Below are 115,343 nucleotides of genomic sequence, written 5' to 3'. Positions count from 1 at the left end.
CGTCCCGCGCGGCGGCGCGCATCAGCCGCCGTGCGCCGCCGCGAGCCGCTCGCGAGGCGCGGGCACGGCCTGCCCGTTGCGCGCGGCCACGATGAAATCCGCCGCGCGCTCGCCGATCATCACGGTCGGCGCATTCGTGTTGCCGCCGATCAGCGTCGGCATCACCGACGCATCGACGATCCGCAGCCCGTCCACCCCTTTCACGCGCAATTGCGGATCGACGACCGCGCGCGCGTCGGCGCCCATCCGGCACGTGCCGACCGGGTGGTAGATCGTGTCCGCATGCGCGACGATCGCGGCGCGCAGCTGCGCGTCGGTGTCGCCCGGATCGGTATACAGTTCGCGCCCGCCCTGCGACGCGAGCGACGCGGCCGACAGAATCCTGCGCATCGCCTTCGCGCCCGTGACGAGCAGATCGAGATCGCGTTCGTCGCTGAAAAAGCGCGGATCGATGAGCGGCGCGACGCGCGCGTCGCTGCTCGCGAGCGCGACGTTGCCGCGGCTCTTCGGCCGCAACGCGCACACGTGAAGCGAATAGCCGAAGCCCCAGTGCATGTTGCGGTTGTGGTCGTCGACAAGCGCGGTGCAGAAGTGCAATTGCAGATCGGGACGGTCGAGTCCGGGCGCGCTCTTGATGAAGCCGCCCGCCTCGGCGACGTTGCTCGTCATCATCCCGCGGCGCCTGGACAGATAGCTGAACAGCGCGGGCGTCATCTTCGCGATCCCGCGCAAGCAGATGCCGACGAGCTCCGACGAATTCACGCGCTTGTTGACGATGAAATCGATGTGATCGATCAGGTTCTGGCCGACATCGGGCGCGTCGTGCACGAGCGCGATGCCGTGGCGGCGCAGTTGCGCGGCGGGGCCGACGCCCGAGCACATCAGCAATTGCGGCGTATTGAACGCGCCGGCGGACAAAATCACTTCCGCGCGCGCATCGAGCTTTTCGACGCGCCCGCCGCGCGCAAGCTCGACGCCCGTGGCGCGCTTGCCGTCGAACACGACGCGCAGCACCGTCGCATCGACGATCACGTGCAGGTTCGGCCGCGTGCGGCCGTACACGTACGCACGCGCGACGCTGCAGCGCGAGCCGTCGCGATGCGTGACCTGGTAGAAGCCGACGCCTTCCTGGCGCTCGCCGTTGAAGTCGTCGTTCAGCGGATAGCCGGCCTCGTGCGCGGCCGCGATGAATCGTTCGGAGAACGGATTACGGAAGCGCAGATCGGACACCGTGAGCGGGCCGTCCGCGCCGTGCCATTCGTTCGCGCCGCGCTCGTTGCCTTCGGCGCGGCGAAAGTACGGCAGCACGTCGCGCCATCCCCAGCCGGTGCAGCCGAGCTGCTCCCACTCGTCGTAGTCGAGCGGATGGCCGCGCGTGTAGATCATCGCGTTGATCGCGCTCGAGCCGCCGAGCCCGCGGCCGCGGGGCTGATAGCCGCGGCGCCCGCCGAGGCCCGGCTGCGGCACCGTTTCGTAGCCGTAGTTCGTGCCCAGCTTGAACGGCACGAGCGCGGCGATCCCCACCGGCATGTTGACGAGCAGATTGCGTTCGGTATGACCGCCCGCTTCGATCAGCGCGATCGTCGCATCCGGGCACGCGTCGGCCAGACGCCCCGCGAGGCTCGAGCCGCCCGAGCCGGCTCCAACGATAATGTAGTCGTACTGCATGTCACGTCTCCCTGTTTTGTCATCCGCGCAACGGAGCCTGGAATCGCAATCGAGACAGCCGGATCAGGCTTGTAATGTTCGCGCATTTTAGGAACGCAAAACGAGCAGGGACATCCCGACTCAAGAGCGATTCCTCTAAACGTCGACGTGAACTAAATTTAAGATGAGTGGATTCGCCTCGCGCGGAGGACGCGGCCAATAGAAGCCGGGCCCCGCGAAATGGGAGACAAAGGCATGCAGCAGGACCTGATGACGGCGACGCACCGGGTGACGAACCAGGCGCCGCCGCTTTCCGATTACAACGCGTTTGAAACAGATGCCGCGCTCGTCGAGGCCGTTCAACGGTACGACGCGAGCTGGCGTCAAACGGCGCTCGCGCGCGACGGCGCCGCGCTGACGACGCCCGATGTGCTCGCGCTCGCCGACCTCGCGAACCGGCACGCGCCCGAGCTCGCGACGCACAGCCCGCGCGGCGAGCGGATCGATGCGCTCGAATTTCATCCGAGCTGGCACCAGTTGCTCGCGCTGCTGCGCGGCGAAGGGCTGCACGCGCTGCCGTTCTCGGAGCCGCAGCCGGGCGCGATGGCCGCGCGCTGCGCCGGCTATTACCTGCATGCGCAGCTCGAATCCGGCTCGCTCTGCCCGCTCACGATGACCTTCGCGAGCATCCCGGTGCTGCGGCACGAACCGGCCCTTTTTGCGACGCTGCGCGACAAGCTGTATTCGCGCGAGCACGACGCGCGCGACGTGCCGCTTTCGCAAAAGCGCTCGATGATGGTCGGCATGGGCATGACGGAAAAGCAAGGCGGCTCCGACGTGCGCAGCAACGAGACGCACGCGTCCCCGCTCGGCGCGCCCGGGCGCGGGCAAGCGTACCGGCTCGTCGGTCACAAATGGTTCTTCTCGGCGCCGCAATGCGACGCGCATCTCGTGCTCGCGCGCACGTCCGGGCACGCGGGCATCTCATGCTTCTACGTGCCGCGCTTTTCGCCCGACGGCAGCAAGAACGCGGTCCACGTGCAACGCCTGAAGGACAAGCTCGGCAATCGCTCGAACGCGAGCGGCGAAGTCGAATTCCTGAATGCGTACGGCGTGATGATCGGCGACGAAGGGCGCGGCGTGCCGACGATCATCGAGATGGCGAACTACACGCGGCTCGACTGCGTGATCGGCAGCGCGGCGCTGATGCGCGCGGCGCTCGTGCAGGCGATCCATCACGCGCGGCATCGCAGCGCGTTCGGCCGCCTGCTCGCCGATCAGCCGCTGATGCGCAACGTGCTCGCCGATCTGGCGCTCGAATCGGAAGCGGCGACCGCGCTCTTCATGCGGCTCGCGCACGCGTTCGAGGAAGAGGCGAGCGCGCGCTCGCCGCAGGCGCGCGGCTGGCGGCGCATCGTCACGCCGGCCGCGAAGTTCTGGGTCTGCAAGCGCACGCTCGAATTCACGGGCGAAGCGATGGAAGTATGGGGCGGCAACGGCTACGTCGAAACCGCGCCGATGGCGCGCTTCTATCGCGAAGCCCCCGTCAATTCGATCTGGGAAGGCTCAGGCAACGTGATGTGCCTCGACGTGCTGCGCGCGATCGAGCGCGAGCCCGACGCGGCCGCCGCGCTTCTCGACGAATGGCGCGACGCGGCGCGGCACAGCGCGCCGCTCGCCAGCGCGCTCGCGGAACTGACGCACCTGCTGTCGCTCGAACCCGAGCCGCGCGAAGCCTGCGCGCGGCGGATCGCACAACGCATCGCACTCGTCGCGCAGGCCTCGCTGCTGCTGCGCGACGGACCACCCGCCGTCGCGCACGCGTTCGTCGCCACGCGCTTCGGTGAAACCAGCAGCGAAACCGGACGCGTCTTCGGCACGCTGCCGGCCACCATCGATCACGCCGCGCTCATCGAGCGGGCGTTCCCGGCCTGAATGCCGGCCACACCCGTATCGCCAAGGAGACGCCATGAAGAACGATCTGCCCGGTTTAGCCACGCTCGACGCGCTGTTGCGCGATCAGCGCGCCGCGTATCTGCGCGCGCCATATCCGTCGTGGGCGACCCGCGCCGACCATCTGCGCGCGCTGCGCAAAATGCTGCTCGACAACCGCGACGCGCTCGCCGCCGCGATCGACGCGGACTTCGGCCATCGCGCGAAGGAAGAAGTGCTGATGTCCGAGATCTGGCTCGCGAAGGAGGAAATCGACGAGGCGCTCAAGCACGGCAAGCGCTGGATCAAGCCGAAGAGCCGGGCGATGAACAAGTGGATGCGCCCCGCGCGCGCGAAGGTGATGCCGCAGCCGCTCGGCGTCGTCGGCATCGTCGTGCCGTGGAACTACCCGGTGCTGCTCGCCGCCGGGCCGCTCATCTGCGCGCTCGCCGCCGGCAACCGGGCGATCATCAAGATGTCCGAACTGACGCCGCGCACGTCGCAGCTGTTCGAGGAACTGATTTCGAAGACGTTTGCGCGCGATCACGTCGCGGTCGTCAACGGCGACGCGGAAATCAGCGCCGCGTTCAGCGGGCTGCCGTTCGATCACCTGCTCTTCACCGGCTCGACGAACGTCGGCCGTCACGTGATGCGCGCGGCAGCCGAGAATCTCACGCCCGTCACGCTCGAGCTCGGCGGCAAGTCGCCCGTCATCATCGGGCCGCGCGCGCGCTTCGACGCGGCGGTCGACGCGATCATCACCGGCAAGACGCTGAACGCGGGCCAGACCTGCATCGCGCCCGACTACGTGCTCGTGCCGCGCGGCAAGGAAGCCGAATTCGTCGCGCGCGCGCGCGCGCGGATGGCGAAGCTCTATCCGAATCTGTCGACGAACCCGGACTACACGTCGATCATCTCCGAGCGCCATTTCGCGCGGCTGCAGCGGCTCGCGAGCGATGCGCAGCAGGCAGGCGCGCAGCTCCACCCGCTCACCGACGCCGCGCCCGATCCCGCGCTGCGCCGCCTGCCGCCCGTGCTCGTCACGCAAGCGCCGGACGCGTCCCAACTGATGCAGGAGGAGATCTTCGGCCCGCTCTTGCCGATCGTTCCGTACGACACGCTCGACGATGCGATCGCCTACGTGAACGCGCGTGCGCGGCCGCTCGCGCTGTATCTGTTCGACGAAGACCGCTCGAGCGTCGAGCGCGTGATGCGCGACACGATCTCGGGCGGCGTGACGGTCAACGACACGCTGATGCACATCGCATGCGGCACGCTGCCGTTCGGCGGCGTCGGCGCGAGCGGGATGGGCGCGTACCACGGCTACGACGGCTTCGTCACGTTCTCGAAGATGAAGCCCGTGCTCACGCAACCGCGCCTGAACACGCGCGCGATGATCGCGCCGCCGTACGGCAAGCGTTTCGCGGCGATCCTCAAGCTGATGCTGAAGTTCTGACGCGCGTTCGCCGACGCACGGCGAACGAAGGGCCGCTCACGCGCGGCCCGTGATGTCGATCCAGTGGAGCGCCGCGTCGGCGTCGTGCCACACGGGGCTTTCGCCGACGCCGCAGCGCATGCCGCCGATCCGTCCGATCGTCGCCGACGTCGATGCCGACGCGCGCACGCGCGTCAACCCTCGAACGGTCCGGCCACGACGAACGCACCGCCCTGATAGCGGCGCACCGGATCGTCGTCGGCGAGCGGAGGCTGCGCGCGCTCGATCCGCTCGCGCCATTGCTCGCTCGATTGCGTCGGCCGGTAGCCGAGATGCGCGGCAGGCGCGTTGTCCCACCACGCGTCGCGATTCGCCGACATCCCGTAGACGATCGTGCAGCCGACGCTCGGCACGAACATCGCGCGGCGCACGAGCTGCTCGAGGTCGTCGTAGCCGAGCCACGTGACGAGCATCCGCCGATCCTTCGGCTCGGGGAACGACGAACCGATCCGGATGCACACGCTCTCGATCCCGTAGCGATCGTGATGGAACCGCGCGAGCTGCTCGCCGAACGCCTTGCTCAAGCCGTAGTAGCCGTCGGGCCGCGGCGGCGCGGCCGTGTCGATGCGCTCGCCCTGCTCGTAGAAGCCCGTCACGTGATTCGAGCTCGCGAACACGATGCGGCGCACGCCGTGCCGGCGCGCGGCTTCGTACACGTGATACGCGCCGGTGATGTTCGCCGGCAGCACCGTGTCGAACGGACGCTCGACCGATACGCCGCCGAAATGCACGATCACGTCGACGTCGCGCACGAGCGCGTCGACGGCCGCCGCGTCGGCGAGGTCGCAGCGCACGCACTCTTCGCCGTCGCGCGCGCCGTCGAGCGGCGCGATGTCGGAGACCCGCACGACGTCCGCGTAGCGGCGCAGCCGCCCGCGCAGCACGCGGCCGAGGCTGCCGGCCGCGCCCGTCAACAGAATGCGGCCGCAGTGCGTGGGAACGCCGTCGAGCGGATCGCCGCCCGCCGCGTTCGCATCCTGGTTCGAATGATGGAGGTCGGTCATGATCAGGTCACCGGCGCGGGATTGAACAGGACGAGCGCGTTGTGCAGCCCGAGCTTGTCGGCGCACACCTGGCGGCGGCCGCTCGCGACGTCGAGAATCAGATGGAACAGCTCCCAGCCGACGTCGGCGATGCTCGCCTCGCCGGTCGCGATGCGCCCCGCATCGAGGTCGATCAGGTCGTGCCAGCGCTCGCTCAACGCCTTGCGCGTCGCCACCTTGACGACGGGCGCCATCGCGAGGCCGTACGGCGTGCCGCGCCCCGTCGTGAACACCTGCAGGTTGATGCCCGACGCGAGCTGCAGCGTGCCGCAGACGAAATCGCTAGCGGGCGTCGCCGCGAAGATGAGCCCCTTGCGGCGCATCCTCTGGCCGGGGCCGAGCACGTCGACGATCGGGCTCGTGCCCGACTTCACGATCGAGCCGAGCGCCTTCTCGACGACGTTCGACAATCCGCCCGTCTTGTTGCCCGGCGACGGATTCGCGCTGCGATCGGTCTCGCCGCGCAACAGGTAATCGTCGTACCACGCCATCTCGCGCAACAGCGCGCGGCCGACTTCCGCGTCGATCGCGCGCGGCGTCAGCAGATGAATCGCATCGCGCACTTCGGTCACTTCGGAGAACATCACGGTGCCGCCCGCGCGCACGATCAGGCCGGCCGCGAAGCCGACGGCCGGGTTCGCGGTGACGCCCGAGAACGCATCGCTGCCGCCGCATTGCACGCCGACGACGAGGTCGGACGCCGGACACGATTCGCGACGGCGGCGGTTCAACTGATCGAGGCGTTTGTCCGCCATCTCCATGATCGCGTCGACCATCGCGCCGAAGCCGCCGAACGCTTCGTCCTGCAAACGAAGCACGGGCGAATCGGCCGTGCCCGCGACCCCGATCGGAATGCGTCCGCCCGGCGCGAGCGATGCCGGCACGAGCCGCTCCGGCGCGAGCTTCTCGCAGCCGAGGCCGATCACCATCACCTCGCCGCCGAAATTCGGATTGAGCGCGAGGTTCTGCAACGTGCGGATCGGCACGATCGCGGCCGGCGCGTTGATCGCGACGCCGCAGCCGTACGTGTGATTCAGCGCGACGACGTCGTCGACGTTCGGATAGCGCGGCAGCAGCTCGCGCTTGATCCGCGCGACCACGTGGTCGGTCACGCCGGCGACGCACTGCACGCTCGTCATGATGCCGAGCACGTTCTTCGTGCCGACCGTGCCGTCCGCGTTCCGATAGCCGTCGAACGTGTAGCCGTCGAGCTTCGGCCGCTTCGCGGCGGCGCGCGTCGCGAGCGGCAGTTCGTCGAGCGCGGGCGCGAGCGGCAGCTTCACCGCGTGCTCGCCCACCCAGACGCCGCGCGGCAGCGGCTTCGCCGCATGGCCGATCACCTCGCCGTAGCGGACCACCGCGTCGCCCTCGGCGAGATCGGCGAGCGCGACCTTGTGGCCCTGCGGCACGCCTTCGACGAGCGCGGTGCCGTCGGCGAGTATCGCGCCGGCGGGCAGCCCGCGCGCGTTGACGACGATCGCGACGTTGTCGCTTTCGTGCACGCGAATCGTCAGCGCGCGCTCCGTGCGCGTGCCGTCGGGCGATGTGGGCTCCCGCATCGAGCGCTCCATGAAGAGTCGGCTTCGTTCAGCGCACGAGACAGGGGCGCTTGTTGTCGAACGTCCAGTCCGGCACCAGGTACCGCATCGCGACCGCATCGTCGCGGCTGCCGAGGCCGTGCTCCAGATACAGCTCGTGTGCGCCGGCGAGCGCGTCCTCGTCGATCTCGACGCCGAGCCCGCCACGCTGCGGCACCGCGACGTGGCCGTCCTCGATGCGCAGCGGCTCGCGCGTCAGGCGCTGGCCGTCCTGCCAGATCCAGTGCGTGTCGATCGCGGTGATGTTGCCGGGCGCGGCGGCCGCGACGTGCGTGAACATCGCGAGCGAAATGTCGAAGTGATTGTTCGAATGCGAGCCCCACGTGAGCCCCCATTCGTCGCACAGTTGCGCGACGCGCACCGAGCCGCGCATCGTCCAGAAATGCGGATCGGCGAGCGGAATGTCGACCGAGCCGAGCCGGAGCGCGTGGCCGAGCTGGCGCCAGTCGGTCGCGATCATGTTGGTCGCCGTCGGCAGGCCCGTCGCGCGGCGAAACTCGGCCATGATCTCGCGGCCCGAGTAGCCGTTCTCCGCGCCGCACGGATCTTCCGCGTACGCGAGCACGTCGCCCTTGCCGCGGCAGAGGCGAATCGCCTCCTGCAGCGACCATGCGCCGTTCGGATCGAGCGTGATCCGCGCGTTCGGGAAGCGCTTCGCGAGCGCGGTCACCGCGGCGATTTCGTCATCGCCCGACAGCACGCCGCCCTTCAGCTTGAAATCCTGAAATCCGTAGCGCGCGTGCGCGGCCTCGGCAAGGCGCACGATCGCATCGGGCGTGAGCGCCACTTCGTTGCGCAGACGGAACCACGCGTCGTCGGCCTGCGGCTCGCTGCGGTAGTCGAGATCGGTGCGCTTGCGATCGCCGATGTAGAACAGATAGCCGAGCATCGGCACGCGGCTGCGCTGCTGGCCTTCGCCGAGCAGCGCGGCGACGGGCACGCCGAGGTGCTGGCCGAGCAGGTCGAGCAGCGCCGCCTCGAGCGCCGTCACCGCGTGAATCGTGATGCGCAGGTCGAAGGTCTGCAAGCCGCGGCCGCCCGCATCGCGATCGGCGAAGCGGGCGCGCACCGCGTTCAGCACATCCTGCCAGCGGCCGAGCGGCTGGCCGACGACGAGCGCGCGCGCATCCTCGAGCGTGCGCCGGATGCCTTCGCCGCCCGGCACTTCGCCGACGCCGGTATTGCCCGCGCTGTCGCGGATCAGCACGATGTTGCGCGTGAAGAAGGGCCCGTGCGCGCCGCTCAGGTTCAGCAGCATGCTGTCGCGTCCGGCCACGGGCACGACGCGCAGGTCGGACACGACGGGCGTCGTCGTACGGCTCAATTCGGTTCGCATTACAAGTGTCTCCATCAAAGCGTTCATGCGCCGCGCGCGGCTGCGCGCGCAGCGCTGCCGAAGCTCGGCCGTTTCGGGTGGTAGGCCCAGCCTGGCACCCGATATTGCATCGCCCGCGCGTCGTCGCGCGCGCCCGGACCGAGCGTCTCATACAGCGCATGGGCCTGCATCACGCGGTCCATGTCGAGCGCGATGCCGAGCCCGGGTCCCTCCGGCACCGCGACGTGCCCGCGCGCGATCGCGAGCGGCTCGCGCGTCAGGCGCTCGTCGGCTTCCTGCCAGATCCAGTGCGCGTCGATCGCGGTGATGTTGCCGGGCGCGGCGGCCGCGACGTGCGTGAACATCGCGAGCGAAATGTCGAAGTGATGGTTCGAATGCGAGCCCCATGTGCGCCCCCATTCGTCGCACCGTTGCGCGACGCTCGGGCTCGGCGTGTGCGTGTTCGCGTGCGCTTGCGCGGCGGCTTCGATCGCATTCGACGTCATGTTCGACATGCCTCGCTTCACGATGCCGGCTTCAGCTCGACGCGCTTGATCTCGCCGACCACGAACAGGTAGCAGACGCACGCGACGAGCGCATGAAGCCCCACGTAGGCCAGCGCGCCGTTGAACGAGCCGGTCCGGTTGACGATGTAGCCGATCGCGATCGGCGTGGTGATGCTCGACAGGTTGCCGAACGTGTTCATCAATGCCCCCGACAGGCCCGCGATCTGCTTCGGCGCGGTATCCGAATTGACCGCCCAGCCGAGCGCGCCCATGCCCTTGCCAAAGAACGCGAGCGCCATGACCGCGACGACGATGCCCTGCGTGTCGACGTAATTGCACACCACCATGCTGACCGACAGCAGCATGCCGAGCACGATCGGCACCTTGCGTGCAACCGACAGCGACGCGCCGCGGCGCAGCAGCGCATCGGAGACGATGCCGCCCAGAATGCCGCCGAGGAAGCCGCACACGGCGGGCACCGACGCGACGAAGCCCGCCTTCAGGATCGACATCCCGCGCGCCTGCACGAGGTACACCGGGAACCACGTGATGAAGAAGTACGTGAGCGCGTTGATGCAGTATTGCGCGACGTAGACGCCCATCATCATCCGGTTCTTCAGCAACTGCCCGATGTAGCCGAGGTCGGGGCCCTGCGCGTTCGCGACGCCCGCGCGATCCATGTTGACGAGGCCGCCGCCGTTCTCGATGTACTCGATCTCCGCGCGGTTCATGCGCGGATGATCCTTCGGATCGCGTACGACGGCGCGCCACGCGAACGCCGCCGCGATGCCGATCGCCCCCATCACGACGAACACTTCGTGCCAGCCGAAGCGATGCACGAGCCACGCCATCAGCGGCGCGAAGATCACCGTCGCCGCGTATTGCGCGGAGTTGAAGATCGCGGAAGCCGTGCCGCGCTCGTTCGCCGGAAACCACGCGGCGACGATCCGGCTGTTCGCCGGAAACGAAGGCGCTTCCGCGATGCCGACGAGAAAGCGCAGCGAGAACACCGCCACGATCGCGGCCATGCCGGTGAACAGGCCGATCGCGCCTTGCGCGAGCGTGAAGACCGACCACGTCAGGATGCTCGCCGCATAAACGCGTCGTGACCCGAAACGATCGAGAAGCCATCCGCCCGGAATCTGCGCGATCACATACGCCCAGCCGAACGCGGAGAAGATGTAGCCGAGCGATACCGCGTCGATGCCGAGGTCCTTTTGCATCGCCGAGCCGGCGATCGAGATCGTCGCGCGGTCCGCGTAGTTGATCGTCGTCACGACGAACAGCATCGCGAGAATCGTGAAGCGCACGCGGCTCATGCGCTCCACGCGCGGCGTGCTGCGCGCACCCACGGCGGGAGCCTTGATGTCCATTGTCTCCTCCTTCCGCCGGCATCCATTATGCGCCGGTCGTTTCAGCTTTCGGCGCCGGGCCCGCTGCGGCCCGGCTTCGCGAGACCATCGCGATCAGACCCAGTTTCCGTCGACAAGGCGGCGCAGCCGCTGCGGGTTGTCGTCCCGCAGCGCGGGCGGCAGCAGCCCGGCGGGCAGGTCCTGATAGCAGACGGGCCGCAGAAAGCGCTCGATCGCCGCGGTGCCGACCGACGTCGCGCGCGCATCCGTCGTCGCGGGCCACGGGCCGCCATGCACCATCGCGTCACAAACTTCGACGCCCGTCGGCCAGCCGTTCGCGACGATGCGGCCCGCCTTGCGCTCAAGCACCGGCAACAGCGCGCGCGCGAGCGGCGCGTCGCCGTCGTCGAGATGCAAGGTCGCCGTCAACTGGCCGTCGAGCATTTCGGCAACCGCGCGCAGCTCGGCCGCGTCGCGGCAGCGCACGAGGAGCGCCGTCGCGCCGAAGATCTCGTCGTGCAGCGCGGGCTGCGCGATGAAGTGCCGCGCATCCGTGTCGAACAGGCCGGCGCATCCGCGATTCGGCAGGTCGCTCGCCTCGCCGCGCGCGACGCACCGCACATGGTCCGAGTCCGCGAGACGCTCGACGCCGCGCACGTACGCTGCGTGAATGCCTGGCGTCAGCATCGGCTGCGCGACGCTCGTGACGAGCGCGTCGGCGGCGGCGTTCGAGAACGCATCGAGGCCCGGCCCGTCGATCGCGAGCAGCAGCCCGGGATTCGTGCAGAACTGCCCGGCGCCGAGCGTGAGCGACGCGACGAATTGCCGGCCGAGCGCGCCGCCGCGCCGCGCGAGCGCGTCGGGCAGCAGGAACACCGGGTTGATCGCGCTCAGTTCGCCATACATCGGAATCGGCTGCGCACGCGATTGCGCGACGCGCAGCAGCGCCTGGCCGCCCGCGCGCGAGCCCGTGAAGCCGACCGCCTGGATGCGCGCATCGGCGACGAGCGCGAGCGCGACGTCGTTGTCAGCCTGGACGAGCGAGAACACGCCCGCCGGCAGCCCGCATCGCGCGAGCGCGGCGGCGAGCGCGCGGCCGACGAGCTCGGACGTGCCCGGATGCGCGGGATGCGCCTTCACGACGACCGGGCAGCCGGCCGCGAGCGCGGACGCGGTATCGCCGCCCGCGACCGAGAACGCGAGCGGGAAATTGCTCGCGCCGAACACCGCGACGGGGCCGAGCGCGATGCGCCGCATCCGCAGATCGGCGCGCGGCAGCGGCCGGCGCTCGGGCAGCGCGGGATCGATGCGCGCGCCAAATGCATCGCCCGCGCGCACGACCGCCGCGAACAAACGCAATTGGCCGCAGGTGCGCGCGCGCTCGCCTTCGAGGCGCGCGCGCGGCAACGCGGTTTCGGCGATCGCGCGTTCGATCAGCGCGTCGCCGAGCGCTTCGATCTCGGTTGCGATCGCTTCGAGAAACGCGGCGCGCGCCTCGGGGGCGGTGTCGCGGTACGCGTCGAACGAGGCGGCCGCCAGCTCGCACGCGCGTGCGACGTCCGCATGCGTCGCGAGCGCGAACGGCGGCTCGAGCGTCGCGCCTGTCGCCGGATCGGTCGCGCGCACGGCGGCGCGCTCGCCGGGCGCGACGCGCTCGCCGCCCAGCATCAGTTCGCCGCTCACAGACATGCTTGCGCCTCGGCGACGTCGGCGATCCGGGCGACGAGCGCCGACAACTCGGCCAGTTCCGCGCCCGTCAGATCGGTCAGCGGCGCACGCACGGGGCCTGCGCTGCGTCCGACCACCCTCATCCCGGCCTTCACGATCGACACGGCATAGCCGCGCTTGCGATTGCGCAGCGCGATGTACGGCAGAACGAACTGATCGAGCATCGCGTACACCTTCGCGTGGTCCTGCGCGCGCACGGCCGCGTAGAAATCGAGCGCGAAGCGCGGCACGAAGTTGAAGATCGCCGACGAGTACGTCGTCACGCCGAGCGTGAGGTACGGCAGCGCGAACGTCTCCGCAGTCGGCAGGCCGCCGATGTAGGTGAAGCGCTCGCCGAGCCGCGTGTAGATGCGCGTCATCAGCTCGATGTCGCCGACGCCGTCCTTGAATCCGACGAGGTTCGGGCAGCGCTCGGCGAGGCGCGCGAGCGCGTTTTCGTCGAGCACCTGGTTCGCGCGGTTGTAGACGATCACGCCGAGGCGCGTCGCGCGGCAGACCTGCTCGACGTGCGCGGCGACGCCGTCCGCCGACGCCTCCGTCAGATACGGCGGCAGCAGCAGGATGCCGTCGGCGCCCGCCGCCTCGGCGGCCTTGCAATAGTCGATCGCCATCGCGGTGCCGTAGCCCGCCGGCGCGATCACGGGCAGCCGGCCGCCCGTCTCGGCGACGGCCGCGCGCACGACGCGATCGACTTCGGCGGGCGTGAGCGAGAAGAACTCGCCCGTGCCGCCTGCGGCGAAGAGGCCTGCGGCGTCGTGGCTGAAGAGCCAGCCGAGGTTCGCGCGATAGGCGGCCTCGTCGAACGACAGATCGGCCCTGAAATGCGTGACCGGGAAAGACAGCAGGCCAGAGCCGATCTGGCGGGCGAATTCGGTGGGCGTATAGCGTGACATGAGCGTTCGTGCCGGTGCGGCGTGACAAGTGGTGAGCGGATTCTTGCACCGTGAACGATTCAAGTCCAAGATAACGAATGACTTAATCAATACAGATTTTGGATCAATGTTCGAACTCAGCCAGCTTCGCTGTTTCGTCGCCGTCGCGGAGGAATTGCACTTCGGGCGCGCGGCCGAGCGCTTGCACATGACGCAGCCGCCGCTGTCCCGGCAAGTGCGCCTGCTCGAACACCAGATCGGCACCGAATTGCTCGAGCGCACGAGCCGCTCGGTGAAGCTGACGGCGGCGGGCCGCGGCTTCCTGCCCGATGCGGCCCGCATTCTGCGGCTCGCCGACGAGGCGGCGGCCACCGCGCGCCGTATCGCGACGGGCGCGGCCGGCACGCTCGCGATCGGCTTCACCGCATCGGTCGGCTACGGTCTGTTGCCGTCGCTCGTGAGCGCGGTGCGCGCCGCGTCGCCCGACGTGCGCCTCACGCTGAAGGAGATGGTGAGCGGCGCGCAGCTCGAAGCGCTCGATGCGCGGCTGATCGACGTCGGGCTGCTGCGCCCGCCCGTCGAGCACGGCGAGCTCGCGTCTCTGCCGTGCATGCGCGAAGCGCTCGTGCTCGCACTGCCGGCGGCGAGCGCCGACGCGTGGCCGAAGCGCCCGACGCTGCGCGATTGCGAAGGCAAGCCGCTCCTGATGTATTCGCCCTACGAGGCGCGCTATTTCCACCAGTTGGTGAGCGGGCTGCTCGAGCGCACGGACGTGCTGCCCGACATCGTCGAATACGTGAGCCAGATCCATTCGATGCTGGCGCTCGTGCGCGCGGGCATCGGGGCCGCGCTGATTCCGGCGGCGGCGTCGATGCTGCACTTCGAAGGGGTCGTCTACCGGCCGGTGCGCACGATGCCGGCGAAGCCCGTCGAGCTGACGCTCGCGTATCGCAAGGACAACGACAATCCGGTGTTCGCCGCGCTGAAGGACGTGCTGCGCAAATCGCTCGCGGCGAGCCGTTGAAGCGGCGCGCGCTCGCGATCAGAGCGCCGCATCACACGGGCCACAGCGGCCCTTCCTGCATCGCGCCGATCTGTTCGCGCAATTCGAGCACGCGCGCCTCCCAATAGCGATGCGTGTTGAACCACGGAAATGCCGCCGGGAACGCCGGATCTTCCCAGCGGCGCGCGAGCCACGCCGCGTAATGAATGAGCCGCAGCGTGCGCAGCGCCTCGATCAGATGCAGCTCGCGCGGATCGAACTCGCAGAAGTCCTCGTAGCCCGCGAGCAGATCGGCGAGCGCGAGCGACGCACCCGGCCGGTCGCCGGGCAGGAGCAGCCACAGGTCCTGCACGGCGGGCGCCATCCGGCTATCGTCGAAATCGACGAAATGCGGGCCCGCGTCGGTCCACAGCACGTTGCTCGGATGGCAGTCGCCGTGCGCGCGCAGCATCCGCACGTCGCCCGCGCGCTCGTACGCGCGCTCGACGCCTTCCAGCGCAAGCGTGACCGCCGCTTCGTAGGCAGGCCGAACGTCGTCGGGCACGAAGTCGTGCGACAGCAGGAAATCGCGCGGCTCGTAGCCGAACGTGTGAATGTCGAGCATCGGCCGCGCGGCGTAAGGCTTCGACGCGCCGACCGCGTGAATGCGTCCGATGAAGCGGCCGAGCCATTCAAGCGTGTCGCGCCGGTCGAGCTCCGGCGCGCGACCGCCGCGCCGCTCGAAGATCGCGAAACGAAAGCCCTCGAACTCGTGCAGCGTGCGGCCGTCGAACGCGAGCGCCGGCACGGCCGGAATCTCGCGCGCGGCCAGTTCGGCGACGAACGCATGCTCTTCGAGAATCGCCTCGTTCGACCAGCGGTGCGGACGGTAGAACTTCGCGACGATCGGCGCGCCGTCCTCGACGCCCGCCTGATAGACGCGGTTCTCGTAGCTGTTGAGCGCGAGCAGGCGCCCGTCGGTGCGCGAGCCGGCGGGAATCAGCACGCTGTCGAGCGCGTCGAGCACGCGCTCCGGCGTGAGGCCTGCAAAAGGCAAGCCGGCGCTTGCGCCGGCTGTGTTGGATTCGGAAGTGGCGTCGTTCATGCTCCGCATTGTGCCGCGCACGGAGCCGAAAGACGAGCGCTCAGTGCAGCGCCGCGCCCGCGGGGAGCACGGATTCGCCGGTGTCGATCAGATCCTCGAGAAAGAACGGCTCGGTATTGAGCTCCTTGGATTCGCCCGGCACGCCCGCGTACCAGGTCACCATCGCCATGTCCCCCAGAATGCGCTGGACGATGCCGCGCGCGCCCTTCGGCACGGCGATGTGGGTGGTGCAGACAATCGAACCGACATGCATGATGTTTCCCCGCTTTCAAAGCCGGCCGCGTACCGCCCGGCCGGAAATTCCCGAATTGCGCATCCGTGAGGCGACGAATCGCGCGTATTCCATTGTTCCTCGTTCATGGAATCGCGAAAGCGCGAACTGACGACAAACGCGCCGCCCATTCGCGGGATGCGTCGATTCCGCCGCTGCGCCGCGCCGCTTTCGAGACATTTCGAGGCAGCGCGTCGCTCCATCATACCCCGGCGCGCTCGGCCGCCATCCGACGATTCACTCGGAAGTGCGGCCAAAAGCCAACGCGTCGTCTGACGAAACGACGCCGAACGGGCAACCGGCGTATCGTTGAGGTTTGCCTCGCATGGAGAACCAGCGTGACTGTATCACCCGGCGCGCCGCCGCCCGCCGCCGGCGCCCGCCCGAGCCCGGCGCATGCCGCACGAGGCGCGTCGCCCGATTCGTGCGCGCCGTATCTCGAACGCGGCTCACGCAGCTACTGGCACGCGAGCGTCGCGCTGCTGTTCGCCGGTTACGCGACGTTCTCGCTGCTCTATTACGTGCAGCCCCTGTTGCCCGAGTTCTCGAAAGCATTCGGCGTGAGTCCCGCGCAAAGCAGTCTCGCGCTGTCGTTCTCGACCGCCGCGCTCGCCGCCGCCGTGTTCGTCGCGGGCTTCGTCTCCGAAGCGTTGAGCCGCCACCTGCTGATGACGGCGTCGCTCACCGCGTCGTCGCTGCTCACGCTCGCCGCCGCGTTCGCGCCGCACTGGCATCAACTGCTGATCCTGCGCGCGTTGACGGGGCTCGCGCTCGGCGGCGTGCCCGCGGTCGCGATGGCGTATCTCGCCGAGGAAGTGCATCCGGACGGCCTCGGGCTCGCGATGGGGCTCTATGTCGGCGGCACCGCGATCGGCGGAATGGCCGGGCGCGTGATCACCGGCATTCTCACCGACCTGTTCTCGTGGCGCATCGCGGTCGGCGCGATCGGCGTGCTCGGCCTCGCATCGATGCTCGCGTTCCGCATGCTGCTGCCGCCGTCGCGGCACTTCACGCCGCGCCGCGGCCTGAACCTCGCACATCACCGCACGTCGCTCGCCCATCATCTCGGCAAGCAGCGCGAATTGCCCGCGCTGTTCGTGATGGCGTTCGTGCTGATGGGCAGCTTCGTCACGCTCTACAACTACCTCGGCTATAGGCTGCTCGCGCCGCCGTATTCGATGGGACAGGCGACGATCAGCGCGATCTTCGTCGTCTATCTGGTGGGCGTCGTCGCGTCGCCCCTGTCGGGAAGGCTCGCCGATACCCTCGGCCGCGGCCGCGTGCTGATCGCGAGCCTCGTCGTGATGCTCGCGGGCGTCGCGCTGACGCTGCTGCATCCCGTCGCCGCGATCGCGACGGGCATCGCATGCGTGACGTTCGGCTTCTTCGCGGGCCACGCGGTCGCGAGCGGCTGGGTCGGCCGGCTCGCGCGGCACGGCAAGGGGCAGGCGGCCGCGCTCTACCTGCTTGCGTACTACATCGGCTCGAGCGTCGTCGGCTCGCTCGGCGGACGCTTCTGGAGCGCGCTCGGCTGGCCGGGCGTCGCGGCGCTCGTCGGCGCGCTGCTCGCGCTCGGCATCGTCGTGGCCGTATGGCTGCGCGCGCGCGAGCGCGCCGGCGCGGCATGATCCCGCGTCGTCCCGCGGATTCCGCGTGGTCGACCGGCCGGCCGATCGCCCGTCGCCTTCGCGGCCGAAGCGGTTGCCAGATCGCGCATCGATGCGCTACCTTTGACGTTCCCGCATTTTCGTTCGCACGTTTCGCGATGAAACCCTCGTTGCCCGCGCGCGCCGTATCGAAGCCGTCCATCGCACGGCTGCCGCGCGCGTGCGCGCATCGTCCGCCTGCCGCGCCGCCCGTCGGCGCGCCGCCTCCTCCGGCAGCGCTCGGCTAAACGCCGCGCAAGCTCTCCCGCTCTCCGTTCGCCGCTGATCGAACCGTTGCGCGCATTTCGCGCGCGGCGTGTTCGCGTGCGCGTGCGGCCGGAGCGTTCCGATTCGATCGACAGGTGGATTTCAGATGGCCTCACTCAAACCCGCGCTCGCCGCGCATGGGGCGACATCGCTTTTCGTGCTGCTATGGAGCAGCGGAGCGATCTTCGCCGAACTTGGCCTGCGGCATGCGTGCGCATTCGCTTTCCTGATCGCGCGCTTTGCGCTCGCATCGTTCGTGCTGCTCGTGCTGTCGCTCGCGCGCCGCCGCTGGCTGCCGCCGCCCGGCGCGCGCCGCGCGACGGTCGCCACGGGGCTGCTGCTCACGGGCGGCTATTCGATCCTGTATCTGCTCGCGCTCGAGCGCGGGCTCGCGCCCGGCATCCTCGCGACGATACTCGGCGTGCAACCGATCCTCACGCTCGTCGTGCTCGAACGCCGCGCATCGGGCGCGCGGCTCGCCGGCCTCGCGCTCGCGCTGACCGGCCTGAGCCTCGTCGTTCGTCGCAGCATCGCGCTCGGCGACGCGCCGGTTTCCGGCGCCTCATGCGCGCTCGGCGCATTGCTCGCGATCACGGCGGGCGCGCTGCTGCAAAAACGCGTGCGCGCCGCGCCGATCGACATGCTGCCGCTGCAGAACGCGCTCGGCCTTGGACTGTGCGCGCTGATCGCGCCGTTCGAGCCGATTGCGTTCGAAGCAAGCTGGTCGCTCTTGCTGCCGCTCGCGTGGCTCGGCATCGTGATCTCGGTGTTCGCGCAGTTGCTGTTCTACCGGCTGATGCAGCAGGGCGATCTCGTCAACGTGACGAGCCTCTTCTACCTCGTGCCGGTCGTGACCGCGCTGATGGACGCCGTGTGGCTCGGCAATCGTCTCGCGCCGGTCGAGATCGCGGGCATGATCGCGATTCTCGCGGGCCTCGCGCTCGCGTTCCGGCGCGCCGCGCGCGATTGACGGTGACGACGCGAGGACGACGCGCCCGCACGGCAACATGCGGGCGCGTTGTTCACTGCACTGCAATGCAGTGCAAGAAAGCGACCGGAAAGAAAAACCGAAAGCGTTTCGTCGGATTGTTCGCGCCAAACCGCGCGATCCGCGCGTTTTCGTCGCGCTACAAAGCTTCGGATAACCCAAAACCGCCGCCCGTTACCTATACTCGAAACAACCGGCCCTCCCGCACGCTGCCGGTCGGATAAGAAAGGAGACACGCATGTCGACCTATTTCACGATCGCCGACTTCATTCTGCTGATCCCGATGGCACTCGCCGGCGCGCTGTTCCTCGGCGCGGTCCCGTGCGCGACCGAATTCCGCCACAACGTGTTGCGCGTGCTCGGCGCGATGCTCGGCGTGGCGGTCGCCGTGCTGCTGGTCGAAGGGCTGCCCGCGCTGATCTAGCCGCCGCGCGCGCCCCGCGCATCGGCCGGCGCCGCTTTCGGCGGGCCGAAAGCGGGCGGCACGCGCGTCGCCAGGATCGCGACCGATCAGAGCGCCTGATCGGTGGACGGCTTTTCCCACAGATTGATCCCACCTTCCGTCGCATAGCGGTCGATCTCGGCGATCTCGTCGTTGCTGAACGACAGATTGGCGAGCGCCGCGACGTTCTCGCGCACCTGCTGCGCGCGGCTCGCGCCGATCAGCGCGGACGTCACGCGCGAATCGCGCAGCACCCACGCGAGCGCCATTTGCGCGAGGCTCTGGCCGCGCCGCTGCGCGATCTCGTTCAGCTTGCGCACGTGCTCGAGGTTCTCCGCGCTCAGGTGCCCCTCCTTCAGCGATCCGCCGCCGGGCTTGTTGATCCGGGCATCGGCCGGCACGCCGTTCAGATACTTCGACGTCAAGAGCCCCTGCGCGAGCGGCGTGAACGCGATGCAGCCGGAGCCCGTCTCGTCGAGCGCGTCGAGCAGCTCGCGCTCGATCCAGCGGTTGAGCAGGTTGTACGCGGGCTGGTGAATCAGCAGCGGCACCTTGTATTCGGCGAGCAGCTTCGCGATCTCGCGCGTCTTCGCCGCCGAGTACGACGAAACCCCGACGTACAGCGCCTTGCCCTGCTGCACGGCCGTCGCGAGCGCGCTCGCGGTTTCCTCGAGCGGCGTGTGCGCGTCGAAGCGATGCGAGTAGAAGATGTCGACGTAGTCGAGCCCCATGCGCTGCAGGCTCTGGTCGAGGCTCGCGAGCACGTACTTGCGCGAGCCGCCGCCGCTGCCGTACGGGCCAGGCCACATGTCCCAGCCGGCCTTCGTCGAGATCAGCAGCTCATCGCGGTACGGCCTGAAATCCTCGCGCAGCAGCCGGCCGAAATTCGTTTCGGCGCTGCCGTACGGCGGCCCGTAGTTGTTCGCGAGATCGAAGTGCGTGATGCCGAGATCGAACGCGGTGCGCAGGATCTCGCGCTGCGTCGAGATCGGCGTCGTGTCGCCGAAGTTGTGCCACAAGCCGAGCGAGAGCGCCGGCAGTTTGAGTCCGGATTTGCCGCTTACGCGATACTGCATGTCCGCATAGCGTTCCGAAGCTGCTTCGTAGGTCATCTGAATTCCCGTCGAGACGTTGAACGAGGCCGGATGCGCGCCGGCCGGACGTACCCCCAGCGGACCATGTTAGCCAACCGTCGCGAATCGTGCAGCGATGCCGTGCCTCGATGGACGCGGCGGCGGCGCTCCCCTACACTGCGGCGTCTCCATCATCCGTTTCAGCGAGGATCTTCATGACTCGAGCGATTTCCGTTGCGCTCATCGTCGGCGGCGTCGTGCTGCTGTATTTCGGCGGCCAGTCGTTCCATTCGATCAACGACGGCGTCGCACGCTTCTTCACCGGATCGCCTTCGACGAAGACGATCATGCTGATCGCGGGCGGCGTCGTCGCGACGCTCGTCGGGCTGATCGGCCTGTCGATGCCGAGCGGCAAGCGCTGACGCGCGCCCGCTCGTCGGCTCGCCCCAAAAAACCAAGCGGGCGGCACACATGCGTGTGCCGCCCGCTTCGTCCGGTCATCGGCGGTTTGCGCGATGCAAGGCCGCGCACGGCAATCCCGCGCCGGGCGACGCACGACGCACGACGCACTGCGATCGTGAATCGCGCCGCGCCCCGCCGCGAAGCGCTCGCCAGACTAGAACCGCACCTCCGGCTTCGACGCCGAGCGCGAGCCCGGCACCGGCCGATTGCTGTCACCGTGATACGTGAACACGAGCGAGAATTTCACCTGGTCGCTGCGGTTCTGCCCCGCCGAATGCAGCGTGTTGCAGTGGAAGAACACGACATCGCCCGGCGCGAGTTCCGGGCACACCGCCTGCTCGATCAACTGCCGGTTCGCCGGCACGTCGCTGCGGAAGAACTTCGCCTCGTCGAAACTCTCCGGCCCGAATTCCGCATCATGCGAGCCCGGCACGAGCCACAGCGCGCCGTTGTCGTTCGTCTCCGTCCCGAGCGCGAGCCACACGGACACGAGGTCCGCACGCTTGAACGACCAATAGCGCACGTCGCGGTGCCAGCCGGTCAGGCTGCCGTACGCCGGATGCTTCGTCATCACGCAGTTGTGATGCGCGCGCGAGAGCACCGGGGGTTCGCCGAAGTACGCGCGCATCCATGCGCCGATCTCCGGCGCGGTCGCGCGCTCGGCGAACGCCGCGTCGCGCGCGTACGCGTCGAGCAGCCGCCGCACGGTATGACCGCCCGGCGCATGGCGCGATTCGGGCGCGCCCGGATAGCGCAGGTCGGCTTCGAATTCGAGCGGCGGCACGGCCTCGTGCAGTTGCCGCTCGGCGATCGCCTTCAGTTGCGCGCACCGCTCGGGCGCGACGAGCCCCGGCGCGACGACGAAGCCGCGCTCGCGCAGCGTCTGGACCTGCGTGTGAATCAACTCCGGGTGCAAGGAGGACATGGGAGGATCGACATGATTGTTATCAACGATCGATTGTAAAGCGGACCTGCGCGACATGCTCGCGACAATGCCGCGGAGCGAAAAACGGCGCGCGATCGTCGCCGCGAATTTGATGTAACGCAAAGGAACTGTCGGGCGCGCACGCGCCACTAACTTCGGCGGCTCCAATGCGGCATGCCCGACGCACAAGGGTTAGCGCGACTTCCTGGCGTCACGAAGCCCCTGTAGTCTCGACATACCTGCTAGTTCTCGCGGGCAGCGGCGCACCGACGCTTTCGGTACGATGGGTTCGACCCTTGCCGCACAACGGCCGTTTTGACATTCGCGCCCCGAAAGGGGCCACACTACGAGCGAATTACCTTCGTCATGCCTTTCCGTCTGACTTCCCGTCTTCACCGCACCCCGAAGAGCGCGCCGTCGGCGCCGCACCGGATCGTGCGTGCGTTGCGCCACCACAGCGCGCGCGCGAGCGTGCTCGCCGAGCGCGCTCGCCAGCACCCGCCGCGGCTCGATGGCCTGCGCGCATGGCTGCACGCGTTCCTGTCGCTGATGAGCGCCCATGCCGCGGCGCGGCGCACCGCGCTGCGCTCGCTGCTGCAGAAGCCGTCGCTGCGGCTGCGCGCGCCGTCGCTGCATCGCGCAAGCGTCGCGCCGCGCCGGATCAACCGGCCGCGCCGTCTCGCGGCGAGCACCGGCTGGTTCGTGTTCGCCGCGCGCTGAACGCACGGCCCGCGCGCGGCATTTCGCCGCGCTGCGCCGCGCACCGCACTCATGCGGGCCGCCGACGCGGACCACATCGGCGTGCAGCGCGAGCGGCCTTCCCCGAAGCGCAACCGACAATAAAAAACCCCGGCCTAAACCGGGGTTTTTGTTTGCTGTCGCGAACGTGCGTCAGGCGACTTGCACGGCCGGCTCGACGCCCGCCGCTTCGGCGAGCGCGAGCGCCTTGTCGGCGGCTTCCCACGAGAATTCCGGCTCTTCGCGGCCGAAGTGGCCGTAAGCGGCGGTCTTCTCGTAGATCGGGCGCAGCAGGTCGAGCATCTGGATGATGCCCTTCGGACGCAGGTCGAAGTGCTCGCGCACGAGCTTCGTGATCGTCTCGTCGGACACGCGGCCCGTGCCGAACGTGTTGACCATCACCGAGGTCGGCTCGGCGACGCCGATCGCGTACGACACCTGGATCAGCGCGCGCGACGCAAGGCCTGCGGCGACGATGTTCTTCGCGACGTAGCGGCCCGCGTAGGCGGCCGAGCGGTCGACCTTCGACGGGTCCTTGCCCGAGAACGCGCCGCCGCCGTGCGGCGCTGCGCCGCCGTAGGTGTCGACGATGATCTTGCGGCCGGTCAGCCCGCAATCGCCTTGCGGGCCACCGATCACGAAGCGGCCGGTCGGGTTCACGAGGAACTTGATGTCGCCCTTGATCAGGTCGGCGGGCAGCGTCGGCTTGATGATCTCCTCGATCACCGCTTCGCGCAGCGCGGGCAGATCGATGTCCGGCGCATGCTGCGTCGACAGCACGACGGTGTCGATCGAGTGCGGCTTGCCGTCGACGTAGCGCACCGTCACCTGCGACTTCGCGTCCGGACGCAGCCACGGCAGGCGGCCGTCGCGGCGCAGGTTCGCCTGGCGCTCGACGAGCCGGTGCGACAGGTGGATCGGCAGCGGCATCAGCTCGGGCGTTTCGTCGCACGCGTAGCCGAACATCAGGCCCTGGTCGCCCGCGCCCTGATCGAGGTTGTTGTCGTGCGCGCGGTCGACGCCTTGCGCGATGTCGGGCGACTGCTTGTCATACGCGACGAGCACCGCGCAGCCGCGGTAATCGATGCCGTAATCGGTGTTGTCGTAGCCGATGCGCTTGATCGTGTCGCGCGCGATCTGGATGTAGTCGATGTTCGCCGTGGTCGTGATTTCGCCTGCGAGCACGACGAGGCCGGTGTTGCACAGCGTTTCGGCCGCGACTCGGGAATACTTGTCTTGCGCGAGGATTGCGTCGAGGATCGCGTCGGAGATTTGGTCCGCGACCTTGTCCGGATGGCCTTCGGAAACGGATTCGGACGTAAAGAGATAATCGTTTGCCACGTTCTCAGGCTCCTGTTGTGGTTACGGTTGAAGTTCACGTAGCCAGCTTCCAGAGGCCCGAAGTGGCGACGCTTTAGCGGATTTCCTGCGCCGTGGGCGCTCGTAGCGCCCGCCGGCTTCGCCCCGCAAGTTGTCAGTTAACTCGGCGAAGCCCGTATTATAGCGGCTTTCTCGAATTGTCACAGAGCGTCCATCGTGCTGCTCCTTCCGCAGTCCTTCAACCCTGTTCTCATCGCGCCGGCCGCCCGGATCGACGGAGGATTCGCATGCTAGGCCGTCTCGGCACACAGCTCGCCGTCGCGTTTCTCAAATTCCTCGCGGTCCTGCCCTACGGCCTGACCGCGCGCCTGGGCGACGGCCTTGGCTGGCTGCTCTATCAGATCCCCAGCCGGCGCAAGCGCATCGTACACATCAATCTGAAACTCTGCTTCCCCGATTGGAGCGACGCCCGCCGCGAGGAAATCGCCGGCAAGCACTTCCGGCATGCGATCCGCAGCTACGTCGAGCGCAGCGTCCAGTGGTTCGGCTCCGCGAAAAAGCTCGAAAAGTTGATCCAGGTCGACAGCGCGGTCGATCTCACCGATCCGAACCTGCCGCCGACGCTCTTCCTCGGGCTGCACTTCGTCGGCATCGAGGCGGGCTCGATCTGGCTGAACCGGTCGCTGCGGCGCCGCTGCGGGTCGCTGTACCAGCCGTTCTCGAACCCGACGCTCGAAGCCGTCGCGAAAGCCGCCCGCGGCCGCTTCGATGCCGAGATGGTCGGCCGCGCCGACAGCGCGCGCGTCGTGCTGCGCTGGCTGCGCGACCGCAAGCCGGTGATGCTCGGCGCCGACATGGATTACGGCCTGCGCAACTCGACATTCGTGCCGTTCTTCGGCGTCCCCGCGTGCACGCTGACCGCGGTCGGCCGGCTCGCGAAGACGGGCCATGCGCAGGTCGTGCCGTTCATCGGTGAAGTGCTGCCCAATTACCAGGGTTATCGGCTGAAAATCTTCAAACCTTGGGAAAATTATCCGACGGGCGACGACGACCTCGACGCGCGCCGGATGAACGCGTTCCTCGAAGAGCAGATTCCGCTGATGCCCGAGCAGTACTACTGGGTGCACAAGCGCTTCAAGACGCGCCCGCCCGGCGAGCCGAGCTTCTATTGACTCCGCCGCCGCGGCATGCCCGCGGCATACAATAGCGCCCATGAAACTCTCGTTTACCAAGATGCACGGCGCGGGCAACGACTTCGTCGTGCTCGACGGCTACAGCCGCGCGCTGCCCCCGCTCACCGACGCGCTGGTGCGCGCGCTCGCCGACCGCCACTTCGGGATCGGCGCCGATCAGTTGCTGCTCGTCGAAAAGCCGACCGTCGACGGCGCCGACTTCAAGTACCGGATCTTCAACTGCGACGGCGGCGAGGTCGAGCACTGCGGCAACGGCGCGCGCTGCTTCGTCAAGTTCGTCCGCGACCACGGGCTCACCGACAAGGCGAGCGTGCGCGTCGAAGTGAAGCACGGCGTGATCACGCTGACGATGCAGGACAACGGCGAGGTCGTCGTCGACATGGGCGCGCCCGTGTTCGAGCCGGCGCGCGTGCCGTTCGACACGAGCGGCCTCGACGGCCGCCGCGAGGGCGCCGACACGCTGTGGCCGCTGCCCGTGAACGGCGCGACGCGCTGGATCTCGGTCGTGTCGATGGGCAATCCGCACGCGGTGCAGATCGTCGACGACGCCGAGGCGTTCCCGGTGCTCGCCGACGGGCCGGCGATCGAGCGCGACCCGCGGTTTCCGCAGCGCGTGAACGCGGGCTTCATGCAGATCGTGTCGCGGCACGAGGTGAAGCTGCGCGTGTACGAGCGCGGCGCGGGCGAGACGCTCGCGTGCGGCACGGGCGCGTGCGCGGCCGTCGCGGCGGGCATCCGGCGCGGGCAACTCGATTCGCCCGTCACCGTCCACACGCACGGCGGCACGCTGACGATCTCGTGGGACGGCGCGCGCGACGAACGCGCGCCGCTCATGATGGCCGGCCCCGCGACGACCGTCTTCGAAGGCGTGATCGACCTGCCCGCCTGACCTTTTGCAGCCTGACCTTTCATTTGCCGAAGCCGAACGAAGCGCCATGAACGATCGCGAAGTCGCCGACTACCTGCTCGCCAACCCCGAATTCTTCGCCCAGCACGCGGAGCTGCTCGCGACGATCAAGCTCGCGAATCCGCATGGCAAGGCCGCTGTGTCGCTTCAGGAGCGGCAGATGGAGATGTTGCGCGACAAGAACAAGCATCTCGAACGCCGGCTCGCCGAGCTGCTGCGCTACGGCCACGAGAACGACGGGCTCGCCGCGAAGTTCAACCGCTGGACCGCGCGCGTGATCGCCGAGCGCGATCCGTACGCGCTGCCGCGTGCGATCGCGGGCGGCCTCGCCGACGCGTTCGACGTCCCGCAGACTGCGCTCAGGCTCTGGGACGTCGCCGAAACCTACGCGCAAGCCGATTTCGCGCGCAACGTCGGCGAGGAGGTGCGCCTCTTCACGAACAGCCTTGCGACCCCATATTGCGGCGCGAACACCGGATTCGAGGCGGCGCAGTGGCTCGCGCCCGTCACGGCCGCGACGGCCGGCGACGGCGAGGCACCGGCGGCAAGCGGCGCCGCCGAATCGGTCGCGCTGATCGCGCTGCGCGCCCCCGACGCGGGCGAAGGCGCGGGCGCGTTCGGCCTGCTGGTGCTGGGCTCGCCGGACCCGCGACGCTTCCACGACGGCATGGGCACCGACTTCCTCACGCAGATCGGCACGCTCGCGAGCGCGGCGCTCACGCGCCTGCTGCCGCACTGACGGCCGCGCGCCGATCGCCGCCCCGCGCCATGACCACCGATCCGATCGCCGACTACCTGTCGAATCTGCGGCACGTGAGGAAGCTGTCGGATCACACGCTGCGCGCGTACGCGCACGAGCTCGGCGAACTGAGGAAGCTCGCGAACGGCCGCCCGCTCGAAAGCCTCACGGCCGTCGACATGCGCGGCGCCGTCGCGCGCGCGCATGCGGGCGGCCTGTCCGCGCGCTCGATCTCGCACCGGCTGTCCGCGTGGCGCGCGTTCTATCGCTGGTTTTCGCAGCACGTCGAGATGAACGCGAATCCGGTCGCGGCCGTACGCGCGCCGAAGCGCGCGAAGACGCTGCCGAAGGCGCTGTCCGTCGACGACGCGGCCGCGCTGATGGATGCGCCGACGGCCGGCACCGCCGAGCACCTGCGCGATCACGCGATCCTCGAGCTGTTCTATTCGTCCGGGCTGCGGCTCGCCGAGCTGATCGGCCTCGACGTCGAATACACGAAGGACGGCGACTATCGCTCCGAAGGCTGGCTCGATCTCGCCGAAGCGGAAGTCACCGTGCGCGGCAAGGGCGAAAAGGAGCGCAAGGTGCCCGTCGGCCGCAAGGCGATCGATGCGCTGAACGCCTGGCTCGCTGTGCGCGGCGAGTTCGTGAAGCGCGATGCGCGGCCGCTCTTCCTGTCGGTGCGCGGCAACCGGATGTCGCCCGGCGTCGTGCGCGAGCGCGTGAAGCGCGCGGCGCTCGCGGCGGGCATTCCGGCGAACGTCCATCCGCACGTGCTGCGCCACTCGTTCGCGACGCACGTGCTGCAATCGAGCGGCGACCTGCGCGCGGTGCAGGAGCTGCTCGGCCACGCGAGCATCTCGGCGACGCAGGTCTACACGTCGCTCGACTTCCAGCATCTCGCGAAGATTTACGACAGCGCGCACCCGCGCGCGAAAAAGCGCGACTGACGCGCGCCGCCGCGCTCGCCGAATCGCTCTGAATCAACGAATCACATTCCGCCGCGCCCCGCGCGGCCATTTCGATCCCGACATGCATACCGTTACGCTCAAGCCGTCGAAAGACAAATCCCTGCTGCGCCGCCATCCGTGGGTCTACGCGAACGCGATCGACCGCGTCGACGGCAAGCCCGCGCCCGGCGCGACCGTCATCGTGCGCGCGCACGACGGGCGCTTCCTCGCGCGCGCCGCCTACAGCCCGCATTCGCAGATCCGGCTGCGCGTATGGAGCTTCGACGAGAACGAGCCGATCGACCATGCGTTCTTCAAGCGGCGCGTGCAGCGCGCGGTCGCGCATCGCCGCGCGATGATCGCGGGCACGGGCGCGGTGCGGCTCGTGTTCGGCGAGGCGGACGGGCTGCCGGGGCTCATCGTCGATCACTACGTCGCCGCGCCGATCCCCGCCGGCGACGCAGCCGCGTGCGCGGCCGAAGGCGGTGCGACGCAGCAGGCCGAGCCTGCCGAAGGCGCGGGCCGCGGCCAGCTCGTCTGCCAGTTCATGGCGGCGGGCGTCGAGCACTGGAAGGACGCGATCGTCGCGGCGCTCGTCGCGGCCACGGGCTGCCCGAACGTCTACGAACGCTCGGACGTGTCGATCCGCGAGAAGGAAGGGCTCGAGCAGACGACGGGCGTGCTCGCGGGCGACGCGCCGCCCGACACGCTGATCGCGAACGAGAACGGCGTGCTGTATCACGTCGACGTGCGCAACGGCCACAAGACGGGCTTCTACGTCGACCAGCGCGAGAACCGCGCGCTCGTCGCGCAGTACGCGCGCGATCGCGACGTGCTGAACTGCTTCTGCTACACGGGCGGCTTCTCGCTCGCGGCGCTCAAGGGCGGCGCGAAGCGGGTCGTGTCGATCGATTCGTCGGGCGACGCGCTCGCGCTCGCGCAGCGCAACGTCGCCGCGAACGGCTTCGACGCCGCGCGCGCGCAATGGCTCGACGCCGACGCGTTCAAGACGCTGCGCCGCCTCGTCGACGAAGGCGAGCGCTTCGACCTGATCGTGCTCGATCCGCCGAAGTTCGCGCCGACGCGCGACAGCGTCGATCGCGCGGCGCGCGCGTACAAGGACATCAACCTGAGCGGCTTCAAGCTGCTGCGTCCGGGCGGCCTGCTGTTCACGTACTCGTGCTCGGGCGCGATCGACATGGACCTGTTCCAGAAGATCGTCGCGGGCGCGGCGGCCGACGCGAAGGTCGACGCGCGCATCCTCAAGCGGCTCGGCGCGGGCGTCGACCACCCGCTCCTGACCGCCTTCCCCGAAGGCGAATATCTGAAGGGGCTGCTGTTGCAAATCGCGTGATCGCCCCGATCTGTGCGGGCGGCGCTGAGCGAGCCCGCGCCAGGCCGGCCGTCCGGCCGACAGCGGGGGCTTGACAGATATGTTTCAATAAATGGCTGAGCGCTCGGAGAGTTTCGCCGGGCGCGCTGTTTTTTAGCCGTTTTGACCCCGTTTCACGAACCACAGGCGACCGACGACATGGCCATTCCCGTCACCATCCTCACGGGCTTTCTCGGCAGCGGCAAGACGACGCTGCTCAAGCGCATCCTGAACGAACAGCACGGCATGAAGATCGCCGTGATCGAAAACGAGTTCGGCGAAGAGAACATCGACAACGAGATCCTCGTCCAGGATTCGACCGAGCAGATCATCCAGATGAGCAACGGCTGCATCTGCTGCACGATCCGCGGCGATCTGGCCCGCGCGCTGGCCGACCTCGCCGCGAAGAAACGCGACGGCACGTTCGACTTCGACCGCGTGGTGATCGAGACGACGGGCCTCGCGAATCCGGGCCCCGTCGCGCAGACATTCTTCATCGACAGCGAGATCGCCGACGAATTCCTGCTCGACGCGGTCATCACGCTCGTCGACGCGAAGCACGCCGACGCTCAGCTCGACGAGCACGAAGTCGTGCAGCGCCAGGTCGGCTTCGCCGATCGCCTGTTCATCACGAAGGCGGACCTCGTCGACGACGAGGCGGTGTCCGAGCTCAAGCACCGCCTGCTGCACATGAACCCGAAGGCGGCGATCAAGGTCGTGAACTTCGGCGATGCGGACATCAAGGAGATCTTCGACCTGCGCGGCTTCAACCTGAACGCGAAGCTCGAGATCGATCCGGACTTCCTCGCGGAGGACGAGCACGAGCACGCGCACCACCACGAGCACGGCCACGATCACGCGCATTGCGATCACGATCACGGCCATTGCGAGCACGATCACGAGCACGGCCACCACCATCACCACGCACACCACGACGACAAGATCAAGTCGTTCGTCTACCGCAACGATCGCCCGTTCGATCCGAACAAGCTCGAGGATTTCCTCGGCGGCATCCTGCAGATCTATGGCGAACGGATGCTGCGCTACAAGGGCGTGCTGTACATGAAGGGCGTCGACCGCAAGGTCGTGTTCCAGGGCGTGCACCAGATGATGGGCAGCGATCTCGCCGCGAAGTGGCTGCCGGCCGAGAAGAAGACCAACAAGATGGTGTTCATCGGCGTCGACCTGCCGCGCGACCTCATCACCGACGGCCTCGACGCCTGCCTCGCGTAACCCGTGCCACATCGTGCGCGAGCGGCGCGCGCCGGCGCACGGCGCGCGCCGGTACGGCGGCGAGCGGGGCGCCCCGCGTGAGCGCCGCTTCGCCTGCCCGCCCGCCGGCCCTGCCGCGCATGCCGGGAAGCCCGCCGCGCCGGCCGCGGACCCGCGCACGGCCGTCATCGCTTTTTCCTGATTTGCGGGTTATATTTTCAGGATACCGGTTGACCGGCAGGGGATCGACCCGATACGGCGAGGGCTTGCGATTCAGTTACAATACCTGCCCGCTGGAGAAGGGCGGCGGCAGGCCCGATCCTCGCGTGAAGTCCGGACGGCACGGTAGCGCGCCGGGGACGGCCGCCCGCCGGTCACGCGCGATCCGGTCCCCCCAAGGAAGTATTGAACGAAACGGGCCCGGTATCCGGAGGCTTTCGGCCCCGCCACAGCGAATGGCAAACAATTGCAAGGGCTGTTGCGGGTAATCCCAAAGTGCGGGCAATATCCATGGATTCGCCGCACATTGAAGAAGCAAGCAGATGACGAAGAAACTCTTGACCGAAGCCGAAATCCTGAAGATGAGCGACAAGGATTACATGAATGAGGATCAGCTCGCCTTCTTCAAAAATCGGCTCGAACAATTGCAGGCGGAAATTCTCCGCAATGCGGGCCAGACGACCGAGAATCTGCGCGAAACGGTGATCGTGCCGGACCCTGCCGATCGCGCGACGATCGAGGAAGAGCACGCGCTCGAACTGCGCACGCGCGATCGCGAACGCAAGCTTCTCAAGAAGGTCCAGCAGTCGCTCGCCCGCATCGAATCGGGCGACTACGGCTGGTGCGAGGAAACGGGCGAGCCGATCGGCATCCCGCGTCTGCTCGCACGTCCGACGGCCACGCTGTCGCTCGAGGCGCAGGAGCGCCGCGAGTTGCGTCAGAAGCTGTTCGGCGACTGACACTCGCCCGGCGCGGCCCGCCTTCCGCGCCTCACACGCTTTGTCCAAAGCGCGCGGCCTGCCGCGCGCTTTTGTTTTTCCGCCGCCGCTTCGCTTTCCGCCCCGGCGGCGCCCGCCGCACGCCGCCCTTGATATCGCGGCGCCCGCCCTAAAATGAAGACCATGCGCGTCGAGCCGGCCTGCGAGGCCCGCTCGCGCGCGCCGCAGCACGCGGCGGCGCCACCGCGCGCCCCGCTCCCCCGTCTTTCTCGAGGATTACAGATGGAGCAATTTCACGGCACGACGATCGTCTCCGTGCGGCGTGGCGACAAGGTCGCGCTCGGCGGCGACGGCCAGGTCACGCTCGGCAATATCGTGATGAAGGGCGGCGCGCGCAAGGTGCGTCGCATCTACAACAACCAGGTGCTCGTCGGCTTCGCGGGCGGCACGGCCGACGCGTTCTCGCTCCTCGACCGCTTCGAGGCGAAGCTCGAAAAACATCAGGGCAACCTGACGCGCGCGGCCGTCGAGCTCGCGAAGGACTGGCGCACCGACCGGATGCTGCGCCGTCTCGAGGCGATGCTGATCACGGCCGATGCGACGACGACGCTCGTCATCACCGGCAACGGCGACGTGCTGGACCCGGAAGGCGGAATCTGCGCGATCGGTTCGGGCGGCTCATACGCGCAGGCCGCCGCGCGCGCGCTCGCCGAGAACACCGATCTGTCCCCTCGCGAGATCGTCGAAAAATCGCTCGCGATCGCGGGCGACATGTGCATCTACACGAACCACAACCGGATCATCGAGACCATCGAGTAAGGAGAAGCTGTGAGCACCATGACCCCTGCCGAGATCGTCTCGGAACTCGACAAGCACATCATCGGCCAGGACAAGGCGAAGAAGGCCGTCGCGGTCGCGCTGCGCAACCGCTGGCGCCGCCAGCAGGTCGCCGAGCCGCTGCGCCAGGAGATCACGCCGAAGAACATCCTGATGATCGGGCCGACGGGCGTCGGCAAGACCGAGATCGCGCGGCGCCTCGCGAAGCTCGCCGATGCGCCGTTCATCAAGATCGAGGCGACGAAGTTCACCGAGGTCGGCTACGTCGGCCGCGACGTCGACAGCATCGTGCGCGACCTGATCGAAATCTCCGTCAAGCAGACTCGCGAGACGGAAATGCGCAAGGTGCGCAGCAAGGCGACCGATCTCGCCGAAGACCGCATCCTCGACGTGCTGCTGCCGCAGCCGCGCGCGGTCGGCTTCGGCGCGAGCGTCGAGCATGCGAACGACGACAACAACGCGACGCGCCAGACGTTTCGCAAACGCCTGCGCGAAGGCCAGCTCGACGACAAGGAAATCGAGCTCGACATCGAGCAGCCGACGGTCGGCATGGACATCATGGCGCCGCCGGGCATGGAAGAGATGACCGAGCAGATCCGCTCGATGTTCTCGAACCTGGGCAGCGGCAAGAAGCAGCGCCGCAAGGTGAAGATCAAGGAGGCGCTGAAGCTGCTGACCGACGAGGAAGCGGCGAAGATGCTCAACGACGAGGAAGTGAAGACGAAGGCCGTGCAGAACGTCGAGCAGAACGGCATCGTGTTCCTCGACGAGATCGACAAGATCACGTCGCGCAACCACGAAGGCGGCGGCGGCGAGGTGTCGAGGCAGGGCGTGCAGCGCGATCTGCTGCCGCTCGTCGAAGGCACGACGATCAACACGAAGTACGGGATGGTGAAGACCGATCACATCCTGTTCATCGCGAGCGGCGCATTCCATCTCGCGAAGCCGAGCGACCTGATTCCGGAGCTGCAGGGGCGCTTTCCGATCCGCGTCGAGCTCGATTCGCTGTCGGTGAAGGATTTCGAAGCGATCCTCGTCGCGACCGACGCGAGCCTCGTCAAACAGTATCAGGCGCTCCTCGCGACCGAGGACGTCGCGCTCGAATTCGCCGACGACGGCATTCGCCGGCTCGCCGAGATCGCCTATGCGGTCAACGAGAAGACCGAGAACATCGGCGCGCGGCGCCTGTATACGGTGATCGAGAAGCTGCTCGAGGAAGTGTCGTTCGCGGCGGGCAATCATGCCGGCCAAAGCGTGACGATCGATGCGGCTTACGTCGACCGCGCGCTCGGCGAGGTGTCGAAGGACGAGGATCTGTCGCGCTACGTGCTGTGACGCGCGGCGGCATCGCCGCCGTTGCTCGAGAAAAGACGGGCAGTCCCTCGCGGGGCTGCCCGTCTTTCGTTTTTCCGCGCATCGCTCGCGGATGACGCCGTGCGCGGCGCGGCATCGATTGCGGCCGGCCGCGCCGGATTGCGGCCGATGCGGGCCGCCCGCCGCCCCGGTGCGAATCTTCGGTGCGAATCTTCGGTGCGAATCTGCGGCGCAAATCGGTCGAGAACGGCGGCCGATCGCGAACCGGCCGCCGGCCGCCTGCCGCCTGCCGACGATCGGCCAACCATTGCCATCTACGAGCCGGCCGCAAGCCAGCTTCGTGCTGCACGCCCGACAAACGCCGCGCGCCGCGCCGGCCGTTCAGCCTCGATGCGACACGCGCAGCCCGACCTGCGCGGCGAGCCTTTACTGCCGCACCGGCTTCTTCGCGAGCTTGCGCTGCAGCGTGCGGCGATGCATGTTCAGCGCGCGCGCGGTCGCCGAGATGTTGTTGTTGTTCTCCGCGAGCACGCGCTGGATGTGCTCCCATTCGAGCCGGTCGACCGACAGCACGACCGGATTCTCGAGCGCCTCTTCGGCCTGCACCTCGGTCGCGTTCGTCTGCAGCGCGGCGAGGATCGACTCGACGTTCGCCGGCTTCGCGAGGTAGTTGTCCGCGCCGTCCTTCACCGCCTGCACCGCGGTCGCGATGCTCGCGTAGCCGGTCAGCACGAGTATCCGCGCATCGGGCTGCAGATCGCACAGCGGCGCGATGAGGCTCAGGCCCGAATCGTTGCCGAGGTGCAGATCGACGGTGATGAACTCGAACTTCTCGGCGCCCGCGAGCTTGAGCGCCTCGTCCTTGTTGTGCGCCTGCCGCACCGCGTAGCCGCGGCGCTCGAGCCCGCGCGCCAGTGTGCCGGCAAACACTTCGTTGTCGTCGATCACGAGGAAATTCTTGTCGCTCATTTGCATCACTCCATCTGGTCTATCCGTTTTCGTTCGCCATCTCGGCCGCCACCTGGCGTGCGACCGGCAGCCGCAGGATCACCCGCGTGCCGCGCGGCTGCGCATCGGCGAGCTCGATCGAGCCGCCCAGGCGCGCCGCCGCGCTGAACGCCAGGTACAGGCCCACCCCGTGGCCGCCCTGCGTGCTGTCGACGGGCGCCGCGCCGAGCGTGTCGCGCAACGCGGCCGGGATGCCCGGCCCGTTGTCGCAGACTTCGAACTCGATTTCGTCGCGTGCGCCGTCGTGCGCGATCGTTGCCGCCAGCGTAACGCGATCGCGGCTCGCGCGCGCGGCATTGTCGAGCAGGATGGTCAGGATCTGGCCGACCGCGACCGTATCGTCGAGGGCGACGCCCGCGGGCCGCGGCCCCAACTGCTCGAACAGCACGTGCGGATGGCGCAGCCTCCAATGCTCGACGAACGTGTCGAGCCACTCGCCGACGGGCTCGCGGCTCGGCCGCTCCGATGCGCGGCTTCTCAGGCGCGCGAGCGCCGACGTGCACTGCGACATCTGCTCCTCGAGCACCTTCAGGTCCGCATCGTAGCGCGCGAGCCCCGCATCCGTGCGGGCGGCCTCGCGCAATTCCTCGGTCAGCATCGCGATCGTCGACAGCGGCGTGCCCATCTCGTGCGCGACGGTGGCCGCCTGCACGCCGAGCGCGACCGCGCGCTCGTCGCGCAACAGCGCCTGCTGCGCCTCGCCGAGCGCCGCGTCGCGCTGGCGCAGCGCGCTCGACATCCGCGCGACGAACCACGCGATGAGCCCGACGCTCACCATGAAGTTCACCCACATGCCCGCACGAAAATAATCGAACAGATTCGCGGGGTTATCCAGATTGAGCGGCACCGAATCGAAGCCGAGCGCGAGGTAGCACGCGACCGCGAACGCCGCGAGCCAGATCATCAGGTGCCACGGCAGCACCGCGGCCGCGATCGCGAGCGACGGCAAATACAGCGAAACGAACGGGTTCGTCGTCCCGCCCGACAGGAACAGAAGCGCCGACAGCGCGCCCAGGTCGACCCATAGCTGGCCGAGCAGCTCGAAGTTGGTCTCGGGCCGCGCGCGCAGCACGCGCACCCACGTGAGCGCGTTGAACACGATTTCGAGCGCGATCACCATCAGCATCGCCGGCAATGGCAAATGGACGCCGAAATAGGTCTGTACGACGGCGATCGTGACGAGTTGGCCGATGATCGCAAGATTGCGCAACCAGAACAGATGGCTCAGGTTGACGCGTCCGGTAGTGGTGATTCGTTGCATCCGCGCAGTTTACCTTCTCAGTCTTCGCGCTTGGGTCGATCCGCACCCGCCCCCGCGCCTACGGCGCCGGCGGCGATGCGCCGGGCGATCTCGTCGGCAAGGCATTCCGGGCACAGGCAGCGCGCGCCCGTCGCGGGTTGCGCGCCGGGCGGCATCGCCGGCATCGCCGCGCACCAGCAGGTGAACGGACGCGTGCGGGCGCCGCAGTCGAACGCGCTGCCGCAGCGCGGGCAGCGCTTGCTGATCAGGCCGGACGTGGCGGCGGGCTCGGTCATCGCAAATGGGCCGGGTCAAGCCGGAATGTGGGCAAAACGATAAAAGAATGAACGTCGGCGCCGGCCCGAACAGCCGATCCGCCGCCGCGGCTCGCCCGCACGGCCGGCGCCTCGCGGCGCGCAGCCAAGCGTCACGTGCCAAGCATAAGCGCCGCGCGTGGAAATTGCATGCGGATCGCGCAGGAAAACCTCACTTTTTCCGGCGCCGCCGCCGGGTTTCGAGACGCTCGCCGCCCCTTGGCCGAACGGCCAAAAACCCCATGCTGCGCTGCGCCACTCCTGTACAATTCCGCCTGTTTCAACGTTTCGCACCAGAGCCGCCGCCATGTCCGAGCCGATCGACCTCTCGCAGATCTCCCCCTCCCTGAAAGCCGAAATCCTCGCGGAGGCGCTGCCGTACATTCGCCGTTACCACGGCAAGACCGTGGTGATCAAATACGGCGGCAACGCGATGACGGAAGAGCGGCTCAAGCAAGGCTTCGCGCGCGACGTGATCCTGCTGAAGCTCGTCGGCATCAACCCGGTGATCGTGCACGGCGGCGGCCCGCAGATCGACCAGGCGCTCAAGAAGATCGGCAAGCAGGGCACGTTCATCCAGGGGATGCGCGTCACCGACGAAGAGACGATGGAAGTCGTCGAGTGGGTGCTGGGCGGCGAGGTGCAGCAGGACATCGTCACGCTGATCAACCATTTCGGCGGCCACGCGGTCGGCCTGACGGGCAAGGACGGCGGCCTCATCCACGCGCGCAAGCTGATGATGCCGGACCGCGACAACCCGGGCGAGTACGTCGACATCGGCCAGGTCGGCGAGGTCGAGGCGATCAACCCGGCCGTCGTGAGGGCGCTGCAGGACGATGCGTTCATTCCGGTGATCTCGCCGATCGGCTTCGGCGAGGACGGCCTGTCGTACAACATCAACGCGGACCTCGTCGCGGGCAAGCTCGCGACCGTGCTGAACGCCGAGAAGCTCGTGATGATGACGAACATCCCCGGCGTGATGGACAAGGAAGGCAACCTGCTGACCGACCTGTCCGCACGCGAGATCGACGCGCTCTTCGAGGACGGCACGATCTCGGGCGGCATGCTGCCGAAGATCTCGTCCGCGCTCGACGCGGCGAAGAGCGGCGTGAAGTCGGTCCACATCGTCGACGGCCGCATCGAGCACTCCGTGCTGCTCGAAATCCTGACCGAGCAGCCGTTCGGCACGATGATCCGCTCGCATTGAGCGCGCGCCGCCAGCCGCGCCGCACGGCCTCGCCGCCTGCAAGCAAGCAGCCGCCCGAACGCCGGCGCGAGCGGCGCGCCCGCCCGCAGGCGGGCGGCCCCGTCTGGCTCTTCGATCTCGACAACACGCTGCACCACGCGTCGCACGCGATCTTCCCGGCGATCAACCGGGCGATGACGCAGTACATCATCGATACGCTGAAGGTCGAGCGCGCGCACGCCGATCACCTGCGCACCCACTACACGCGCCGCTACGGCGCGGCGCTCCTGGGCCTCGCGCGCCATCACCCGATCGATCCGCACGATTTCCTGAAGGTGGTCCACACGTTCGCCGACCTGCCGTCGATGGTGCGCGCCGAGCGCGGGCTCGCACGGCTCGTCGCCGCGCTGCCCGGCCGCAAGATCGTGCTGACGAACGCGCCCGAAGCATACGCGCGCGCGGTGCTGCGCGAGCTGAAGATCGAGCGCCTGTTCGAGCGCGTGATCGCGATCGAGCAGATGCGCGACCGCCGCGCTTGGCGCGCGAAGCCCGACGCGACGATGCTGCGCCGGGCGATGCGCACGGCGCACGCGCGCCTGTCGGACACGATCCTCGTCGAGGACACGCGCGGCCACCTGAAGCGCTACAAGCGGCTCGGCATCCGCACCGTCTGGATCACGGGGCATCTGCCCGGTCATCTGCCAAGCTACGGACGACCGCACTATGTCGATCGTCGCATTGGTTCGCTAAAATCGCTGCGATTGGGCACTCGATCGGGGCGACGAAAATGCAGCCGACTCACCCGCAGGACCCGGCAGTAACCGCAGCGGCGGGCGACAAACGCAACGCCGCGAGCCGCGCGCGCCCGAAACCGGGCGAGCGGCGCGTGCACATCCTGCAGACGCTCGCGTCGATGCTCGAATCGCCGAAGCGCGAGAAGATCACGACGGCGGCGCTCGCCGCGCGCCTCGACGTGTCGGAGGCCGCGCTGTACCGGCATTTCTCGAGCAAGGCGCAGATGTTCGAAGGCCTGATCGAATTCATCGAGGAAACGTTCTTCGGGCTCGTCAACCAGATTGCCGCGAACGAGCCGAACGGCGTGCTGCAGGCGCGCTCGATCGCGTTGATGCTGCTCAATTTTTCCGCAAGGAATCCCGGCATGACGCGCGTGCTGACGGGCGAGGCGCTCGTCGGCGAGCACGAGCGCCTCGCCGAGCGCGTCGATCAGATGCTCGAGCGGGTCGAGGCGTCGATCAAGCAATGTCTGCGCGTCGCGCTCCTCGACGCGAACGCGCGCGCCGACGGAGCCGGCGGCGGCGCGCCGCCGCCCGTGCCGCTGCCGGACGACTACGATCCGGCGCTGCGCGCGAGCCTCGTCGTCAGCTACGTGCTCGGGCGCTGGCACCGTTATGCAAAGAGCGGCTTCACGAAAGCGCCCGGCGAGCACGCCGACGCGCAATTGCGGCTGATCCTGCAGTAACGCGAAGCGGGGCGGCAACAAGCATCCGGCACGCATCGACGCGCGGGCGACGCCGGACGCGCGGCTCCCCCCTCCGTCGCCGCGGCGCGGAAATTTTTCCGTTATACTTGCCCGGCTATCGTCGCCGCTTCGCGGCGATGCTCGGAAAGCGCGCCGATTTGCTGACTCGATTGCGGGCGCGCGAACCGGCCGGGGCTCGTTCCCGGCGGGTTCACTACAAATGCGGCTAAAGAGGTCGTCAGCCTGCCCCCGCTTCCCGCGCACGCCCGACAACCATTTAGCCGCCCAGTCATAAGGCGGAACGAATGGAATCGATCGGCGTCGTCGCTCCACACACCATGCATTTCGCCGAACCGCTGCGCCTGCAAAGCGGCAGCGTGCTCGGCAACTATCAGCTCGTCGTCGAGACCTACGGCGAGCTCAACGCCGCGCGCTCGAACGCGGTGCTCGTCTGCCACGCGCTCAACGCGTCGCATCACGTCGCGGGCGTCTACGCGGACGATCCGCGCAGCACCGGCTGGTGGGACAACATGGTCGGGCCCGGCAAGCCGCTCGACACGAACCGCTTCTTCGTGATCGGCGTGAACAATCTCGGCTCGTGTTTCGGCTCGACGGGGCCGATGAGCATCGATCCGGCAACCGGCACGCCGTACGGCGCGCGCTTTCCCGTCGTGACGGTCGAGGATTGGGTGCACGCGCAGGCGCGCGTCGCCGATGCGTTCGGCATCGAGCGCTTCGCCGCGGTGATGGGCGGCAGCCTCGGCGGGATGCAGGCGCTCGCGTGGAGCCTGCTGTATCCGGAGCGGGTCGCGCACTGCATCGACATCGCGTCGACGCCGAAGCTGTCCGCGCAGAACATCGCGTTCAACGAGGTCGCGCGCTCGGCGATCCTGTCGGACCCCGATTTCCACGGCGGCGACTACTACGCGCACGGCGTGAAGCCGCGGCGCGGCCTGCGCGTCGCGCGGATGATCGGCCACATCACGTATCTGTCCGACGACGACATGGCCGAAAAATTCGGCCGCGCGCTGCGCCGCGCGGACGGCGCGCTCGACGCGTACAACTTCAATTTCGACGTCGAGTTCGAAGTCGAGTCGTACCTGCGCTACCAGGGCGACAAGTTCGCCGACTACTTCGACGCGAACACGTACCTGCTGATCACGCGCGCGCTCGACTACTTCGATCCGGCGAAGGCGTTCAACGGCAACCTGAGCGCGGCGCTCGCGCACACGAAGGCGAAGTATCTCGTCGCGAGCTTCACGACCGACTGGCGCTTCGCGCCCGCGCGCTCGCGCGAGATCGTGAAGGCGCTGCTCGACAACCGGCGCTCGGTGTCGTACGCGGAGATCGACGCGCCGCACGGGCACGACGCGTTCCTGCTCGACGACGCGCGCTACCACAACCTGGTGCGCGCCTATTACGAACGAATTGCCGAGGAGGTGGGCGCATGAACCAACAGGCGCTGAACACGCTGTCCGCGCGCGCGGACTTTCGCGCGATCGCGCGCTGGGTCGAGCCGCGCTCGACGGTCCTCGATCTCGGCTGCGGCGACGGGTCGCTGCTGTCGCTTTTGACCGAGGAGCTCGAAGTATCCGGCTACGGCGTCGAGATCAACGACGCGGGCGTGCTCGCGAGCGTGAAGAACGGCATCAACGTGATCCAGCAGAATCTCGAGGACGGCCTGCGCCTCTTCGAGGATCACAGCTTCGATTTCGCGATCCTGTCGCAGACGCTGCAGACGATCCACCAGACCGCCGCGATCCTGCGCGAGACCGCGCGCGTCGGGCGCGAATGCATCGTGTCGTTTCCGAACTTCGGCTACTGGTCGCACCGGCTATCGGTGCTGCGCGGCCGGATGCCGGTGTCGAAATCGCTGCCTTATCAGTGGCACAACACGCCCAACGTGCGGGTGCTGACGATCAAGGATTTCGAAGCGCTCGCGCCCGAAGTCGGCGTCGAGATTCTCGACCGCGCCGTGCTGCACGAAGGCCAACCGATTCGATGGGGAGTGAACTGGCGTGGTAGTCTTGCGGTCTACCGCGTCAAGCGGAGACAACCCTAGTATTTAGTTCGATGACCAAACCGCCGCACGACGCACCCGCCCTCAACGCCCACGAGGACCACCCGGGCTGGCGCGCGTATCTGAACACGCACATGCTGATTTGCGTCTTTCTCGGCTTCACGTCGGGACTGCCGCTCTTCACGCTCGTCTACCTGGTGCAGGCCTGGCTGCGCTCGGAAGGCGTGAACCTGAAGGAAATCGGCCTCTTCGCGCTCATTCAGTTCCCCTATACGTGGAAGTTCCTGTGGGCGCCGCTGATGGACCGCTTCATCCCGCGCCTGCCCGGCTGGCGGCCGGGGCGGCGGCGCGGCTGGATGCTCGTCACGCAGTTGCTCGTCGCTGCGGCGATCGCCGCGCTCGGCTTCGTGTCGCCGCGCGAATCGATCTGGACGGTCGCCGCGCTGACGACGCTCGTCGCGTTCTTCGGCGCGAGCGCCGACATCGTGATCGACGCATACCGCCGCGAGCTGCTGCGCGACACCGAACAGGGCCTGGGCAACGCCGTGCACGTGAACGCGTACAAGGTCGCCGCGCTGATTCCCGGCTCGCTGTCGCTGATCCTGTCCGATCATCTGCCGTGGGACGCCGTGTTCGCGCTCACCGCCGCGTTCATGCTGCCCGGCATCGTGATGACGCTCGTCGTGCGCGAGCCGGACGTGCACGGCGCGCCGCCGAAGAATCTCTCGGAAGCGGTGATCCTGCCGTTTCGCGAGTTCATCGGCCGCGACGGCTGGCGCGGCGCGCTGCTCGTGCTCGGCTTCATCTTCCTCTACAAGCTCGGCGACACGATGGCGACGACGCTGTCGACATCGTTCTTCCTCGACCTCGGCTTCAACAAGACGCAGATCGGCGTGATCGCGAAGACGACCGCGTTCTGGGCGAGCCTCGCGGGCGGCATCATCGGCGGCGTGTGGCTCGTGAAGATCGGCATCGCGCGCGGGCTGTGGATCTTCGGGGTCCTGCAGATCGTGTCGACGCTCGGTTTCGCGTGGCTCGCCAAGGCGGGCCCGGATTCCGTGCTGATGGCCGCCATCTACGGCTTCGAGACGTTCTCGACGGGCCTCACGCTCGCCGCGTTCACCGCGTACATCGCGAGCACGACGGACCCGCGCTATACCGCAACGCAATTCGCGCTCTTCACGAGCCTCGCGTCGGTGCCGCGCACGCTCGCGTCGGCGTCGAGCGGCTTCATCGTGGCGCAGATCGGCTGGTTCGACTATTTCCTCGTCTGCGCGGCGCTCGGCATCCCCGGGATGCTGCTGCTGTTCAAGATCGCGCCGTGGAACGGCAGCATGTCCGGCAACGAGGCCGCCCGTGCCGGCTAAGCTGCGCGCCGCACGCGCCGCGCTCACGCTCGTGGGCGGCGTCGCGCTCGGCGTCGCGGGCCCGGCGCTCGGGCTCGAGCTGTGCATGGCCGAACCGATGCTCGTCGCCGACAACGGCACGCCGTCCGCGCCGCCTGCGCCGAGCGCGCCTTCGGCCGCCGCCCCGGCGGCGCCCGCCGCGGCGCCCGCTGCCGGCAACCCGAAACCATATGGGCTCGGCGATCAGCAGGTGCGCTACGGCAACGCGATCGTGTTTCGCAGCCTGATTCCGTCGCCGCTCCTCGAACAACTGACCGACAACGAGTACCGGCAGACCGTGCAGGACGCCGCGCAGCGCGAGCGCCTGCTGCCGCCGAACAACGCGCGCGTGAAGCGGCTGCGCACGATCGTCACGCGGCTCGCGCCGTATGCGGTCAAGTGGAGCGAGCGCGTGAAGGGCTGGAACTGGGAAATCGAGGTGCTGCGCTCGCGCTCGATCCGCGCGTTCTGCCTGCCCGGCGGCAAGGTGCTCGTCGACAGCGGGCTGCTCGACCGGCTGCGCCTCACCGACGACGAGATCGGCGTGCTGTTCGCGCACGAGATCGCGCACGCGCTGCGCGAACATGCGCGCTCGAGCCTCGGCGAGCAACAGGCCGCGTCACTCGGCACGGGCGCGACGCCGCTGCCGCCCCTGTTCGGGCTCTCGGAGCCGCTGCCCGCGCCGCTTGGCGTCGTCGAGCGCTTCGCGTCGGTCCGCTACGATCCGACCGACGAAACCGAAGCCGACGTGATCGGCGGCGACATCGCCGCGCGCGCGGGCTTCGATCCGCGCGCGGCGATCACGCTGTGGGACAAGCTCGCGGTCGCGACGCGCGCCGACAAGGACAACGGCTTCATCTACGCGCACCCGTACGACACGCGGCGGCGCAACGATCTGCGCAAGCGCCTCGCCGACCTGATGCCGCTCTACCGGAAGGCGCTCGTCAAGAACGCCGCCGCGGGCGCGGCGGCCGGCGCGAAGCAGCGCGGCGCCGCGACGGCGAACCGCTGAGCGACGGCAGTCCGGCGAAGCCGTTAGCGTGCGGCGGGCGCGCCGCCGACGATCCGCACATCGGTTCGCTCGTCAGCCGGCGCGCGGCCGCCCGCGCCGGCAATCCGCCCGGCGTGCGAGCCGTGTCGCGCAGGCGGTTCGCATACCGGTTCGCGAGCGCCCCCAGCGTCAATCGCCCCGCCCGCGCGCCGAACACGCGATTCGCCGCCGCGCCCCGCTGCCGGCGATCACTCTCCCGTGTCGAGCCCGGCGGGCTGCCGGCCGCCCGCCTGCACCCAGCGCACTTCGTCGCTCGGGCTGCGCCCGAACAACCGCTTGAACTCGCGGCTGAACTGCGACGCGCTCGCATAGCCGACTCGCGCCGCCGCCGCGCCCGCGTTCAACCCGTCCTGCACCATCATCAGCCGCGCGTGATGGAGCCGCGTCGCCTTCACGTACTGCATCGGCGAGCTTGCCGTCACGCTCTTGAACTGCGCATGGAACACGGCGAGGCTCATCCCCGCTTCGCTCGCGAGCGTCTCGACGTCGAGCTCGCCGCTCAGATCCGCATGAATCCTGCGCAGCGCCCGCGCGACGCGCCCGAAGTGATGCTGCTGCGCGAGCGCCGCGCGGATCGCGTCGCCCTGCGCGCCCGTCAGCACGCGATAGCCGATCTCGCGCATGATCGCCGGCCCGAGCACGCGCGTATCGGCGGGCGACGCGAGCGCTTCGAGCAGGCGCAGCACCGCGTCCGCGAGCGGCGCGTCAAGCGGCGTCGAGTAGATGCCGCGCGGCTCGCTGATCGACGCGCCGTGCGTCTCGTCGAGCAGGATCGCGAGCTCGGCGATCACCGCGAGATCGATGCGAATCGAAATGGCGAGAAACGGCTCGTCCGGCGTCGCGAACGTCTCGCATTCGAACGGCAGCGGCACCGACAGCACGAGATACTGCCGCGCGTCGTAGACGAAGGTCTGCTCGCCGACATAGCCGCGCTTGCGCCCCTGACACACGACGATGATGCTCGGGTCGTACAGCACCGGCATCCGCGGCACCGGCCGGTTCGAGCGGATGAAGCGCACGCCGTCGATCGGCGCGTGCGTGTAGCCTTCGTTCGGCGCGAGCTGGTCGAACAGCGCGAGGATGCGGCGCTGCAGGCGCGCGCCGCCGTCGGGGAAAAGGGGATCGAAGCTCATCGGACTTCCTTCGTGCTGCAAGAGAAACAGGCTTGCAATCTAGCACCGGTCAGGCCTTTTTTCCGCGCTTCGCCCGAAGTTCAAGAGAAATAGGCAAACCTTCAAGATCTTCAGGTATTCCTGCCAACCGGCCGCGTGCTTAGGATTGCTCCCGTGCCGCTGCACCGCCGCATTCCGCGGCCGCGCGCGGCGCACGCCTTTTCGAGTCAGGAGCCTTCATGAGCACGACTTACGCTTACGCGGCAACGAGCGCCACGACGCCGCTCGCGCCGTTCGAATTCCAGCGCCGCGCACTGCGCGATCTCGATGTGCAGATCGAGATCCTCTACTGCGGCGTCTGCCACTCCGATCTCCACCAGGCCCGCAACGAATGGAAGAACACGACTTACCCGGTCGTGCCGGGCCATGAAATCGTCGGCCGCGTGACGGCCGTCGGTCCGCAGGTCACGCGCTTCAAGACGGGCGAGCTCGTCGGCGTCGGCTGCCTCGTCGATTCGTGCCGCACGTGCCCGAGCTGCGAGGAAGGGCTCGAGCAGTATTGCGAGAACGGTTTCGTCGGCACCTACAACGGCCGCGACCGCGCGACGGGCGACGTCACGTTCGGCGGCTACTCGACGCAGATCGTCGTCGACGAGGCGTTCGTGCTGCGCGTGCCCGACACGCTCGATCCGGCAGGCGCGGCGCCGCTCCTCTGCGCGGGCATCACGACGTATTCGCCGCTGCGCCAGTGGGGCGCGGGGCCCGGCAAGAAGGTCGGCGTCGTCGGCCTGGGCGGCCTGGGCCACATGGGCGTGAAGCTCGCGCGCGCGATGGGCGCGCACGTCGTGCTGTTCACGACGTCGCCGTCGAAGATCGACGACGGCAAGCGGCTCGGCGCGCACGAAGTCGTCATTTCGAAGGACGAAGCGCAGATGAATGCGCATCTGAACAGCTTCGACTTCATTCTGAACACGGTCGCCGCGCAGCACGATCTGAATCCGTTCCTCCATCTGCTCAAGCGCGACGGCACGATGACGCTCGTCGGCGCGCCGGAGCACGACCATCCGTCGCCGCAGGTGTTCAACCTGATCTTCAAGCGCCGCCGCCTCGCGGGCTCGCTGATCGGCGGGATCGCCGAGACGCAGGAAATGCTCGATTTCTGCGCACTGCACGGCATCACGTCGGACATCGAGGTGATTCCGATGTCGCAGGTCAACGCGGCCTACGAGCGGATGCTCAAGAGCGACGTGAAGTATCGGTTCGTGATCGACATCGGATCGATCAGGCCGCCGCGCGCCGCGTAACGGGCGACGCGGGCGACGCGCGGCTGCGCGCCGCAACGCGAGCCGTAAGAACACGGGCCGCGCACGCGGCCCGTTCTTCCTTCATCGCCCCCCGATCGCCCGACCGCGCTCACGGACGCGAACGACGCGGCCCCGCCGCGTCATTTGTAGTCGTAATCGACCGTGAGCGGCGCGTGGTCGCTGAACTTGATGTCGCGGAAGATCGACGTGCCTTTTGCCGTGCCGGCAACGCCCGGCGTCGCGATCTGGTAGTCGATCCGCCACCCGACGTTCTTCGCATACGCCTGGCCACGGTTGCTCCACCACGTGTACTGCTCGGGCCGCGAATCGAGCGTGCGGAACACGTCGACGTAGCCGACCTCGTCGAACAGCTTCGTGAGCCACGCGCGCTCCTCGGGCAGGCAGCCGGAGTTCTTCTGGTTGCTCTTCCAGTTCTTGATGTCGATTTCCTTGTGAACGATGTTCACGTCGCCGCACAGGATCACTTCGCGCTTCGACTTCAACTCGGCGAGATGCGGCATGAACTCGTCCATGAAACGGTACTTCGCCTGCTGGCGCTCGTCGCCGCTCGAGCCCGACGGCACGTACACCGACACGATCGACAGCTTGCCGAAGCGCGCCTCCACGTAGCGGCCCTCCGCATCGAATTCGCTGCTGCCGTAGCCGATGATCACGTCGTCGGGCTCGCGGCGTGAATAGAGGCCCGCGCCGCTGTAGCCCTTCTTCTGCGCGTGATGGAAGTAGCTCCGAAAGCCGTGCGGCCCGACGAACTCGGCGGGCAAGTCGTCCGCCGACACCTTGATTTCCTGCACGCAGACGCAGTCGGCGTTCTGCTCGCCGAGCCACTCGAAAAAGCCCTTCTTCGCCGCCGAGCGGATGCCGTTCAGATTCGCGGTGATGACACGCAGCATGATGAGTTCCGTCCAGTGAATTCGTTGCGGTTTATTGGATCCTGACGCCCGCGAGTTCCGGCTTCCCGGGCGGATAGTCAAGCTTCATTCCGGTCAGCACCTGCAGCAGCAGCTCCGCGATCATCACGTTGCGATGCGTCTTCGAATCGGCCGGGATCACGTACCACGGCGCATGCTCGGCAGATGTCGCGGCAAGCGCGTCGCGGTACGCGGCCTGATACGCGTCCCAGTGCTTGCGCGCGTCGAGATCCGAAATATCGAACTTCCAGTGCTTGCTCGGATCGTCGACGCGCGCCTGCAGCCGGTCGCGCTGCTCGTTCTTCGAGATGTGCAGGAAGCATTTGACGATCGTCGCGCCGGATTCGACGAGCATCTCCTCGAACTGACGGATCTGCCGGTAGCGGCGCTCGCATTCGGTCTTGTCGATCGCGCCCAGCACGCGCGGCACGAGCACGTCTTCGTAATGGCTGCGGTTGAAGATCGCGAGTTCGCCCGCCGCGGGCGCCTGCGCGTGCACGCGCCAGAGAAAGTCGTGCGCGAGCTCGACGGGCGTCGGCGACTTGAACGACACGATCCGCAAGCCAAGCGGGTCGACCTCGCGGAACACCGCGCGCACGGTCCCGTCCTTGCCGCTCGTATCCATGCCCTGCAGCACGAGCAGCATGCGCTTCCACTGCTGCGTGTGCAGCCGGTCCTGCAACGTGTCGAGCTGCATCGACACGGCGGACAGCCGCTCGCGGTCGGTTTCCTTCGAGCCGCTCGAAAACGGCTTCGCGGCCGGATCGAACGCATCGAGCGTGAACGCGGCGGTTTCCTTTTCGTGCGTGTGATACGGCACGCGGTAGTCGTCGAGCGACGGTTGCTTGGCCATCGGCACCTCCTGTCGTGTTGCACGAAGCGCGGCCCGGCGCCCCGCGAAACGCGAGCGGGCCGCCGCCGAACCTGCGTTCGGGGCGGCCCGCCTGCATCAGTACGGCTTCAATTCGGCGGCGCCCGCTCAGCCGAGCTTCTTCTTCAGGAGCTCGTTGACCTGCTGCGGGTTCGCCTTGCCCTTCGTCGCCTTCATCGCCTGGCCGACGAGCGCGTTGAACGCCTTTTCCTTGCCCGCGCGGAACTCCTCGACCGACTTCGCGTTCGCGGCGAGCACCTCGTCGATGATCGCCTCGAGCGCGCCCGTATCGGAGATCTGCTTCAGGCCCTTCGCATCGATGATGCGGTCGGCCGCGCCTTCGTCGGCCGCCTTCTCGTCCCAGATCGCCACGAAGATTTCCTTCGCGATCTTGTTCGAGATCGTGCCGTCGGCGATCCGCTGCAGCACGAGCGCGAGCTGCGCGGCCGACACCGGGCACGCATCGATGTCGATGCCGTCGCGATTGAGTTGCGACGACACGTCGCCCATCAGCCAGTTCGCGGCGATCTTCGCGTTTGCCGCGCCCGCCTTCGCGACGACGGCCTCGAAGTACGCGGCCATCGCCTTCGTCGACGTCAGCACGCCCGCGTCGTACGCGGACACGCCGTACTGCTCGACGAAGCGCTGCTGCATCGCGGCCGGCAGCTCGGGCATCTCGCCCTTCACGCGCTCGATCCAGTCCGCGCCGATCACGAGCGGCATCAGGTCCGGATCGGGGAAGTAGCGGTAGTCGTGCGCGTCTTCCTTGCTGCGCATCGAGCGCGTCTCGCGCTTGTCCGGATCGTACAGGCGCGTTTCCTGCACGACTTCGCCGCCGTCCTCGATCAGCTCGATCTGGCGGCGCACTTCATAGTTGATCGCGTCCTCGAGGAAGCGGAACGAGTTCAGGTTCTTGATCTCGGCGCGCGTGCCGAACTTCTCCTGGCCGACCGGGCGCACCGACACGTTCGCGTCGCAGCGGAACGATCCTTCCTGCATGTTGCCGTCGCAGATGCCGAGCCACACGACGAGGCCGTGCAGCGCCTTCGCGTACGCGACCGCCTCGGCCGCGCTCCTCATTTCCGGCTCGGTGACGATCTCGAGCAGCGGCGTGCCCGCGCGGTTCAGGTCGATGCCCGTCATCCCCGCGAAGTCCTCGTGCAGCGATTTGCCCGCGTCCTCTTCGAGGTGCGCGCGGGTCAGGTTGACCGTCTTCGAATACGCCTGCTTGCCTGCCTTTTCGTTGGCGGGCACCTGGATCGTGATCTGGCCGCCCTGCACGACCGGAATCTCGTACTGGCTGATCTGATAGCCCTTCGGCAGATCCGGATAGAAGTAATTCTTGCGCGCGAAGATGCTGCGCGGCGCCACCGTCGCGCCGATCGCGAGGCCGAAGCGGATCGCCCGCTCGACCGCGCCGCGGTTCAGCACGGGCAGCACGCCCGGCAGCGCGAGATCGACGGGGCACGCCTGCGTGTTGGGTTCCGCGCCGAACTGCGTCGACGCGCCCGAGAAAATCTTCGAGACGGTCGACAGTTGCGCGTGCGTCTCGAGGCCGATAACGACTTCCCACTGGGTCATGCTCACACTCCTGCCGGTTCTTGTACGTGCCAGTCGGTCGCGCGCTGGAACGCGTCGGCGACCTGCAGCATCCGGGCTTCGTCGAAATAGTTGCCGATGATCTGCAGGCCGACCGGGCGCTTCGCGTTCGCGCCCGCGCCGAAGCCGCACGGCACGCTCATGCCGGGCAGGCCCGCGAGGCTCACCGACAGCGTGTAGATGTCCGCGAGATACATCTGGACGGGATCGTCGCCCTTCGCGCCGATGTCCCACGCGACGGTGGGCGATGCCGGGCCCATGATCACGTCGCAGGATTTGAACGCTTCCTGGAAATCCTGCGCGATGATGCGGCGGATCTTCTGCGCCTGCAGGTAGTACGCGTCGTAGTAGCCGTGCGACAGCACGTACGTGCCGACCAGAATCCGGCGCTTCACTTCGGGCCCGAAGCCCTCGGCGCGCGACTTCTTGTACATGTCGAGCAGATCGCGGTATTCGGCCGCGCGGTGACCGTAGCGCACGCCGTCGAAGCGCGACAGGTTCGACGACGCCTCGGCGGGCGCGATCACGTAGTAGACGGGGATCGACAGCTCGGTCTTCGGCAGCGACACCGGCACGAGCGTCGCGCCGAGCGTCTCATAGGTCTTGAGCGCCGCGTCGATCGCCGCGCGCACGTCGTCGGCGAGGCCCGCGCCGAAATACTCGGCCGGCAGGCCGATGCGCAGGCCGGCGAGCGGCTTGCCCGCGTCGCCGCCGGCCGCCCAGGTCTTGCCGAGGTGGCGCGTGTAGTCTTCGTCGGCGCGCTCGAGGCTCGTCGAATCGCGCTCGTCGAAGCCCGCCATCGCGTTCAGCAGGAGCGCGCAGTCGGCCGCGCTCCGCGCCATCGGGCCGCCCTGGTCGAGCGACGACGCGAACGCGATCATCCCGTAGCGCGACACGCGCCCGTAGGTCGGCTTGATGCCCGTCACGCCGGCGAACGACGCCGGCTGGCGGATCGAGCCGCCCGTGTCGGTGCCCGTCGCGGCGGGCGCGAGGCGCGCGGCGACGGCCGCGGAGCTGCCGCCCGAGCTGCCGCCCGGCACCGCGTTCGTGTCCCACGGGTTCTTCACCGGGCCGAACGCGGAGTTCTCGTTCGACGAGCCCATCGCGAACTCGTCCATGTTGGTCTTGCCGAGCGTGACCATGCCGGCCGCCGACAGGCGGGCGACGACGGTCGCGTCGAACGGGCTCGCGTAGTTCGCGAGCATCTTCGAGCCGGCGGTGGAGCGCCAGCCGCGCGTGACGAACACGTCCTTGTGCGCGATCGGCAGGCCGGCGAGCGGGCCCGCCTCGCCCTTGGCGAGCGCGGCGTCGGCGGCCTTCGCCTGCGCGAGCGTCAGCTCGGCGTCGACGTGGACGAACGCGTTCAGATCGCGCGCGGCGTCGATCCGTTTCAGATAGTGCTGCGCCAGCTCGACGGCCGAGCATTCCTTGGCGTCGAGCGCGGCGCGCAGTTCGGTCAGGCTTTTTGCGTGCATTGCGTGGGTTTCCTGGATTCTTCGGCGCGCGGCGAAAAGCGCACGCCCGGGCGAACAAGCTGGCGAATCGGGCGGGCGGAGCCGACGGCAGCGCGGCTGCGGCCGTCGGCGGCCCGAGTCGAATGCTTACTCGATCACCTTCGGCACGAGGTACAGGCCGTCCTGGACGGCCGGGGCCGGGCGCTGATTGTCGTCGCGGTTCACGTGCTCCGTGACGACGTCGTCGCGCAGCCGCTGCGCGACTTCGAGGATCTGCTCGATCGGGTGCGCGAGCGGCGCGATGCCCGTCGTGTCGACGGCCTGCATCTGCTCGACGAGGCCGAAGAACTCGTTGAGCTGGGTCAGCGTGCGCTCGGCGTCGGCATCGGCCATTTCGAGCCGCGCAAGGTGCGCGATGCGTTTCACATCGGTCAGGGTCAAAGCCATGCGGTCACCGGAAAAACAAGGGCTTGGCGCAGCGTGAAACTTGCGTTGCGTCAGGGGGTTGGAGGGTCCGATCGAACCCTCAAAAATCGGGGGCGAAGCGGCGAAAATACCGCCCGTTTCGATTCAAATACAGCGAAATTATAAGGTATCATTACGCGTTCGACCCAGACCCGGACTGCCTTTGCCGCGCCGCCGCCGCTTTGACGAAGCCGCGCGGGCTTCGCGCCGGTCCCGGAAGATTTCACTCGCAGCTTCGCGTTTTTCGAGCGGCCGCTCCCGCCCGATCCGAGGCTGTTATTTTTTCCGCTGCCGCCCTTCGCGCCATGTCCGCATGGGGCCGGCCCCAGAGCGAAACAGGATTCTGAATGTTCGGTTTTTTGCGCAGCTATTTCTCCAACGATCTCGCGATCGATCTCGGCACCGCAAACACCCTGATCTACATGCGCGGCAAGGGCATCGTGCTCGATGAGCCGTCCGTCGTCTCGATCCGCCAGGAAGGCGGCCCGAACGGCAAGAAAACGATTCAAGCAGTGGGCAAGGAAGCGAAGCAGATGCTCGGCAAGGTGCCCGGCAACATCGAGGCGATCCGTCCGATGAAAGACGGCGTGATCGCCGATTTCACGGTCACCGAGCAGATGATCAAGCAGTTCATCAAGACTGCGCACGAATCGCGGATGTTCTCGCCGTCGCCGCGCATCATCATCTGCGTGCCGTGCGGCTCGACCCAGGTCGAGCGCCGCGCGATCAAGGAGGCGGCCCACGGCGCGGGCGCGTCGCAGGTCTACCTGATCGAGGAGCCGATGGCGGCCGCGATCGGCGCGGGCCTGCCGGTGTCGGAGGCGACGGGCTCGATGGTCGTCGACATCGGCGGCGGCACGACGGAAGTCGGCGTGATCTCGCTCGGCGGCATCGTGTACAAGGGTTCGGTGCGCGTCGGCGGCGACAAGTTCGACGAGGCGATCGTCAACTACATCCGCCGCAACTACGGGATGCTGATCGGCGAGCAGACGGCCGAGGCGATCAAGAAGGAGATCGGCTCCGCGTTCCCGGGCTCCGAAGTCAAGGAAATGGAAGTGAAGGGCCGCAACCTGTCGGAAGGCATTCCGCGCAGCTTCACGATCTCCAGCAACGAAATCCTCGAGGCCCTGACCGATCCGCTGAACCAGATCGTGTCATCGGTGAAAATCGCGCTCGAGCAGACGCCGCCGGAACTCGGCGCGGACATCGCCGAGCGCGGCATGATGCTCACGGGCGGCGGCGCGCTGCTGCGCGACCTCGATCGCCTGCTCGCCGAGGAAACCGGCCTGCCCGTGCTCGTCGCCGAGGACCCGCTCACCTGCGTCGTGCGCGGCTCCGGGATGGCGCTCGAACGGATGGACAAGCTCGGCAGCATCTTCTCGTACGAGTGATCGTCTAGGCATCCGTATGTCGCTCGCGCGGCGTGGCAGGCTCGCTCGTTTAGAACGAACCGCCGCGCCGTTCGTGCGTCTGAGCAACATCTAAATCGATCACGCGCCCGGCGCCGACCATGGAATACAGTCCGCCGCCTCTCTTCAAGCAAGGTCCGTCCGCGCTCGCGCGGCTGATCTTCTTCGTCGTCCTGGCGATCGCGCTCCTCGTCTCGGACGCGCGCTTCAACACGCTCGAAATCGCCCGCGGCGTGCTCGGCACCGTGCTCTATCCGCTGCAGCGCGCGGCGCTCGTGCCGCGCGACCTGATCGTCGGCGCGGCCGAGCTCGCGACGTCGAGCACGGCGCTGCGCCACGAAAACCAGCAATTGCGCGACCGCAACCTGAAGCTGTCGCTGCAGGCGAACCAGGCGGGCCAGCTCGCCGCCGACAACGCGCACCTGCGCGCGGTGCTCGAGCTGCGCCAGCAGATCGCCACGCAGGCGACGCCCGTCGAGATCCAGTACGACACGGGCGATCCGTTCTCGCAGAAGATCATCATCGGCCACGGCTCGCAAGCGGGCATCCAGAACGGCGCGCCCGTCGTCAGCGAGGACGGCGTGATCGGCCAGGTCACCCGCGTGTTTCCGCTGCAGTCGGAAGTCACGCTCGTCACCGACCGCGACCTCGCGATTCCGGTGCAGGTGCTGCGCACCGGGCTGCGCAGCGTGATCTACGGCACGCCGAAGGGCGATGCGCTCGATCTGCGCTTCGTGCCGACGAGCGCCGATCTGCTCGCGGGCGACGAACTCGTGACGAGCGGCCTCGACGGCGTCTATCCGCCGGGGCTGCCGGTCGCGAAGGTCGTGCGCGTCGACAAGCTCGCCGATACGGCGTTCGCGCACGTCATTTGCGCGCCGATTGCGGCGGTGCGCGGCGCGCGCGAGATGCTCGTGCTGCACTACCGCACCGACATCCCGCCGCGGCCCGCCACCGACGACGCCGCGAGCGATGCGAAGACGGCGAAGGGCAAAAAGGCGGCGAAGGGCGCGGACAAGAACGCGAAGGCCGCCGATAAAGGCGCGGCGAAGGGCGCGGACAAAGGCGCGAAGCCGGCCGCCCCGCCACCCGCGCCCGCGCAGAACCGGCCGGCCGCAGCGGCGCAACCCGCCGCTTTGCTCAAGCCCGCGGCCGCGCCGTCGCAAGGAGCGCCGCGATGAGCCGCCCTCAGTACATCCTGCAGCCCGTCAATCCGTACTTCATCGTCTTCAGCCTCGCGGCCGCGTTCCTGCTGAACCTGATGCCGTGGGGCCGGATTCCCGGCGTGCCCGATTTCGTCGCGCTCGTCCTGCTGTTCTGGAACATCCATCAGCCGCGCAAGGTCGGCATGGGCGTCGCGTTCGCGCTCGGCATCCTGATGGACGTCCACGACGCGAGCCTCCTCGGCGAGCACGCGCTCGCGTACACGCTGCTGTCGTACGGCGCGATCACGATCCACCGGCGCGTGCTGTGGCTGCCGCTTGGCGTGCAGATCTTCTACGTCGCGCCGCTTCTCGTGCTCGCGCAACTCGTGCCGTTCGTGATCCGGCTGCTGATGGGCGCCGCGTTCCCCGGCTGGAGCTATCTCGTCGATGGCTTCGTGGAGGCGGCGCTGTGGCCGGTCGCGAGTCATCTGCTGCTGATGCCGCAGCGCCGTCCGGTCGACCCGGACGACACGCGGCCGATCTGACGCGCCGCGCCGCCAGGAGTCTCCCGTTGAACGCCCGCCGATCGACCGACCGTCCGCTCGCCGCCGGCGAGTCGCGGCAACCGCACGGCGGCCGGCGCACCGCGCCGGCGCGGTCCTGCATGCCGTCGCGGCGGCAAAAGCGCGCCCCTTCATCCGTAATCGCATGACCGAATTCAAGGACACACAACAGCAGCTGTCGAAGTTCCGCCTGCGCGTCGCGGCGGCGGGCGTGTTCGTGTTCGTCTGCTTCGGCCTGCTCGCCACGCGGTTCTTCTACCTTCAGGTCTGGCAGCACGGCAAGTACGCGCTGCAGGCCGAGGAGAACCGGATCTCGGTCGCGCCGATCGTCCCGAACCGCGGGATCATCACCGATCGCAACGGCGTCGTCCTCGCGAAGAACTACTCCGCGTACACGCTCGAGATCACGCCGTCGAAGCTGACCGACACGCTCGAAAGCACGATCAACGCGCTCTCCGAGATCGTGCAGATCGACGCGCGCGACCGCCGCCGCTTCAAGAAGCTGCAGGAGGACTCGAAGAACTTCGAGAGCCTGCCGATCCGCACGCGCCTCACCGACGGCGAAGTCGCGCGCTTCACCGCGCAGCGCTGGCGCTTCCCGGGCGTCGACGTGCGCGCGCGCCTGTTCCGCCAATATCCGCTCGGCCCGACGGCCGCGCACGTGATCGGCTACATCGGCCGGATCTCGAAGCGCGACCAGGACAGGATCGACGCGATGAGCGACGACAACGACAGCGATCCGGAAAGCTACGATCCGCGCCGCGACGCGAACAACTACAAGGGCACCGACTACATCGGCAAGGTCGGCGTCGAACAGAGCTACGAGACCGAGCTGCACGGAATCACGGGCTTCGAGGAAGTCGAGGTGACGGCGGGCGGGCGGCCCGTGCGCACGCTGTCGCGCACGCAGGCGACGCCCGGCAGCAACCTCGTGCTGTCGCTCGACATCGGGCTGCAGCAGGTCGCCGAGCAGGCGTTCGCCGGCAAGCGCGGCGCGCTCGTCGCGATCGAGCCGAAAACGGGCGACGTGCTCGCGTTCGTGTCGTCGCCGAGCTTCGATCCGAATTCGTTCGTCGACGGCATCGACCAGCAGACCTGGGACGAGTTGAACAACTCGCCCGACAAGCCGCTCCTGAACCGGCCGCTGCACGGCACCTATCCGCCCGGCTCGACGTACAAGCCGTTCATGGCGCTCGCGGGCCTCACGCTCGGCAAGCGCACGCCCGGCTGGGGCTTCCAGGACCCCGGCTACTTCACGTTCGGCGGCCACACGTTCCGCAACGACGTGCGCTCGGGCCAGGGCTGGGTCGACATGAACAAGGCGATCATGGTGTCGAACGATACGTACTTCTACATGCTCGCGCGCGACCTCGGCGTGACCGCGATCGCGAACTTCATGAAGCCGTTCGGCTTCGGCCAGCTCACGGGCATCGACATCCAGGGCGAGGCGCGCGGGGTCCTGCCGTCGCCCGAATGGAAGAAGAAGACGTTCAAGAAGGCCGCGCAGCAGAAATGGTTCGACGGTGAAACGATCAGCCTCGGGATCGGCCAGGGCTACAACTCGTTCACGATCCTGCAGCTCGCGCACGCCACGGCGACGCTCGCGAACGATGGCGTGGTGATGAAGCCGCACCTGGTGAAGGAGGTCGAGAACCCGATTTCGCGCGAGCGGCACCTGACGGTGCCGAAGGAAAGCGGCGTGATCCCGCTCAAGCAGAGCGACCTCGACGTCGTGAAGCGCGGAATGGAGAACGTCGTCGAGAACCCGTCGGGCACCGCGTTCAAGGTGTTCCGCGGCGCGCCGTACCTCGCGGCGGGCAAGACCGGCACCGCGCAGGTGTTCTCGCTGCAGGGCGGCAACTACCGCGGCCACCTGCTTGCCGAGCATCTGCGCGATCACGCGCTCTTCATCGCGTACGCGCCTGTCGACCATCCGCAGATCGCGCTCGCGCTGATCGTCGAGAACGGCGGCTGGGGCGCGCAATCGGCGGGCCCGATCGCGCGGCGCGTGCTCGATTTCTACCTGCTCGACCGCAAGAATCCGGCGACGGAGGCGGCAGCCGTCGCGGCGGCCGCGTCGGCGACGGAGCCGATCAACGCGCCCGTGATCGGCGATGCGACGAAGCCCGTCGGCGTTGCGGCCGGGTTCAAGGCGCTGCCGCAGCCGACGCCGCCCACGCCGGCGAGCGGCGCGGCCGGCGCATCGGGCGCGAGCGGAACGGAGACGGGGCAAGCAAGCGCGGGCGCCGGCTCGCCGGGCGGCGACGCCGCGACCGGCGGCGCCGCCGGCGTCTCGGCGAGCGTGACGGGCGGCGCGGCCAACGGGTCGAGCGCCACGCCGACGGCGGGCGCCGCCGCGAGCGCGCCGCCTGCGCTGCGCCGCCTGCCGTCGCGCAAGCCGCGGCGCACGCCGGCGAGCGGCGCGGCGATCACGGCCGCGGCCCCGCTCGACGACCAGCGGAAGTCCCCGTCGGGAGACCGGAAAAAGTCCCCGCAGGACGACAACCCTGCCGTCTCCGCCGCCAAGCCGGCGGCGGGCGGCATCGACGAGTAACGGAGACAGGCATGCAATTCGACAAGCGCGCCTCGCTCGACAAGATCAAGCAGATGTTCGCGGGCTTCGACCGGCCGCTCGCGCTCATCGTGTTCCTGCTGCTGTGCGTCGGCATCGTCACGCTTTACAGCGCGAGCATCGACATGCCCGGCCGCGTCGAGGACCAGTTGCGCAACATCATGCTGACGTTCGTGCTGATGTGGGTGATCGCGAACATCCCGCCGCAGACGCTGATGCGCTTCGCCGTGCCGCTCTATTCGTTCGGCGTCGCGCTGCTCGTCGCGGTCGCGCTATTCGGGATGACGAAGAAGGGCGCGAAGCGCTGGCTGAACGTCGGCGTCGTGATCCAGCCGTCCGAGATCCTCAAGATCGCGACGCCGCTGATGCTCGCGTGGTATTACCAGCGGCGCGAAAGCAGCCTGCGCTGGTACGACTTCGTCGTCGCGTTCGGAATCCTGATGGTGCCCGTCGGACTGATCGCGAAGCAGCCGGACCTCGGCACCGCCGTCCTCGTGTTCGCGGCGGGTCTCTTCGTGATCTATCTCGCGGGGCTGTCTTACAAGCTGATCGTGCCCGTGCTCATCGCCGGCGTGCTCGCGGTCGGCTCGATCGCCGTGTTCGAGGAACGCATCTGCCAGCCCGACGTCGTCTGGCCGCTGATGCACGATTATCAGAAGCACCGCGTCTGCACGCTGCTCGATCCGACGTCCGATCCGCTCGGCAAGGGCTTTCACACGATCCAGGCGGTGATCGCGATCGGCTCCGGCGGCCCGCTCGGCAAGGGGTATCTGAAGGGCACGCAGGCGCACCTCGAATTCATTCCGGAAAAGCACACCGACTTCATCTTCGCGGTGTTCTCCGAGGAGTTCGGGCTCGTCGGCGGGCTCGTGCTGCTGACGCTGTACATGGCGCTGATCGCGCGCGGGCTCTACATCGCCGCGCAGGGCGCGACGCTGTTCGGGCGGCTGCTCGCGGGCTCGCTCACGCTCGCGTTCTTCGTCTACGCGTTCGTCAACATCGGGATGGTGAGCGGCGTGCTGCCCGTTGTCGGCGTGCCGCTGCCGTTCATGAGCTATGGCGGCACGGCGCTCACGACGCTCGGCATCGCCGTCGGGCTCATCATGAGCGTCGGGCGGCAGAAGCGGCTGATGAAGAGTTGATCGAAGCGGCGCGATGCGCCGCTTTTTTTGAGTATCGGAGGGGCTGGCCGCCGTTCGCCGGATCGACGCGCCGCCTGCCCCAAGATCGCGATCTTGCCCGGGCGAGCTGCCCGCTCGTCAATTCGATGGCTTCGGCGCCGCCCCGCCGCCCGCCCCCGCCTTCGACACCGCCGTCAGCTCGCGGTACTTGAGCGCCGCCGCGTCGTCGCCTTGCGCGGCGGCGGCCGCGTAGTACGCACGGGCGATGTCGAGATTGCGGGTGACGCCGTCGCCGCCGCGCTCGTAGAACGACGCGGTCACGTATTGCGAAACCGGCTCGCCCGCATCGGCCGCGCGCTTGTACCACGCGAACGCCTGCCGGTTGTCGCGCGGCGTGCCGCGCCCGTCGAGAAACTGGTTCGCGAGCGCAAGCTCGGCCTGCACATGCCCTTGCCGCGCGGCCTTCAGGAACCAGACGTGCGCGACCGCCGGATCGCGCGCGACGAATTCGCCGTCGTCCAGCATCCGGCCGTACACGTACTGCGCCTGCGACATCCCCGCATCCGCCGCGCGCCGCAGCCAGCGCAACCCTTCCGGCACGTTCGCCGTCACGCCTTCGCCGTTGATCAGCATCATCGCGTAGTCGAACGCGGCGAGGCGGTTGCCGCGCGCCGCCGCGTCGTGAAACTGCACGAGCGCCGCGCGCAGGCTGCCCGCGTTGTAGTCGGCAACCGCCGACTCCGTCTCGCGCCCCGGATTCGACCGGCCCGGCGCGCCCGACGCCTGCGCGAACGCGCCGCCTGCCACCGCCCCGAATGCCGCCGAGACGAGCGCACCCGCCGCCGCGCCGCGAAGCGCGTGCCGCGCGCGCACGGAGAACGGCGCGCCGCGGCGTTTCCCGTTCATCCTCGCACCTCCTGCAACGCCTGTCGCGTCGCGCGCAGCAGCCACACGACGTCCGCCGACAACGCGACCACGCGGAATCCCGCGTCGATAGACTGGCGCGCGCCGGCCGTGTCGGCGGCAAAGATGCCGACCGGCACGCCGGCGCGACGCCCAGCCGCGAGCACGCGCTCGAGCGCGGCCGCGACGTCCGGATGCTTCGTATCGCCGAGATGCCCGAGGCTCGCCGACAGATCGGCAGGCCCGACAAACACGCAGTCGACACCCGGCGTCGCCGCGATCCGCTCGGCTTCGTCGATGCCGCGCGCCGATTCGATCTGCACGATCGTCGCGATCTGCGCGTTCGCCGTGTGCACGTAGTCGCGCCGCATCCCGTACGCGGCCGCGCGGACGATCCCCGCGACGCCGCGCAGCCCGTCCGGCGCGTCGGGCGCCTGAAAGCGGGTGAGCCTTACCGCATGCGCGGCTTCGTCGGCCGTCTCGATGCCCGGGAACATCAGCGTGCGCGCGCCCGCGTCGAGCGCCCGCTTGACGAGCCAAGGCTCGCGCGCCGGCACGCGCACGACGGGCTCGCTCGGCAAATGCGCGGCCGCGAGCGCGCGCAGTTGCGAGGCGACGTCGCGGCTGTCGTTCGGCGCGTGCTCCATGTCGATGCACAGCCAGTCGAAGCCGGCGTGCGCGAGCGCCTCGGTCGCCGCCGCGCTCGCGAGCGTCAACCACAGGCCGAGCAGCGGCTCGCCGCCGTCGCGCAAACGCGCCTTCAGGGAATTGGTGAGCGTGCTCATCGGCGGCCTCCTGTCGTGCGGCGCACGGGCGGACTGCGATTCGGAAAGAGGGGCGGCAAGGCCGCCGTGCGGGCGCCGCGCCGCAACAGGCAGGCGCGCGGCGCGTTCGTCGCGGCGGGCGATTCTCGATTCGCGATTCGATCATACCGTGATCGCGCCCGCGCGCGGATTCGGAAAACACCGATGCCGGGCCGGGCGGCTCCCGGCGAGTCCAGACGCCTTCCGGGCGAATTCCGCGCGAATGAGCGGATCAGGTGGAAGACGCGAAGGGCGTCACGCGAGCGCCTCGCGCACGCGGAAACGCGCGGCGGCCGACCGCGCGGCGGCCGCGCCAGATGCGCGAAATCAGACGCGCGGATCGCGCTCGACGTCGGCCCAGCAGTTCGGCGTTTCGTACAGACGCACGCGCTCGAGGCGCAGATTGACGCCATAGTGCGCGTCGTACACGTTCGCGAGGATGTCGAACGCGATCGCCGCGAGATTCTCGACGGTCGGAATCCGGTCGAGGACGACCGTCTTGTGATCGGCCATCTTTTCGAGGAACGAGCGCACGATTTCGTCGCGCGCATAGACGAGAAACGCGTGATCCCACTTGCTGACGAGATGCTCCATCGCGAGCCCCTTCACGTCCGCGAAATCCATCACCATCCCGCGGTCGGGCGCGCCCTCGGTCTCGACGAGATCGCCGCGCAGCGTGATTTCGAGCACGTAGCGATGCCCGTGCAGATTCCGGCACTGGCTGCGGTGATCGGGGATGCGGTGCCCCGCGTCGAATTCGAGTTTTCGGGTAATCAGCACGATGAATGAAGCGTAAGGCTCAAGGAATGTTCAGGTACTTGTGCGTCTGCATCGACAGCCGCCACTGCGGATGGCGCTTGCACCAGTCGATCGCGAGCTTCGTATTGAGCTCACGCGACGGGCCGTCCATCGGCTGCACGAGGAAATGCTCGAAGTCGAGCTTCGCGTAATCGGCAAGGCGCTGGTTGTCCTGCGGCACCACCACCTTCAGTTCGTTGCCCTTCGTGACGACGAGCGGCGCATCCGCCTTCGGGCTCACGCAAATCCAGTCGATCGATTCGAGCACGGGCAGCGAGCCGTTTGTCTCGATCGCGATCGTGAAGCCCGCCGCGTGCAGCGCGTCGACGAGCGGCTGATCGAGCTGCAGCATCGGCTCGCCGCCCGTGCAGACGACGAAGCGATGCGCCTCGCCTGGCGGCCAGAGCGACGCGATCTTCGCCGCGAGCGATGCGGCATCCTTGAACTTGCCGCCGTTCTCGCCGTCGGTGCCGACGAAGTCGGTGTCGCAAAAGCGGCATACCGCGTCGCCGCGATCCGCTTCGCGCCCTGTCCACAGGTTGCAGCCGGCGAACCGGCAGAACACGGCCGGACGACCGGCGTTCGCGCCCTCGCCCTGCAACGTGTAGAAGATTTCCTTGACCGTGTACGTCATGCTGCTTCGTTCCGGCTTGCGCCGCTCGCCTTCCGTTACTCGATGAATCCTGTTGCCGCTCGCGCCCACGCGCGAGCGCCACGCCGCGCCACGCGCATCAGACGGGTGCCTGCGTCACGCTTTCGCCGCGCAGATACGCCTCGAAGCCGCGCTTGCGCAGCTTGCATGCCGGGCACTCGCCGCAGCCGAAGCCCCAGTCGTGCAGTTCCGAGCGCTCGCCGACGTAGCAGGTGTGCGTCTCGACGCGAATCAGCTCGACGAGCGGCTTGCCGCCCAGTTGCTCGGCGAGCCGCCACGTGTCAGCCTTGTCGAGCCACATCAGCGGCGTTTCGAGCACGAAGCGCGTGTCCATGCCGAGATTGAGCGCGACCTGCAGCGCCTTCATCGTGTCGTCGCGGCAATCCGGATAGCCGGAGAAATCGGTCTCGCACATGCCGCCGACGAGCGCGCGCAGCCCGCGCCGATACGCGATCGCCGCGCCGATCGTCATGAACAGCAGGTTGCGGCCCGGCACGAACGTGTTCGGCAGGCCGTTCGACGCCGTCTCGATCTCGATCGCGCGCGTCATCGCGGTGTCGCTGATCGCGCCGAGCACCGACAGATCGATCATGTGATCGTCGCCGAGCTTGTGCGACCACTGCGGAAAACGCCGCTTCAGCGCATCGCGCACGCCCTCGCGGCATTCGAGCTCGACGCGGTGGCGCTGGCCATAATCGAAGCCGAGCGTCTCGACGGTCTGATAGCGCTCGAGCGCCCAGGCCACACACGTGGCCGAATCCTGGCCGCCGGAAAACAATACGAGCGCGCCGTCCTTAGCGTCTGTCCGAATCACCGTGATACTCCGTGAATGATGAGCGAGCGCGCCGGTGATCCGACGCGCGCCGGCCCACCCAGTATAGGCAGCAGCGCGCGGCCCGAAACGGCGCGGCGCTTATGTCGCTCATCGCGCCGCGCGGGCGGCGCACGGACTCGCGCCATGCACGAGCCGCCGAAACGAAAAAGGACTTGCGGCGCCTTCGGGCGCATCCTCAAGTCCTCTAAGTCTTTGAGTGGACGAAGATTTTATCACGCCGCCCCGCAATCGGCCGAGGACCGGAACGCTGCTCCATAAACGAAAAACCCCAAGAATCTGGCGATTCTTGGGGTGAGATACTGCTGGTGGCCTGGGGCGGAATCGAACCACCGACACGCGGATTTTCAATCCGCTGCTCTACCAACTGAGCTACCGGGCCACGAAGAAAAAAGATTATAGCAATGCGCCAAACACCGATCAAGCCCTTTGTGCAAAAAAATTATGCCGCGCCTTCGGCCGGCTTCTTGCCGAGCTCGACGCCGAGTTGCTTCAGCTTCCGGTACAGGTGCGTGCGCTCGAGGCCCGTCTTCTCCGCGACGCGCGTCATGCTGCCGTTCTCGCGCGCGAGGTGATATTCGAAGTACGCGCGCTCGAACGCGTCGCGCGCCTCGCGCAGCGGAATGTCGAAAGGGATCGCGGCTGTCGTCTGGCCCGCGAGCGCGGCGGCGGGATCGTCGCCGAGCATCGGCAGCGCGGCCGCCGACGCGACCGACGACGCTCCCGCCGCCGGCTTCGTCGCCGCGCTCGCGGGCAGCGGCGCCGCGCCGCGCGCGAGACCGTGCTCGACCGACTTCAGCAGCTTCTGCAGCGTGATCGGCTTCTCGAGGAAATCGAGCGCGCCGATCTTCGTCGCCTCGACGGCCGTGTCGATCGTCGCGTGCCCCGACATCATGATGACGGGCATCGTCAGCTGTCCCTGGCTCGCCCATTCCTTCAGCAACGTGACGCCGTCGGTGTCGGGCATCCAGATGTCGAGCAGCACGAGATCGGGCGCATGCCGCAGCCGGTAGTCGCGCGCGGCCTGCGCGTTCTCCGCGACGTCGACGACGTGCCCTTCGTCGCTGAGGATCTCCGAGAGCAATTCCCGGATGCCCATTTCATCATCTACCACCAGGATGGTTGCCATTTACGCTGCCTTTGTCTGCACAGTTGCTCTTGTCTTGGCGGGTGCCGTGCCGCCGTTCGTTCCGCCCCCGGCGCCCGCCGCATCGTCCGCGAGTTGCAGGAACAGGATCGAGACCTGCGCGCCTTCCACGACGTCGCCGCGCATGCGATTGCGCAGGTCGATCCGCGCGCCGTGCTCGTCGACGATCTTCTTCACGGTCGCGAGGCCGAGCCCCGTACCCTTCGCCTTCGTCGTCACGTAAGGCTCGAACGCGCGCGTCAGGATGCGCGCCGGAAAACCGGGACCGTTGTCCGAGACGGTCAACCGAACCGCGACGCGCGTTTTGCCGTTCGCGTCGGGATCGCCATATTCTACTGTCTTGGTTTCGAGCAACACACGGGGATGCTCGACGTCGGCAACCGAATCCTGCGCGTTCTGCAGCAGATTGTGGATCACCTGGCGCAGCTGCGTCGCATCGCCGCGGATCACCGGAAGCGGCGCCTGCTCGACGACGATCGTGCTCTTGCCCTCGCCGACGCCGTATAGCGTCAATACTTCGCTCACCAGATCGTTCAGTTGCAGGTTGACGAGCACCGCGGGCGGCGTGCGCGCGTAATCGCGGAAATCATCGACCATGCGCTTCATCGCGGCGACCTGATTGACGATCGTCGTCGCGCCGCGCTTGAGCACGTCGGCGTCGGGCTGCGAGAGCTTGTCGGAGAGCTTCATCTGCAGCCGCTCGGCCGACAGCTGGATCGGCGTGAGCGGATTCTTGATCTCGTGCGCAAGCCGCCGCGCCACTTCGCCCCACGCGACCGAACGCTGCGCGGAGATCACGTCGGAGATGTCGTCGAACACGACGACGTAGCCGGACGTCTGCGGATCGTCGGGCTGCCCGGGCGCAGCCGCCGTCGACACGAGCCGCGTGCCGCGCACGAGCAGCGTCAGCGGATCGGCCTCGCCCGGCACCTCGACCGCGAACTGCTGCTGCCAGTGGCCGCGATCCTCGCCGCTGCCCTGGCCCGCCGCCTCGCGATCGGCGAACGCCTTTCTCACCATCGCGCCGAATTCCGCGACGACGCCGATCTGATCGAGCGTCGTGCCGATCAGCGAATTGAACGGCTGGCGGAAGATCCGCTCGGCGCCGCGATTCGCGGTCGTCAGGCGGAACTGGCGGTCGAGCACGAACACGCCCGCCGTCAGGTTCGCGAGAATGCTCTCGAGATACGTCTTCGAATGTTCGAGCGCGACGCGATTCTTCTCGACCGCGAGGCGCGCCTCCGACAACTGCCGCGTCATCGCGTTGAACGACTGCGTGAGGAAGCCGAGCTCGTCGCGCGTCTTGATCTCGCGCTTGGGCGTGTAGTCGCCCTCCGCGACTTCCTTCGTGCCCTGCGCGAGCAGGAAGAGCGGCCGCGCGAGCTGATTGCCGAGCGCGAGCGCGATCATCATCGCGATGAACGTCGCGAGAAACAGCGCGAGCGTGAGCGTGCCGATGTACATCTTGCGCAGCCCGCTGCGGCCGAGCGCCTTCTCCTGATATTCGCGATACGCGCGCTGCACGGCGTCGGCGTTGCGCGCGAGCGTCGGCGACACCGGCTGCGTGAGCTGCAGGAAACGCTCGGCGGGCTGCAACAGCGACGTCGACGAATCGGGAATGCGCTGCACGACGCGCAAGCGCAGCGCCCCCTTCGACCCGCGCGCGCGCGGGTCGCCGTCGACTTCGCCCTCGATCGCCGCGAATGCGCCGTGCTCGCGCGCCTGGCTCAGCATCAGCGGCGTCGGCATGTCGTCCGGAATCAGCGCGGCGAAGTTGCCCGATGCCTGCGCGACGATGTGCACATCGGGCGACGCGCCGGTGCCGCGGTCCGGCTCGACGATCGTCGCGTCCTGCACGCCGAACTGGTCGCGCAGCCGCAGCAGCGTGAGCGTCGTGCCGTTCGTGTTGGTGTCGGCGCTCGCGAGCTGCTCGGACATCAGGCGCGCCTTCGTCTGCAAGTCGGCGAGCGACGTGTCGAGCATCCCGCGGCCGAGATTCAGGCCCGCGGTAAGCGCCGTCTCGACGTTCACGTCGAACCACGATTCGATGCTGCGCGACACGAACTGATACGACACGATATAGATGATCCCGCCCGGCACGACGCCGACGAGCGTGAAGAACACCGCGAGCTTCGCGAGCAGCCGCGTGCCGAACTTGCCCTTTCTCAGCCGCGCGACGATCATTCCGACGAGCCCGAGCACGACGAGCATGAACACGAGCGCGACGATGATGTTCGCCGAGTAGAGCCACGAGTAGTAGCGATCGAAGAACTCGGTGTTCGCGCTCGCGGCCGCGAGCAGCACGAGCAGCAGAAGCGCCGTGATCGCGACAGTCGACACGATCACGCGTATCAGAAGGCTCTTTCCGCTCGTTGCGCGGCGGACGCGCATTTTACTTAGCACGCTCGGCCACCGTGAAAGTGAAACGCTTCCAGTCGGAAACGAGATTCCAGTCGCGGTTGTTCACCGCGTCGACCTGGAACGGCTTCGGCATCAGCGCGGTATCGAGCTGCATCCGCACCGACGCCGTATACGTCTCGCCCGAGCGCACCTGGCCCTTGTCGATCACGTGCCAGGACGTCACGTGCTTGACCACCGCGAGCGCCTCCTTCAGCGACGGAAAGCCGAGCTGCAGGCCGCCCGTCGATACGCGGTATTCACGCGTGAGCGGCTGGAACGACAGGCGGATCGTCTGCGACACCGACACCGGCTGCTCGTCGAACCAATACCAGCGCGCGCGGCTCAGCTCGAAATCGGTCGTGAAGTAGAGCGGGACGCCTTTGTTGACCGCATCCTCGAGACTGCTGTTGAGCTCGAAATCGAAACGCGCGTCGAGACTCCAGCCGCTGCCGTCCGACTGCAGGGACGCGCGCTGCACGGCGATCGTATCGGCGCGCGCGGAAGGAACGGCAGCGAGACACAGCGTCAGCGCGACCCAGAGCACGGCCGCGAGCCGGAGTGGAAAGAAGCGTTTGATCGTCACCGTTTCTGAAAGCGCGCGTAGAAGAATCCGTCGTGATCGACATGCCGGCCGGGCTCGTCCGATCCCCCGGCGGCCGGCGCCCCGCCTGTCGCGCCCTGCGGCAACAACTGCCCGGGCGCGTCCAATCGTACCGCATCTTGACAGGCGTCTCCAAACCAGCGCGCCTGCAGCTCGCCCTCTTCCGGAAAGATCGAGCAGGTCGCATACAGCAACTCGCCGCCGGGTTTCACGAGCGGCCAGAGCGCGCTCAGGATGCGGCGCTGCTCGGCGACGAGCGCGGGAATGTCGGCCGCGCGGCGCAGCCAGCGGATGTCCGGATGGCGGCGCACGATACCCGACGCGGAGCACGGCACGTCGGCGAGGACCCGGTCGAACGCACGCCCGTCATGCCATTGCGAGGGATCTCCTGCGTCGCCGACGCGCACGTCGGCTGCGAGCGACAGCCGCGCGAGGTTCTCGCCGATGCGCGGCGCGCGCGCAGGATCGCTTTCGAGCGCGACGACCTCGGCGTGCGCGAGTTCGAGAATGTGGCCCGTCTTGCCGCCGGGCGCCGCGCACGCATCGAGCACGCGCATGCCGTCGCGCGCGCCGAGCCATTCGGCCGCGAGCTGCGCGCCCGCGTCCTGCACCGACACGATGCCGTCCGCGAAACCCGGAATGCGCTCGACGGGCAGCGCCGATGCGAGCCGTATCGCGTGACGGCCGACCTTCTCGGCATCGATCCGCTCGGCACGCAGCACGTCGAGATACGCATCCGCCGTCATGCGGCGCGCGTTCACGCGCAGCGTGAGCGGGCCGGGCGCGTCGCCCGAGGCAAGAATGCGCGGCCATGCGTCGGGCCACGCACGCTCGACCGCGTCGATCCACCACGGCTCGTAGTTCCAGCGCGCGCGCCGATCGGACTGCAACCGCTCGAGCCACACGGCCCGCTCGCGCAGGAAGCGGCGCAGCACCGCGTTGACGAGCCCCTTCGCAAACGAGCACTCGCGGCGCGCGCCGATCGCCGTCACCGCCTGATCGACGACGGTGAAGGGCGCGTAGGCGGCGTGCTCGTCGTCGTCGACGAGGAGCGCGAACGCGCAGACGAGAAGTGCATGCACGTGCGCGGGCGGCGCCTTCGCGACGAGTTGCGCGATCAGCCAGTCGGCCGTGCCGCGACGACGCATCGCGCGATACGCAATATCCTGGATCGCGCCGCGCGAAGCCGCCCGCGCGTTCGCAGGCAGCGTCGCGTGGACGGCCGCAAGCGCAGCGGGCAGCGCCGCGCCGCGAGTGACCGCGTCGACCGCTTGCGCGGCGCCGTCGAGCGCGAAGCCGAGCGAATCGGGGACGAGATGCAGCGCCGACTGGCGCGGCGCACGAGCGGGCGCGCCGGATGCGCGGGAACGGGAAGGGCGAGTCTGGGTCATCGGATCAGCAGTGCCTGAGGCGCGCGCTCGCGCCGGGCAGTGGTAGGAGGTGCCTTGGTGGCCGGCCCGCGGCCGGTCGGCCGGTAAGCGGCATATTGTAGCGCGCCGGGGGTTCGGGCCTCGGGTGGCTGGGCGGGCGATGTGTCGGCGCGTTCGGTACGGTCGGTGCTTCGGTGCTTCGGTGCTTCGGTGCTTCGGCCGCAGTATCGACACGGTCCGCAGCCGCCCCCAAGCCGCATTTTGCAGCCTCGATCGAGCAAACGGCCACCCACCCAAAACGCCGAACCCCGCAGCGCGATGCATGCGGGGTTCGGCCGATCACCGGACGCGCCGACGCATGTCAAGACCGCTGCCGATGCAGCGCCCTCTCACGAGCGCGTCGACGTTTCGACGGCGCTCGTCAATCGAAGCGACCGGTGCGCGCCATTTCCATCAACCGCGCGATCCGCTCCTCGGTGGCCGGGTGCGTCGAGAACAGGTTCTGCAGCCCGCCGCCCGATAGCGGATTCATGATCATCATCTGCGCGGTGGCCGGATGCTCCTCGGCCGTCTGGAACGGAATGCCCGACGCATAGCGGTGAATCTTGTCGAGCGCCGAAGCGAGCGCTTGCGGATCGCCCGAAATCTGCGCGCCGCCGCGGTCCGCCTCGAACTCGCGCGCGCGCGAGATCGCCATCTGGATCAGCGCGCCCGCGATCGGCGCAAGCAACGCGACAGCGATGCCCGCGATCGGATTAGCCGGACGGCCGTTCTCGTCGCGCCCGCCGAAGAACATCGCGAAATTCGCGAGCGCCGAGATCGCGCCCGCCATCGTTGCGGAAATCGTCGAGATCAGGATATCGCGATGTTTCACGTGCGCAAGCTCGTGCGCCATCACGCCCCGCATCTCGCGCTCGGACAGCACGCGCAGGATGCCCGTCGTCGCGGCAACGGCCGCGTGCTCGGGATTGCGGCCGGTCGCGAACGCGTTCGGCTGGCTCTCGTCGATCAGGTAGACGCGCGGCATCGGCAGGTTCGCGCGCGTCGCGAGTTCGCGCACCATCCGATAGAACTGCGGCGCCGTGGTCTCGTCGACCTCCTGCGCGTTGTACATGCGCAGCACCATCTTGTCCGAGAACCAGTACGAGAAGAAATTCATGCCGAGCGCGATCAGCAACGCGATCGTCATCCCGCGCGATCCGCCGATCATGCCGCCGATCACGATGAACAGGGCCGTGATCGCGGCCATCAGCATCGCCGTTTTGACCCAATTGAACATGTTTCCCACTCCTTATCCGTCTGCGGGGATCGCGCCGCACGCATATCGGCGGCGGCGCATGATTGTAAGCGATCTGTTAGATAAGAGCGTTTCGAGAAAATTCAATCCTTAGCGCGTCGATGTCGCGAGTTTGACGCCAAGGCCGACGAACGCGCTGCCGACGCCACGATCGAGCCATTTCTTCACACCAGGCTTGCCGGCAAAGCGTTGCGTGACGGTGCCCGCGACCCACGCCACGGTGCACGACCACACGGTGCTCATCGCGAGGAACACCGCGCCGAGCGTCAGGAACGCGAGCACCTTGTGACTGCTGTCCGCCGACACGAACTGCGGGAAGAACGACACGAAGAACAGCACCACCTTCGGGTTCAGCACGTTGGTCAGGAACCCTTGCGTGAACAGCTGGCGCAGCGATTTGTCCGCGCCGCGCCGTGCGGGCTGCTCGGCCGCCGGCTCCGGCTTCGCGAAGATGAGACGCACGCCCAGATAGACGAGATAGGCCGCGCCGACGATCTTGATGACCGTGAATGCGGCCGCCGACGCGGCGAGCACCGCCGTTAGGCCGAACGCGCACGCGAGCACGTGCACACAGCAGCCGGCCGAGATGCCTAGCGCGGACATGAGGCCCGCGCCGCGCCCCTGCGCGACGCTGCGGCCAACGATGTATGCGGTGTCGGGCCCCGGCGTGATGTTCAACAGGAAAACCGCCGCGACGAACAAACCCAGATGGATGATGCCGAACATGCCGATCCCTCGATGCTGGTGTCAGAGAATTCTACGCGCGCGCCCTGCGCGCCGCGACCTGGCCGTTCGGCCGATTGCGCGGCGCGCGCGATTTCGATGAACTGTAGGCAGACGACGCAATTACGCGGCGGTGTCGGGCGGCGAGAAACGTTGGCCGACCGCAAGCGGCGCCCCCGCGAGAAACTCGCGCGCCGGCAGACGCTTGCCGCCCGGCTTCTGCAATTGCGTGACGCGCAGCGCACCTTCGCCGCAGGCGATCACGACGCCGTCCGCGCCGGCATCGACGATCGTGCCGGGCGCTGCGTCGCCGCGCGCCGGCATCGCGTCGGCCGCCCACAGCTTGAGCGTCACGCCGTCGAGCGTGCCCGCGCCGCCCGGAAACGGGTCGAACGCGCGCACCTGCCGCGCGAGCACGGTGGCCGGCTTGCGCCAGTCGAGTGCCGCCTCGTGCTTGCCGATCTTCTCGGCATAGGTGATGCCGTCGTCGGGCTGCGGCGTCGCGGCAAGCGCGCCCGCTCGCTCGAGCTCGACGAGCGCGTCGACGATGAGAGTCGCGCCGGCCGCCGCGAGCTTGTCGTGCAGCGTCGCCGTCGTATCGTCGGGCGCGATCGCGACGCGCGCGTCGTGCAGCATCGCGCCCGTGTCGAGCCCGGCGTCCATCTGCATCAGCGTGACGCCCGTCTCGGCATCGCCCGCCTCGATCGCGCGATGGATCGGCGCGGCGCCGCGCCAGCGCGGCAGCAGCGACGCGTGGATATTGATGCAGCCGTATCGCGGCAGGTCGAGCACTTCTTGCGGCAGAAGCAGGCCATATGCGGCGACGACCATCACGTCGTGCGGCGTCGCGTGCAGCAAATCGAGCGCGGCGGCGGCTTCGGCCGGGTGCTTTCCCGCGCGTCGCAGCGAAGGCGGTTGCGCGACCGTGATGCCGTGCTCGAGCGCATAGCGCTTCACGGCGCTCGCCTGCAGCTTCATCCCGCGCCCGGCGGGACGATCGGGCTGCGTCAGCACGAGCGGCACCGGGAAACCGGCCTCATGAATCGCGGCGAGCGCCGCCGCGGCGAATTCCGGCGTGCCGGCAAAAATGACGCGCAGTGAATGTGTCATGTACGAATGAATCTAGGGGCAGCCATGCGCATCACATTGCGCGTTCGAGTTTCTTCATCTTCGTCTTGATCCGGGTCTGCTTGAGCGGCGACAGATACTGGACGAACACGCGGCCCATCAGGTGATCCATCTCGTGCTGGATGCACACCGCGAGCAGCCCTTCGCAATCGAGCTCGAACGGCTCGCCTTGCTCGTCGAGCGCGCGCACGCGCACGCGGTCAGGCCGCTCGACTTCGTCATAGACGCCCGGCACCGACAGACAGCCTTCCTCGTAGACCTGCTTGCCGTCGCTCGTCCAGACGATCTCCGGATTGATGAAAACGCGCAGCTCGTTCTTGTCCTCGGACACGTCGATCACGATCACGCGCTCGTGCACGTCGACCTGCGTCGCCGCGAGCCCGATGCCGGGCGCCGCGTACATCGTCTCGGCCATGTCGGCGACGAGCCTGCGAATACGGTCGTCCACCTTGTCGACCGGCTTGGCCACCTTGTGCAGCCGTTTGTCGGGGTAATGAAGGATGTTCAGCAAAGCCATGATTTCAGTGTTGAGAGACGAACGACCCGCGCGCATCGGCCGTTCGGCCGACTCCCGCGACGCGCGCGCCGGCCTCAAGATGGATTCGACGACGCGCGGAATCCGCCGCGCGTCGCAATGACCGGCCAATCGCCGTGGGCTTGCGCGCGCGGCATTCGTTCTATTTCGGATGATGAAAATTTTATCACGGCACTACGCAGCCCGCAGGCCGCGCTTCTCGAGGATTTCGTCATGTCGCCGCGATCGCTGACGCGCGACGAGCTCGCCGGCTGGCTGCGGCTGGCCGCCGCGTCCGGCGTACCGGCCGCCGCGTGCGCCGCACTCCTTGGCGCGTTCGCGTCGCCCGAAGCGCTTTTTGCGGCGTCGCATGCGGAACTGGCGGCGCTCGTCGGCGACGCCGCGGCCCGGGCGGTGCTCGCGCCGCCCGCAGACGATTTCGCGCAGCGCGTCGATGCGACGCTCGCCTGGCTGGACGAGCCCGGCAACGCACTCGTGACCCGGCACGATCCCGCGTATCCGGAGCGGCTCGCCGAGCTCTACGATCCGCCGCCGCTGCTATATATAAAGGGCCGCGTCGCGCTGCTCCATGCGCGGGCCGTCGCGATCGTCGGCAGCCGCGGAGCGACGCCGCAGGGGCTCGCCGACGCAACGCGCTTCGCGCGCGAGTTGTCGGACGCGGGCCTTGCGATCGTCTCGGGCCTCGCGCGCGGCATCGACGGCGCCGCGCACCGCGGCGGGCTCGACGGCGCAAACGCCACCGTTGCCGTGATCGGCACCGGCGCAAACCTCGTCTACCCGGCTTGCCACCATGCGCTCGCCCACGAGATCGCCGAGCGCGGCGCGCTCGTCTCCGAGTGGCCGCTCGGCACGCCCGCACGGTCCGCCCATTTTCCGCAGCGCAACCGGCTGATCGCCGCGCTGTCCGGCGGCGTGCTGATCGTCGAGGCGGCGCTGCGATCCGGCTCGCTGATCACCGCGCGGCTCGCAAACGAAATGGGACGCGACGTGTTCGCGATTCCCGGCTCGATCCACGCACCCTTGTCGCAAGGCTGCCACGCGCTGATTCGCGACGGCGCGAAGCTCGTCGAGACCGCGGCCGACGTGCTCGACGAATTCGGCCTCGAGCCCGCCCGCCCTGCGGGCCCGGCGCGCGACGCCCCCGCCGCCGCGGCCGATGCCGATCTCGACGACGACGCGCGCCGGCTGCTCGACGCGATCGGTTACGGCCCCGTGCCGCCCGAACTGCTCGCGCAGCGCACGTCGCTTTCGGGCGGCACGCTGCACCGGCTGCTGTTGCAACTGGAACTGGCCGGCCGCATCGCGACGCTGCCGGGCGGCCGCTACACCCGCATCGATGGCGCGCAGGCAGAGCCCGCTCAAGCGCGCGGGACGAGCGCCGTGCTAAATTCCGGCGCATAGGCGTCCCGCCCGGGCGTTCGCTCGAGCCGCCGCCATCTTACGATGCAAGGAAAACCGCCAATGCCCGCGCTGAATCTCGACACCGACGAAGATCGGATCGCCGAGCGCCTCCGGAATCCCGGCACGCTGCTCGTTGCCTGCCTGTGCGCCGAGTGGTGCGGCACCTGCCGCGAATACCGCGCGGCGTTCGACCGGCTTGCCGACGCCCACCCCGGCGCCTGCTTCGCATGGATCGACGTCGAAACGCACGCCGACCGGCTCGACGATCTCGACGTCGAGAACTTTCCGACGCTCCTCGTCGAGGACGCAAGCTCGGTCCGCTTCTTCGGCACGGTGCTGCCGCATGCCGCAATCGTCGAACGAATGCTGGCCGACCTGACCGCGCTGCCGGGCGCGCCGCATGCACCGAAATTACGCAATTTGTTCGACTAAAATCGTCTGGCCCCGAAATATCGGCCGCAGAATGCAACTTTACCGCTCGTTTACGCGAGAGGGCGTGCGACAGGCTTGCCGCCGCCCTTGCCCACACTTATGATGACCCGCTTTTTGCTCGCGCCGGCCGCCGTTTGGGCGCCGTGTGCTATAAAGCCGTCGTAAAAGGGCCCGCATCGGGCTCGCCCGGTCCATCAATACACACTGTCATGTCGAAAGCACTCATCATTGCGGAAAAGCCTTCTGTCGCGAACGACATCGCGCGTGCTTTGGGCGGCTTTACCAAGCATGACGAATACTACGAGAGCGACGAATACGTACTGTCGTCGGCGGTCGGCCACCTGCTCGAAATCGCCGCGCCGGAGGAATACGAGGTCAAGCGCGGCAAGTGGAGCTTCGCGCATCTGCCCGTCATTCCCCCCCATTTCGATCTGAATCCGATCGCGAAAAGCGAGTCGCGCCTAAAGGTGCTGACGAAGCTGATCAAGCGCAAGGACGTCGACCGCCTGATCAACGCATGCGACGCGGGGCGCGAGGGCGAGTTGATCTTCCGCCTGATCGCGCAGCACGCGAAGGCGAAGCAGCCGGTCCAGCGCCTGTGGCTGCAGTCGATGACGCCCGCCGCGATCCGCGACGGCTTCGCGCACCTGCGCACCGACGTGGACATGCAGCCGCTCGCCGATGCCGCGCGTTGCCGCTCGGAAGCCGACTGGCTCGTCGGCATCAACGGCACGCGCGCGATGACGGCGTTCAACAGCAAGGGCGGCGGCTTCTTCCTGACGACCGTCGGCCGCGTGCAGACGCCGACGCTGTCGATCGTCGTCGAGCGCGAGGAGAAGATTCGCCGCTTCGTGCCGCGCGACTACTGGGAAGTGCGCGCGGAATTCGTCTGCGCGGGCGGCTTCTACGAAGGCCGCTGGTTCGATCCGAAATTCAAGAAGGACGAGTTCGACCCCGAAAAGCGCGATTCACGCCTCTGGAGCCTGCCCGCGGCGGAGACGATCGTCGCCGCGTGTCGTGACCAGCTCGGCACCGTCACCGAGGAATCGAAGCCGTCGACGCAGCTCTCGCCGCTGCTGTACGACCTGACGAGCCTGCAGCGCGAGGCGAACAGCCGCTTCGGCTTCTCCGCGAAGAACACGCTCGGCCTGGCGCAGGCGCTGTACGAAAAGCACAAGGTGCTCACCTACCCGCGTACCGACGCTCGCGCCTTGCCGGAGGACTACCTCGGCACGGTGAAGTCGACGCTCGAGATGCTCAAGGAGAGCAACAACTACCTGCCGCACGCGAAGCAGGTGCTCGACAAGAACTGGGTGAAGCCGAACAAGCGGATCTTCGACAACTCGAAGATCAGCGATCACTTCGCGATCATCCCGACGCTGCAGGCGCCGAAATCGCTGTCCGAGCCGGAGCAGAAGCTCTACGACCTCGTCGTCAAGCGCTTCCTCGCCGTGTTCTTCCCGGCCGCCGAATTCAAGGTGACGACCCGGATCACCGAGGTCGCGGGCCATCACTTCAAGACGGAAGGCAAGGTGCTCGTCGAACCGGGCTGGCTGCAGGTCTACGGCCGGGACGCGGAGGGCGCCGACGCGAATCTCGTGCCGGTGCAGAAGGACGAGAAGGTCAAGACCGACAAGATCGCCGCACACGGCCTGACGACGAAGCCGCCCGCGCGCTATTCGGAAGCGACGCTGCTCTCGGCGATGGAAGGCGCGGGCAAGCTCGTCGAAGACGACGAGCTGCGCGAAGCGATGGCCGCGAAGGGCCTCGGCACGCCGGCCACGCGCGCGGCGATCATCGAAGGCCTGCTTGGCGAGAAGTACCTCCTGCGCGAAGGCCGCGAGCTGATTCCGACCGCGAAGGCGTTCCAGCTGATGACGCTGTTGCGCGGCCTCGGCGTGAAGGAGCTGACCGCGCCCGAGTTGACGGGCGAATGGGAATACAAGCTGTCGCAGATGGAGCGCGGCAACCTGCAGCGCGACGCGTTCATGCAGGAAATCGCGCGGATGACGCAGACGATCGTCAAGCGCGCGAAGGAATACGATTCCGACACGATCCCGGGCGACTACGCGACGCTCGAAACGCCGTGCCCGAACTGCGGCGGCCAGGTGAAGGAGAACTACCGGCGCTTCGCGTGCACGAAGTGCGACTTCTCGATCTCGAAGATCCCGGGCAGCCGGCAATTCGAGATCGCCGAAGTCGAGGAACTGTTGCAGAAGAAGGAAATCGGGCCGCTGTCGGGCTTTCGCAGCAAGATGGGCCGGCCGTTCTCCGCGATCCTCAAGCTCACGTTCGACGACGAGACGAAGAACTACAAGCTCGAATTCGACTTCGGCCAGGAGCAAGGCGGCGAAGAAGGCGAGGCGCCCGACTTCTCCGCGCAAGAGCCGGTCGGCGCGTGCCCGAAGTGCAAGGGCCGCGTGTTCGAGCACGGCATGAGCTACGTCTGCGAGCATGCGGTCGCGAACCCGAAGACCTGCGACTTCCGCTCCGGCAAGGTGATCCTGCAGCAGGAGATCACCCGCGAGCAGATGGCGAAGCTCCTCGAGAACGGCCGCACCGATCTGCTGCCGAACTTCAAGTCGTCGCGCACCGGGCGCAACTTCAAGGCGTATCTCGTCAAGCAGGCGGACGGCAAGATCGGCTTCGAGTTCGAGAAGAAGGAGCCGAAGCCCGCGGCCGCGAAGAAGACGGCGTCCAAATCGACGGCTGCGGCCGCCGATGCCGCTGCCGACAGCGACGACAAGGCTGAAAAGAAGACAGCGCCCGCCCGCAAGACGGCCGCGCGCAAGACGCCGGCACGCAAGACGGGCTCTTGACGGGCGCAATGCCGGCCCCGCGAATGCGCGGCGTGCCGGCGCTTCGCCGAGCGGCGTCCGCGATGCCGCGCAGCCCGGGCCCGGCGGCCGCCGGCACTACACTGCAATGCACCACCCCAAGCAAAAGCGCGGGCTCTCGACGAGCCCGCGCTTTTGCTTTTGGCGGAGGAGATTCGCCGCGCGACGGCGTGCGCGCACGCCGGACGATGCGCGCGACGCCGTGCGGCGCTACAGCGGAGACGGTACGACGGCGCGCGCCCGCGGCGCGCGCGGCAGGCGCGGCGACAACGCCGGATCGGCACTCGAGCGCTCGGCGAGCGCATCGGCAGGCAACGCGTCGAGCGGCTGGCCGGCCACGCCCTGCGTGGCCCACTGCTCGCCGAGCATCGTGTCCGGCGATTGGCTGAAGTGCTCGACGAGATGGTCGATGAACGTGCGCACCTTCGCCGGCAGGTGGCGGCGGCTCGGATACGCGATGTTGATCTCGACCTGCGGCAGCCGGTAGTCGCTCAGCAGCCGCACGAGCTTGCCGCGCGCGATGTCGCTGCCGATCAGATAGCTCGGCAGGATCGCGACGCCCATGCCGAGCATCGCGAACTGGCGCAGCATCTCAGTGTTGTTCGCGACGACGACGTTCGAAGGCCGCACGCGCACTTCGCCGTCCGGACCGGTGAACACGCGCTCGTCGCCCCAATATTCGGACGGCAGGCTCAGACAGGGATGCTCGACGAGTTGCTCCGGATGCGTCGGCGTGCCGTGCTTCTCCAGATAGCTCGGCGTCGCGCAGACCACCATGCAGCCCGTCGTCAGCCGGCGCGTGACGATGCTCGCGCTGCGCATCTGCCGCGTGATCACGATGCCGACGTCGAATCCCTCTTCGACGAGATCCACCTGACGATCGACGAGGGTCAGATCGGGAATGACCTTCGGGAAACGCTGCGTGTACGTCTGCAGCACGGGCGCGAGGTTGTGCAGCCCGAACACGACGGGCGCGACGATCCGCAGCGTGCCGACGGGCTCGTGGTTGCGCGCGACGACCATCTGCTCGACGTCTTCGAGCTCGTCGAGGATCTGGCGGGCTCGCTCCAGATAGACTTGGCCGGATTCGGTCAGCGACAGGCTACGGGTGGTGCGATTCAGAAGGCGGGTGCCGAGCCGGCCTTCGAGGTCGGCGACGTGGCGCGTCGCGACCGCATTCGAGATGTCCATCGCGCTCGCCGCCCGGGCAAAACTGCCGAGATCCGCGACCTTGACGAACACTCGCATCGACTGCAAATGATCCATACTCCACTCCTACCGCTGTTACCGCTTCAAAAATATGAAGCAAATGGGTAATTTTCCTACGACAGCGAAAAAGATGCAGAGTTGCTCAACTTCCCGCGAAATCTCGATAAAAACCTTCAAACTTGCTCAGCCTGCCTAGCTAGATAGACCAATTGTTCTGAAAAAAGAAATAATTGAGCAATCTCCCTCCTTAAATTGCCCAATCGAGAAACGTCGGAACTGCCGCCAGCCCGACATCACGCGGGGTCCGATCAGCGCGATCCACCGCCGGCCTCGGCGCTTGCCGCACCGCGTAACAAGCTGTTAAAAAGAGATACACCTGTTGCCGCGCCGTCATAGGATCATTACGGCCCTCAAACCGGGCCGGACCGGCGCGCGACGCCGCGCGGCGGCCACCACCTCACATCGCTCATCCCGCGCGAATCCCGAAACACGCCATGAAAATTGCCATTCTCGACGACTACCAGGACGCCGTCCGCAAGCTCAACTGCTTCGAGATGCTTGCCGACCATGAAGTGAAGATCTTCAACAACACGGTGCGCGGCCTCGGGCAGCTCGCGAGCCGCCTGGCGGAAGTCGAAGCGCTCGTGCTGATTCGCGAGCGCACCCACATCACGTCGCAGTTGCTCGGCAAGCTTCCGCATCTGCGCATGATCAGCCAGACGGGCCGCGTGTCGACTCATATCGATCTCGACGCGTGCACGGAGCGCGGCATCGCCGTGCTCGAGGGCGCGGGCTCGCCGATCGCCCCTGCCGAGCTGACCTGGGCGCTCATCATGGCCGCGCAGCGCCGCATCCCGCAGTACGTTGCGAACCTGAAGCAGGGCGCGTGGCAGCAGTCGGGCCTCAAGACGTCGGCGATGCCGCCGAATTTCGGGCTCGGCCAGGTGCTGCGCGGGCAGACGCTCGGCATCTGGGGCTACGGCAAGATCGGCCGGCTCGTCGCCGGCTACGGCAAGGCATTCGGGATGAACGTGCTGGTCTGGGGGCGCGAGCACTCGCTCGAAGCGGCGCGCGCCGACGGCCACGCGACCGCCGAGAGCCGCGAGGCGTTCTTCGAGCAGGCCGACGTGCTGTCGCTACACCTGCGCCTGCACGACGACACGCGCGGCATCGTCAAGCTCGACGACCTGCTGCGAATGAAGCCGACGTCGCTCCTCGTCAACACGAGTCGCGCGGAACTGCTCGAAGAAAACGCGCTCGTTTCCGCACTGGCGCGCAACCGGCCAGGGATGGTCGCGATCGACGTCTATGAAAGCGAACCGATCCTGCAGGGCTACAGCCTGCTGCGAATGGAGAACGTGATCTGCACGCCGCACATCGGCTATGTCGAGCGTGAAAGCTACGAGCTCTACTTCGGCGCGGCGTTCAAGAACATACTCGCATTCGATGCGGGCGATCTGTCGAGCGTCGCGAATCCCGAGGCGCTCAATCAGGGGCGGGTTCGCCGCTGAACGGCGGCAGCGAGCGCGGCGCGCGAGCGGCCCCTTGCCGCCTGCCGCGCCTCACGCACCAAGCGCCTGAGCACGACGATCCGCCGCCCCCACTTCTCGCGAAGCCCCGGTGCTCGCGGCGTCAACGCGCCGCGCCGCCGTCGTCCAGACACTGCGGCGCGGCGCTCAGAAAGCGCTCGCCGTCGCGCCGGCCGAGATCGTACGCGTGCCGCATCTGATGCGGGCTCGTGTAATCCCAGCTCGAAATCGGCACCTTGCTCGAAGGCTGCACGTAGAGCCGCCGCTGACCGCCGTGGTCGACGACGAACGTCTGCGGACGCGGGTAGCGCCGCGTCACCATCACGAGCACGAGCCCGGGCGACGCGTCGAGCGCGCCGACCGGCACGTTGTCGACCATCCCGCCATCGAGCACCGGCCGGCCGTTGCGACGCAGGACGGGCGTAAACGGCGGCGTGCACGACGACTGGAGCACGAGATCCGCGAGCTCGTCGACGCGCGCGCAATCCTGCGCGCGGACGAACTCCGGACGAAAGCCGAGCGAGCGGCCGAGCGTCGGATGCAGCGTCTTGCGGACGTACTTCTCGATGTTGTACGCGACGAGCCCCGCCGCGACCGCGCTGCGCGCGCCGAGCCAGCGCGGCACGTGCGACACGCCGATGCGGATGTCCGGCGCGCCGGTGAGCTTCGCGAACGGCTCGCCATAGATGTCGAGGAGTGCCTGCCGGTAGATCCGGTAATGCGGGAAGACCGGCTCGGCGCGCAGCAGATTGCCCCAATGAACGTTCCTGCGGTTGTGCCTGAGCGCCTCTTCGTAATAGCGCATCACCCAGCGCGAGTCGCGCGTGTACAGCATGCAGGCGGTCGCCGCCCCCGCCGAGATGCCGGCGATCACGCGTGGCCGCAGGTCGAGCGCCGGCCGCACGACGTCCCAGAATCCCGCCTGCCACCAGCAGCGGTTGCCGCCGCCCGCGAATACCACCTGGTCGAACATCGGATGCGCTCCTCGTTCCAGCCTGCCGCTGCCCGCGCTCAGGAGACGAGCGCGTACGTCGACGTCGCGTGAACGGCCATCTTGCCGTCCTCGTCGAACAGCTCGATTTCGCCGAACACGAGATTGCGGCCCATCCGCAGCACGCGAGCGGTGACGAGCACGTCGCCCTTGCGGACCGGGCGCATGAAGTGGGTATTGAGAGCGACGGTCGTCATTGGCCGGAATTCGCCGAGCGCAGCGGAGATCGCGACGACCATCGCCGTGTCGGCGGCCGCCATGAACACCTGCCCGCAGATCACGCCGCCCGAATGGCGAAGCTCGCCGGAAAACGGCAACCGGAGGGTGACGCTCTCCTCGGAAACGGATACGGGAGTGAGGGAAAGAGAACGGACCCACGGAGCAAGGAGCCGATCCAGCAAATCACGGACAGTGTTTTCGTCCATTGTCGTACGCCCAGAAAGAGCCGCGCGCCCGCCGCGCGACAGGGTTTGGGCGACATCATACCGGGAGCGCGTACGATGCGACGGATCGTGCGCGTTCGGAACAGCAATGCGGGGCGAGCGGAAGCGCTTCGGAAAAAATGCAAAAAAGGCTAGACAAGGCTGAAAAGCCCGTGCATAATTTTGCTTCTGTTGGGGGCGTTAGCTCAGTTGGTAGAGCAGCGGACTCTTAATCCGTAGGTCGAGTGTTCGAGTCACTCACGCCCCACCAATAAATTCAAGCACTTAGCCCAGCCTACACGGCTGGGCTTTTTGCTTTCTGGGTTTCGTGTAGGCACCATGTAGGCATTTTGGGTCTACATCAATCCACGCCGATACATATCGACCAGCCTCACCGTCGCTGCGATACGCATACCTGGGGTCCATGAGTGCCGAATTCGCAGACCTTCGGCGTTCGCGTCGCACGCGCCGCCAACGGACGCACAGATCCACCGCGAATCCGCTAAGCCAAAGCGCTGCTAGCGGGTGTGATATGCGAAAGCTCTGTCAACCTCGACAGAGTAGTCCCGGGAAAACCCCCTGTGCTAAATTCCTCCGACAAAAAAGAGAGGGCACAGATTTATGGGTTTTGCATTCATCCGCGAAGGCGATACGACTTCCCACGGCGGTCGCGTGCTGGCCTGTTCGCCAGAGAACAAGTCGGACGGCATCCCCCTCGCGCTCCTGGGCGACAAGGTGTCATGCCCTAAGTGCGGCGGGATTTACCCGATCGTCGGAGTCAAAAATCTCGGCGTGACGTTCGACGGTCGCCCCGTCGCGTCCGAAGGGGACACGACCGCTTGCGGCGCCACGCTCATCGCATCACAGAACAACACGACCGCCGAGCCGACGTCCGGTCCGGGTGGCGCTGTCGGCCGTGGAAAGAGCGTTGTGTCGGATACCAACGCGCAAACGCCCCACCGCGGCAGATTCCAGGTGCTCGACGACGTCACCCGCCAGCCGGTCGCCGGCCACCCGTACACCATCAAATCGTCGGACGGACGGACCGTACAGGGGAAGACGGACGCAAACGGGTTCACCGAATGGCTCGAGGGAGACGAGGGTTCGTCGCTGATGTTCAGCCACCCGGGACGCGAGAGCGCAGAATGAGTGGTTACGGCTCCGGCTACTCGACGGGTGGGACCGCCTCCGGTGAAGGTCGGACCACGCAAGTCGGTCTGCAGAGCGGGTTGTCGCCAAAAGACCGGGCAATCTTGTGCGATACCGTTTGCAACTGCAAACGGATCGGCGTGGCCTCGGTCGATGGCAAGATTCAGCGCCAGCGATGCGTCATGCAACGGCTGAACTACCAAGACATGGTTTCGCAGGTCACCACCGGCCAGCGAACGGTATACCGTCCAGAAGTCGCCTACGACATGCGTCCCGACGTGCCAACGCCGATCATGAGTTCCCAAGACCCGCTCCAGCCGCATCCCTTCATTCCCAACTGGCTCAACAAGTATTGGCCCGGCGGCTACGCCGAGTACAAGAAGTTGGCTGGGCAAGGCTTGATTCGTCGGCCAGACGTTATCGTCGTCAACGACCCCGATCAGCCACCCGTGCAGTCGAACATTAAAATGTGCGCGGAAATGAAGTTTCCACCCGACGATTTTAGTCGTGAGCAGCGGGCGGACTACATTCGGATCGCAGGCGGGCCGAACAAGTTTGAGCGGATTGGTCCGGCGGAATGTAAGTGCGGGGAGGAAAAGGAGGACACTGAGACCTCGAAATCCTCGCAGTCGAAAGCCTCGAAACAATCCGATCTCGAAGGTCTTTTTGGCGGTGGCAGCAGTCCGTTGATGGGCGGCGGTCCGCCGCCGCTTCCGCCGATGCCTCCCCTTCCCGTTTTCCCGTGAGCACGTTGTCATGACGGATGAAGAAATCGCAGCATGGGCGAAAGATCCTCGCCGCGCGGACACACTCCCTTTCGGGCTGTTTGAGCCTGCGTACAGAAAGGGCATCACAGGCGCCGCGCTCGTCGTGCGCGGGGTCCTGTATTTCCGGAACGGGTACACACCGACGGTCCGGAAAGCGTTGGTGCAATGCTTTGAGCAGTACGCCGCGATGGTGGACGAGTATCACCATGCCCTTGAAGTCGCGGCGGGTCAAAAGCCCTCGAAAGAAGGTCCCCTCCGATGGTTTTACACGGAGGGCAAGCAGCCGATGGCATACGAGAAGGCCCCGGCGTTCGAGCGTCTAGCGACATCAACGCCAGGGGATGCATCGCTTGTAGCGACGATGACCAGCGCCGACCACAAACTCGCAACCGGGTTTTACGAGTTTTCCGTGTTTGCGCTAGGCGAATGGAAAGCGACGCATAACCGCGGGCTCGATACCCTCGTTTTCACCGTTCCTCGAGCGTTCCTGGAACAACGGCCGGGCAAATTTCAGGCATTGTTCGTAGCGATGTGCGAAGCACTGCCCATCGTTCATGGGCACGCCGGCTACGGCGTGAATCTTCCGCCAATGGAGCTTAACGCGAACGAGGCGAGCGAGTACTTTTACGCCCGTCGCTACGGGCCGGGCATCGACGTCGGCGACCCCATGGGTTACAGCACCGTTATGCTGGAAGGGGCGATCAAGACGGTGGACTGGATCGTCGCGCTGGACGCGAACCTCGTGCGCGCCGCCGGCGGAGCCGACTCGCTCACACTGCCGCCGGACTGGTACGTGCGCCAGGCGTTGCGCGACGGTGGCTTGATCGTGCAAGCGGGCGTTGCACCGCAAGCCAGTGTGTCCGCCGGGCCAGGAAAGCCTCCTCTGCCCCCGCCGGCGTACGTGCTGCTCGACGCGGCGCTACGTCCCATCATCGCCGAGAAGATGGACATCTTGCAGAGCGGTACGCTCGACAGCACTGCGCCGATGCTCAACACGACCATCGCGACCGAAGCCTGGCTGAAGCGCTTTGATGTACCGCCCGACCAGATGACCGAGCAGTGGCGCGAGTTGCACAAAACGCCGACGGTCGATAGCAGCAAAGCGGCGGTCGCTGCCAACCTGTTGCGGCTTCGGAAGGCCATGGGACTGCCGGAGCCCGTGTCGTCGAACGGGTTCGGATACGACGGTGGCTCGCCGCGCTAACGAACGTTTAGAGCGACACAGGAACGGGGCCGCGGGGTCCCGCCGTCATATGCGTGTCGTCGGCTCCGAGCCTATCGTCTGTGCATTGACTGGTGAGTTGGTGCTGCGCCCGCTCAGCCCTCGCATCAGTGTGCAATGGGTAATCCTGGCATGAGTACCCTGTACAATTAGTCGTTTGCCAGCGACTACGCCGAGTCCTTGCACAACAAAATGTTTAAGGTCGCTTGGAACATGGCGGCGACCGTGTCCCCCCGCACCTCCCGTTTGCGCTACCGTGCCATGCTTGCCGTCCTCATTCCCTAAATCCGCCTCGATCAACCTGCCACCAGTCGGGAGCCACTTCGTCGCGAATGCTCCAACCATCAAATGCTTTGGCTCCATAGCGGTAGGTAGCAATCGGAACTAGCGCTTCAGCCGGCGCGCAGCCACCGTGGTAGCCGTTCCGTTTGGTCGCGTATCGCAACTTGCTGTTCCATGCAAGGACGACTTCGTCCATGCCGCTGGCGGCTTTGACTCGATTACCCGTTAAAGCAATCTCCCCCGGGTAGGACTCCAAGCTCGGCTCGCGCCATCGGGCATTAGGGCTTGCCCCCAGCATGACCGTATCTTGGTCGAGCACGTGGCCGTGATCACTTGTGAAAACTACAGCACGTTCGGAGGAACGCGCTTCTGCCAGCAGTGCATCTAAACCCTTGAACTGCGCAATGTCCCAGCGCAACCGCAGCTGGTCAGACTTCATCAAATGATCGTCCACTGCGTTGATCACAACGGCAACGACTCGTTGCCGGGTGTCGCTCAGAGCAGTTCTGAGATCGTCTGAAAGGGCGACGCCAGAAGCGTCGAGCAGATCTCTCTTGTGAAATATCGCTGGCGGCTTGCCTGCGACAGACGGGGCAACAAGAGCCGGATAGGCGCTGAACGCCGCGCGTTCCGTTGATGCCGATCCTGCGCAAGCGATGCCACAAAGCAGCGACGTCCTGGATGCTTCTGTTGTCGACGGCAACATGGTCAGCAAAGTCGAACAGGCCCCTTCTGAGCGTTCGAACTGGACCCAACCGTGCTCCTTTAAACTGTGGTGCAGTTCCAGAAATACGGGGACACTCATTCCGTCCACAACGATGAGCAAGCAACGCCCGGCCACCACAACCGGTGCGACGCATTTATCGAGCGCATCCTCGATCGCAATCAAGGTGGTGCCATCAGGCTTATCAGCCGCCAGCGACTCAGCGAAACGCTGGTCGAACAAGTCTCTCTGAATCCGAGTTTTCTCTCGAAGCAGGCCATAGGCGTTCGCCAAGTCTGGAGAGTCGTCACCTTCCAGCAGCACGGTTTGCGCCCAGTCAACCCAGCCGATCTCGTTCCGATACCGTTCAGACAGCGCGTTCAACGACGATGGAAAAGTACTGACAGTTTTCCTCAGCCAGCTCACCAAGCGCAGAGCCATCTTGCACCTAAGCTCGGAGTGACTGCTCAGGACCGGGCCTCGATGCGCCATCAAGCGCCCGAACCGGGAAATAGCCTCCGGTAAATTGATGTCGTTCAGCGCGGCAGCAAACGCCTTAGTCTTCTCGCGCAGTGCAGTAATTCCATACCTTGCCTGCGCCGCCAGTGGCTCGGCCTTGAGCTGCGTCACCAACGATTCATAGCGCGCAACCTGCTGCTGTTTGGCGACTTCAGAGGCTCGATCGAACCAAGCATCGGCTGCTCCGGCCAGCTGATGAATGGTGTGCGACGAGATCGTCAGTCCATCGAACAAGACTTCCAGCCGGGCTGCGACTTTGGCCCTGTTGGACTCTGAGCCAATGGCCTTGTCTTCCAATGCTTCGCAAAGCATTGCAATAGCAACCAGCTCATCGGCGCTCCCTGTATCGATGGCAGCGAAAATGAAGTCCACCAAATCGCCGAGAGTTTCCCGAAGGCATTGGACCGTTTCTTGACGCGCGGGGTCTTCCAAAGTTTTGATTTGCTCACGCCGTTGAGCATCGCCAGCCCACCTCAACAAGTCAAGTTCAGTCGGTGGATAGGACTCGAAGCCTAACACAACCTTGAACAGCTCCTTCCAAGCGCGATCCTGGTCCAAAACGAGTGAGCGAACAGGGGCGTAGCCCTCTGCTGGCATGTAGCGCACGAGCAGTTCAGCCAGCCAGCGATGTCGAGCCAAGCGAGGATCAATGTGCGCCGCCCTGAAGAGAGCCAGCACGGTTTGCCAGAGGTCGTGCGTGATGGCGCGTCGCTTGGTGCAGCGTGCCAGTACGTCGGAACCTAACTCACTCTCGTCCCCTGCAAACAGCAAAACAACTGGTGTCGTGCTAGCGGCATAGCGGCGCATAGCGTCGCGAACGGCTAAAGGGGAACTGCAGGTAGAGACCGGCCAGCTCGCCGCGTTTACATCCACCGCCGTGCCATCGAAGGCATCCAAGGGCAGCCGCAAAAGGATGAACCTTGCTAGCGGGTCCGCCTCGTGCGCCTGCTTCGCCTGAAAACTGATCTGATGTGCAGGGACCTTCATTCCTGTTCCCGGATCACGATCTGAATATCCACACTGATCTCGCCAAGCTCCTCAAGCAGCATCCGCGCGTCGGCCAGTGTCTTGAGGGCGTCGGTCTTCGTCAATCGGGTGTACTCAATTTTCTGAGGAGCCTTCATGCCTGGCTCCGAAGCGGGTTGAGGCTGCGGGCTCGGCGGCGTAGCCCGATTGGCGACATCGGCCATCAGGGTTCCTGCATCGCGCTCAAACTGCACAACGGCAACTTGCAGGCCGTCGACGTATTCGTAACGGAGCACGGCATGAGCGAGGCTTTCCAGAATCTGGTTGGCCCGTGGCGCAAACTCGCTGCTGCCGCCCGCAATCGAGCGCACACTGTTGACCAGATAGTGTTTGGCCTCGACCCGCGCCAGCGTCTGGACGCCACCCAGAACGGCCTTGGCTTCGGCGATTTCCTCAGCACTGAAGTCCAGCCGGGACACCATATTGACGAGGTCGATCTCCGAGCTGCAGGACTCCATTGCAGCGAACCAATCTCGGAGCCGCGTGGCGCCGAGCTTGCGCAGGGCAGGTTCTCCCGTGGCCACGACATCCGTCTGCACTAAAGTCATCAACTGGTCGACCACCCGCAGATAGTTCAGCAGGTGGGCTGCCGTATCGGCCACGCGCTTGCGCGCGGCACGCGAAAACTCGACTAGCCCAGGTGCTGACCGATAAAGTGTGGACATCGCCGGGTCCAGCATTTCGCCTGCGAGTTTGGTCGCCTTGTCCCATTCGACCACCGTCGGCAAGGGTTGCTCACGCACCTCGCATTCGTTCGGCACGTTGCCGATTTCGCCTTTGAACGGTTGCCCGAAGCGGTACAAGGAGCGATTGCTCTTGGCCAGCCAGGTCAAGATTACAAGGTCCTGCAGGTCTTCGCGGAGACCGCGTCGATCGGGCAAATCCAGCCAGCGGCGGAGATCGGTCACCGTGGGCTCGCGTCCTGCCTGCTGCGCAATCTGTCTAGCAAAATGCTGCGACCAGTCGTCACGAAGCTGCAGCGCAGCCTCGCCGACCTCAGCCAGATCGAGCCTGGGTGCAATGCGCTTTGCGTCGTCGCGAAGCGAGGCTTCGAGTTCAACACGATGGGCGGGCTTCTGAGCCGCCAGCACCATCAGATCAGCGAGGCGCTTGACAGCAATCGGGCGTGGTTCGGCGTCAAAGTGCGGGTGGGCTGGAAATTCGTAGTCCAGCGCTTGTTCCGCGAGTTTCTCGAACGCGTCTTTGAAGTTGGCCGCCACGGGTGGCCGCAGAACCAAGGAGGGGTCCAGGCTAAAGTAATGCTCGTCGACGGTTTGCGCGGGGTCCAGTGCTTCCTGGGCGACGCTGTTGAGCCCGTACGCCGTGTACAGGCAGTTGCGAATGAACTGACGAAGTTGATCACGCTGGTTAGTGAGCAGCACGCGCGCTTGCTCGCGATCCGTTTGCGACAGCTGGCTGGCGTATTGGTCCAAGTTGTTGCCACGCAAGACGAAATTGATGACCACCAAACGGCCCAACTGGTCCTGCGTATTCGGGGAAAGGAAAGACGGCAGCCACACCATCGAGCGGCCAACCCTCCCTTCGTTGAGGAATCCGTTGATTTTGGCCACGTCGTCTTGTGGGCCGTGCTCGGGTTGGTGGTCAAACGGGAAATCGACCAGGATGCGCCACGTTCCTTCTCGCCCCTTGAGGGTGTCGAAGGATTGCTCACGAACATTGCCAAACAGAATCTCCGCCGCGCGCCTCGAGCCGCGCCAACTGATCTCCATCTCGGGCGGCAGCAGGCTGGAGCCTGCATCGGCCAATCCTAAGCCGTCGGTAATCAATTGCCTGACTTCCGCCTGCCGGTTTCCCTGCGTGTCAAACACCATCGCGTTGGCCAAAATGGCGTCAGTGTCGACCTTGGCCACCTCAACGGACACGATCGGATTCGGCGAATCGTCCGCGATTTTGATTTCACCGGCCTGACCCGCCCAGCGCTTGAGCTTAGTCAGCACGGTGATGCCCTCACTCCCGGGCACCGGCGTGCGAATCGTGCCGTGGTTCAGCGCAGCTAGCTTTGTCGGGGTTAAGTTTTTCAGGGCTTCGACTTCGGGCACCAGTGCCGCCAACACCAGAGTCTTGAGCAACCGCGCATCGTTCTGCAAGGCCGCCGCTTTCTTGAAGTCGGCCTTTCCAGATTCGATGTCTTCCCAAGCCACGCCGTGCTGGGTCTCCAGAATAGGCAACAACCGCCGCCGCCAGAGCTGCTTTGCTTGCTCGAAAAAGAGCTTGATGCCATGGGTGAACGGCTCATCCCCATCGGCAATTACGTCAAAAAGATCGCCGACCGGGATCACGTCACCAATCTCCAGCGCGTCGGCCTTGTCGACTAGCATCTGCTGCATCAGCTTAAGCGCCGTCCGCTCACGCTGCAGCATCGACGACACAGCGATCAGGGTTTGGATCAGTGCAGGCGTAAAGGGGTACAGGTCCTGAAGCATCTGCTGATCGCCGTCGCGGGTCAACAGGGTTTGCAGCACTTCGGGCTGGCTACCCAAAAGCTTGTTGATCGCTCCCTTGAGCAGCGCATCCTCTGCAGGCCCGCGCGTGCGCAGCAGTCGCTTCTTAGCAATCTCTGGAAGGTTCCTGTCTTCCAGGTTCACCTTGTCGAAACGGGCCTCCCAATACTGCAGCGTATCGGCAAACGACAACTGCTCGGCACCAGGCATGTGCTCACCGACCAGTTCGCGCAAATCACGCTGGCGGGCCATGAAGCTGATGATGGGCGTCGGGCGGTCAGCGTTGCTCGACTCGACCAACTTCGCGACCTTTTGCCCTTCACGGGCGATCCAAGCCACATCCGCCGCACGGCTTGCCAACCACAGGATGAACTCGTCCAAGAACAGGATAATGCCGTCGTAGCCCAGATCCTTTGCATGATGTGACATTGCCGACAAGCCCTCGTCCAGCGAGGTGTACATCTCGCGCTGCGAGGCGGACAAATGGCTTACGCTGCCATAGAACGCGCGTGTCAAGGCACCGACGAGTTTGAACCGCTCAGGGCTTCCGGGCGGTACCTTCAGGGCGGCCTCGAAGCGAGCGGCGGCCCAGGTCTGCGTGACGCGCCCCCAGCCGCCGCCAGAGGCCGCGCCGGCTGCGCCATTCAGAGTGCGAAAGAAGACCTCGTCACCCATCTGGGTGCGCAACTTCTGCGCATCGTTGAGCATGCCTTCGCTCTGATAGAAACCAGGGCTTGGCGCGTCCGGGTGCAAACGAGCGGTGAGCTCCGCATAGCCCGAGAAGAGCGCTGACTCCAACGTCTCGGCATTGATCATGTGGAATGGCACTACCAAGAACTTTTTGCCCTGCGTCCAGCCGTTGTGCTTGGACACAACCGGGGCCAACTCGGGCTTACCACGGGCCGCGGCGTCGCCGCGCAACACCAGTGACAAGATGGCCATGAAGTGGCTCTTACCGGAACCGAAGCTGCCGTGCAGGTACGCGCCCTTGCTCATTCGGCTATCGATCGCGCCCTTGACTACCCCAAGCGCCTGGTCGAAGCACTTCACCAACTGGGGCGTGGCGATATAGTCGCGCACGGTTTCCGCAGGGGCACTCAAGCCATCCGTTAGGCGGAGAACAAAGTCGCCCTGGTGAACCTGCTCTGGCAGGTCAAATATCTCGCGTAGTTTTGGCACGTTAATGTATCTCTCGAATCTCGTGTATCAGATTAGGCTTGTGCTACGTGCTGGCCCCGCTTGCCGCGTTTGCGGCGAACCGGAGCTTCGGGTTGCCAAGCGCGCAGTGCGCTCAGCGTCAGCCCGTGCTGCGCCAACTGCGCATCGAGCAGGCCCTGCAAGTAGTCGCCAGTGCTCATGCCCAGGTCGTCATCGGCCTCCGGATGCCATTGATGCACCCATGGGAGTAGCTCGTCTAGCCCCGCCAACGCAGGCGTCAAACGCGCCACATCAGCGCCTTCACGTTGAAGCATCTCATACAGGTAGCCTGTCAGGGCTAAAGCGCGGGCCTTGGCATCGTAGCCAGCCCACAGCAGCATCGGGCTTCCGGCGTCGTTGCTACGCTCCAAGCCCGGAAAACAAACAAAACGCTCCTTGGGCACATCAAGGGCACCGCGCAACTTCCAATACACACCTTCGCGGTAATCCACTTGCTTGTATTTCGGTGGGACAGGAACAACGCCCACTTCCGCGGCTTTACGTTTTGCCTGCTCCTCCTTAATCGCCTCGATCGGCTCATCAGTCAGTTGGCGAGCCACCTCCGCATCGAGCGCATCCTCGCGCCGTTGCATCAGCCATGTGTTACGCCACACCGCGCGCTTCCGCAAACCGCTCTCGCTGTAACGCAGCGCATCCAAAAAAGGTACGCTGGCCTGCTGCACCAGTGCGACAACGGTTACGTGAGCGTCGCTGCCGCTGCCTGCATAGAGGTCCAAAGCTCGCCGGAATTCTTCGTCACCAGATAAAGCATCGACAAGCTCGCGGACCGAACGCAGTTTGGGTGCAGGGAGTGCATCGTGCGGCCACAGGTCCGCAGCTTCCAAACGGTTCAACAACCATTGTTCGAGGGCAGCCTTTTCCAGCGCATCCCATTCATCAGACACCCAACGACGCTTGCACTCTGGACGCTCGATCAATGCCAGGTCGCGCGACTTACGGATAGCTGCAATCCGTTTTTCCACTAATGCTCGATAGTCAGATGGCCAATGCGTGGGCACCGACGTGATTGGTTGCGAGCGGTGCCTATCGAACCAAGTCGTCGCGGCTATTCCTGCAGTACAGTCCTGAGCCAGCGCAATTTCAAACGCGCGTTCCCCGAGTTTGACCTCCGGCGGATCTTTATCGAAACAAAGCTCCTCGTCGGTCACGTCAAAAAGTGAGTAGGTCTTCCAGTCAAGCTCTTCCTGCCAAGCAATCATCTTCGACCGGATACGCGCTGATTCCGCGCGCGATGCATCGAGTTCCTTCCGGCTAATCGCCCCCCTCGCAATCAGTGCAGCAGGGAGATGTCGAGAGCATTCGATGGCTAGATCACTGATCTGCCGTGCAATTTGAACTGGCCTCACATTGGGCACGGGAAATTTTCCAACTCCGGTACCCGTGTATTCGTAAAAATCTTCAAACGCACTTGTGCGCTGACGAGCTCCATGCTGATCTACCGTGCTGCCTTTGTTGTGAAACATCTGTTTCAGCCAAAAGCAAGCCGTAGATGAATTTAGCAGACCAACCAGCCCTAAGTGTTCGTCCTCTCCAGTGCCCGCCGGAAGCTTAATTACCGGAGAGCTGCGATTGAATATCTTTCCGCCCCGATCAAGAACAAAATGGTTGTGCGTCGCGACGAACGCGAACGTGATTGATAGCGGAGTGACCAGTTTCCCTGCTGTCAGTCGACCATACTCAAACCAATTCAGGCCTGCTTCTACCTTTGTTTGCCCACCGAACATCTTACTATTTGAAAGGCACGTCCGATACGGCCAGAGAAAAGCGAAAGCCTTGCGAAATGCGGCAAGCCTTATTGGCGAATAGTTAGCGTCGTAGGGAAATAGTGCAGTCGATTCGCAATCATTGAACCAATCCCGCACTTCGTCCCCGACAACCATGTCGCGAAGCAATTGAACTTCAACTCCTTGACGCCGAAACGTCTGCGAGTCGTGAATATATGCGTTATCCTCTAGAGTAAAAGACGTAATACCAATCGAATCAGCGAAATCAGCCAGAATTTTTTCCGCGCTGTCTTCAATAGCTTCTTTCAGGCTCGATGCGCCTCCGCCTCCCATACTCCAGGGATGCTTCGCAAGTGTGCTCCTATCAATATCCGAGACGCTGATCCATTTGGACTCTGAATCACGCTGGTCGATCTGGTCAACAATCGCCCTCCAAACGATTCCTTGCGAAGGGTCGTCAGGTTTGCTTGGCTCCCCTTCAATCCCCATCGCAGCGCGAATGACCGGGCTCGCTGGAAGGCGGTTGCGCCCCGCGAGGATGACTGTGGGAGTTCCATGTCCCGGGATGTACGCGCCAGCAGTATCGATTACGTGCGTGAGATCCACTGAAGGGAAGAATTCTTCGACAAGCTTTTTTCCGAATTCACGTTTCATGAAGGCGTTGCCGACAATTAATCCCACGTACCCTGCACGTTGAGCGTTATCGAGCGGCTTGGCCAATGCCCAGAATCGCTCGCAAAATGGCGCAACGAGGGCGTACTTTCCGTGGCAGCTGGAGAATCGCTCTCGATACAGGGCCGAGACAGCGCGATCCTTGACTGCAATGTAAGGTGGATTGCCGACAACCGCCGCGTATTTTCGGGCCAGAATCCGATTCGTGGCCGTCAGGTCCTCAGCCGCGAAGGCGTGCCGATACAAGTGGTCAGCGACCGCGGCCAAGTTCTCCTGCGGGGTGTCCAATGCGAGAGAAACCTGTGCCCCCGCGTAGTCCCGCTGGTCGAAGCCGTGCAGCAGACTATCACCCGTTTCGACGTGCAAATGAAAGTCCGGAGCGAGCCGTAATTTTTTGACGCTCGCCATCTTTAGTGCAGCGATCAGCAGGCGGAAACGCGCAATCGCCACTGCGTAAGGGTTGAGGTCAATGCCCGCAATGCGTCCCAGCGCCTCCTGGAGGGCTAGATTGACATTTTCTGGCCGCTTGCGCAGCCAGCGCGGAGCTAAGCGCTCGAATGCGCCGAGCAAGAAGTGCCCGGAACCACAAGTAGGGTCGATCAGATCGACTTCTTCCAGGGTATAGACGTCGAGCGCCGGGGTAAGGGTGCGATCGAGGATGAACGACTCGACGAATTCTGGCGTCTGCAGCAGCGCATAGCGTTCGCGAGCAGCCTCAGACAAGTCCTGGTAAAGGTCGCCCAAAAAGCGCGTGTTCCACTCTGGGTCGGCAAAATCATGCACCAACGAGCCACTGTCCGCGTTTGTGGCACGAAAGAAGCGCACCAGCTGCTTGCCCATGTCGGCCGACACCGGCGCAAGCAGCAGGCTGCTTTGAACTTTGAGGACGTCCGACAGCCCGGGCAGACGCCCTGCCACGGCGAATACCTCACGAAGGTAATCGTTGTCGGATGCGGTAGGACTTTGCAGGTAAAAGGCCTCCTGCCGTGACACGGCGGATTGTCCCCGACCGTCGGTGCCCGAAATCAACGGGGCGTCGAGCAGATCATTGTCTTCGCAGAAGCGCACGAACACACAAGCAAGCACCCACGCCACCGCCGATTGCGTGAATTGCGCTTCAGCCCAAATGGCCACGTCCTCTGATGTGCGCCCGGCGTCACGCGCGGCTTGCCATTCGGCGGTGAGCCGCGATTTGTATTCACTAGCGTTGCTAACAAAGCGTTGCCGGAGGTCAGCCTCCAAGGCTCGAACCTGGAGCTTAAGGTCCGCCAGCAGTTTTGCGCGATCGATCATATTAGTTTTGACTTCGTGCTGGTCGTAGAGGCCGTGATGTCGTGTTTGCGATGGGCGTTTTCAAGCCAAGCTCGGGGGATGCGACCGTAATCCGTAGTGTTGATGGTGACTGGAACTGCTTCGCCGTCCAGCACCGGTCTGTTATCGGGCGTTAGCGGGCTCGCAAGCAAGGCAATCAGCGGAGGGCGCTTGCCGAACATGCAGGCATCGGCAAGCTTGGCGAACAAGGGCATCTTCTGCCAGCGCGCCGCTAAACCGAGGTTCACCAACAAGCCTGGTTGGTCGTCTTGGAGTAACTGTGCTTCAACCTTGGGCCAAACTTCGCCAAGAACGGTGGCAAAGTTATGAGAATCGACCGAACCTGCGGGAGCGGCATCGGCAGCTAGCAGGGTATTCCAGTCTATGTCCCATTCCTTGGCTTGCGCCTCAAACTGTGTGAGCACGAGGTCGTCGAAATCGATGACTTTCAGTCCAAAACGCTGCGCCAGCTCATGCTGCGCGATCGCGAGGCCCTTGGGATCGACGGACAAGGTAAGCAATTTGCCGCTGCTCAAGGCGTGCTTGATGCGCTCGTCGATCTGCTGAGCCGCCTGCACATCCGGTGCGGTCGCCGTGCGCGGGCGGTTATTGGTGCCAAAGCGGCCGATCTGCGTGGTGCTCGAAATGATGCCCGCAGAATAGTGCGTGACGAAGGCGCACTTGGCACCGTCCCACTTCACCTCCAATCCAGCGTCCTCGAGCAGTTGCTCCAGTTCTGTGGGGCCGGGCAGCGGCGCGGCCTCAGGATACCGAGCGAAGATCCGGCGCCCGATTGTCTGCAGGTCGAACTGACGCAAACCGAGCAATGAGTTCGTGGCCAATTTGACGGCACGCGCAGCAGACAGCTGGACTGGGTAAAACTCCAAACGCGAGGACAAAGCCGCCTGTTGGGCACAAGCGGCAGCCAGACGAATCAGTCGCTCCGAGCTCAACCCCAAGTCGCCAGCCGGCGGCGGTATGCGGGCCAAGGTGTCCGCCACCTGTTGCGACGACGGCAGAGGGTCTTGTTGGGCCAGCCGGTCCGCTGCTTCGCCCAAAGCCACGGCGTAGCTGGCTCGAACCTCGGGAGCAGAAGGGAATAGCCCGGCCGCACCGCTGCTGGCCAAGGTCGCGACCACCAGATCGTCAACTTGCGGTGGTTCCACTAGAGGGCGAACGTTGGCGGCGCGCTTCACAAGTTGCCAGCGGGCTGCTTGCTTGGTGCGCTCGACGGTAATGACGGCCCGTGTCACGGCTTCGGCCTCGCTGCGTCGGGCCGCACCTGTTTGCACGCTCCCACGTCGGGCCAGCAATGCGGCGGCAATTTCACCAACGGTCGCAATGCCGCCCAGACCGGCCAGCACTAGGGCCACGTCGTCGCGCAGGTGGGTGATCTCTGGCTGCCGCGACATCCGCTCAACCATCGATTGCAACACGTCTTCCTGCAGAAGTGACGTGCCCGGCTGCGCGCTCAGCCCGAGCCATTTCTCCAATACCTCGAGTTGGCTTTCATCGCCTTTCTTGGGTATGAGCAATGCGGCTGCGGCATCCACCGATAGTTTGGCTACAGTAGTATCTGCGGGCTCGTCATCCTTAGCGGCGCCACCGCTGAACTGGTGACGCAGCCGGTCGGCAATTTGATGCAGTTCACGTGCTACAGCCAGCGCAATGCCCCGGTGCCTGTAGAGCCGATTACGCGGTAAATCGGCCAGATCCCCGGCAGTAGCCAGCTCATCGCGACCGATCCGGTCGAGCAGTTCGAGGTGACGCGAGTCCAGCTCCAACGACTCAAGAGGCGTGCCGGGCGTGATTCCCCCTGCAGGTGATTCTTCGCCGAGGGGTAGTTGACTTTGCGGAAGTTGCGTCGTGTGCGTCGTGACAGGACGCGAGACGTTCTCGAAAACCCTGCGCCATTGACGCAACATCTGCTCGGCGTTGTCAAAACGCTTGCGGTGATCGCGCGCCAGCGCCCGGCTGAAGAAGTCGAGTGCCTGCTTTCGAATCGACGCGTCAAAGCGCTCCGAGTCCAGAACGATTTCCGACTTCAGCGTAACCGGATCGGCGCTGCCATCGCCCCATTCGGGTAGTGTGCCGGTAGCCATCTCGTGCAAAGTGAGCGCACAGGAGTAGCGCTCGGCATAGCCATCCCACATTCCGCGTTTGCGCAGGAACGGGTCCATGTAGACCCGTGTGCCCGCGTTCAGGTCGGTAGCGGGCACACCCGCCAGCGAGAAGTCAAACAGCGTCAGGGTAAGTCGTTTTCCGGCTCCCGGGCGAATACCGATGTTGTCTGGCTTGATGTCGCGGTGCGGGACGCCCTCGCGCTCCAGGTACTCCACAACGGAAATCAGCTCTTCGCCAAACCTCTGCAGCAGGTCCAAACCCAAGCGTCCTTCTTGACGCAAGCGTTCACCCAGCGTTTCCTCTCCTGCCGAGGACAGGAACAAGGTCGCCAGACCAGCAATTTCGAAGCGCTCAAAGCACTGGACGATATTCTGATGGGGCTGAAGTCTGACCAGCGTCTCGGCTTCCTGCTTGAGTCGATTGTTGTACTCCGGCTCCAACGCAATTTTAAAGACTCCCTGGCGTGGTTGTCCCGCGCTTTTCCGCCGTACCTCGAGGGCCAGGCTGGTACCGCCCTTGCCCAGTCGACGCAAGACTTCAAAGCCGTTGAGCTCATTGCCCGTGTTCGCATCAAGGGGTGACGCCAAAGGTGATGCCGGTGCGGTCAGAGCGTCTTCAAGCGCCTCTTCAGCCTTGTCGAGCGCACTCAGGAATTCGTTGGTAGAGCTGAATCGATCATCGGGCGACGGCCAGGTAGCAAACTGGATTAGATCCTCGATTTCGGCCAAGCACCCATTGACCATCGCCGACAAGGTGAGCCCGGGGCCCTGTTCGCACTTGATGACCAACTCATCGCCGCTAACGGCCGGCGGCTCGCCGGCGAGGACGAAATACGAGATGGCACCAAGCGAGAACACATCCAGCTTAATGGCATCTGGCCGGGGCGCGTTGCGTGCTTCGGGAGCGAGATAGATCTCTTGCGCCACACGGTCTGAGAGCATTTCCACATGGAGCGTGCCCGTCGTTTCGCTCTCGGCCTCTTGCAACTGACGGGTAGCGATCTGCCAATCGAAGAGGGTGACATCGAAGGAATTGGTACCGACGGTCCTGACCATGATCGTGTGGGGTGACAGGCCACGGTGGTAGAGCCGATAGCGGTGCGCCGCATCCAGTGCTTCGGCAATCGCGCGCACGAGCTTCAGCCGTTGCCAGAGATCAAGTTGATCGCCTTGAGCCCGAATGAAGTGGTCGAGCCGTTGGAGTCCTTCCTCGTACTCAAAGATCAGGGCAGGCCCATGCTCACTGTCAATGAAATCCAATGCGCGCAGGATGCCCGGATGGCGTATACCCTCAAGCAATTGAAACTCTCGGCGAGCCGCGTCGACCAGCACCGCGCGTTGCGCAGCACTGAGCGTCCGCTTGGCGGTGTAAAGTCGGACTCGTCGCCAAAGGTTATTCAGTGATACGTGCTTGGCCAGCCAGTCCTGGTGAAAGTCGGTCTCGGCAAGGACCTGTTCGAGCTGGTAGTCACCCACACGCCGGCTCTGCTGAGGCGGGCGAATGCCAACGATTTCCAGAGCCCGGTTGATGGACGTCGCCAAATCCCGGTCGATGGGCTGCGCACTGGTGACAGGGGCTGTCTCATCGAATAGTTTGCCGACAATATCCGCACGCAATTGCACGTTTTCACGCGCGGGACCCGTAAGCTTGCAGCGCTGTGCAGGGTCCGACAAAAAGACCAGGGACTGGATGTAGGGTGTGCGGCGCTTCTGGAGAGTCAGTTGCTTGCGAAGGAGCGACGCGAGCTTCTTCGCCTTGCGGTTGGTCAACAGCAAGGGGTTATCGTCGAAGTACTCTCTCCCACCGTCCCGCCAGATCCAGGTGTGCGAATCGCCGCCGACTTCGCCAGGTCGACTCTTTATCTCGACAAGAAAGATGCTGTAGCGCGAGATAACTAGCAGATCAACTTCGTTGATGCTCCCGTCGTCGGCGACAAACTCGAAGTTACTGTACGCGCGAAACGGCTCGCGGTTCGGTAGCGCGCGCTGAACAAAGTCCAGCGCATCCTGTTCCCACGGAAACTGAGACGGCGAAATCGCCTTCCAACGCCCACTCATCGATAAACTCCTACTACGCTGGAGGCCATAGCTAGACGACGTAGAAGAGTCGTACTGAGCCTTCCTTTGTTGTTTGGCAGACGGGCCGGTCAATCGCCATCTTGTTCCTGTCCGACGGGTTCCGGGCTTTCATAGCCGGGAGCCAATACGGCGCTTCGAACGCCGTACAGCGCCAAGTGATTTCTGAGCCAGAGCCTGTGCTCAGAGCCATTCAATTTGTGCGTCGGAGAACAATCCACGCGCAGCTTGCAGAGAATGTAGCCGGCCATCGCAGCACGCAACTTCATCTTCCAAACGCCGCGCTCCATGCTGTAGTCCATTTCAGAGATTTCGGGATGTGGTCGATTTGGATGCGGGACAAGATCTAATTCCAGTATCCGGGTCCACTGTATGTCTTGGTCGCTGGCCTCGTGGGGCGCCGGATTCTCGCCCTTCAATACCTGCGGATTTCTGATGCGCGTGATCACGAAGTCGCGGAACTGCTGCGATTCCCGGTCGAAGGCACGAACGAGCCATCGCTGACCATCATCGATCAGCGCGAACGGCACGATCTGCCGGTTAGCCTTGCCGCTCGAAATGGAGTGGTACTCAACCGCAAGCGGGCATCCTTGATGAATCGCGCGGGTGACGCTCGCCAGCACAGTCAGATCCGGGCGCGCCAACCGTGAAGGGCTCTCGCTTGCAACCCATGCTTTGAGCTGCATGGGCTCTCCGTCGCCAAAACCCTGGGTCAGCCAAGACAGCACCCGCTCAGGAGGAAACTCGAAGAGCGGGCGGAAATCAGGGCCCAAGACGTAGGACTTGCCCTTAGAGTCATAGTCGATGTTGCCCGGAACCAGCTCCTTGTACAGAGCCAAGTCTCTTGAAGCGGCAGCGGACTGGATACCAAACCGCGATACCAAGTCCTGACGGCGTATTTCCCCAATGAAGCGCACCCGCAACTCCACAAACGCGAGTCGGTCCCGTTGTGGCTGCGTTAGATCTGCAAGCTGTTCGATCGACATCCGTCGTGGCTCGTTCCAGTTGGTTCGTGACCGCCTACGGATCGTTGCGTAAGAACGGTTTACTTTTGGATGCGCATATTAACTCATGGCGCCGCCTTCATCCATCGCATTTTGATTAGTACCGACATCGGTCAGAAGAGAATCAACGCGGCGATCGAGCCCTTTCGATAGCCAGTCGCAAGCATTCAAAAACCTTTCAGACACATATAACCAACCCGAGCCCGGCCAGCAACGGCCGCTCCGCCGCTGCGGTCCCGCGGCTGCGCATATCGCTCAGGAGTTTTCGTGAATTTCTCTCTTCATCCCGCACTGCTGTTCGGCTTGACGCTCACGCTCGTTGCTGTGTTTGCGCTGGCTTCCTACTGGTTCACCGTGAAGAGGCGATCGGCAGTTGTCCATTCACCGATCGATCCCCGGTCCGTTCACGGTGTCACCGCCAAGCATCCTGCATCCGATTTCGACCAGCTACGCGAATGGGAAGCGTACGCACCGCCCCCCGACCACGTCCTGCATGCCATACATGAGAGCGGAGCCGAACCGCTCGACATCAACCCACCCTTCGGCCGCCACGAAGCCCCCGCCGGTGATGTAGACACACCCGACGGCAGTCACGATCAGCAAGTCTCGATCGACCCACTGCTGAGCGAAGCGGCCAAGCCGGAGTCCGCACCGATGCGAGCCTCCGCCGCTACAGCATCGTCATCATCGGAGCCACCGCTCCGTTGTCCAAGTTGCCTCTCGTCGCGTATCGATACGCGCAACCGTGCCCGCAAGGCGGGCAGCACCATCGGCAGCGTCGCAGGTGCCACGGGGGGCATGGCGGCAGCACTTGCCGGCGCGGAGACCGGCGCGGTCGTCGGTTCGATTGCAGGACCAATCGGTACCGTCTTCGGCGGCCTTGCCGGCGCTGTGATCGCCGGGCTTGTCGGCAGCGCCGCGGGCTGCGCAGCGGGCTCTGCGGTTGGTGGCGCAATCGACGACAACGTGCTCGACAACTACCAGTGTCTGGGATGCGGTCACGCATTCAGCGTCAAGCAAGCCGTCTGAATCCTCTCGATACCACGCCGTTGGCGACCCAGCTCCATTTCTTCCCGTTTCCATTTCACATCTGCCTGGCAATCGCCAGGCTTTATGCACGCGTACATTTTCAGGAGGCTTTATGCATCTCGTTCAAACGATGGCCTATGCCGGCGCCGAACCGTGGCACGGCCTCGGCAACAAGCTCGCCCCTAATCAGCCAATAGAACTGTGGGCCGAACGCGCCGGCATGAACTGGCGCATTGAAGAAGCCGAAGTACGTTTCGTCGCGGCCGGCAATCGGAGCCTCGGTTCGATCCACGCCTTTCCGGAGCAGAAGGTTCTCTATCGCTCCGACACCAAGGCTCCGCTCTCCGTCGTCTCCGCTCGCTATCAGGTCGTGCAGCCCTCAGAGATATTGGAGTTTTATCGCGACCTCACCGAGGTAGGTGGTTTTCAGCTCGAAACCGCCGGCGTGCTCAAGGAAGGCCGCAAGCTGTGGGCACTCGCGCGCACCGGCCAGAGCGCCACCCTCAAGGGTAAGGACGAGGTGAACGGCTATTTGCTGTTGGCGACGGCCTGCGATGGCACGCTCGCCACCACGGCCCAGTTCACATCGGTCCGCGTCGTCTGCAACAACACCCTACAAATTGCGCTTGGCGACAGCGCCAGCGCGGTCAAGGTCGCGCACCGCTCGCAGTTCGACGCCCAGGCAGTCAAGCGCCAGCTCGGCATCGCGATCTCTTCGTGGGATGCTTTTCTGGCGAGAACAAAAGCACTCGCTGAACGGAAGGTATCCGACTCGGCGGTCGAGACGTTCTTGCGACGCGTCCTCACCTACTCAACTCCTAACGTCGCCGACCACGACGGGCTCGCCGTCAACGAACGCGCGATCAAGGCCGTGGGCCAACTGTACGCAGGCCGCGGCAAGGGCGCCGATCTCGCGTCGGCCTCCGGTACCGCGTGGGGACTGGTCAACGCGGTCACTGAATACGTCGATCACCACCGCCGTGCGCGCAGCGATGACCACCGGCGCGATGCTGCGTGGTTCGGACAGGGCGCGACCATCAAGCAGCGTGCGTGGGATGAAGCGCTCAAGCTCGTTGTGTGAGTCACGTTTCTCCCGTTTTTTCTCACCCTCGGCCCGGTCAGGTTCGCCTGTCGGGCCGCATTGTTTTGAGAGGCACTATGAGTGCAGTGCAACCCGATGGGCCGGATACACGCCGGCCGGCGCTTAAGCTCGTCAAGACACAAGAACTGAGCCGTGACGATTGGCTCGCCGTGCGCCGCACTGGCATTGGTGGATCGGATGCCGCAGCGGCAGCGGGTCTCAATCCGTACATGAGCACCTTGGAGCTCTGGATGGATAAGACGGGACGTGCGGAGGGCCTGGCCGGACCCGATCCGAACGACACGACTTCTCCTACATACTGGGGCACGCTGCTCGAGCCCATCGTCGCTGCGTCCTACACCAAGCAAACCGGCAATCGTGTCCGGCGCATCAATGCGGTCCTGCGTCACCCGACTATCCCGTTCATGCTCGCCAACATCGATCGGGAGGTCGTGGGATGCCGGGAGGTGCAATTGCTCGAATGCAAGACCGCTGGCGAGTACGGCGCACGGCTTTGGCGAGCGGGCGTGCCCGAATATGTCGAATTGCAGGTACAGCACCAGCTCGCCGTCACGGGCAAGCAGGCAGCACACGTTGCCGTGCTGCTGTGCGGACAGGCGTTGGAGGTCTATCGGATCGAACGAGACGACGCACTGATCGGCCGGCTCGTCGAACTCGAAGCGCGCTTCTGGCGGTACGTCGAATCCGATACACCTCCACCTGCGGACGGGTCAGAGTCAGCCGATCGAGCGCTGCGCCACCTCTATCCCGGCAACGGCGGCACGGTCGACTTCACGGACGATCGGCAGCTCTCATCGGTGTTCGCCGATCTCGTTGCCGTACGCGCGCAGATTGAGACGCACCAGGCGATCGAAGCCCAGTTGAAACAGGCAATCCAGCAGGCTATGGGCGAAGCAACGCGCGCCGTTTTCGAAACCGGAGCAGTTTCGTTCAAACGCAGCCGAGATTCGTCAACGGTCGATCTGGCGCGGCTGCTCGCCGACCACCCTGAGTTGGAACAGCAATACGCCGGATCGAAACCCGGTACCCGGCGCTTCCTGATCTCCGCTTGATTCCGTTCCCCACTTTCATTTCCGAGGACCACCATGCTCAAGGGTCTTTCCATCACGCCGCCTGTTGTCGGGCGGATTTCGATTGGGCGCATCGTCGAACGTGCAGGCAAGCGTCTGCCCGAAAAAGACGACCAGTTCACACTGACAACGCAAGTGCAAAGCCGCGGCGAGTGGATGTTGCATCCACTCAACGAAAGTCTACGCAAAGCGTCACCCGGCAAACTGCGCGCAATTCCGGTTCGCGTGTTGTTCAACGACCCGGACCTGAATCTACGTGCCGACTACAGCCTATTCGATCGCGATACCGGCCGTCCGGTGTGCGTCGGGGATGGCCAAACGTGCAAGCGTGCCACCGACAACGGCGTCGAGACGCTGACCTGTGCTTCGCCCGATGGCTGTGCCTTCGGCCAGCACGGCGGTTGCAAGCCGTATGCGAGGCTGAACGTGCTGATCGGCGACGAGGACGAGATGGGGTCGTTCATCTTCCGCACGACATCATTTAATTCCATCCGCACTCTCGCTGCGCGCCTTCACTACTTTGCAGCGGTGTCGGGCAACCTTCTCGCGTGCCTGCCGCTCGAATTGAAGCTGCGCGGGAAAAGCACGACACAAAGCTATAGGGCACCGATCTACTACGTCGACCTGTCGGTGCGCGCGGGCAGCACACTCGAGGAAGCACTTACGCATGCGCGCGAACTCGATGCTCGGCGCAAGTCTGCCGGGTTTGATCAGACTGCGCTCGATGCAGCCGCTCGTCTTGGATTTGCCAACGGAGCGTTCGAGGACAGTCCCGAGGAGCGCGCAGCGGTAGCCGAAGAGTTCTATCCGCCACCGGAGCCGGCGAAGCCGAACGGCGAGCCTCCAGCCAGTGCGGGCGGCGCGAACGAGAAACCCACGCTGCGCGAAAGGCTGGAGCGTCAGACGGTGCTGCTCGGCGGAGCGGCGGCATGACGACGCAGCGCTGGGCGTTTTCCTTAGCGGTCACCGCCACGGGTACGGCCGTCACGCTGTCCATCCTCTCCGGGTGGCAGCGCGGCGGCACGTTGCCCGAGCGACTTGTGTGGGTCGCGATCGGCGTCGTGCTGGTCGTGACTGCGCACCTGTTACCGGCGCTCGCGCGCTCGTCCAACCTTCGCGTGCAGTTCGTCGCTGCCGCGCTGTGGCTTGGCTGCATGGGGGCGTCCGTCTACGGACACACGACGTTCTTCCTCTTCGCACAAGTGCATGCTGGCGAGCGACGCGCGGCGTCGGTGGCATCACCGTCGATGCCTTCCGGTCGCAGCCTCACCGCCATCATGACCGAGCGAGCCATCGTGGCGACGCAAGCAGCCGCGGCGAACACCCAGCGTTGCACACGTGACTGCCCCAGCCTGCGCGTGCGGCGCGCGTCGCTCGCTGCACGGCTCGATGCACTGGACGCCGAAGCCGGCGACATCCGCCGTCGGGAGGCATTGGACGATCGAGTCACGGCCCAGCGTGACGCACTACTCGCCGACCCCGTCACGTCACGACTAGCGGCGTCACTCGGGACGACTGTCTCGCGAGTCGATCTGCTGTCGGGACTGATGTTCGCCGCAGTTCTGGAAGGAGTTGCCTGCCTGCTGTGGGTGCTCACGTTCGGGTCGTCGCAGTTACCAGGACCGACACCTGTCGTTAGCAAGGCTGCCCCCGCCGCAGTCATGCCGGCCGCCTCCGTGACTGCCGTAACTGCATCAAAGGTCGCAGCAGAGGAGGAAAGTCACGCCGACGCGACTGTGACTTTCGAACGCCCGTCGCACGGTCACGGCGGTACGACTCACACTCGCGCCCCACGCGACGATCCGCTCACGCGGTCATCGGACGCTGGGTCGTCCGAAGACGACCTAGCTCGACTCGTCGAGGACATTGCCGCAGGTCACGTGCGCCCCACCGTCGCCGACATACGCCGTCACCTCGGATGCTCACAGGCAAGGGCAACAACGTTGCGCCGCCAACTCGCCGCGCACCACACAGCGGCATAGACGCGGGGCCTCGCGCCCGGCTTTCTCTTTGTACACCACATCCGGCAGGACCGGAGGCTTGAACTCGACCGTTTCCAGGAGAAGTTATCTTGAATCTCCCTTCGACTCATCATACTGGCCCGCGCTTCAAGCTCGGGCGGATTCTCGCTACGCCCGCGGCGCTAAAAATCATCGCCGACGCACGCGTCTCGATCATCGACCTGCTAATCCGCCACATGCGCGGCGACTGGGGCGAGCTGTCCGATTCCGATCGCCAACAAAACGAGCTGGCGGTCACGACGGGCCAGCGCATCTTGTCTAACTACGCGCTGCCCGGTGGTCGTACTGTTTGGCTCATTACGGAAGCAGATCGCTGCGCGACCACTTGCCTGCTGCCCGGTGAGTACTGAGATGCTGATTCAGAAATTGCGTCCGGCACTGAAACCAGGCCAGCAGTTGGTTCTCGCCGATTCCGGTAACCCGCTCTTCAGCCGTCAAGGGGATTGGGACAGCGGCAGTGCCCTGCATTGCGTCGCTATGGCGCTGGCTCTGCTGGGCAAGCTGACCGATCCCGTCGCTCTCTCTCGAAGCGGTGGGGGCCCGGAAACGGCGTTTTGGGATCGCGCATGGCCGCACTACTTGCACGGTCTCACACGTTCGGAACTGGAAAGCTTCGTCTGGGAGCTGAACCTCGGCGTGCGGCCAGTCGCCTTACGCGATGGTCGGGGCTCAATACTTAACTTTTGTGAACGCGAACTGAAGCGGGGGTGGCCTGTTATCGTCGGTTGGCGTCGCAGGCTCGTTCGCGATGCACACGCCGCGCTTGTCATCGGCATCGAGGGGCGGCAACACAGGCGAGCTTTCGAACCCAGCGCCCTACTGCTGCTCGATCCGGCCGCAGTCGAACCGAGGCTCGCCGCCTGCAACGCGCGATTGATCTTCGATCGCAAGCGTGCATCGTACGTGACGGAGACCCGCGCCTATCCGGTCACGATCGACACCGCGATCTCCATTCGGCGGATCACCGGACGGCCGCCAGCTCTTATCTCAGACGGCTGCGCTTGATCTCCGGCGGCGTCGCGGCGTTGGCGCGGCGCTCGCCAGTGGGTTTCAGCGACACGCCGTCCAAAGGCGCAAAAAGCTCGGCGAGCGTGATGTTCAACGAGTAGCAGATGTTCGCGAGGGTCTCGACCGACGGATTGGCAATCCCGCGCTCGATGGACGAGATGTAGGTGCGATCAATGTGCGCCTCGAAAGCGAGCGTTTCCTGCGATTTCTCGGCTTCATGCCGGCATTGCTTGATGCGCTTGCCAAGGGCAATGGAGATCGGGGCCGGCCGGCCCGGGGGCGAGGGAGAGCGCTTGACAGTCATGTCGTGCAGGATGCCCGCCCGTCGACTGATTCTCGACGCTATAAACTCTACAATCAACGCAGAGTTTACTCTTCATTTCTGCCGACACACGCCGATATAGCGGTCTGAGGGCGTGCAGCTCACGCCGGCTCACGCTCCCCTTTGTCGAGTAAACACGACAACAACCTTTTTGAAAGGAAAATGAAATAAATGAACAACGATCGTCCTAATCGAGGAATTCGAATCGCGCTGGGCGCGTCCCTCGGCTCCCTAACCCTGCTTGCTGCGTGCGGCGGGGGCGGTGGCGGTTCGTCGACAGGGACCACGTCGACGCCCACGGGGACTTCCCTGCTATCCGGCAAAGCAATCGACGGCTATTTGTCGGGCGCCACAGTCTGCTTCGATAACGGCGCAGGCGCTTGCGACACGTCGCTGCCCTCGACGACTACCGATGCGAGTGGCAACTACACCCTCAACGTCAGCGGCAGCGTCACCGGCAAGCAGATCGACGTCATCGTCACCCCGAGCACAACCGACCTGTCGAACCCGACAACGCCATTCACATCGACGTTCACGCTTTCGGCAATCGTGACCGGGAACACGCAGAACGTGACGCCACTGACCACCATGGTCGTGTCGCAAATGAACGCAGGGCGTACCCAGGACCAAGCCACACAAGCTGTGCAAGCCCTCGTCGGCAGCAGCGTCGATCCCAACGCAGACTATCTTTCCAACGGCGACAGCAGCACGGCGTCGGTTGCTGCAAGCATGGTCAGCCACTTGACGGCACTCGCCGGCCAAGGCGCGATTTCCTGGTCACAGGTGCAAGCCACGATGAACGCCTACGCGGCCAAGGGAAACGTCAACGGCGTCCAGCAGTCCGACGTCGATGCGCAGCTGACCAACCCAAAATTCAGCACTGCAGTCGACGCCGCGTCGGCACTCGCCAATCCGCTCCATACGGTCGACGGAGACCTGACGCAATTCATCGTCGGCAGCAGCGTTTCGGTGGCGCTCTCGCCCGTTCGCGAGAACTACACGCTCAATGGTTCGACGTTGTCGGTTACCCAGGAAATCCAATCGGACGGAAGTTGGTCCTCGGCGTCGCCCGTCGGTAGCTACGATGCCGGCTTCAGCGGCTCCTGGATTTCTCTGGATGGTGGGGTGGGCGCATACGAGATGAAGGCCGATGGCTCCTGGACGAGTTGGCTCACGGCGGCACAACTGCATCCGTCGTACAGCCTGTCGGCGGCCGGCGCGAACCTAGTCGGCATCGATCCGAACACGGGCGACACGGTTACCGTCTCGTACCGGAAAACCGACGTCAGCGGTCAGCCGTTGTCTTCGGCATTGCAGATCGACTATCGCAATCCGATCCGGGGCGCCATGACGGGCAGTTTCTCCTCGGGCACGACCGCTTACCTCGCGACCACCACCTATGCCAATGACCGCCTGCTGCTGGTGAATCAAGGGCTCGGTCAGCCTTGGGTCAATGGCGCGGATGCGAACTCGTCGACGATCGTCAACGGGTCGGTGCTGTACAGCCTCGGCGATCCGAATACGACATACACGTCAGTACAACAGGCCGTAGGGACGCAAACCGACATCGGCGGCGGCTGCCTGCTGCTGAGCATTCAGTCGGGCGGGATCGCGCAAGTGATCGAGAGCGGCAAGTCGGGCTGCAACTACAGTAATGAGCCGATCTCGTTTCCCCTGACGGGTAGCTGGTCGCCTTATTCGCGTAACGCCAACGTCATCACGATCAGCCTGCCGAAATCGATCGGTGCGCCCACGGTGCCCATCGACGACGCGATCAAGAACACGATCAACGCCGGTGGCTCCCTCGTGGTAGGGCTGATGAAAGGCAAGCTGATGGGGGGATTTATGCTACCCGCCAGTGCGTCGGCCACTGTCGCGCAATTTCCATCGTCTGTGACCGACACCATTGCGACATCGATGCGCGCGGCTGCCGCGAAGCTCGGCATCACACAAAACCCGTAAGACAGCAGTAGCAAATCCTGAACGTGTCGATAGCGCTGCCGATGTATGTCGCGGCCCACATCTTCGACAGCCTCGGTCCTGGCAATACATTTTCACCCTCGGATCGCCAGGACCCTTTCGCCGACCGGTTCGCCGGTCGGTCTTTTTCCAGCGGTTGACTGTCACCTCGCGTGCATCGACATGCACCGCTGCTATTCGATCCTCCTTCAAAGCCCATGAAACGTACCCATGTTCCAGGCCGGGGCGCGGCGCTCGTCGCTGTCGCGATTGCGGCTGTTCTTCTCGCCGGCTGTAAAGGCGAAGTACTCGACTATCGCAATGCTCAGATGGTGAACGGCAAAGTCTATGACGGAAGCGCCAATGAGCCGTTTTCCGGGAAGCTGACGAACGTGCCGGATCGCTCGCTGCTGATTGAGCAAGCGGGACTTCAGCTTGCCGGCAAACTCGCAAGCATTGCCCTCGTCGATAGCCTGCCCGCTAGTGAACGCAACGCGCAGTCGTTCCTCGGCAGGTCGGGCGCCGAAATTCTACTCTCCGGGGCAGTATGTGATGTCCAGATCGAGGGCGGCGTACCGGACGGCTCGGCGGTGTGCAAAGCGCCGCAGTCGGACCTCGTGCGCATCGAAACATCGTTTAAGCATGGCGCTCTCAACGGTCCACTCAAGCTCTCCGGTGGTCAAAATGAGGGTCCGCTGCTCGAGGCGACATTCAACAACGGCCAGCTGGACGGTACCGAAAAGGTGTACAGCTGGACCGACCACAAACTCATCCACACCTTCCCGTGGAACAATGGCGTCGCCTCCGGCACCGAGGAAGCGTTCGATCCGAATACCGGTGCGGTCGTTAAGCGCGCAACGTTCGTCGACGGGAAATATGAAGGCGAAGTCGTCCACTACGCCCCTGACGGCAAGCAGGTCACCCTCAGGGCAACCTACGTAAACGGTAAGCTCAACGGACCTTACAAGGAGTGGGACGCGGGCGGCTCGCTCATCGCGGACAAGACCTACTCGAGTGGTGTTGAAGTCGGCGCTGACGGTTCGGATGTCGGAGCGTGCGTGAACGAATGGGACGACGCATATCGAGTTGTGCCGGGCCGCCCAGCTTTTCCGCCGGCCGAGCTACAGTTGCAATGGAAAATCTCATGCCGCGCCGGCAAGCATCCGTCAGCATCCGACTCCGGATTACCAGGCGCAGCCGTTTCCGGCGAGAAGCCTGCGCCGGACAGTTGCGTCGAAGCTTGGACCGCAGCGTACCGGCACGAAAACGGTGTTGATGCGATCGTCACAGCCGATCAGCTCGGCGAGTGGCAGTCGCGGTGCAAGGCGGCCAAGCGGCCTAGCTAACATTTCAATGTGGATACGGCATAAGACGATGCGCCTTTGAGGCGCATCGTCTAGCGCAGACTAATTTTTCTTTTTTGCGACCCCGCTCGCCACCCTCATCGACTGCAGCGAAATTCCGTCGATGATGGTTTCCGCGAAAAGCAGTGCTCGAAGCCGACAGGTCGCGAAAACGCGACGACCGCCTTGCACGTGCAACAGTCGCTCGTCACACAGGCCGCAGATCCGTCACAAACTCAGCGCCAAGTATGAGGATGAAGTCCCGAGAGATGTGATAGGAGACGCGAACTCATCTGCGAAAAGCTAATCCAAGTGATCGCTCCGGATGCAAGGCCGCCAAGTACCGGCACCGCCTTTGATGCAATTCGAGCGAATGTTTGCTTTGTAAGCTTGACCCCGATCCATTTGGCGATTTGCTTCGCCAAGGTGTATAAGCCCCACTTGGTCAGCGGCATCCTGGGCAGGCGGGTAGCCACCTCTTTCGCTACGTTCTCGCTTAGCTTAGTAAGCAAGGCGCCTGCACCTGCCGCTCCAAACATGACGCCGATGAAGATCGTGAAAATATGAAGTGTCTCGTCATCTAGCTCCTCGCCATCCGCATAGAGGTCCGGCCAGCCATGCAGGTAGGCTAGCTTCTGCGTGATAACGACCACGTGCCAAAAAAACTGCGTTAGGTCAGCGGGGATCGTACCTGCCATCCACCATCCTCCCGGCAACCCTGCCGCAATCGAAGTACCAGTGACGCCAGTCCGATGCCAAGCGATCGACGAGCTTGCAATCTTCTCTACTTCCGAGGAGGAGATACCAGCCCTTGCTGGGCTGGACGCAATCGCTAATTCAACCAGTTCCGGTGCGACACGTTTCTCTAATTCCCTTTTAAGATAGCTCGTGCGGTCGATCCGCGCGCCAGGTAGAGCCAAGGCGGAGCGCAGTACCTTATTCCATACATCCGCCTTTCCATCTCGTTCGAGTTCCCCGGTACTCATCGCTCTCTTGTCTTCCAGTCAAAGCAGATAGTCTATATCGGATTCCGTACTCCGCACGAATGCCAACGGAGCGACCTGGAGCTGACTGTCAACCGATTTCTCACGACCCACGACTGCGGGCAAGACGTGGTTTTTCTCGCCTTTGGTATCGGGCTGCTATCGCTCACTATGTGAGCCCGACCCCGGTGTCATAGCAACTGGACCTGAGCAACCAGGATTAGGCAATGCGTTGTTTCCGCTCGAGCGCGAGCAAGCGATGCACGAACCGGTGGCAGTTGGCGCAGAGACATTGAAGGTCGTCCAAAACGGTTTTATGCCCCGGCTTCATGTCGCTTACCAGCGTCCCGGCATGATGCACTTCGATGCACGCCTCCGCATCTGCGGTTCCGTATTCTTTGACTGGATCGAATCCGCATTTCTCACATTCGAGCTTGCCATGCTGGCGGCGGTAACGATCTTTTTTGGCCCTTGATACAGGCGCACGCTCTCGCGTTCGGTGTAACCTCCACACCTCCCCTCCCTCCTCCCAACCTTCTTCGGGAGGCCAGCTTGGTTCATCGTCAGGGGTGGCGTCTTTCGCGATCACCTGGTAGCCTGCCGCGCGCAGCAATTGGAAGCACGGCGACGACTCACCGCCCGAGAAATGCTTAGGCCCTATGAATTTGCCTTCAAGCGCAGATGACAGCGCGACACCGAAAACAGCCATAGGCGGGAACCGATTGCCGCACTCCGAGATCAGATCAAAGTCTGTGGATGGACCGAAAGTGTGATGGGCGTCGCCACTCTCGAACAATTGCACAGCTGCATAGATGTACATGGGCGTTGCGCGTTGGAGCACATCGACAGGAAGCTGATCACTGTCAAATTCCAACGAGGGTGCCGCCGTCGATGCAGGGCATTCCTTGGGAGCATAGCCCACCTTCAGAAGCTTTTTTCGAGCATGCTCGCGCAAAGATGACGAGAAATGAGTGTTCCACTCCGATTCAATTACAAGAGCTTCGACCGTCAGGTCAATCCGCCCGGCGTCCAATAATTTTAGAAAGCCGCTAGAGTAGTCAGCCCGGCTGATCAATCTACCGACAGCTTCCTTACTGCCCTGTGAACTCAACAACCGCTCGAACTTCCTGTAGTCAATCCCGGCCTGCTCTTCTGCCTCCACGGCTTTTGTTAGCAGGAACTGAGTGAACCTTTCCTCGGTAGCACGATCCATCGCTTCTCCCCGTTTTTAAGTTGCCAACCACCCTCTGCACACGCCGCGTCGACGGACTCAGATCGCGCATCACATCTCCGCTCCAGGCGGTTGTTCGTTGTGCGACGAAGGCCGATTGATGTCGAACGGCGCGTCCGTATCATCCTTGGAAGCCGGTAGCGGCTTGGTGACCACGATCGCGCTGTCATCGTTGGAAATCTCGATTGAATCGGGTGCCTGACGAAGATAGTTCAGCGGCGCAAGGTCGATCATTAGCTTGCGCTTTATCTCAGCAATTTCTGCGGCATCGAATTCCCTGTGCAGAAGGTTTTCGAGCAATTCCTGCTGGCGCGGCTGTCCGAAGGCGAGCCGGTATAGGGACAGGATTCTCAACAGCTCATCGAGTCGCGTGGCTTCGCGGCTCATCGGCAAGAAGGGCACGAAACGCTCGATGCACGCCTGTCCAGACGGCATGTGCCAATACGGAACTAGGTCGCTCGCGCGTGAGTCACCCACGTGTTTGCGCGCAGACTTTGCGTACTCGAACCAAGCGGCCCACACGTCACCACCGTCCGAGTTGACCGATGTGCCGGCGCAGTATTCGGCGACACGCCGACGCACCACTAGGGACTTGTAGCGGTTCACTCGTCCTTCGCGCTGCTCCAAGTCGATCGGATTCGGCGGCAAATTCCAGTGGACGACGCGCGAACAATACCAGTGGAAATCAAGTCCTTCCTGGCCGATGGAAGTGGAGTTCAGCATGAACGGCCAAAACGGCGAGTTAAACGCATCGCGCACATTTCCGATCCGCTCAACAGCCTGCTGGTCGGTGCTGCGCTGGTTGCTGATCGATACGGCGTAGTGGCAACGGAACCGCACCGCGGTGCCATTGGCACGCCGCACCTGCGCAGTCACACTGCCCCCGCGCAAACGGGCCGTTTCGTTGAGCCGAGCCATCGCGTCGATGGCCGAGAGACCATTCGAGTGCAGCAGATGCAAGTATTCGTCGAACATCGCCTGAAGATTACCGGCGATGCAGTAATCCAACGCGGCCATCCAAAACGGAATCTGCCGATCGCGTCGGCTTGCTTTCAGAATGCGCCGCCCTTCCGGGTTGTTGAACACCTGGATAAAATCGATCGCTCCAACGCCCGCCAGCCGAGCCAAGCCCGTTGAGCCCTTGCCCCATATACGCTCGAGGCTCGTTAGCAGGCCCACGGCCGGTCCCGCGATCGCCAGCTTCGCGAGAAACGTAGCCAGGTCGTCCGGCATAGGGCCAAGATCGAGCGTCCGATCCTCGAGTCGCTCGCACATGACGTCGATCACGCCGCGCCGACCGGACGCGTCCGTCGACTGGCCAGGATCGCGCCGGAAGTCGACGAGCCACTGTCGGCAGGCGTCGCGCGGAGACGGTATGTTGCGTGTGGCGTCTTCCCCAGTGTTGTCGGTCCAGTCGAGCAGGAGCGGCGCGAGTGCGTACCAGAGATCGGCATGCCGGGGGCCTGATCCGGCAAAGCGTCGCAGCCGCTGAATATCGCCCGCCAATCGCCGTTTCATTTCGACGACGAGCGCTCCAGAACTTTGGCCGAACGCTTGGTCACGCACCGACGCCAGGTTACAAAGTGTCCTCGACGGATATACGAGCCCCCACGGCGCGAGCGTTTTCAGGTTGTCGAAGCGGACGATGTCACTGGTGGACCGCTCCTCAAAATACTTTGCGCTGTCTCCTGCCGCCCGCAACAATCGCCTTTCAGCCTCGTACGATATTAGACCGCTCAACGCACGCGGAGCAAGCAGCAGGCTGGAAAACAGAAGGGTCTTGGTGAACTGTGCGTTGGCAGCGAACGGCCCTTCCTGGTTGTAGTAAGGGCGGCTCGGTGGAACCCAGAGCAGCATTTCAGCACCGCGCTCGAACACCGCGTTCGTCACCTCGCGCAATTTGGCATGAGGGGCATGTGTGCCAAGCCTGACTGCGTAATTGTCTAGGTCGTCGCGCGGGATCCATGCTGTGTTGGCCCGACTCAACGCAGCCTTCACTTCGGGGACGTCTTTGTTCGATTCGATGTGCGCACGGAGCTTATAGTCGCCGAGGAACGACAGTGGCCACGGCGCCGATTTATAGAAATCCATCAACGGCAGATGGTGAATGGACGGCTGCACGTCGTGCAGCACTTGGCCAACCTTGTCAAACGCGACGAATGCGTCGATCTCGGCGCGGCTAAACGTCGTTGTGCATGCCAGATGGCTAGCGTGCGTCACGTTCTCGACGCCGCTACCGATAGATGCGCGCTCGGTCCGGCAAATGTAAGGGCGAAGCGCCGCCTCTACGTCCTTCTTCGGCTGTTCATCAAGGTCCAAGGGCCGCACCACCGGATCGCGCAGGCGCAGTATCTCCGCCAAAAGCACTTCGCGCGCCTGTGCATACTTGTGCCATGGCCCGCCTTCACCGTTCACGATGAAGCGCAGCAGATATTTCAGCTGCTCGGAATGAGCATCTTCTTCATCGTCAATATGAGTGAGCGCCTTATACGGCGTCGCCGACAACAGTAGGACCTTGCCTCCATCCTCGCGCGTCTCCTGGAACACCTTGTGGGCTATGATCCCATCTTCACTGTCATCGTTACGCCCGAGCAATTCCTTGAAGCGCTGGAATTCGTCGAGGATAAACAGGTCGGCTTCGAGATTGCCCGCGCATGCGTGCATGAACCGCAGGCGCAACTCGGTGAGGATGCGGCTAAACGCGTACGGACAAGCCTTGTTGTCGCGCGAATACACGGCAGCGCCACCAAGCAACAGCTCGAACCAGTCGCCGTGCGGCACGTTCGCTTCATCAAGCTCGGCCATCTCCTCGCGTGTTAGAGGCGCTGCACGGCTCAGCGACGCATGGAACGCATCGCGGACGCTGGGCACAATGCCGCCAGCGCGTGGCCAACCATCATCCTCGGGCCTCCACGAAGCGCCCACGTCCTGCCTGAAGAAATTCTCCAGTCCAGCGAGATTTGATCCGCAAAGCCGCGGATGCTCCGCCAACGCGCGAAAGATAATGTAGCGTTCCTTCGCGTTGCCCTTGCCTCGGCGCTTCACTCCGAACGATGTCGCGGGCGTCAACGTGCAGACCTCAATCAGCTTACCGTGAGCGCCGTGATCCCGCGCGACGCCGAGCTCGGCAAGCCGCCAAAAAGTCGGCGCCTGCACATAGGTTTCGGCATCCTTTTCCGTGAAGATTGCCAACTTGCGACGGTTTTCGTCTGCGAGCGACTGATTCGAGCAAATGTAAGTCACGCGCAGCGGCCTAGCGGGCTCGTCGCCATGTATCTTCAGGTGGCGCAGCAGCATCCTAGCTATTACGCCACGCGCGACCACCGTCTTGCCGAGTCCGACTTCGTCAGCCACCAAGATTCGATTCTGCTGTGCGTCGTCGAAACGTTGCATCACCGCGTTGACCGTTGCTCGCTGAAAGTCAGTCAGCTTTGCCAGAGACGCGGCAATCAATTCCTGTATGCGGCTCATCGGCGATCCTTCGCAAGGGGCGCAAAGTGGCGCCACAAATCAGAAAAGGCCTGCGGCACGACCACGTTCAGCTTGTCCAACCGCTTGACGAGCTGGCCGACGCGCCCGAGGTGATCTGGATTGCGCGCGGCCGCCCCCATCAACTGCTCGAAAAGCGCGTCATTGCCATCGAAGCCGAAAAGGTCAGTAACCTCGTTGCCGTGACGATCGGACCGCAGCAGCCTGCGCTTATCGGGCGACGGGTCCAGGAGCATTCGCACGTAATTCAAAAACTTGTCGGGCGTGTCCACGAGTTCGCGCACCACGGCATCCATGCGATTGACGCCAGGTGGCAAGAGGAGACGCGCCTGAATGATGAGCGATTCCTTGACCTCACCGTCCGGACCACAAACCTGCAGCGGCACGAGTGCGCTCAACTGCGTCAGCGCGAGGTCCGTCCATTCGACGCTGCCCAACAGCGGCTTCCAGACGCCTAGCCGGCTCAGCAGGCCGACATTGACCTGCAACCCGTCGGGGACGGAAGACAACGCGAAGTTTGTCGACAGCAAGAGCCGGTATCTGCCGGTTTCGTCCGCGCGTGCGTCGAGCTTCCAGTTGGATGCGACCAGCCGGTGCATCAGTAGGCGAAGCTTTTGCCGGTCCGACTCCTGGTCACTGACGTCGAGCGGCGAAAACGTATGCGGCACAGCAAAGTGATTCCCGTCATCGCCGATCCATTGCCCCAACAGCACGTCGATGCCGACCTTCGCGTCCGCGCCGCTCAACCGCAACATGAACTCGGTGTTGCGCGGCGTGGCCCATAGCGACTCTCCCAGCGCGGCGATCGTCGCGTTCGCCGAACCAAGGTGCCAGTGCGCAGTCTGTCCGCTGCGACTGACGATCAGCTTCGCGTGCAGATTCTGGCTGCGGGCATTCTCTTCCTCGCGCTGCTCCTCGCCGTCGACGATGCGATCGTTCAGCGCGTAGCAGTCCCAGCCCGCGAGCGCTTCCGACCCGAGCGCATCTAGCGAGTCACTGCGGCTCAGCAGCGTGCGCTTCCCTTTCACATCGTTACCGAGCCAGTCAAGCGCCTTTTTCTCCGATGCATCGAGAAACGGCGACACGACGAGCAGATCGTCTTTGGCATCGCCGAAATTCAGCGGGCTACCGAACCGATCATCGGGCGTTGCGATGTGCGCACCGCCGCCCGGTAGCATGCGCGGGTCGCGGAACGGCTGCGGTGGCTGCCACAGCATGCGTCGCAAATCGCGGATCATGGACTTCAATGGCCCGAAGCCGGGCGCATGTGGTTCCAGCGATTCGACGAACGACGCAAGCCGGTCATCACTGCGTGCCGACTCCGCCGACGGTTCACCGTCGAGGCTCACCGTCAAGTCCCAGCTCCGGTCGAACGTCAGGTTGCGGCTCATCACGAGCAGCCGGTATCTACGCTTCGGATCAGGCGTGCCCGACGCGTGTCGGCCAGTCCGCACATAGCGCAACAGCCACAGCTTCGGATGAAAAGATGAGAACGCCGCGCTGCGCTCGTCGTCCTGCCCGGACGGCACGATGGGCACGAGCATCGGCTCGAGCAAGCCGAAGAGCCGGTTAAATTCAGGCGGCACGTGAATGTTGCCGCACTGATAAAACACCTTCAGTTTGCCACTCAGTCGGTCGACCGCCTCGAGCAACGCGATTTTCTCGCCACCAAGATCGCCTTCGAGCGTGTTGCCGAGCACCAGCGAAACAGGCAGCACCAACAACGCATTGAGGTCGAGCGTGTAGGTGGTCGCAATTGCCGCGTCGAGCTCATAAGCAATGCCGTCAGTTTCCTCGAGCGCCGGAGGCCGCAGCAGTTGACCGTAGTCACAGCGGCTGGATGCAGGATTCAGCATGCGAGCCCCTCGCGAATGTCCGTCAGGATCTGACTTGCCTGCGGCCAGCGATATTGCAACGTGTAGATCCCCACCCAGCCGGTGTCAGCAGGTAACGAGCGCTTTAACAGCGAGCGGTTGCCCTTGTTGGCTTCCGCTTGTTCTCGCACTAGAGTGTCGAGCCGCTCGATTGGCGTGTTATACGCAGTCATGGCTTCGTGCCAGCGTCGAATGAACCGACGCGTGTTGGCTTTGAGTCCAACCTGCAATGCGACGGAAGGCGACA

97 protein-coding genes, 2 tRNA genes and 1 pseudogene (1 of these 100 running past the window's edge) are annotated in these 115,343 nt (G+C 65.5%); 49 read left to right on the top strand and 51 right to left on the bottom strand.

What is annotated here, in order from left to right; genetic code table 11:
- Nucleotides 1–21: 21 nt before the first annotated feature.
- Nucleotides 22–1,668, bottom strand: a complete 1,647-nt coding sequence (locus BTH_RS13190) for a GMC family oxidoreductase (protein ID WP_009893516.1) — start codon at nt 1,666–1,668, stop codon at nt 22–24.
- 234 nt (nt 1,669–1,902) lie between these two features.
- Here BTH_RS13190 and BTH_RS13185 point away from each other — a divergent pair, with 234 nt between their 5' ends.
- Both BTH_RS13185 and BTH_RS13180 read left to right on the top strand, forming a co-directional pair.
- Nucleotides 1,903–3,582, top strand: coding sequence for an isovaleryl-CoA dehydrogenase (locus BTH_RS13185; RefSeq protein ID WP_009893517.1), 1,680 nt, complete (start codon nt 1,903–1,905; stop codon nt 3,580–3,582).
- A 34-nt stretch (nt 3,583–3,616) separates the two neighbouring features.
- Nucleotides 3,617–5,035 (top strand): coniferyl aldehyde dehydrogenase, encoded by a 1,419-nt coding sequence (locus tag BTH_RS13180; RefSeq protein ID WP_009893519.1) that lies wholly within the window; start codon nt 3,617–3,619, stop codon nt 5,033–5,035.
- Nucleotides 5,036–5,071: 36 nt separating this feature from the next.
- Here BTH_RS13180 and BTH_RS35470 read toward each other — a convergent pair whose 3' ends face one another.
- The 8 genes and pseudogenes from BTH_RS35470 to kdgD form a co-directional block, all read right to left on the bottom strand.
- Nucleotides 5,072–5,203, bottom strand: a complete 132-nt coding sequence (locus BTH_RS35470) for a hypothetical protein (RefSeq protein ID WP_257785800.1) — start codon at nt 5,201–5,203, stop codon at nt 5,072–5,074.
- Nucleotides 5,204–5,208: 5 nt separating this feature from the next.
- Nucleotides 5,209–6,078, bottom strand: coding sequence for an NAD-dependent epimerase/dehydratase family protein (locus BTH_RS13175; protein ID WP_009893524.1), 870 nt, complete (start codon nt 6,076–6,078; stop codon nt 5,209–5,211).
- 2 nt (nt 6,079–6,080) lie between these two features.
- Nucleotides 6,081–7,688, bottom strand: a complete 1,608-nt coding sequence (gene garD / locus BTH_RS13170) for a galactarate dehydratase (protein ID WP_009893525.1) — start codon at nt 7,686–7,688, stop codon at nt 6,081–6,083.
- A gap of 16 nt (nt 7,689–7,704) precedes the next feature.
- Nucleotides 7,705–9,051 (bottom strand): glucarate dehydratase, encoded by a 1,347-nt coding sequence (gene gudD / locus BTH_RS13165; protein ID WP_025369661.1) that lies wholly within the window; start codon nt 9,049–9,051, stop codon nt 7,705–7,707.
- Nucleotides 9,052–9,074: 23 nt separating this feature from the next.
- Nucleotides 9,075–9,479, bottom strand: a pseudogene (locus BTH_RS13160) (enolase C-terminal domain-like protein); the annotation flags it as partial.
- A gap of 74 nt (nt 9,480–9,553) precedes the next feature.
- Nucleotides 9,554–10,909, bottom strand: a complete 1,356-nt coding sequence (locus BTH_RS13155; RefSeq protein ID WP_009893527.1) for an MFS transporter — start codon at nt 10,907–10,909, stop codon at nt 9,554–9,556.
- 93 nt (nt 10,910–11,002) lie between these two features.
- Nucleotides 11,003–12,577 carry an aldehyde dehydrogenase (NADP(+)) gene (locus tag BTH_RS13150; RefSeq protein ID WP_011401689.1) on the bottom strand — a complete coding sequence of 525 codons (1,575 nt, stop codon included), beginning with the start codon at nt 12,575–12,577 and terminating at the stop codon, nt 11,003–11,005.
- The gene (kdgD, locus tag BTH_RS13145) at nt 12,568–13,509 is read right to left on the bottom strand and encodes a 5-dehydro-4-deoxyglucarate dehydratase (protein WP_009893530.1); all 942 of its coding nucleotides are present in this window, start codon (nt 13,507–13,509) and stop codon (nt 12,568–12,570) included. Before kdgD ends, BTH_RS13150 begins: the two co-directional genes overlap by 10 nt.
- Nucleotides 13,510–13,615: 106 nt before the next feature.
- On the opposite strand from kdgD, the gene BTH_RS13140 reads away from it, so the two are divergent.
- Nucleotides 13,616–14,512 carry a LysR substrate-binding domain-containing protein gene (locus tag BTH_RS13140; RefSeq protein ID WP_009893532.1) on the top strand — a complete coding sequence of 299 codons (897 nt, stop codon included), beginning with the start codon at nt 13,616–13,618 and terminating at the stop codon, nt 14,510–14,512.
- Nucleotides 14,513–14,543: 31 nt separating this feature from the next.
- Here BTH_RS13140 and BTH_RS13135 read toward each other — a convergent pair whose 3' ends face one another.
- Nucleotides 14,544–15,575 (bottom strand): serine/threonine protein kinase, encoded by a 1,032-nt coding sequence (locus BTH_RS13135; RefSeq protein WP_009908325.1) that lies wholly within the window; start codon nt 15,573–15,575, stop codon nt 14,544–14,546.
- Between the two features lie 40 nt (nt 15,576–15,615).
- A complete protein-coding gene (locus BTH_RS13130; protein ID WP_004198969.1) occupies nt 15,616–15,828 on the bottom strand; it encodes a hypothetical protein in 213 nt (70 codons plus the stop codon).
- Nucleotides 15,829–16,184: 356 nt separating this feature from the next.
- Here BTH_RS13130 and BTH_RS13125 point away from each other — a divergent pair, with 356 nt between their 5' ends.
- From BTH_RS13125 to BTH_RS13110, 4 genes are all read left to right on the top strand, one after another.
- On the top strand, nt 16,185–17,474 hold the full coding sequence (locus BTH_RS13125; protein ID WP_009893537.1) for an MFS transporter: 1,290 nt from the start codon (nt 16,185–16,187) through the stop codon (nt 17,472–17,474).
- On the top strand, nt 17,471–17,740 hold the full coding sequence (locus BTH_RS35680; RefSeq protein WP_043037192.1) for a hypothetical protein: 270 nt from the start codon (nt 17,471–17,473) through the stop codon (nt 17,738–17,740). The genes BTH_RS13125 and BTH_RS35680 overlap by 4 nt, the downstream gene beginning before the upstream one ends.
- A gap of 125 nt (nt 17,741–17,865) precedes the next feature.
- Entirely contained in the window at nt 17,866–18,729 is an 864-nt protein-coding gene (locus BTH_RS13115; RefSeq protein ID WP_009893540.1) for a DMT family transporter, read from the top strand.
- 256 nt (nt 18,730–18,985) lie between these two features.
- Nucleotides 18,986–19,171: a hypothetical protein gene (locus BTH_RS13110; protein ID WP_004198960.1), complete on the top strand. Its 186-nt coding sequence runs from the start codon at nt 18,986–18,988 to the stop codon at nt 19,169–19,171.
- A gap of 86 nt (nt 19,172–19,257) precedes the next feature.
- Here the strand turns inward: BTH_RS13110 and mgrA are convergent, their stop codons facing one another.
- Nucleotides 19,258–20,301: an L-glyceraldehyde 3-phosphate reductase gene (gene mgrA / locus BTH_RS13105; protein WP_009893542.1), complete on the bottom strand. Its 1,044-nt coding sequence runs from the start codon at nt 20,299–20,301 to the stop codon at nt 19,258–19,260.
- A gap of 176 nt (nt 20,302–20,477) precedes the next feature.
- Between mgrA and BTH_RS13100 the strand changes: the two genes are divergently transcribed.
- The gene (locus BTH_RS13100) at nt 20,478–20,684 is read left to right on the top strand and encodes a DUF3185 family protein (RefSeq protein ID WP_004200222.1); all 207 of its coding nucleotides are present in this window, start codon (nt 20,478–20,480) and stop codon (nt 20,682–20,684) included.
- Between the two features lie 194 nt (nt 20,685–20,878).
- On the opposite strand, the gene BTH_RS13095 is transcribed toward BTH_RS13100, so the two are convergent.
- A complete protein-coding gene (locus tag BTH_RS13095; protein WP_025369663.1) occupies nt 20,879–21,772 on the bottom strand; it encodes a phytanoyl-CoA dioxygenase family protein in 894 nt (297 codons plus the stop codon).
- A 243-nt stretch (nt 21,773–22,015) separates the two neighbouring features.
- On the opposite strand from BTH_RS13095, the gene BTH_RS13090 reads away from it, so the two are divergent.
- Nucleotides 22,016–22,369, top strand: coding sequence for a hypothetical protein (locus BTH_RS13090; protein WP_019255180.1), 354 nt, complete (start codon nt 22,016–22,018; stop codon nt 22,367–22,369).
- A gap of 171 nt (nt 22,370–22,540) precedes the next feature.
- On the opposite strand, the gene metK is transcribed toward BTH_RS13090, so the two are convergent.
- A complete protein-coding gene (gene metK, locus BTH_RS13085) occupies nt 22,541–23,728 on the bottom strand; it encodes a methionine adenosyltransferase (RefSeq protein ID WP_009893546.1) in 1,188 nt (395 codons plus the stop codon).
- A gap of 266 nt (nt 23,729–23,994) precedes the next feature.
- Between metK and BTH_RS13080 the strand changes: the two genes are divergently transcribed.
- From BTH_RS13080 to hslU, 10 genes are all read left to right on the top strand, one after another.
- Nucleotides 23,995–24,879: a lipid A biosynthesis lauroyl acyltransferase gene (locus BTH_RS13080; protein WP_009893548.1), complete on the top strand. Its 885-nt coding sequence runs from the start codon at nt 23,995–23,997 to the stop codon at nt 24,877–24,879.
- 40 nt (nt 24,880–24,919) lie between these two features.
- A complete protein-coding gene (dapF, locus tag BTH_RS13075) occupies nt 24,920–25,789 on the top strand; it encodes a diaminopimelate epimerase (RefSeq protein WP_009893552.1) in 870 nt (289 codons plus the stop codon).
- Nucleotides 25,790–25,835: 46 nt separating this feature from the next.
- Nucleotides 25,836–26,546: a DUF484 family protein gene (locus tag BTH_RS13070; protein ID WP_009893553.1), complete on the top strand. Its 711-nt coding sequence runs from the start codon at nt 25,836–25,838 to the stop codon at nt 26,544–26,546.
- Nucleotides 26,547–26,575: 29 nt separating this feature from the next.
- Complete coding sequence (gene xerC, locus BTH_RS13065; protein WP_009893555.1) at nt 26,576–27,496, top strand: tyrosine recombinase XerC; 921 nt, start codon at nt 26,576–26,578, stop codon at nt 27,494–27,496.
- 82 nt (nt 27,497–27,578) lie between these two features.
- A complete protein-coding gene (locus BTH_RS13060; RefSeq protein ID WP_009893556.1) occupies nt 27,579–28,850 on the top strand; it encodes a class I SAM-dependent rRNA methyltransferase in 1,272 nt (423 codons plus the stop codon).
- A 177-nt stretch (nt 28,851–29,027) separates the two neighbouring features.
- Entirely contained in the window at nt 29,028–30,101 is a 1,074-nt protein-coding gene (locus BTH_RS13055; RefSeq protein WP_009893557.1) for a CobW family GTP-binding protein, read from the top strand.
- 119 nt (nt 30,102–30,220) lie between these two features.
- A complete protein-coding gene (locus tag BTH_RS35675; RefSeq protein WP_080511419.1) occupies nt 30,221–30,568 on the top strand; it encodes a hypothetical protein in 348 nt (115 codons plus the stop codon).
- A 54-nt stretch (nt 30,569–30,622) separates the two neighbouring features.
- A complete protein-coding gene (gene dksA / locus BTH_RS13050; RefSeq protein ID WP_004198318.1) occupies nt 30,623–31,039 on the top strand; it encodes an RNA polymerase-binding protein DksA in 417 nt (138 codons plus the stop codon).
- Between the two features lie 261 nt (nt 31,040–31,300).
- Nucleotides 31,301–31,837, top strand: coding sequence for an ATP-dependent protease subunit HslV (gene hslV / locus BTH_RS13045; protein ID WP_009893562.1), 537 nt, complete (start codon nt 31,301–31,303; stop codon nt 31,835–31,837).
- Nucleotides 31,838–31,846: 9 nt separating this feature from the next.
- Nucleotides 31,847–33,190, top strand: a complete 1,344-nt coding sequence (hslU, locus tag BTH_RS13040; protein ID WP_009902157.1) for an ATP-dependent protease ATPase subunit HslU — start codon at nt 31,847–31,849, stop codon at nt 33,188–33,190.
- Between the two features lie 405 nt (nt 33,191–33,595).
- Here the strand turns inward: hslU and BTH_RS13035 are convergent, their stop codons facing one another.
- From BTH_RS13035 to BTH_RS13025, 3 genes are read right to left on the bottom strand one after another with little or no spacing between them, the layout of a single operon-like run.
- Nucleotides 33,596–34,138, bottom strand: coding sequence for a response regulator transcription factor (locus tag BTH_RS13035; protein ID WP_009893567.1), 543 nt, complete (start codon nt 34,136–34,138; stop codon nt 33,596–33,598).
- Nucleotides 34,139–34,157: 19 nt separating this feature from the next.
- Nucleotides 34,158–35,438: an ATP-binding protein gene (locus BTH_RS13030; protein ID WP_009893568.1), complete on the bottom strand. Its 1,281-nt coding sequence runs from the start codon at nt 35,436–35,438 to the stop codon at nt 34,158–34,160.
- Between the two features lie 17 nt (nt 35,439–35,455).
- The gene (locus tag BTH_RS13025; RefSeq protein WP_009893570.1) at nt 35,456–35,713 is read right to left on the bottom strand and encodes a cysteine-rich CWC family protein; all 258 of its coding nucleotides are present in this window, start codon (nt 35,711–35,713) and stop codon (nt 35,456–35,458) included.
- A 325-nt stretch (nt 35,714–36,038) separates the two neighbouring features.
- Between BTH_RS13025 and argB the strand changes: the two genes are divergently transcribed.
- The 7 genes from argB to BTH_RS12990 all read left to right on the top strand — a co-directional run bounded on the left by argB (nt 36,039) and on the right by BTH_RS12990 (nt 42,814).
- On the top strand, nt 36,039–36,938 hold the full coding sequence (gene argB, locus BTH_RS13020) for an acetylglutamate kinase (RefSeq protein ID WP_009893574.1): 900 nt from the start codon (nt 36,039–36,041) through the stop codon (nt 36,936–36,938).
- Nucleotides 36,935–37,738, top strand: a complete 804-nt coding sequence (locus BTH_RS13015) for a pyrimidine 5'-nucleotidase (protein ID WP_009893575.1) — start codon at nt 36,935–36,937, stop codon at nt 37,736–37,738. Before argB ends, BTH_RS13015 begins: the two co-directional genes overlap by 4 nt.
- The gene (slmA, locus tag BTH_RS13010; protein WP_009893577.1) at nt 37,705–38,397 is read left to right on the top strand and encodes a nucleoid occlusion factor SlmA; all 693 of its coding nucleotides are present in this window, start codon (nt 37,705–37,707) and stop codon (nt 38,395–38,397) included. Before BTH_RS13015 ends, slmA begins: the two co-directional genes overlap by 34 nt.
- A gap of 305 nt (nt 38,398–38,702) precedes the next feature.
- Complete coding sequence (locus BTH_RS13005) at nt 38,703–39,848, top strand: homoserine O-succinyltransferase MetX (protein ID WP_009893578.1); 1,146 nt, start codon at nt 38,703–38,705, stop codon at nt 39,846–39,848.
- Nucleotides 39,845–40,459 (top strand): methionine biosynthesis protein MetW, encoded by a 615-nt coding sequence (gene metW / locus BTH_RS13000; protein WP_009893580.1) that lies wholly within the window; start codon nt 39,845–39,847, stop codon nt 40,457–40,459. The genes BTH_RS13005 and metW overlap by 4 nt, the downstream gene beginning before the upstream one ends.
- An 11-nt stretch (nt 40,460–40,470) precedes the next feature.
- A complete protein-coding gene (locus tag BTH_RS12995) occupies nt 40,471–41,784 on the top strand; it encodes an AmpG family muropeptide MFS transporter (RefSeq protein WP_009893581.1) in 1,314 nt (437 codons plus the stop codon).
- On the top strand, nt 41,774–42,814 hold the full coding sequence (locus BTH_RS12990; RefSeq protein WP_009893583.1) for a M48 family metallopeptidase: 1,041 nt from the start codon (nt 41,774–41,776) through the stop codon (nt 42,812–42,814). The genes BTH_RS12995 and BTH_RS12990 overlap by 11 nt, the downstream gene beginning before the upstream one ends.
- 227 nt (nt 42,815–43,041) lie before the next feature.
- On the opposite strand, the gene BTH_RS12980 is transcribed toward BTH_RS12990, so the two are convergent.
- A complete protein-coding gene (locus BTH_RS12980) occupies nt 43,042–43,986 on the bottom strand; it encodes an AraC family transcriptional regulator (protein WP_009893585.1) in 945 nt (314 codons plus the stop codon).
- Nucleotides 43,987–44,204: 218 nt separating this feature from the next.
- Here BTH_RS12980 and BTH_RS12975 point away from each other — a divergent pair, with 218 nt between their 5' ends.
- Nucleotides 44,205–45,269 carry an NAD(P)-dependent alcohol dehydrogenase gene (locus BTH_RS12975; RefSeq protein WP_009893586.1) on the top strand — a complete coding sequence of 355 codons (1,065 nt, stop codon included), beginning with the start codon at nt 44,205–44,207 and terminating at the stop codon, nt 45,267–45,269.
- A gap of 140 nt (nt 45,270–45,409) precedes the next feature.
- Here BTH_RS12975 and BTH_RS12970 read toward each other — a convergent pair whose 3' ends face one another.
- The 5 genes from BTH_RS12970 to gatC all read right to left on the bottom strand — a co-directional run bounded on the left by BTH_RS12970 (nt 45,410) and on the right by gatC (nt 50,569).
- The gene (locus BTH_RS12970) at nt 45,410–46,180 is read right to left on the bottom strand and encodes an exodeoxyribonuclease III (protein WP_009893587.1); all 771 of its coding nucleotides are present in this window, start codon (nt 46,178–46,180) and stop codon (nt 45,410–45,412) included.
- 31 nt (nt 46,181–46,211) lie between these two features.
- The gene (locus tag BTH_RS12965) at nt 46,212–47,051 is read right to left on the bottom strand and encodes a PPK2 family polyphosphate kinase (RefSeq protein WP_009893588.1); all 840 of its coding nucleotides are present in this window, start codon (nt 47,049–47,051) and stop codon (nt 46,212–46,214) included.
- Nucleotides 47,052–47,177: 126 nt separating this feature from the next.
- A complete protein-coding gene (gene gatB / locus BTH_RS12960) occupies nt 47,178–48,650 on the bottom strand; it encodes an Asp-tRNA(Asn)/Glu-tRNA(Gln) amidotransferase subunit GatB (RefSeq protein WP_009893589.1) in 1,473 nt (490 codons plus the stop codon).
- Nucleotides 48,651–48,652: 2 nt separating this feature from the next.
- A complete protein-coding gene (gene gatA / locus BTH_RS12955; protein ID WP_009893590.1) occupies nt 48,653–50,143 on the bottom strand; it encodes an Asp-tRNA(Asn)/Glu-tRNA(Gln) amidotransferase subunit GatA in 1,491 nt (496 codons plus the stop codon).
- Between the two features lie 126 nt (nt 50,144–50,269).
- A complete protein-coding gene (gene gatC / locus BTH_RS12950; RefSeq protein ID WP_009893592.1) occupies nt 50,270–50,569 on the bottom strand; it encodes an Asp-tRNA(Asn)/Glu-tRNA(Gln) amidotransferase subunit GatC in 300 nt (99 codons plus the stop codon).
- A 365-nt stretch (nt 50,570–50,934) separates the two neighbouring features.
- On the opposite strand from gatC, the gene BTH_RS12945 reads away from it, so the two are divergent.
- From BTH_RS12945 to rodA, 5 genes are all read left to right on the top strand, one after another.
- Entirely contained in the window at nt 50,935–51,978 is a 1,044-nt protein-coding gene (locus BTH_RS12945) for a rod shape-determining protein (protein ID WP_004189550.1), read from the top strand.
- Nucleotides 51,979–52,097: 119 nt separating this feature from the next.
- Nucleotides 52,098–53,177, top strand: a complete 1,080-nt coding sequence (gene mreC / locus BTH_RS12940; RefSeq protein WP_009893617.1) for a rod shape-determining protein MreC — start codon at nt 52,098–52,100, stop codon at nt 53,175–53,177.
- The gene (gene mreD, locus BTH_RS12935) at nt 53,174–53,686 is read left to right on the top strand and encodes a rod shape-determining protein MreD (RefSeq protein WP_009893619.1); all 513 of its coding nucleotides are present in this window, start codon (nt 53,174–53,176) and stop codon (nt 53,684–53,686) included. The genes mreC and mreD overlap by 4 nt, the downstream gene beginning before the upstream one ends.
- Before the next feature lie 163 nt (nt 53,687–53,849).
- Complete coding sequence (gene mrdA / locus BTH_RS12930) at nt 53,850–56,258, top strand: penicillin-binding protein 2 (RefSeq protein WP_009893621.1); 2,409 nt, start codon at nt 53,850–53,852, stop codon at nt 56,256–56,258.
- 11 nt (nt 56,259–56,269) lie between these two features.
- Nucleotides 56,270–57,418 (top strand): rod shape-determining protein RodA, encoded by a 1,149-nt coding sequence (gene rodA, locus BTH_RS12925; protein ID WP_009893622.1) that lies wholly within the window; start codon nt 56,270–56,272, stop codon nt 57,416–57,418.
- Between the two features lie 117 nt (nt 57,419–57,535).
- On the opposite strand, the gene BTH_RS12920 is transcribed toward rodA, so the two are convergent.
- The 14 genes from BTH_RS12920 to def all read right to left on the bottom strand — a co-directional run bounded on the left by BTH_RS12920 (nt 57,536) and on the right by def (nt 70,568).
- The gene (locus tag BTH_RS12920) at nt 57,536–58,303 is read right to left on the bottom strand and encodes a tetratricopeptide repeat protein (RefSeq protein ID WP_009893624.1); all 768 of its coding nucleotides are present in this window, start codon (nt 58,301–58,303) and stop codon (nt 57,536–57,538) included.
- Entirely contained in the window at nt 58,300–59,085 is a 786-nt protein-coding gene (locus BTH_RS12915) for an HpcH/HpaI aldolase family protein (RefSeq protein WP_009893625.1), read from the bottom strand. Before BTH_RS12915 ends, BTH_RS12920 begins: the two co-directional genes overlap by 4 nt.
- A 345-nt stretch (nt 59,086–59,430) precedes the next feature.
- Nucleotides 59,431–59,883, bottom strand: coding sequence for a 6-carboxytetrahydropterin synthase QueD (queD, locus tag BTH_RS12910; RefSeq protein ID WP_009893627.1), 453 nt, complete (start codon nt 59,881–59,883; stop codon nt 59,431–59,433).
- 19 nt (nt 59,884–59,902) lie between these two features.
- Nucleotides 59,903–60,535, bottom strand: a complete 633-nt coding sequence (queE, locus tag BTH_RS12905; RefSeq protein WP_009893629.1) for a 7-carboxy-7-deazaguanine synthase — start codon at nt 60,533–60,535, stop codon at nt 59,903–59,905.
- 97 nt (nt 60,536–60,632) lie between these two features.
- Nucleotides 60,633–61,367 (bottom strand): 7-cyano-7-deazaguanine synthase QueC, encoded by a 735-nt coding sequence (gene queC, locus BTH_RS12900; RefSeq protein WP_009893630.1) that lies wholly within the window; start codon nt 61,365–61,367, stop codon nt 60,633–60,635.
- A gap of 324 nt (nt 61,368–61,691) precedes the next feature.
- A tRNA-Phe gene (locus BTH_RS12895) sits at nt 61,692–61,767 on the bottom strand.
- A 60-nt stretch (nt 61,768–61,827) separates the two neighbouring features.
- Nucleotides 61,828–62,514: a response regulator transcription factor EsaR gene (esaR, locus tag BTH_RS12890; RefSeq protein ID WP_009893632.1), complete on the bottom strand. Its 687-nt coding sequence runs from the start codon at nt 62,512–62,514 to the stop codon at nt 61,828–61,830.
- Nucleotides 62,515–64,923: a sensor histidine kinase EsaS gene (gene esaS, locus BTH_RS12885; protein WP_009893633.1), complete on the bottom strand. Its 2,409-nt coding sequence runs from the start codon at nt 64,921–64,923 to the stop codon at nt 62,515–62,517.
- A gap of 1 nt (nt 64,924) precedes the next feature.
- On the bottom strand, nt 64,925–65,515 hold the full coding sequence (locus BTH_RS12880; RefSeq protein ID WP_009893635.1) for a DUF4390 domain-containing protein: 591 nt from the start codon (nt 65,513–65,515) through the stop codon (nt 64,925–64,927).
- On the bottom strand, nt 65,512–66,924 hold the full coding sequence (gene rsmB, locus BTH_RS12875; RefSeq protein ID WP_009893636.1) for a 16S rRNA (cytosine(967)-C(5))-methyltransferase RsmB: 1,413 nt from the start codon (nt 66,922–66,924) through the stop codon (nt 65,512–65,514). The genes BTH_RS12880 and rsmB overlap by 4 nt, the downstream gene beginning before the upstream one ends.
- Nucleotides 66,925–67,324: 400 nt before the next feature.
- Nucleotides 67,325–68,182: a zinc metalloprotease HtpX gene (gene htpX / locus BTH_RS12870; protein ID WP_009893638.1), complete on the bottom strand. Its 858-nt coding sequence runs from the start codon at nt 68,180–68,182 to the stop codon at nt 67,325–67,327.
- Nucleotides 68,183–68,290: 108 nt separating this feature from the next.
- The gene (locus BTH_RS12865) at nt 68,291–68,926 is read right to left on the bottom strand and encodes a LysE family translocator (RefSeq protein WP_009893639.1); all 636 of its coding nucleotides are present in this window, start codon (nt 68,924–68,926) and stop codon (nt 68,291–68,293) included.
- 120 nt (nt 68,927–69,046) lie between these two features.
- Nucleotides 69,047–70,033 (bottom strand): methionyl-tRNA formyltransferase, encoded by a 987-nt coding sequence (fmt, locus tag BTH_RS12860; protein ID WP_009893640.1) that lies wholly within the window; start codon nt 70,031–70,033, stop codon nt 69,047–69,049.
- Between the two features lie 31 nt (nt 70,034–70,064).
- Nucleotides 70,065–70,568 (bottom strand): peptide deformylase, encoded by a 504-nt coding sequence (gene def / locus BTH_RS12855; RefSeq protein WP_009893641.1) that lies wholly within the window; start codon nt 70,566–70,568, stop codon nt 70,065–70,067.
- 231 nt (nt 70,569–70,799) lie between these two features.
- Here def and dprA point away from each other — a divergent pair, with 231 nt between their 5' ends.
- The 3 genes from dprA (at nt 70,800) to BTH_RS12840 (ending at nt 75,238) form a co-directional block, all read left to right on the top strand.
- A complete protein-coding gene (gene dprA / locus BTH_RS12850; protein ID WP_009893644.1) occupies nt 70,800–71,987 on the top strand; it encodes a DNA-processing protein DprA in 1,188 nt (395 codons plus the stop codon).
- Between the two features lie 60 nt (nt 71,988–72,047).
- Nucleotides 72,048–72,419, top strand: coding sequence for a thioredoxin family protein (locus BTH_RS12845; protein ID WP_009893645.1), 372 nt, complete (start codon nt 72,048–72,050; stop codon nt 72,417–72,419).
- Nucleotides 72,420–72,628: 209 nt separating this feature from the next.
- Nucleotides 72,629–75,238 (top strand): DNA topoisomerase III, encoded by a 2,610-nt coding sequence (locus BTH_RS12840; protein ID WP_009893647.1) that lies wholly within the window; start codon nt 72,629–72,631, stop codon nt 75,236–75,238.
- A 228-nt stretch (nt 75,239–75,466) separates the two neighbouring features.
- On the opposite strand, the gene BTH_RS12835 is transcribed toward BTH_RS12840, so the two are convergent.
- Nucleotides 75,467–76,522: a LysR family transcriptional regulator gene (locus BTH_RS12835; RefSeq protein WP_009893648.1), complete on the bottom strand. Its 1,056-nt coding sequence runs from the start codon at nt 76,520–76,522 to the stop codon at nt 75,467–75,469.
- 437 nt (nt 76,523–76,959) lie between these two features.
- On the opposite strand from BTH_RS12835, the gene BTH_RS12830 reads away from it, so the two are divergent.
- Nucleotides 76,960–77,976 carry a D-2-hydroxyacid dehydrogenase family protein gene (locus tag BTH_RS12830; protein WP_009902110.1) on the top strand — a complete coding sequence of 339 codons (1,017 nt, stop codon included), beginning with the start codon at nt 76,960–76,962 and terminating at the stop codon, nt 77,974–77,976.
- Between the two features lie 121 nt (nt 77,977–78,097).
- On the opposite strand, the gene BTH_RS12825 is transcribed toward BTH_RS12830, so the two are convergent.
- Together BTH_RS12825 and BTH_RS12820 are read right to left on the bottom strand one after the other, a co-directional pair.
- Nucleotides 78,098–78,967, bottom strand: a complete 870-nt coding sequence (locus BTH_RS12825) for a patatin-like phospholipase family protein (RefSeq protein ID WP_009893657.1) — start codon at nt 78,965–78,967, stop codon at nt 78,098–78,100.
- Nucleotides 78,968–79,005: 38 nt separating this feature from the next.
- Entirely contained in the window at nt 79,006–79,410 is a 405-nt protein-coding gene (locus BTH_RS12820) for a PaaI family thioesterase (protein WP_009893658.1), read from the bottom strand.
- A gap of 192 nt (nt 79,411–79,602) precedes the next feature.
- On the opposite strand from BTH_RS12820, the gene BTH_RS12815 reads away from it, so the two are divergent.
- The 4 genes from BTH_RS12815 to BTH_RS12800 all read left to right on the top strand — a co-directional run bounded on the left by BTH_RS12815 (nt 79,603) and on the right by BTH_RS12800 (nt 82,527).
- Nucleotides 79,603–79,678: transfer RNA gene (locus BTH_RS12815), tRNA-Lys, on the top strand.
- Nucleotides 79,679–80,028: 350 nt separating this feature from the next.
- Nucleotides 80,029–80,556, top strand: a complete 528-nt coding sequence (locus BTH_RS12810) for a PAAR domain-containing protein (protein ID WP_011401676.1) — start codon at nt 80,029–80,031, stop codon at nt 80,554–80,556.
- A complete protein-coding gene (locus tag BTH_RS12805) occupies nt 80,553–81,302 on the top strand; it encodes a VRR-NUC domain-containing protein (RefSeq protein WP_011401675.1) in 750 nt (249 codons plus the stop codon). The genes BTH_RS12810 and BTH_RS12805 overlap by 4 nt, the downstream gene beginning before the upstream one ends.
- Before the next feature lie 10 nt (nt 81,303–81,312).
- Nucleotides 81,313–82,527 (top strand): DUF3396 domain-containing protein, encoded by a 1,215-nt coding sequence (locus tag BTH_RS12800; RefSeq protein ID WP_011401674.1) that lies wholly within the window; start codon nt 81,313–81,315, stop codon nt 82,525–82,527.
- Nucleotides 82,528–82,819: 292 nt separating this feature from the next.
- Here the strand turns inward: BTH_RS12800 and pglZ are convergent, their stop codons facing one another.
- The 5 genes from pglZ to BTH_RS12775 form a co-directional block, all read right to left on the bottom strand.
- Entirely contained in the window at nt 82,820–85,036 is a 2,217-nt protein-coding gene (gene pglZ / locus BTH_RS12795) for a BREX-2 system phosphatase PglZ (RefSeq protein ID WP_009893663.1), read from the bottom strand.
- A complete protein-coding gene (locus tag BTH_RS12790; RefSeq protein WP_009893665.1) occupies nt 85,033–88,716 on the bottom strand; it encodes a hypothetical protein in 3,684 nt (1,227 codons plus the stop codon). Before BTH_RS12790 ends, pglZ begins: the two co-directional genes overlap by 4 nt.
- A 32-nt stretch (nt 88,717–88,748) precedes the next feature.
- Nucleotides 88,749–92,444: a BREX-2 system adenine-specific DNA-methyltransferase PglX gene (gene pglX, locus BTH_RS12785; RefSeq protein ID WP_011401673.1), complete on the bottom strand. Its 3,696-nt coding sequence runs from the start codon at nt 92,442–92,444 to the stop codon at nt 88,749–88,751.
- Entirely contained in the window at nt 92,441–96,643 is a 4,203-nt protein-coding gene (gene pglW / locus BTH_RS12780; protein ID WP_009893670.1) for a BREX system serine/threonine kinase PglW, read from the bottom strand. Before pglW ends, pglX begins: the two co-directional genes overlap by 4 nt.
- Nucleotides 96,644–96,732: 89 nt before the next feature.
- Nucleotides 96,733–97,647, bottom strand: a complete 915-nt coding sequence (locus tag BTH_RS12775; RefSeq protein WP_009893672.1) for a WYL domain-containing protein — start codon at nt 97,645–97,647, stop codon at nt 96,733–96,735.
- Between the two features lie 285 nt (nt 97,648–97,932).
- Between BTH_RS12775 and BTH_RS35150 the strand changes: the two genes are divergently transcribed.
- The 7 genes from BTH_RS35150 to BTH_RS30875 all read left to right on the top strand — a co-directional run bounded on the left by BTH_RS35150 (nt 97,933) and on the right by BTH_RS30875 (nt 103,892).
- On the top strand, nt 97,933–98,694 hold the full coding sequence (locus BTH_RS35150) for a hypothetical protein (protein ID WP_230589006.1): 762 nt from the start codon (nt 97,933–97,935) through the stop codon (nt 98,692–98,694).
- A 112-nt stretch (nt 98,695–98,806) separates the two neighbouring features.
- The gene (locus BTH_RS12765) at nt 98,807–99,775 is read left to right on the top strand and encodes a DUF932 domain-containing protein (RefSeq protein ID WP_009893674.1); all 969 of its coding nucleotides are present in this window, start codon (nt 98,807–98,809) and stop codon (nt 99,773–99,775) included.
- Nucleotides 99,776–99,852: 77 nt separating this feature from the next.
- Entirely contained in the window at nt 99,853–100,848 is a 996-nt protein-coding gene (locus BTH_RS12760; RefSeq protein WP_025404057.1) for a YqaJ viral recombinase family protein, read from the top strand.
- A gap of 33 nt (nt 100,849–100,881) precedes the next feature.
- Nucleotides 100,882–101,799 carry a hypothetical protein gene (locus tag BTH_RS12755; protein WP_009893678.1) on the top strand — a complete coding sequence of 306 codons (918 nt, stop codon included), beginning with the start codon at nt 100,882–100,884 and terminating at the stop codon, nt 101,797–101,799.
- Nucleotides 101,796–102,848, top strand: a complete 1,053-nt coding sequence (locus BTH_RS12750) for a hypothetical protein (RefSeq protein WP_009893680.1) — start codon at nt 101,796–101,798, stop codon at nt 102,846–102,848. Before BTH_RS12755 ends, BTH_RS12750 begins: the two co-directional genes overlap by 4 nt.
- Nucleotides 102,849–102,937: 89 nt before the next feature.
- On the top strand, nt 102,938–103,237 hold the full coding sequence (locus BTH_RS12745; protein WP_009893683.1) for a hypothetical protein: 300 nt from the start codon (nt 102,938–102,940) through the stop codon (nt 103,235–103,237).
- 1 nt (nt 103,238) lies between these two features.
- A complete protein-coding gene (locus BTH_RS30875) occupies nt 103,239–103,892 on the top strand; it encodes a hypothetical protein (RefSeq protein ID WP_080511418.1) in 654 nt (217 codons plus the stop codon).
- On the opposite strand, the gene BTH_RS12740 is transcribed toward BTH_RS30875, so the two are convergent.
- Complete coding sequence (locus BTH_RS12740) at nt 103,870–104,199, bottom strand: helix-turn-helix domain-containing protein (protein ID WP_009893685.1); 330 nt, start codon at nt 104,197–104,199, stop codon at nt 103,870–103,872. The genes BTH_RS30875 and BTH_RS12740 overlap by 23 nt on opposite strands.
- 189 nt (nt 104,200–104,388) lie before the next feature.
- Here BTH_RS12740 and BTH_RS12735 point away from each other — a divergent pair, with 189 nt between their 5' ends.
- Entirely contained in the window at nt 104,389–106,179 is a 1,791-nt protein-coding gene (locus BTH_RS12735) for a hypothetical protein (protein WP_011401671.1), read from the top strand.
- Nucleotides 106,180–106,394: 215 nt separating this feature from the next.
- Nucleotides 106,395–107,522 (top strand): toxin-antitoxin system YwqK family antitoxin, encoded by a 1,128-nt coding sequence (locus tag BTH_RS12730; protein ID WP_045592218.1) that lies wholly within the window; start codon nt 106,395–106,397, stop codon nt 107,520–107,522.
- Between the two features lie 233 nt (nt 107,523–107,755).
- Here the strand turns inward: BTH_RS12730 and BTH_RS33565 are convergent, their stop codons facing one another.
- The 5 genes from BTH_RS33565 to BTH_RS12710 form a co-directional block, all read right to left on the bottom strand.
- Complete coding sequence (locus BTH_RS33565) at nt 107,756–108,505, bottom strand: hypothetical protein (protein ID WP_011401669.1); 750 nt, start codon at nt 108,503–108,505, stop codon at nt 107,756–107,758.
- Between the two features lie 217 nt (nt 108,506–108,722).
- A complete protein-coding gene (locus tag BTH_RS33560; protein ID WP_127446424.1) occupies nt 108,723–109,715 on the bottom strand; it encodes an HNH endonuclease in 993 nt (330 codons plus the stop codon).
- Between the two features lie 69 nt (nt 109,716–109,784).
- On the bottom strand, nt 109,785–113,204 hold the full coding sequence (locus BTH_RS12720; protein ID WP_009893695.1) for a helicase-related protein: 3,420 nt from the start codon (nt 113,202–113,204) through the stop codon (nt 109,785–109,787).
- Nucleotides 113,201–115,078: a phospholipase D family protein gene (locus tag BTH_RS12715; protein WP_011401667.1), complete on the bottom strand. Its 1,878-nt coding sequence runs from the start codon at nt 115,076–115,078 to the stop codon at nt 113,201–113,203. Before BTH_RS12715 ends, BTH_RS12720 begins: the two co-directional genes overlap by 4 nt.
- Nucleotides 115,072–115,343, bottom strand: partial view of a DUF6361 family protein gene (locus BTH_RS12710; RefSeq protein WP_009893696.1) — the 3' end only. Its footprint extends 994 nt past the window's final position; the window shows 272 of its 1,266 coding nt (coding positions 995–1,266); its start codon lies beyond the right edge, outside the window; the stop codon is at nt 115,072–115,074. Before BTH_RS12710 ends, BTH_RS12715 begins: the two co-directional genes overlap by 7 nt.

This window comes from Burkholderia thailandensis E264, from assembly GCF_000012365.1.
Classification (GTDB): Bacteria; Pseudomonadota; Gammaproteobacteria; order Burkholderiales; family Burkholderiaceae; genus Burkholderia; species Burkholderia thailandensis.
This window is presented reverse-complemented; position numbering and strand designations above follow the sequence as displayed.

What these genes read in the sequence shown, in the direction of transcription:
- BTH_RS13190 (WP_009893516.1), bottom strand. Translation starts at nt 1,668, where the DNA reads ATGCAGTACGACTACATTATCGTTGGAGCCGGCTCGGGCGGCTCGAGC.
- BTH_RS13185 (WP_009893517.1), top strand. Translation starts at nt 1,903, where the DNA reads ATGCAGCAGGACCTGATGACGGCGACGCACCGGGTGACGAACCAGGCG.
- BTH_RS13180 (WP_009893519.1), top strand. Translation starts at nt 3,617, where the DNA reads ATGAAGAACGATCTGCCCGGTTTAGCCACGCTCGACGCGCTGTTGCGC.
- BTH_RS13175 (WP_009893524.1), bottom strand. Translation starts at nt 6,078, where the DNA reads ATGACCGACCTCCATCATTCGAACCAGGATGCGAACGCGGCGGGCGGC.
- garD (WP_009893525.1), bottom strand. Translation starts at nt 7,688, where the DNA reads ATGGAGCGCTCGATGCGGGAGCCCACATCGCCCGACGGCACGCGCACG.
- gudD (WP_025369661.1), bottom strand. Translation starts at nt 9,051, where the DNA reads ATGCGAACCGAATTGAGCCGTACGACGACGCCCGTCGTGTCCGACCTG.
- BTH_RS13155 (WP_009893527.1), bottom strand. Translation starts at nt 10,909, where the DNA reads ATGGACATCAAGGCTCCCGCCGTGGGTGCGCGCAGCACGCCGCGCGTG.
- BTH_RS13150 (WP_011401689.1), bottom strand. Translation starts at nt 12,577, where the DNA reads ATGTCTGTGAGCGGCGAACTGATGCTGGGCGGCGAGCGCGTCGCGCCC.
- kdgD (WP_009893530.1), bottom strand. Translation starts at nt 13,509, where the DNA reads ATGTCACGCTATACGCCCACCGAATTCGCCCGCCAGATCGGCTCTGGC.
- BTH_RS13140 (WP_009893532.1), top strand. Translation starts at nt 13,616, where the DNA reads ATGTTCGAACTCAGCCAGCTTCGCTGTTTCGTCGCCGTCGCGGAGGAA.
- BTH_RS13135 (WP_009908325.1), bottom strand. Translation starts at nt 15,575, where the DNA reads ATGAACGACGCCACTTCCGAATCCAACACAGCCGGCGCAAGCGCCGGC.
- BTH_RS13130 (WP_004198969.1), bottom strand. Translation starts at nt 15,828, where the DNA reads ATGCATGTCGGTTCGATTGTCTGCACCACCCACATCGCCGTGCCGAAG.
- BTH_RS35680 (WP_043037192.1), top strand. Translation starts at nt 17,471, where the DNA reads ATGATCCCGCGTCGTCCCGCGGATTCCGCGTGGTCGACCGGCCGGCCG.
- BTH_RS13115 (WP_009893540.1), top strand. Translation starts at nt 17,866, where the DNA reads ATGGCCTCACTCAAACCCGCGCTCGCCGCGCATGGGGCGACATCGCTT.
- BTH_RS13110 (WP_004198960.1), top strand. Translation starts at nt 18,986, where the DNA reads ATGTCGACCTATTTCACGATCGCCGACTTCATTCTGCTGATCCCGATG.
- mgrA (WP_009893542.1), bottom strand. Translation starts at nt 20,301, where the DNA reads ATGACCTACGAAGCAGCTTCGGAACGCTATGCGGACATGCAGTATCGC.
- BTH_RS13100 (WP_004200222.1), top strand. Translation starts at nt 20,478, where the DNA reads ATGACTCGAGCGATTTCCGTTGCGCTCATCGTCGGCGGCGTCGTGCTG.
- BTH_RS13090 (WP_019255180.1), top strand. Translation starts at nt 22,016, where the DNA reads ATGCCTTTCCGTCTGACTTCCCGTCTTCACCGCACCCCGAAGAGCGCG.
- BTH_RS13080 (WP_009893548.1), top strand. Translation starts at nt 23,995, where the DNA reads ATGCTAGGCCGTCTCGGCACACAGCTCGCCGTCGCGTTTCTCAAATTC.
- dapF (WP_009893552.1), top strand. Translation starts at nt 24,920, where the DNA reads ATGAAACTCTCGTTTACCAAGATGCACGGCGCGGGCAACGACTTCGTC.
- BTH_RS13070 (WP_009893553.1), top strand. Translation starts at nt 25,836, where the DNA reads ATGAACGATCGCGAAGTCGCCGACTACCTGCTCGCCAACCCCGAATTC.
- xerC (WP_009893555.1), top strand. Translation starts at nt 26,576, where the DNA reads ATGACCACCGATCCGATCGCCGACTACCTGTCGAATCTGCGGCACGTG.
- BTH_RS13060 (WP_009893556.1), top strand. Translation starts at nt 27,579, where the DNA reads ATGCATACCGTTACGCTCAAGCCGTCGAAAGACAAATCCCTGCTGCGC.
- BTH_RS13055 (WP_009893557.1), top strand. Translation starts at nt 29,028, where the DNA reads ATGGCCATTCCCGTCACCATCCTCACGGGCTTTCTCGGCAGCGGCAAG.
- BTH_RS35675 (WP_080511419.1), top strand. Translation starts at nt 30,221, where the DNA reads ATGCCGGGAAGCCCGCCGCGCCGGCCGCGGACCCGCGCACGGCCGTCA.
- dksA (WP_004198318.1), top strand. Translation starts at nt 30,623, where the DNA reads ATGACGAAGAAACTCTTGACCGAAGCCGAAATCCTGAAGATGAGCGAC.
- hslV (WP_009893562.1), top strand. Translation starts at nt 31,301, where the DNA reads ATGGAGCAATTTCACGGCACGACGATCGTCTCCGTGCGGCGTGGCGAC.
- BTH_RS13035 (WP_009893567.1), bottom strand. Translation starts at nt 34,138, where the DNA reads ATGAGCGACAAGAATTTCCTCGTGATCGACGACAACGAAGTGTTTGCC.
- BTH_RS13030 (WP_009893568.1), bottom strand. Translation starts at nt 35,438, where the DNA reads ATGCAACGAATCACCACTACCGGACGCGTCAACCTGAGCCATCTGTTC.
- BTH_RS13025 (WP_009893570.1), bottom strand. Translation starts at nt 35,713, where the DNA reads ATGACCGAGCCCGCCGCCACGTCCGGCCTGATCAGCAAGCGCTGCCCG.
- argB (WP_009893574.1), top strand. Translation starts at nt 36,039, where the DNA reads ATGTCCGAGCCGATCGACCTCTCGCAGATCTCCCCCTCCCTGAAAGCC.
- slmA (WP_009893577.1), top strand. Translation starts at nt 37,705, where the DNA reads ATGCAGCCGACTCACCCGCAGGACCCGGCAGTAACCGCAGCGGCGGGC.
- BTH_RS13005 (WP_009893578.1), top strand. Translation starts at nt 38,703, where the DNA reads ATGGAATCGATCGGCGTCGTCGCTCCACACACCATGCATTTCGCCGAA.
- metW (WP_009893580.1), top strand. Translation starts at nt 39,845, where the DNA reads ATGAACCAACAGGCGCTGAACACGCTGTCCGCGCGCGCGGACTTTCGC.
- BTH_RS12995 (WP_009893581.1), top strand. Translation starts at nt 40,471, where the DNA reads ATGACCAAACCGCCGCACGACGCACCCGCCCTCAACGCCCACGAGGAC.
- BTH_RS12980 (WP_009893585.1), bottom strand. Translation starts at nt 43,986, where the DNA reads ATGAGCTTCGATCCCCTTTTCCCCGACGGCGGCGCGCGCCTGCAGCGC.
- BTH_RS12975 (WP_009893586.1), top strand. Translation starts at nt 44,205, where the DNA reads ATGAGCACGACTTACGCTTACGCGGCAACGAGCGCCACGACGCCGCTC.
- BTH_RS12970 (WP_009893587.1), bottom strand. Translation starts at nt 46,180, where the DNA reads ATGCTGCGTGTCATCACCGCGAATCTGAACGGCATCCGCTCGGCGGCG.
- BTH_RS12965 (WP_009893588.1), bottom strand. Translation starts at nt 47,051, where the DNA reads ATGGCCAAGCAACCGTCGCTCGACGACTACCGCGTGCCGTATCACACG.
- gatB (WP_009893589.1), bottom strand. Translation starts at nt 48,650, where the DNA reads ATGACCCAGTGGGAAGTCGTTATCGGCCTCGAGACGCACGCGCAACTG.
- gatA (WP_009893590.1), bottom strand. Translation starts at nt 50,143, where the DNA reads ATGCACGCAAAAAGCCTGACCGAACTGCGCGCCGCGCTCGACGCCAAG.
- gatC (WP_009893592.1), bottom strand. Translation starts at nt 50,569, where the DNA reads ATGGCTTTGACCCTGACCGATGTGAAACGCATCGCGCACCTTGCGCGG.
- BTH_RS12945 (WP_004189550.1), top strand. Translation starts at nt 50,935, where the DNA reads ATGTTCGGTTTTTTGCGCAGCTATTTCTCCAACGATCTCGCGATCGAT.
- mreC (WP_009893617.1), top strand. Translation starts at nt 52,098, where the DNA reads ATGGAATACAGTCCGCCGCCTCTCTTCAAGCAAGGTCCGTCCGCGCTC.
- mreD (WP_009893619.1), top strand. Translation starts at nt 53,174, where the DNA reads ATGAGCCGCCCTCAGTACATCCTGCAGCCCGTCAATCCGTACTTCATC.
- mrdA (WP_009893621.1), top strand. Translation starts at nt 53,850, where the DNA reads ATGACCGAATTCAAGGACACACAACAGCAGCTGTCGAAGTTCCGCCTG.
- rodA (WP_009893622.1), top strand. Translation starts at nt 56,270, where the DNA reads ATGCAATTCGACAAGCGCGCCTCGCTCGACAAGATCAAGCAGATGTTC.
- BTH_RS12920 (WP_009893624.1), bottom strand. Translation starts at nt 58,303, where the DNA reads ATGAACGGGAAACGCCGCGGCGCGCCGTTCTCCGTGCGCGCGCGGCAC.
- BTH_RS12915 (WP_009893625.1), bottom strand. Translation starts at nt 59,085, where the DNA reads ATGAGCACGCTCACCAATTCCCTGAAGGCGCGTTTGCGCGACGGCGGC.
- queE (WP_009893629.1), bottom strand. Translation starts at nt 60,535, where the DNA reads ATGACGTACACGGTCAAGGAAATCTTCTACACGTTGCAGGGCGAGGGC.
- esaR (WP_009893632.1), bottom strand. Translation starts at nt 62,514, where the DNA reads ATGGCAACCATCCTGGTGGTAGATGATGAAATGGGCATCCGGGAATTG.
- esaS (WP_009893633.1), bottom strand. Translation starts at nt 64,923, where the DNA reads ATGCGCGTCCGCCGCGCAACGAGCGGAAAGAGCCTTCTGATACGCGTG.
- rsmB (WP_009893636.1), bottom strand. Translation starts at nt 66,924, where the DNA reads ATGACCCAGACTCGCCCTTCCCGTTCCCGCGCATCCGGCGCGCCCGCT.
- htpX (WP_009893638.1), bottom strand. Translation starts at nt 68,182, where the DNA reads ATGTTCAATTGGGTCAAAACGGCGATGCTGATGGCCGCGATCACGGCC.
- BTH_RS12865 (WP_009893639.1), bottom strand. Translation starts at nt 68,926, where the DNA reads ATGTTCGGCATCATCCATCTGGGTTTGTTCGTCGCGGCGGTTTTCCTG.
- fmt (WP_009893640.1), bottom strand. Translation starts at nt 70,033, where the DNA reads ATGACACATTCACTGCGCGTCATTTTTGCCGGCACGCCGGAATTCGCC.
- def (WP_009893641.1), bottom strand. Translation starts at nt 70,568, where the DNA reads ATGGCTTTGCTGAACATCCTTCATTACCCCGACAAACGGCTGCACAAG.
- dprA (WP_009893644.1), top strand. Translation starts at nt 70,800, where the DNA reads ATGTCGCCGCGATCGCTGACGCGCGACGAGCTCGCCGGCTGGCTGCGG.
- BTH_RS12845 (WP_009893645.1), top strand. Translation starts at nt 72,048, where the DNA reads ATGCCCGCGCTGAATCTCGACACCGACGAAGATCGGATCGCCGAGCGC.
- BTH_RS12840 (WP_009893647.1), top strand. Translation starts at nt 72,629, where the DNA reads ATGTCGAAAGCACTCATCATTGCGGAAAAGCCTTCTGTCGCGAACGAC.
- BTH_RS12835 (WP_009893648.1), bottom strand. Translation starts at nt 76,522, where the DNA reads ATGGATCATTTGCAGTCGATGCGAGTGTTCGTCAAGGTCGCGGATCTC.
- BTH_RS12830 (WP_009902110.1), top strand. Translation starts at nt 76,960, where the DNA reads ATGAAAATTGCCATTCTCGACGACTACCAGGACGCCGTCCGCAAGCTC.
- BTH_RS12825 (WP_009893657.1), bottom strand. Translation starts at nt 78,967, where the DNA reads ATGTTCGACCAGGTGGTATTCGCGGGCGGCGGCAACCGCTGCTGGTGG.
- BTH_RS12820 (WP_009893658.1), bottom strand. Translation starts at nt 79,410, where the DNA reads ATGGACGAAAACACTGTCCGTGATTTGCTGGATCGGCTCCTTGCTCCG.
- BTH_RS12810 (WP_011401676.1), top strand. Translation starts at nt 80,029, where the DNA reads ATGGGTTTTGCATTCATCCGCGAAGGCGATACGACTTCCCACGGCGGT.
- BTH_RS12805 (WP_011401675.1), top strand. Translation starts at nt 80,553, where the DNA reads ATGAGTGGTTACGGCTCCGGCTACTCGACGGGTGGGACCGCCTCCGGT.
- BTH_RS12800 (WP_011401674.1), top strand. Translation starts at nt 81,313, where the DNA reads ATGACGGATGAAGAAATCGCAGCATGGGCGAAAGATCCTCGCCGCGCG.
- pglZ (WP_009893663.1), bottom strand. Translation starts at nt 85,036, where the DNA reads ATGAAGGTCCCTGCACATCAGATCAGTTTTCAGGCGAAGCAGGCGCAC.
- pglX (WP_011401673.1), bottom strand. Translation starts at nt 92,444, where the DNA reads ATGATCGATCGCGCAAAACTGCTGGCGGACCTTAAGCTCCAGGTTCGA.
- pglW (WP_009893670.1), bottom strand. Translation starts at nt 96,643, where the DNA reads ATGAGTGGGCGTTGGAAGGCGATTTCGCCGTCTCAGTTTCCGTGGGAA.
- BTH_RS12775 (WP_009893672.1), bottom strand. Translation starts at nt 97,647, where the DNA reads ATGTCGATCGAACAGCTTGCAGATCTAACGCAGCCACAACGGGACCGA.
- BTH_RS12765 (WP_009893674.1), top strand. Translation starts at nt 98,807, where the DNA reads ATGCATCTCGTTCAAACGATGGCCTATGCCGGCGCCGAACCGTGGCAC.
- BTH_RS12760 (WP_025404057.1), top strand. Translation starts at nt 99,853, where the DNA reads ATGAGTGCAGTGCAACCCGATGGGCCGGATACACGCCGGCCGGCGCTT.
- BTH_RS12755 (WP_009893678.1), top strand. Translation starts at nt 100,882, where the DNA reads ATGCTCAAGGGTCTTTCCATCACGCCGCCTGTTGTCGGGCGGATTTCG.
- BTH_RS12750 (WP_009893680.1), top strand. Translation starts at nt 101,796, where the DNA reads ATGACGACGCAGCGCTGGGCGTTTTCCTTAGCGGTCACCGCCACGGGT.
- BTH_RS30875 (WP_080511418.1), top strand. Translation starts at nt 103,239, where the DNA reads ATGCTGATTCAGAAATTGCGTCCGGCACTGAAACCAGGCCAGCAGTTG.
- BTH_RS12740 (WP_009893685.1), bottom strand. Translation starts at nt 104,199, where the DNA reads ATGACTGTCAAGCGCTCTCCCTCGCCCCCGGGCCGGCCGGCCCCGATC.
- BTH_RS12735 (WP_011401671.1), top strand. Translation starts at nt 104,389, where the DNA reads ATGAACAACGATCGTCCTAATCGAGGAATTCGAATCGCGCTGGGCGCG.
- BTH_RS12730 (WP_045592218.1), top strand. Translation starts at nt 106,395, where the DNA reads ATGAAACGTACCCATGTTCCAGGCCGGGGCGCGGCGCTCGTCGCTGTC.
- BTH_RS33565 (WP_011401669.1), bottom strand. Translation starts at nt 108,505, where the DNA reads ATGAGTACCGGGGAACTCGAACGAGATGGAAAGGCGGATGTATGGAAT.
- BTH_RS33560 (WP_127446424.1), bottom strand. Translation starts at nt 109,715, where the DNA reads ATGGATCGTGCTACCGAGGAAAGGTTCACTCAGTTCCTGCTAACAAAA.
- BTH_RS12720 (WP_009893695.1), bottom strand. Translation starts at nt 113,204, where the DNA reads ATGAGCCGCATACAGGAATTGATTGCCGCGTCTCTGGCAAAGCTGACT.
- BTH_RS12715 (WP_011401667.1), bottom strand. Translation starts at nt 115,078, where the DNA reads ATGCTGAATCCTGCATCCAGCCGCTGTGACTACGGTCAACTGCTGCGG.